Source organism: Pseudomonas sp. BYT-1 (assembly GCF_023611805.1).
Classification (GTDB): domain Bacteria; phylum Pseudomonadota; class Gammaproteobacteria; order Pseudomonadales; family Pseudomonadaceae; genus Aquipseudomonas; species Aquipseudomonas guariconensis.
In genome coordinates this window covers 5,313,482-5,426,372 of sequence record NZ_CP072559.1, presented here as the reverse complement: position 1 = coordinate 5,426,372, position 112,891 = coordinate 5,313,482, and the positions used below count along the sequence as shown (strand labels likewise).

The following is a 112,891-nucleotide window of genomic DNA, read 5'->3' as shown; positions in this document are numbered from 1 at the left end:
GTGGCGTTATCGAGAGTGCCGCGGTGCCTGTGGGAGCGAGGGACTTGCGAGGTCGAATCAGTCGCGCTCAAGCACCCACTGCCGGGCGCCGGGGGCCAGCTGCGGCTTTTCGTCTGGCTGGGCACGATTGACCGCTTGATGGATCTCCAGCGTGTCGCCGTCGCGCTTGAATATCCACGGCGCGCCTCGTTGGTTGCGCTCCAACCACAGGCTGTCGTTGTCGCCGCCCATGTCGGCGCAATCACCCGCCAGGCAGAGTGCGTAGCGATCCAGATTCGGCAGGCCGGTCACGCTGCCGTTGTCGGCGAAGCGCACCGTCGCACCCTTGCCCGGGCCCTCGACGATCTTCCACTCGCCACCCAGATAGGCGGTATACAGGGCCTTTTCAAAACTGCCGCCAAGCGGTGTGTTGGCGGAGGCCGTCGGTACCTTCACGAAGGTCTGCTTGTTGCCGTTTTGCGAGGTGACGCGCAGTTTGTCGCCACTGAGGTCCAGTTGCTCGGTCTGGCCGCCGGTGAAGCTGGCCTGCCACTGGTCTTCCTTCGCGCTCAGGTAACCATCCACTGCCTCGAAGCCGTTGCTGTAGCTGGCTTGCTGGTTGGCGGTGTCGATTTTCCATTCGAGTACGGGCCCTTTTTTGCTCAGGGCCTGGTGCAGGCTGCTGCCGTCGGCGGCATCGATGGCGTCCTGGTTGATCCAGGTGCCGTTGTAGTCTTCAGGTTTGTGACTGGCACAGCCGCCCAGGAGCAGGGCTGCCAGTGCAAGGGGCAGGGCATGGCGCATGGCGTAAAACCTTGGGGCAGGAAAGGTGACGGGCAGGGCGCCCGCCACCGGAGGCATCACTCGATGACCAGGATCGCGTCCATCTCGACCTGGGAGCCTTTCGGCAGAGCGGCAACGCCGATAGCGGCGCGCGCTGGGTAAGGCTGCTCGAAGTAACGACCCATGATCTCGTTGACCTTGGCGAAGTGGCTCAGGTCGGTGAGGAAGATGTTCAGCTTGACGATGTCTTTGAACGAACCGCCAGCGGCCTCGGCAACGGCCTTGAGGTTTTCGAAGACCTGGACGGTCTGGGCTTCGAAGCCTTCGACCAGTTCCATGGTTTTCGGATCCAGCGGGATCTGGCCGGACATGTAGACGGTGTTGCCGGCCTTGATCGCCTGGGAGTAGGTGCCGATGGCGGCTGGGGCCTTGTCGCTGTTGATGACGGTCTTGGTCATGATGACTCCTTGGTTGACGGACTACGTACGCATGCGGGTGATGCGGACCACGCCGGTCAGGGTACGCAACTTCTTGATCACGCGGGCCAGGTGCACGCGATCATGCACGCTGACCACCAGTTGGACCACGCTGATACGGCCGTCGCGTTCGTCCATGCTGATTTTTTCGATATTGCCGTCGGCGGCATTGACGCTGCTGGCCAACAAGGCGATCAGGCCGCGCTGGTGCTCCAGCTCGACACGCAGTTCGACATTGAACTCACCGGTGATGTCCTTGGCCCAGGAGAGCTGCACGCATTTTTCCGGGTTGTGGCGGATTTCACTGATGTTGCGGCAGTTTTCCAGGTGCACGACCATGCCTTTGCCCGCCGACAGGTGCCCGACGATCGGGTCGCCGGGGATCGGGGTGCAGCACTTGGCGTAGCTGAGCACCAGGCCTTCGGTGCCGCGGATGGCCAGTGGGCCTTCCGGTGCGGGCAGTTGCTCGCCTTCGGCGGACAACAGGCGGCGAGCCACAACATAGGCCATGCGATTGCCCAGGCCGATGTCTTCGAGCAGATCCTCGAGCAGTTCCAGTCGGTATTCGCTGAGAATGGACTGGATGCGCTCCGGCGGGATTTTCTCCAGGCTGCTGTCGAAACCGGTGAGCACCTTGTTCAGCAGGCGTTCGCCCAGGCTGATCGACTCGGAGCGGCGTTGCTGCTTGAGTGCGTGACGAATGTGCGTACGCGCCTTGCCGGTGACCACGAAGTTGAGCCAGGCCGGATTGGGGCGTGCGCCCGGTGCGCTGACGATTTCCACTGTCGAGCCGCTTTGCAGCGGCTCGGACAAGGGCGCCAGGCGGCGATTGATGCGGCAGGCGATGCAGCTGTTGCCGACGTCGGTGTGCACTGCGTAGGCGAAGTCGACGGCGGTGGAGCCTTTGGGCAGCTCCATGATCCGGCCCTTGGGCGTGAAGACGTAGACTTCGTCCGGGAACAGATCGATCTTGACGCTCTCGATGAATTCCAGCGAGTTGCCGGCACGCTGCTGCAGTTCGAGGATGCCCTTGACCCATTGCCGGGCGCGGGCATGGTTGCCCTTGGGCTGTTCGTCCTCGTTGGACTTGTACAGCCAGTGGGCGGCGATCCCGTTGTTGGCCATCTCTTCCATTTCGCGAGTGCGGATCTGGATCTCGATGGGTACGCCGTGCATGCCGAACAGCGTCGTGTGCAGCGACTGGTAGCCGTTGGCCTTGGGAATCGCGATGTAGTCCTTGAAGCGACCGGGCAGCGGCTTGTACAGGTTGTGTACGGCGCCGAGCACGCGATAGCAGGTATCGACCTTGTCGACGATGATGCGGAAGGCATACACGTCCATGATCTCGTTGAAGGCGCGGCGCTTGCCGCGCATCTTCTTGTAGATGCCATAGAGGTGTTTTTGCCGGCCGCTGACCTCGCCCTCGATGCCGTCCGCGGCCAGGCAATTGGCCAGCGACTGTTCGATCTTGGCGACGATTTCCTTGCGGTTGCCACGGGCGCTCTTGACGGCGCGATGGATGAGCGAGGAACGCATCGGGTGCATCGCTTTGAAGCCGAGGTCTTCGAATTCCACGCGCACATTGTGCATGCCCAGGCGATTGGCGATAGGGGCGTAGATTTCGAGGGTTTCCTTGGCGATGCGTCGGCGTTTTTCGCCAGAGAGCACTTCCAGGGTGCGCATGTTGTGCAGGCGGTCGGCCAGCTTGACCAGGATCACACGGATGTCCCGGGCCATGGCCATGGCCATCTTCTGGAAGTTTTCGGCCTGGGCCTCGGCCTTGGTCTCGAAGTTCATCTGGGTCAGCTTGCTGACCCCGTCGACCAGCTCGGCGACAGTTTCGCCGAATTGCTGGCAGAGGGCTTCCTTGGCGATGCCGGTGTCTTCGATCACATCGTGCAGCATGGCGGCCATCAGGCTTTGATGGTCCATGTGCATGTCGGCCAGGATGCTGGCCACGGCCAGCGGATGGGTCACGTAGGGCTCGCCGCTGCGGCGGCGTTGGCCATCGTGCGCCTGTTCGGCGTAGAAGTAGGCCCGGCGGACCAGATTGACCTGGTCGGGGCCGAGGTAGGTCGACAGCCGTTCGGCGAGGGCTTCTATACCCGGCATGGGTTCACCTCCTGCCGAGGGAGAGGGCCTTGTGCCGCACGATGTCGACCGGGCATGGATCAGACAGCCTCGTTGTTCTCGTCCTCGAACGCAGCGAAGACTGGATCTTCCGTTACGATCTCTTCGGCGGCGATGAACTCGGGAGTGACGATACCTTCGGCGATCTCGCGCAGGGCGACGACGGTCGGCTTGTCGTTTTCCCATGCAACGCGCGGCTCTTTGCCGCCGGTGGCCAGCTGACGGGCGCGCTTGGTCGAGAGCATGACCAGCTCAAAGCGGTTATCCACGTGTTCCAGGCAGTCTTCAACAGTTACGCGGGCCATGGTCTTCCTCAGTAGCAAATGCGTTAGCGTGCAGCCCAGAGTGGGCAGGCGGACTCGATAGTTTAAAAAATCACCAGCCAATAGGGAAGCGCTGTTTTGTCAGGTGCTGGTCTGTCGGGCCTGTATTGGCTGCTTCGCGGGTAAACCCACAGACACAGCGTTGTGCTTGTGGGAGCGGACTTGTTCGCGAAAGCACCGGAACAGACACCGGCACGCTCTACCCTGACGATAACGGGATGCATAGACGGCAGACAACCCTCCTTGGCGCGTTATCACAACATGGCGTCGCGCAGGCGCGGGGTGAGCTCTTCGAACAAGGTCTGTACCGAGCGCAGCGCTCGGCAGTCCGGGCGGGTCAGCAGCCACAGCTGGGTATCGCAACCGGGCAGGGGGCCGCTCAGGGCTTCAACCTCGGGCAGGGCATCGACCATGTAGTCCGGTAATGCCGCGACGCCAAGCCCGGTGCTGACCAGCTGGGCGATGGTCGACATGCTGCTGCACTGGTAGCGTGGGTTCAAGCCAGGGTACTGCTGGTTGCGCCAGACGACTGTGGGATGGTCCTGCATCGAGTCGTCCGGGGCGATCCACGGTACGCTGTGGTGCGATTCGCCCAGCCGCTCGCGCCACTGCGCTTGGCCACAGACCACGTAGGACGTGGAGCCCAGGCAGCGGCCGACAAGGTGCTCGGGCGGTGTGTTGGTCAGGCGAAGCGCGATGTCGGCATCGCGTCGACTGAGGTTGGCGAAGGTGTTGGAGGTGCCCAGTTCCAGCGACAGGGCAGGGTAGTTCGACATGAAGTCAGCCAGCGCTGGCAGCAGCAGGCTGTGCATGACGGCTTCAGTACATGTCAGACGAACGGTACCGCTGACGACCTGTTCCCCGCTGGTCAGGGCGATGCGAGCGGCATCGAGCGCCTGCTCGGCGCGCTCGGCCTGCTCTGCCAGGGCCTGGGCGGTATCGGTGGGCAGGTAGCCTTTGCGACTCTTGACGAACAGTGCTGTGCCCAGTGCGGACTCCAGTCGGCGAATCGAGCGAAACACCGTCGAGACGTCTACTTTGAGCAGTTCGGCGGCTTTGGCCAGCGAGCGACCACGCTCCAGGGCCAGGACCAACGAAAGGTCGGCATGGGTAATCTGATATTGCATTGTTGCACGCTCTGCTTGCCGAAATGCCAATGTCTGTTGCGTTGAGGCCATTTTATAGTGGAACGGCCCCCGGGAATCAATGCACACCGGGTCGCACCCTATCCCCAACGATGGGACAGTGAAAAGAACAACAGTAGCAACCATCGCCGCCCGCGAGGCGCCAGCAGTATCCCTCCACATCGCCGCCCCGAATCAAAGGATGTACAGCCATGACGTCGGTAATCCCGTGCGCCAGTTCTTCCAGCGAGATGAATGAATTCCTAGAGGCTCATCCGGACACGCAGTTCGTCGATCTGCTGATTTCCGATATGAACGGTGTGGTACGCGGCAAGCGCATCGAGCGCGCCAGCCTGCACAAGGTATACGAGAAAGGCATCAACCTGCCGGCGTCGTTGTTCGCCCTGGATATCAACGGCTCGACCGTCGAGAGCACCGGCCTTGGCCTGGACATCGGCGATGCTGACCGCATCTGCTATCCGATCCCCGGCACTTTGTCCGACGAGCCTTGGCAGAAGCGCCCCACTGCTCAGTTGCTGATGACCATGCATGAGCTGGACGGCGCCCCATTCTTCGCCGACCCACGTGAAGTGCTGCGTCAAGTGGTCGCCAAATTCGACGAGCTGGGCCTGGATATCTGCGCAGCCTTCGAGCTCGAGTTCTACCTGATCGACCAGGACAACCTCAATGGCCGTCCGCAGCCACCGCGCTCCCCGATCTCCGGCAAGCGCCCGCAGTCGACCCAGGTGTACCTGATCGATGATCTGGACGAGTACGCCGACTGCCTGCAAGACATGCTGGAAGCGGCCAAGGAGCAAGGCATTCCTGCCGACGCCATCGTCAAGGAAAGCGCCCCGGCCCAGTTCGAAGTCAACCTGCACCACGTGGCCGATCCGCTCAAGGCGTGTGACTACGCGATCCTGCTCAAGCGCCTGATCAAGAACATCGCCTACGACCATGAGATGGATACCACCTTCATGGCCAAGCCCTACCCGGGCCAGGCAGGCAACGGCTTGCACGTGCACATCTCGCTGCTGGACAAGAAGACCGGCAAGAACATCTTCGCCAACGAAGACCCGCTCAAGAGCGATGCGCTGCGCCACGCGATTGGTGGTGTGCTGGAAACCATGCCGGCATCGATGGCGTTTCTGTGCCCGAACATCAATTCCTACCGTCGCTTCGGCGCACAGTTCTATGTGCCTAACGCACCGAGCTGGGGCCTGGACAACCGCACCGTCGCCTTGCGCGTGCCCACCGACAGCAGCGAGAACGTGCGCATCGAGCACCGCGTGGCCGGCGCGGACGCCAACCCTTACCTGATGCTCGCCGCCATTCTGGCCGGCATCCATCACGGCCTGACCAACCAGGTCGAGCCGGGTGAGCCGATCGAAGGAAACTCGTACGAGCAGCTGGAGCAGAGCCTGCCGAACAACCTGCGTGACGCCCTGCGCGCGCTGGACGACAGCGAGGTGCTCAACCAATACATCAGCCCGGACTACATCGATATCTTCGTGGCCTGCAAGGAAAGCGAGCTGGCCGAGTTCGAAGTGTCGATCTCCGACCTCGAGTACAACTGGTACCTGCACACGGTATAAGCCCATGAGCGCAAATGCGGTCCCTCTGATCGGTGTCAGCGCCTGCCGCCAGCAGGTGGGGAAAAACTCGTCGCACACTGTGGGCGACAAGTACGTGGAGGCGGCCGGCTTTGCGGGGCTTCCGTTGATATTGCCGGCCCGCGACGGTGGCAGCGACACACAGGCGCTGCTCGCTCGGCTCGATGGCATTCTTTTTACCGGCTCACCTTCTAATGTCGAGCCGCATCATTACAATGGCGCCCCCAGCGCGGAAGGGACCCGGCACGACACCGCGCGTGACCGTCTGACCTTGCCGTTGCTGCAGGCAGCCATTGCCGCCGGTATACCGGTGTTCTGTATCTGCCGTGGTTTCCAGGAGTTGAACGTCGCCCTCGGCGGCACCCTGCACCAGCGCGTGCAGGAACTGCCCGGCTACCTGGATCACCGAGAACCTGAGGATGCACCGCTTGAGGTGCAATACAGCCCTCGACACCCCGTCGGCGTTTCGCCGGGAGGGCTGTTCGAGCGCTTGGGCCTGGCTGCGCAGTTCGAGGTCAACTCGCTGCACAGCCAGGGCATCGACCGTTTGGCCCCTGGCCTGCGCGTCGAGGCACGGGCCCCGGATGGCCTGATCGAAGCGGTGTCCATGCCTGATGCGCCGGGCTTCGTGCTCGGCGTGCAGTGGCACCCGGAATGGCGTTTCGCCGAAAACCCGGTCTCCCGGCGCCTGTTCCAGGCATTCCGCGAGGCCTGCATTGCCCATGCTGCACGGGAGGGTTCGCGCCAGAAAACACTCTGACGTTACCCGAAGGTCTTGGATGACCCGCTCCCTGCAACAGCTTTCAATGAGTGAAAGCGGGCCTTGTTCGCAAGGTCCGTGAAAACAATACCAATAGTTACGGCAAAGACTCATGAGCGAATACACCGAAGCCGGCCGCCCACCCGATGTGGCGACCGATGCAGGCAACACCCAGCGCGCCAGTAAAGGCCTTGCAAAAGGCCGTTTGGGCCTGCTGGCCAGCGTGGTGCTGGGCATCTCCACGATTGCACCTGTCTATACCCTGACCGGCGCCCTTGGCCCCACCGTGCGTGAGGTGGGCGCCCACCTTCCCGCTGTTTTCATCGTCGGCTTCCTGCCTATGCTGCTGGTCGCGCTGGGTTATCGCGAGCTCAATGCCGCGGAGCCGGACAGCGGCACTTCCTTTACGTGGTCGGCGCGGGCTTTCGGGCCGATGATCGGCTGGATCGGTGGCTGGGGGCTGGTCGTGGCCACAACCATCGTGTTGTCCAACTTGGCGGGTGTGGCCGTCGATTTCTTCTATCTGTTCATTGCACAGATCACCGGTCAGCAGGAGCTGGCGGCATTGGCGGACAACTTGTTGGTGAACATCACCACCTGTTGTGTGTTCATCGCCCTTGCGGTGTGGATCTGCTGCCGTGGCATGGGCACCACGATGACCGTGCAATACGGCCTGGTGGCCTTGCAGTTGCTGGTGTTGATCGGCTTTGCGTTCGCCGCCTTCAGCGAGACCACCGCACCGCCACCGCTGGCATTCGATCTGGCCTGGTTCAACCCGTTTGGCGTGGAGTCTTTCTCGGCGTTCGCCGCAGGTCTGTCGTTGTCGATCTTCATCTTCTGGGGCTGGGACGTGTGCCTGACCGTGAGCGAAGAGTCGATCGGCAGTGACGAAGTCCCGGGCAAGGCTGCCACCTGGACGGTATTGCTGATCCTTGGTCTCTATCTGGTCACCGCCATCGCCACCCTGCAGTTCGCCGGAATCAGTGATGTCGGCCTGGGTCTGGGTAACCCGCGTATCCAGGAGAACGTCTTTGCGCACCTGGCCGGTCCGGTCATGGGCCCACTGGCGATCCTGATGTCCATTGCCGTATTGGCTAGCACCGCTGCGTCCTTGCAGTCGACCTTCGTGTCGCCGGCGCGGACCCTGCTTGCAATGGGCTACTACGGTGCCGTGCCGCAGCGCTTTGCCAGCGTCTGCCCGCGTTCGCAGACCCCGCGCTACGCTACCATCTGCGCGGGCGTTGCTGCTGGTCTGTTCTACGTGACCATGCGCACCCTGAGCGAGAACGTGCTGGCCGATACCATCACTGCCTTGGGCATGATGATCTGCTTCTACTACTCGCTGACGGCCTATGCCTGTGTCTGGTACTTCCGCCACAGTCTGTTCGGCAGCCTGCGTCACTTCTTCATGCGCGGCCTGTGCCCGCTGGTGGGTGGTGTGATCCTGTCGATCATCTTCGTGCGCACGGCGATCGACAGCGCCTCGCCGGATTTCGGCAGCGGTTCTCACGTTGCCGGTCTTGGCTTGGTGTTCGTGATCGCGGCAATCATCTCGGCACTGGGGATCGTGTTGATGGTGCTGTCGCGCTGGCGCGCACCGGCCTACTTCCTGGGCGCAACGTTGCGCCAGCAGGCCAACCTGCAACTGCAGGAGTAATGAAAGAAAAGGGGCTGCGAACGCAGCCCCTTTTTGATTTCAGCCGATCAATTGCTTGAGCAGCGCTCCATGGCGTTGCTGTTGCTTGTGCAGCTTGAGCGCCTCGGCGCGTTCTGTGGCCAGCGAGTCACCATCGCGGTTCGCACGGAACACGGCTTTGAGGTCTTCCAATGCAACGGCGAAGTCATCGTTGATGATGACGTAGTCGTACTCGTCGTAGTGCACCATTTCGCTGACCGCTTCCTTCATGCGGCCTTCGATGATCTCTTCGCTGTCCTGGCCGCGGTTGTCCAGGCGCTGGCGCAGTGCCTGCTGGCTCGGCGGAAGGATGAATACCGAAAGCGCCTGTGGCATCAGCTTGCGTACCTGCTGGGCGCCTTGCCAGTCGATTTCCAGGATCAGGTCCTGGCCCTGGTCCAAGGCCTGTTGCAGCGCACTGCGCGAAGTGCCGTAGAAGTTGCCGAACACTTCGGCATGCTCGAGGAAGTCGTTACGCTCGATCAGGGCCTTGAACTCGTCATGGCTGACGAAGTGGTAATTCACGCCGTGTTCTTCACCCGGGCGCTTGTTGCGCGTGGTGTGCGAAACCGAGACGCTGATGCGTGGATCGTCCTTGATCAGTGCCGTGACCAGGCTGGTCTTGCCGGCGCCGGACGGGGCCGAGACGATGTAGAGAGTGCCGCTGCTGTGGTTCATGGTGGGGGTGGCCTTACTCGATGTTCTGTACTTGTTCACGCATCTGTTCGATCAACACCTTGAGGTTGACCGCCGCCTGGGTGCTGCGCGGGTCGAATGCCTTGGAGCCCAGGGTGTTGGCCTCGCGGTTGAGCTCCTGCATCAGGAAGTCCAGGCGCCGGCCGGCCGCGCCGCCGGACTTGAGTACGCGCCGGACTTCAGTGATGTGCGTGCTGAGGCGGTCCAGCTCTTCGGCCACATCGCTTTTCTGGGCCAGCAACACCATCTCCTGTTCCAGGCGCTGCGGGTCGAGTTCGGCCTGCAGGTCATTGAAGCGGTCGAGGATGCGCTGGCGTTGGGCCGCCAGCATTTGAGGCACCAGAGCGCGCAAGGTGGTGACCTCTGCGGTCATGCCGTCCAGACGCTCGTTGATCAGGCGGGCCAGCTCCAGGCCTTCACGCTGGCGGCCGGCCTTGAGCTCGGCGAGCGCCTCGTTGAACAGCGTCATGGCCTCGGCATTGAGCGCCTGAGGGTCGCTGGCGTCGGCCACCAGCACGCCGGGCCAGGCCAGGACTTCGAGCGGGTTCAGCGGTGCGGGCTGCTTGATCAGACCGGCGACGGTCTCGGCGGCGGCGACCAGTTGCGCGGCGCGCTCACGGTCGACTTGAAGGGGCTTGCCGGCGTTGTCTTCGCTCAGGCGCAGGGTGCATTCGACCTTGCCGCGCGACAGGCCTTGGCGCAGGCCTTCGCGCACCGCGCCTTCCAGATCGCGCAGGGCCTCGGGCAAGCGCAGGTGAGGCTCCAGGTAGCGGTGGTTGACCGAGCGCAGTTCCCAGGCCAGGGTGCCTTGGCTGCCAGCGCGCTCGACGCGAGCAAAAGCGGTCATGCTGTGCACCATGGTGAGTACCTCGCGAAGTCTGAATGAACGGGAAAGCCTTTCGGCCAAGGCGTGGGATTGTAACGCAGTGCGGTGCGGGCGCCCAATCCACCCATGCTACAGAGCGCCTGCAAGGTCGGTGGGAAAAGACGACAGGCTGCCCCGGCGCGCGACAATAGGCATGTCCTCACAGGGCGACGGGCCTTATAATGCTCGCCAGATTCAAGTCCCGGTACAGGTATCCCAGATGAAACGTCCAAGTGGTCGCGCCGCCGATCAGCTCCGCTCGATCCGCATCACCCGCAACTACACCAAGCACGCCGAGGGGTCGGTACTGGTCGAGTTCGGCGACACCAAGGTCGTCTGCACGGTCAGCGTCGAAAATGGTGTTCCCCGCTTCCTCAAGGGCCAGGGCCAGGGTTGGCTGACCGCCGAGTACGGCATGCTGCCGCGTTCCACCGGCGAGCGTAATCAGCGCGAGGCGAGCCGTGGCAAGCAGGGTGGTCGTACCCTGGAGATCCAGCGTCTGATCGGTCGCTCCCTGCGCGCCGCGCTGGACATGAGCAAGCTGGGCGACGTCACCCTGTACGTCGACTGCGACGTGATCCAGGCCGATGGCGGAACCCGCACTGCGTCGATCACCGGTGCCATGGTCGCCCTGTGCGACGCCCTGGCCGTGATCAAGAAGCGTGGTGGTCTCAAGGGTGGCAACCCGCTCAAGCACATGATCGCCGCTGTGTCGGTGGGCATGTATCAGGGCGAGGCCGTGCTCGACCTGGACTATTTGGAAGACTCCGCCGCCGAGACCGACCTGAACGTGGTCATGACCAGCGCCGGTGGCTTCATCGAGGTCCAGGGCACCGCCGAAGGCGCTCCGTTCCAGCCTGAAGACTTCAACGCCATGCTGGCCCTGGCCCAAAAGGGCATGACCGAGATCTTCGAACTGCAGAACGCGTCGCTGGCCGACTGACCTGGCTGCCAAGGAGGTGTGGAACATGAACGAGCCTGACGACCTGCCGGTCGCCCCACCCAACGCCGAGATCCGGCAATGGGCGATGTTCTGTCATCTCTCGGCGCTGCTGGGCCTGGTGGTGCCCCTTGGGCACCTGCTGGGCCCGCTGGTGATGTGGATCTGGAAGCGTGAGCTGGATCCGTTCATCGACGCGCAGGGCAAGGAGGCACTGAACTTCCAGATCAGCGTGACCATCGCAGGGTTCATCTGCTTCCTGCTGATGTTCGTTTTGGTGGGGATCGTGCTCTTCGCCATCCTGACGGTAGCGGTGCTGGTCCTGGCCATCCTTGCGGGGGTCAGGGCCAACGAGGGCAAGCCTTATCGCTATCCGCTGATCTGGCGGCCGATCAAGTAGGTTTTTTGAGGCCCATTCGCGGGTAAACCCGCGAATGGGCGGCAGACTGACTTAGATCGTCAGTGTCCAGTCGTAGTCCACGATCAGTGGCGCATGCTGGGAGAAGCGCGGTTGGCGTGGCAGGCGTGCGTTGCGCACGAAACGGCGCAGGCCTGGGGTAAGGATCTGGTAATCGAACCGATAACCCAGGTTAAGCATCTCGGCCTGCTCGTTGTCCGGCCACCAGCTGTACTGGTCACCTTCGCGACTGACTTCGCGCAGGGCGTCGACGTAGCCCATGTCGCCAACGATTGCGTCCATCCACGCACGCTCCGGTGGCAGGAAGCCTGGCGACTGCTGGCTGTCGCGCCAGTTCTTGATGTCCAGCTTCTGTTGCGCCACGTACAGCGAGCCGCAGTAGATGTACTCGCGACGCTTGCGACGCTGCTTGTCCAGGTAGCGGGCGAAGTCATCCATCAACTTGAACTTCTGGTTCAAGTCCTCGTCGCCGTTCATGCCCGAAGGCAGCAGCAGGGTGGCAATACTTACCTTGTCGAAATCCGCTTGCAGGTAACGCCCGTAACGGTCGGCTGTCTCGAAGCCCAGGCCGGTGATGACTGCCTTGGGCTGCATCCGCGAGTACAGTGCCACGCCACCTTGGGCTGGCACCTCCGCGTCGCAGGCGTAAAGGAAATAGCCATCGAGCTGGAAAGCTGGGTCGTCGAGTTCAAAGGCCGAGGCGCGGGTATCCTGAAGGCAGATGACGTCGGCATTCTGGGCTTGCAGCCAGCTGAGCAATCCACGCTCGGCCGCAGCCTGAATGCCATTCACGTTCACACTGATGATCCGCATAAATGGCCCCAAAAATCTCGTGCGTGTATGATACCCGAGCTCAACTCATTTAGCTAAATCCGTGGTGTCCGGGACTCTTCATGCAGCCGTATCAGCGCGACTTCATTCGTTTTGCCATCGATCGCGGGGTTCTGCGCTTCGGTGAGTTCACCCTGAAATCGGGGCGTACCAGCCCGTACTTCTTCAATGCCGGCCTGTTCAATACCGGTTCTGCACTGGCGCAACTGGGGCGTTGCTACGCGGCGGCCATCGTCGACAGCAAGATCCCGTTCGATGTGCTGTTCGGCCCCGCCTACAAGGGTATTCCCCTGGCCGCAGCCACTGCTGTGGCGCTGGCCGAGCAACACCAGCTCGATGTGCCATGGTGCTTCAACCGCAAGGAAGCCAAGGATCACGGCGAAGGCGGGAGCCTGGTCGGCGCCCCGCTGGCCGGTGACGTACTGATCATCGACGACGTGATCACCGCTGGCACCGCTATCCGCGAAGTGATGCAGATCATCAACGCGCAGAAGGCCAAGGCCGCTGGCGTTCTGATCGCGCTGAACCGCGAAGAGCGTGGCAATGGCGAGCTGTCGGCGATCCAGGAAGTCGAACGCGACTTCGGCATCCCGGTGGTCAGCATCGTTTCGCTGACCCAGGTGTTGGAGTTCCTGGCCGATGACCCACAGCTCAAGCAGCACCTGCCTGCTGTCGAAGCCTATCGGGCGCAATACGGGATCTGACGCCCCGCGTTGCAACGAAAAAGGCGACCTTCGTGAGAAGGTCGCCTTTTTTGTGCAGGCTATTCAGGCCTCGTTCGCGGCGAACCGCCGCGATAGCGGCTGCGCTCAGTCCGTGCCGTACTTCGGCGAGCGGGGGCCATAGAGGATTCCGCCGTTGGGCTGGGGCGTGAGCAAACGACTGCTGGTGATGCCCGCGATCGGGTAGCCCGCATCATCTTGTACGTTGCTGATGATCTGGTTGATCGCTGCGGTGACCAGCATGCCAATCAGGCCGCCTTGATTCTGCCGACCTTCTTCGCTCGAGGCGCTGGCGCTACCCGTCCACAAGGTGGTTCCGCTCTTGAGGTCCACCAGTTTGGCGCTGGCGGTGACGACAGTTGCGCTGCTGAGCACCATATAGCGCGTACCGTAATCGCTGACGGTGACATACAGGCCTGCATCCGCACCAAAAATCTCATACAGCTTGTTGGGCGGCAGCTGATGGATATCGGCGGGTGTGCTCAGGCCGTTCTGGCGGAAGGTTTCGTCAACCAGTGCCACGGGCATTACGTAGTAGCCTGCCTCAGCCAGCGGATAGGTCACCTGGGACAGCATGCTGTAGGTGGCTTTGACATCCGGGGACTCGTTCAGTGGCGGCAGGATCAGGATCGATTTGGGGCGACTTTGTTTATAGGCCGTGTAATCGATGGTCTTGCGCTCGGCGCAGCCGGTGAGCAGCGCCAGCACGCAGACGCTCACGAGCAGTTGGGTGAGGCGACTGATCATTGCTTGGTTCCCTTGCTGGCATTGTTCATCAGAAAGTCCATGTACGGCGCCGATTCAGGGAACAGTGCCTTTTCGGTGCGCAACTGCTGGATCATCTGATCGTCCTTGCCCAGGCTGGAATAGAGCAGCCCAAGTTGGGCGTGATAGCCGGGCGGCACCGCGCCGTTCTTGGCTTTGATCTTTTCGAGGTCACGCTCAAGGGCGATGGCCTGTTCCTCTTTCGAGGATTCACCTTTGAAGTACTCATATACCTGGGGTTGGTAGCTCTCCCATTGGTACAAGGACTTTGGGCCGCTGCAACCTGCCAGCAGGGTGCAGCCAAGCAAGAGCGCGGCGACTGCGCGCCAGGCCGAGAGTGAGGTCGTCATGTAACTTCTTCCTTGTTCTATCCACTTACTGCGCTTGTGGCTTCCATTGGCCGCTTTCCACGGCATTGACCAGTTTGTTCACGGCTTCGCGCATGGCCAGGTCGAGGACTTTGCCATTGAGGGTGGAGTCATAGCTGGCGGTGCCGCCGAAGCCGATGATCTCGCGGTTGGAGAGTGCATATTCGCCTGCACCCTGGCTCGAATAGACCACCTCGGAGGTACTGATGTTGACGATGTTCAGTGCAACCTTGGCATAGGCAATCTGGGTCTTGCCGCGCCCCAGGATGCCGAACAGCTGGTGATCGCCGACCTCTTTGCGGCCGAACTCGGTTACATCGCCTGTCACCACGTAGTCGGCGCCTTTGAGACGCTGGGCTTGGCCCTTGATCGCCGCTTCTTGCTGGATCTCGCCCATATTGTCGCGGTCGAGCACATTGAAGCGATTGGTCTGCTGCAAATGGGTGATCAGGATGGTTTTGGCTTGGCCGCCCAAGCGGTCAACGCCGTCGGAGAAGATGCCGCGCATGTAGCTGGAGCGATTGTCGAATTTACCCACGGCGATCGGCGCCCGAAGGCCGCTGTAAGGACGATTGACGCTTTCTACCTGCTGCACGGCAACTGCCGTGGAGGTTTCGGTTGCGCAGCCGGAAAGGGACCCGATAGCCAGAGCGGCTACCAGCACGAGTCCTTGTGATGCGTATTTCACGCGATATCTCCATTAGAAAGTAAAACGATGGCGCTATGCTATTACCTTTTCGGCGCCAAGCAGAATAACTTTATGTGCGGCGGGAGCTTAAAGCGCGGGTGCGGTGAGGATGAATAAAAAAAGGCGACCCTAGAGGTCGCCTTTTTCCGTGAATCGACGCCAGATGGTAAGAGCCATCTGACAGACCAAGTGGTCAGTGACGCTTGGTGTTGGTGATCAATGTGCCCACGCCGCTGTCGGTGAAGATCTCCAGCAGCACGGCATTCGGTACGCGACCATCGATGATGTGCGAGCTGTTCACCCCACCTTGCACTGCCTCCAAAGCACATTTGATCTTCGGCAGCATGCCGCCGTAGATGGTGCCATCGGCGATCAGCTCGTTGACCTGCTCGGTGGTCAGTCCGGTCAGGACGGTGCCCTGCTTGTCCATCAGGCCTGCGATATTGGTCAGCAGCATCAGCTTCTCGGCCTTGAGCGCCTCGGCTACCTTGCCGGCCACCAAGTCGGCGTTGATGTTGTACGACTCGCCGTTCTCACCCACGCCGATCGGTGCGATCACTGGAATGAAGTCGCCTTTGACCAGCATGTTCAGCAGGTCGGTATTGACGCTCACCACTTCACCCACATGGCCGATGTCGATGATTTCCGGTTGGGTCATCTCCGGTGTCTGGCGGGTGACGGTGAGCTTCTTGGCGCGGATCAATTCAGCATCTTTGCCGGTCAGGCCGATGGCGCTGCCGCCGTGTCGGTTGATCAGGTTGACGATGTCTTTGTTTACCTGACCGCCCAGAACCATCTCCACCACATCCATGGTGGCCGAATCGGTGACTCGCATGCCGTCGATGAAGTGGCTCTCGATCGAGAGACGCTTTAGCAAATCACCGATCTGCGGGCCGCCGCCATGCACGACCACCGGGTTGATGCCCACGGCCTTCATCAACACGATGTCCCGGGCAAAGCCGGTCTTGAGCTCTTCGCTCTCCATCGCGTTGCCGCCGTACTTGATCACCAGGGTCTTGCCGACAAAGCGGCGAATGTAAGGCAGTGCTTCGGACAAAACCTCGGCTACATGGGAAGCGGCATCGCGATCGAGGGTCATGCAGGGCTCCAGATAAGGAACGGATAGTCGGTCAGAACGGCAGTTGCAGGGCTGGATCGACACGCAGCAACTGCGTGCGCAAGACAGCCTGGATACGTTTGAGCTCGGCATCGCTTTCGGCCTCGAAGCGCAGCACCAGCACCGGGGTGGTGTTGGAAGCGCGAACCAGGCCCCAGCCTTGGGCGTAGTCGACCCGCACACCGTCGATGGTGGTGAGGTTGGCATCGCCCCAGTCGGCGTCGCGTTGCAGTGCATCAATGATGCTGAATTTACTCTCGTCGGTCACATCAATGTTGATTTCCGGCGTCGAAATATCGTTCGGGAACGCCGCGAACAGGCTTTCGGCGTCCTGGTCGGCCTTGCTGAGGATTTCCAGCAGGCGTGCGGCGCTGTAGATGCCGTCGTCGAAACCGTACCAGCGTTCCTTGATGAAGATGTGTCCGCTCATCTCGCCGGCCAGCAGAGAACCGGTCTGTTTCATCTTCTTCTTGATCAGCGAGTGCCCGGTCTTCCACATCAGGGCGCGACCGCCGTGCTGTTCGATCAGCGGTGTCAGGCGACGGGTGCATTTGACGTCGAAGATGATTTCGGCACCGGGGTTGCGCGACAGCACGTCCTGGGCGAAGAGCATCAGCAGGCGGTCTGGATAGACGATGGTGCCGGTATTGGTCACTACGCCCACGCGGTCGCCGTCACCGTCGAAGGCCAGGCCGATGTCGGCGCCGGTTTCCTTGACCTTGGCGATCAGATCCTCGAGGTTTTCTGGCTTGCCCGGGTCCGGGTGATGGTTGGGGAAGTTACCGTCGACGTCGCAGAACAGCGGGATGACGTCGCAGCCCAAGGCCTCGATCAGTTGCGGCGCGATGACGCCAGCGGCGCCATTGCCGCAGTCCACCACCACCTTGAGTTTCTTGGCCAGCTTCACGTCGCCGACGATCTGCTGGAAGTAACGCTCCAGGATCTCGACACGTTCGACGCGGCCCTCGCCACGGCTCAGGTCGTTGGTTTTCAGGCGGGTCAGCAGGGCTTGGATCTGTTCGTTGGCCAAGGTGTCGCCAGCGATGACGATCTTGAAGCCGTTGTAGTCAGGCGGATTGTGGCTGCCGGTAAGCATCACACCGGACTTGCCGGCCAGCACATTGGCGGCGTAGTACAGCGCTGGAGTCGGGACCAGGCCGACGTCGCTGACCTGGCAACCGGCGTCGACCAGGCCCTTGATCAGCTGCTCGACCAGCATCGGTCCGGACAGGCGGCCATCGCGACCAACCGAGATCTGCGGCTCGCCCTGGGCGAGGGTTTGGGCGCCGATGGCACGGCCGATCCAATAGGCAGTCTCGCCGGTCAGTGTTTTGCCGACAACGCCACGGATGTCGTAGGCACGGAAGATGCTCTCGGGCAGTGCGGGTACCAGGTGGGCCATGTCGTTCATCTCTGGGTGCTCCAATAATCAAAGGCTTCTGGGCAGGCGCAAACTGAACGCTTGGACGATGCTTTGGCCAGAGAGTTCGCCATCCATGGCCCAACGGTCGTCAAGCGGTCTCAGTGGCTGCCGGAGTGACCGAAGCCGCCAGCCCCGCGCTGGCTCTCGTCGAAGGACTCGACGATCTCGAAATGCGCCTGCACCACAGGCACCAGCACCAGCTGCGCGATACGCTCGCCGATGGCGATGGTGAAGGGCGTCTGGCCGCGGTTCCAGCAGGAGACCATCAGCTCGCCCTGGTAGTCCGAGTCGATCAGGCCGACCAGGTTGCCCAGCACGATGCCGTGCTTGTGGCCCAGGCCTGAGCGCGGAAGGATCATTGCGGCCAGGCCCGGGTCGCCGATATATACCGACAGGCCAGTGGGAATCAGCAGGGTCTGGCCCGGCTCCAGGACAGTGTCTTCCTTGAGCATGGCGCGCAGGTCCAGGCCGGCGGAGCCGGGGGTGGCGTATTGCGGCAGAGGGAAATCATTGCCCAGGCGAGGGTCGAGGATCTTGGCTTGAAGAGCGTGCATGTAACTTATTGAACCTGGTTGAGCCGTTCGGCGATGAAGGCGACCAGTTGTCGGGCGATCTTGCCCTTGCTGGTCTGCGCGAAGAGGGTCTGGTGCTGCTGGCGGTCGATGACGGTCAGGGCGTTTTCCTCGCTGTTGAAGCCGATGCTGGGGTTGGCCACATCATTGGCGACGATCAGGTCGAGGTTCTTGTCCTTGAGCTTGCGCGTGGCGTAATCGAGCAGGTGTTCGGTCTCGGCGGCGAAGCCGACGCTGAACGGACGATCGGTGCGGCCAGCGATGGTCGCAAGGATATCTGGATTGCGCACCATCTGCAGCAGCATGCCGTCGCCGGTCGTAGGGTCTTTCTTGAGCTTTTGCGGGGCAACGACTTCCGGGCGGTAGTCCGCGACCGCTGCCGAGGCGATGAACAAGTCGCAGGGCATGGCGGCCTCGCAGGCCGCGAGCATGTCCCGCGCGCTCACCACGTCGATCCGGTTGACGCGATCGGGCGTCGCTAGGTGCACGGGGCCTGTGACGAGGGTCACCCGAGCCCCGGCTTCGGCAGCCGCCTCGGCCAGGGCGAAGCCCATCTTCCCGGAGCTATGATTGGTGATGTAGCGCACCGGGTCGATGTTTTCCTGGGTGGGGCCGGCGGTGATCAGCACATGCTTGCCGGTCAGCGACTGGCGCTTGAAGCTTTCGGCTGCGCACCAGGCTAGATCCGTGGCTTCGAGCATGCGACCAAGGCCAACGTCGCCACAGGCCTGGCTGCCGGAGGCCGGGCCGAATACCTGGATGCCGCGGCTCTTGAGCAGTTCGAGGTTGGCCTGGGTGGCCGCGTCGCGCCACATGGCCTGGTTCATGGCTGGCGCCACGGCAACAGTGGCATCGGTAGCCAGTACCAGGGTGGTCAGCAGGTCATCGGCCATGCCTTGTGCCAGGCGTGCCATGAGGTCGGCGGTGGCCGGGGCGATCAATACCAGGTCGGCCCACTTGGCCAGTTCGATGTGCCCCATGGCCGCTTCGGCCGCGGGGTCGAGCAGATCCATGTGCACCGGGTGGCCTGACAGTGCCTGCAGGGTCAGTGGCGTGATGAACTCGGCACCACCGCGGGTCATGACAACGCGCACCTGCGCGCCGTGTTCCAGGAGTCGGCGAATCAGCTCGGCGCTCTTGTAGGCGGCGATGCCGCCACCCACGCCGAGAACGATGCGCTTGCGATACAGCCGCTGCATAGGCTTGCCTTTTTCCAGTGAAAGCGGGCGACGACGACTGCTGCCTGCGGCAGATCGTCGCATCTACGGAGCGGGATAGATTAACACAGGGCCTAAACGCACCGCAGTAACACGCAAGGAGGGGTATGAACATCAGGGAATGGCCAGCGGACGAGCGGCCACGGGAGAAGCTGTTGCAGCGCGGTGCGGCCGTGCTGTCGGACGCTGAATTGCTCGCTGTGCTGCTGGGCTCGGGAGTTGCCGGGCGAAATGTGCTGGACCTGTCGCGGGGGCTTTTGATGCGCTTCGGCGGACTCAGGCAGTTTCTCGAGGCAGACCGCGATGCCGTGCTGCGCGAACCGGGCCTGGGGTTGGTGAAATATGCGCAGTTGCAAGCGTTGCTGGAGATCGGCAGACGTTATCTGGATGAATCCATCTCGCGTGAAGCCGTTCTGGAGAATCCGGCGTCTGTGCGGCGTTATCTGAAGTCCAGGCTGCGTCACGAAGCTAGCGAAGTGTTCGGCTGTCTGTTTCTGGACACCAAGCACAGGCCGCTGGCGTTCGAGGTCCTGTTCAGGGGGACGATCAACCGGGCGAGCGTCTACCCGCGTGAGGTGGTGCGGCGCTCGCTGTTGCACAACGCCGCCGCCCTGATCCTCCGCGGTTATGGTGTCAAACGACTTGTTGCAATTGGCTGCGACACGCGTTTTAGGCGTCTTGGCGGCGGTTCTCTGGAGAGATGGATGTTAAATTTTCGATGTTGCAGATCCATCCCGCTGCCTTCAGGCGCGTCATCACTCTGCTGCTACTGAAGCTGAGCGACCATCAATTCGAGGCCCTGAACGAAACAGGTCAAAGGTGGCTTTGGTATCTCACCGAAGTAGATCTGCTGGACGAGATCATCACAAAAACGAATGAACAGTCGATCCGCTGAGTCGTGTTGACGATGTCAGGCTCATCTGTATATGGACGGTCTGTGACCCCTCACGGGCTAAATGGGGTCGATAGGTCCGAAAGGCTCAAGCTGATCAGAGCGTTGTAAACCTCTTTTTTCACTGTAAACCACTGTGGTTTACAGTGAAAAAAAGAGGTTTACATGAGCGGGACACGATCCATTCCGGGCGAAGAAAATGCTGGGCTGGCCGCATGTAGTTAGTGAGACGTTCCAGCGTGTGCTGCTCAGCTCGCCCATTACCAAATGCCACGCTCCAGCGCTCAGATTCTACGCCTGAAGACTCCTAGTAGGTAGAATGCCATCATGTATATCGGCTACGAGCGAAAGGACTTCAAGGTGCAGAAGAAAGGATCGAATTGGAAATTTTTTGTGGGTGCTGCTGCTGGAGCATTCGTGGCGTATAGGTCTTTGACGAATTCAAAATCGTCGGTGGGGCTTGTGAAGCCAGCAGTTGAAACCCCAGTCCTGCCTGAGATTTTGGGTAATCCAAAGCAAGCAAAGGAAACCGCTGTAGGCTTAACCCCTAACGCGTCAAAAATCCCTGAAAATAAAGTTGAGTATTATTTTGGGCATTTGCCAGTCCAGAATTTCGTTACTGCCCTAATAGTTGCTGTGATTTTTGAATGGCTTGGCTTGGGTATGACGCTGAGTTTTCTCAACGATAACGCTTCTATCGACAACGTTTTTGTTGGTGGTGCCGTAATTTCATGGTCCTTAATAATCTATGCGTTCAGTCTTCTTTTTAGTAGGTCTTTGTCCTGCGTGCGCCTGTTTCAAAGCATGTTGACAACGAATATCAAATTCTTCTTTGATGTTGCACTGTTTGCTTCGGCTTTTTTGGTTGTTAAGCTGCTGGCAGAGAAAAACTTTTCCTGTAACTCCACGATGTCTTTCGCATTTCTTTTGTTGTCAATTGTCGGCATGAATCATGTTTTTTTGATGCTTCAAGGAAAGGCTCTTTCAACGGTAGCTGCTGCCAATTGGCTCGACAAAGAAAATCCATTCTTCAAAAAAATCAATGTCAAATTCACTGCTCTATTAATCCTAGCTTTGATTGGTATCCTCGCAGTCATTTTTTATGCCGTTTTTTCTTTTGTACGTGCGCCGTTTACCTTCTGCTAAAAAAGTCAGAACGGTTCATCAGTTCTGGGATCAGACAGGTTTGGTCGATTTCGCTTCCCAAGTGCCGAGCAGGTAAAGAGCAAGCGAGCCAGCCAGATTCACAGCCAGTTCTGCATGCCGTGGAGCAGGTTTTACACCTGCCCTCCCTGTGCCGTGGGAATCGCTTAGACGGTTCCTCAATGCCCCCAGTCCTTCAACCACTGACGTGCAGCCGCCAAGGATCTGCTTGAAAACCTTCTCTGTGTGTTGAGAGGGTGCAAGGTTGAGCAATTCAGCCGTCTGGCGGTAAAGCTTGTTGAGGTCTGGGCTATCGTCGTACTCAACCCCAGCTTCTTCTAGGATGTGCTTGCAGACGGATTCCAGAAGGGTACGCGCCATAGTGATTGCGCCTTCTGGGTCCGTGGTGCGTCGCTCCAAGGATTTCGTCCAAGCAATTCTCACATGCTCGGAATCAAACCGCTCGATTGCACCAGTCACTACCTGATCCGCTGGTGATGAACCACCTTTCTCTACATAGTCCAGCAGTGGACGGAATTCGTCCCATAGGTAAGTCCGGCGTTCGGCATAGGTGGCGTACTTGTTCTTGATGAACTGCCAGAACTGACTGAGGCTGCGGCATGTGTTCACGCACCGTGGGACCATCGTGGCAAGCGTGGGATCGTCGAGGATGGTGCGTCTTAGCATCAGGTACGCCGTGTCGTCTTCACTACCGCCCGTAGCCTGCGAGACCAGCATGTGCTGTAGAGCTTCTGCTTCTTCTGCCAGTGGATGCATAAAAATGCCCTAAATCGTTGGGTATGTCATATGGCCATCTTAAGGCGTGAACCCTACGGTTCCAAGCGCGTCGCGTACCATGTGAGGCTTGTTGGCGATGCCTATGAAGCCAGTCCCCGCTTGCCTTGGCGGGGATCATGGTGTCAAATCACCGGCTGCCTTGGGAGGCAGGTTTTTGCTTCATTTTTCGAGGACAAGGCTAGCACCATGCCTACATTGCACTGGGTGGGGAAGGATCAAGTCCGAAACCATCATCGGGATGTAACCTATCGCGTTCTGCGCGAGCAATTCACTTTTTCTGCTCAACAGAGCCTGCCGAAGAACAGTTTCGATAACAAGATTATCCACGGCGATAATCTGGAAGCTCTCAAAAGCCTGCTGCCTGAATATGAGGGGAAAGTGAAATGTGTTTACATCGATCCGCCCTATAACACCGGCAATGAAAACTGGGTCTACAACGACAACGTTAATGACCCACGAATTATGAAATGGCTTGGAAAAGTAGTCGGTAAAGAAAACGAGGATATGAGCCGGCAAGACAAATGGCTCTGCATGATGTATCCACGTCTAAAGCTTCTGCATCGACTGCTTTCCGACGACGGGTCTATTTGGGTTTCGATTGATGACAACGCGGTTGGTATTCTTCGTCCGGTTCTGGATGAGATATTCGGCGTTGGAAATTTCGTGACCTGCGTGATTTGGGAAAAAGCGGATTCGCCTCGGAATTCTGCAAGCCAATTCTCTACAGACCATGACTACATTCTGGTCTACTCGAAACGTCCCAATTGGGTTCCTGCTCGGCTGGCTCGTACTGCTGAACGGCGATTTTCAAGGTAGTTGTCGCGTGAGCGTGTCACGCTGCCTTTGATGTTTGCTGCAGTACCGCTTCCCGCTCCGGGTTCAGGCACACGATTGGTGCCAGCACCCAGTTCCTGATGTTGCCGCTCCAGCGCTCCGGGTGCCGTGCACGCGCCGCCTCGTACAGCTCGATACGCTTGCGCAGCAACTCTTCCGCCTGGCCAGTATGTCGCTGCGCCGGGGTCACGAACTTCAGGGCGCTGTGGCGATGTTCATGGTTGTACCAGGCCACGAAGCTGTTCACCCAGTTCCTGGCCTGCTCCAGCGTGTCGAAGGGCCGCTCCGGCCACAGCGGGCAGTACTTCGCCGTGCGGAACAAGGCCTCGGCATAGGCGTTGTCATTGCTCACCCGCGGGCGGCTGAACGAGGGCATCACACCCAGGTTCTGCATGGCCGCCAGCATGGTCGAGCCCTTCATCGCGCTGCCGTTGTCCGAGTGCAGTACCAGTGGCTGGCCTGCCCGCTGTTCACGTAGGCAGGCCTGGCGTAGCAGCTGGGCGGCCTGCTCGGCGCTTTCACTTTCATGCACCTCGTTGGCCACCAACTTCCGGCTGTAGACGTCCTTGATCATGTACCAGTAGAAGTAACGGCCCTTGACCGTGGTCGGCAGCCAGGTGATGTCCCAGCACCACAGCTGGTTCGGGCCGTCGGCAACATGGGTCGTCAGCGCTCGTTTCACCGGTGGGCGGCTACGGCCGCGCGGATGCTGCTGTTCGGCGTCCTTCAGCAACCGGTAAAAGGTCGACTCCGAGGCCAGCCAGGTGCCCTGATCGGCCAGCCGCGCCACGATCTGCTGCGGCGGCAGGCTGGCAAACTCGGGCTGGTTGGCGACCTCCAGCACGCGGCGGCGCTCTTGCGGGGTCAGCTTGTTGGCCGGCTCAGCTCGTTGTGCCGAAGGACGCCGATCCTCCGGGCAGTGCTGCCAGCGCTGTAGGCTGCGCAGCGACAGGCCCAGTTCGGCGCAGGCCTGCGCCCGCCGCGCTCCCGCCGCCACGGCGTCCTCGATCAACTGCAGCGTTTCACGGCGATCCGGGGCGCTGATCATTCGTCCTCGTCCTTCCCCCAGAGCGCCTCGGCTTTTTTTCGCAACACCAGCAGAGCCGCGGTTTCTGCCAGCGCTGCATCCTTGCGCCGCAGTTCACGCTCCAGCTGCTTGATGCGCTTCTTCGCGGCCTTTTCCTCTTCGCGTTCGCGCCGGGTCTTGCTCGGCTGAGCCAGGCTGTTGGCCTGCTCGCAGACTTCGCGCCAGGCGTTGATCTGCTCGACATACAGGCCTTTGCGCCGGCAGTACTCCGCCAGCTCAGCCGCATTGAGGCTGGCGCTTTCCAGCACCACCCGAAACTTGTCCTGGCTCGACCACTGGTCGGCCTGCTGTCCATCTCCCGGCACCACTGCTCCCGCTGCTCTGGCCTGTTTGCGCCAAGCATACAGGGTGGCATCAGTAATGCCTGTCGCTTCCACCAGCTCCGGCACCGTCCGGTTCAAGGGCGGCATCATCTGCCGCACCACCCACTCCCGATGCTCTATCGAATAACGCGCCACACGGCTCTCACTTCCGCCCACCGACCAAGACTCATCGAATCAACTCACACGACAACTATCCTGACGCGGCGGGTGAATCGGATTCCATTTATGACAATCCAGATGACGACCCCAACGGTCCTTGGATTGCGGGTGATCCTTTTGCCAACAAGCCCTATTCCAAGGGACTGTTCACCATCACAGGTCCAACTGGACGTGATTTCTCTCCGCCTCCGGGGCGCTTCTGGCGTGTCTCTGAGGAAAAGCTGCGTGCTCTCGACGCAGAGGGTCGTGTCTGGTGGGGTCCAACCGGCGATGCCCGTCCCAGCATCAAGCGGTATCTCAACGAGGTGGGTGACTTGGTGCCCCGCACGTTGTGGAAAAAGGACGTGGGCAGCAATCGTAGCTCCAAGAACGAAATGCGGGCTATTTTCTCCGGCTCTTCGTCTTTCGATACGCCAAAGCCTAGTAGCCTAATTGGTCGAATTTTGGACATCGCTGCTGATAGAGATTCCATCATCCTCGATTCCTATGCCGGGTCTGGTACGACCGGACACGCCGTTTTGAAGGCGAACGCCCAGGATGAAGGCACTCGACGTTTCATCCTGATTGAGATGATGGATTACGCCGAATCGCTCACCGCCGAACGCATCAAGCGGGTTGCCAATGGCTACGGCGAAGAGAGCAAGGCAGTGGCGGGGCTGGGTGGTGGTTTCACCTATTACGCATTGGGCGAGCCACTGTTTGTGGAATACGGCAACCTGAACCCTGCTGCCGGAATCGACGCGATCCGTAATTATGTCGCATGGCAGGAAGGGATCGTTGAAGGCACTGGTTCGTCATCTGCTGAAAGCCAGCACCGTTACTGGCTTGGCGAAGCAAATGGTCTGCGAGTCTTCTTCGCCTATGAAGAACATTCCGTAACCACGCTCGACCTTGAGCTTCTGGCTGAACTGGTGAAGGTCGCTGGACCTGTACTGGTTTACGCTGACCAGTTGGCTCTTGGTGAGGACTTCATGCGTCGGCACGGCATTGGCTTCAAGAAAATCCCACGCGACATTGCTCGACTCTGAGGATCTAGAAAATGCAATTGAACACCTATCAGAGTCAGGTCATTGAGGATCTTGAGCTGTTCCTTCGTCGCTGGACCGCTTGTGATGACCCTCAGTTAGCTTATCGCGCTCACTGGGATGCACTGGGCGCGACAAAGATGCCCGGTTATCAGCCAGCTCCGCATGGCGCTCCACAAGTGTGTGCGAAGGTGCCGACTGCCGGTGGTAAAACCTTCATCGGACTCCATGCCGTTTCGAGCATTTTCAGTGCGCTGCAGAAGCGTCAAGGCGATGCTCGTTTGTGCTTGTGGCTTGTTCCGTCGCTGTCCATTCTAGATCAGGTTCTGAGGGCGCTGCGTAATCCAACACATCCTTACCGGCAGGCTTTGAACCGTTTGTTCGAAGGTCGTGTGAGCATCATGGATAAGCGCGATTTGCTGTCCGGTTTCCTTTCTCGGGATGAGGTGGAAGACGGTCTTGTCGTTGCTGTGCTGACCTATGACAGCTTGAAAGCGCGCAACAAGGATGATCGCAAGCTTTACCAAGAGAATAGTGCGCTGGATGACTTGGCGTCCACGGCTGTGGCGGTAGGTGAGGGCGTTGACCCTTACTCTCTGGTCGCCTCGATGGCTGGTTTGAAACCAGTCATCATCGTTGATGAAAGCCACAACGTGACCAGTAGCCTGTCCCAAGACATGCTTCGCAACCTCAGTCCAAGCTTTGTGTTTGAGTTGACCGCCACACCGCGAACTGGGGCGAATATCATCAGCTTTGTAGATGCTCTGGTGATGCGTGACCAACACATGGTCAAACTTCCAGTCATCGTGAGAAACCTCCCAAGCCGAACTTCTGTCATTGCTCATGCCATTGATTTGAGGGCGCGTCTCGAGTCTGAGGCGAAAGCAGAAGAGCAGACTGGTGGTGCATACATCCGACCTATCGTATTGCTGCAGGCTGAAAGCAAAACCAAGGCAGATGCAAAAACCTTCGAGCTGGTGAAGGCTGAGCTGCTAGAGCATGGGATTGCCGAAGATTGGATCAAGATCAAGACTGCGGACAAAGATGAGCTGAGCGGTTTGGACCTCATGTCTACGTCCTGCCCGGTTCGATTCATCATTACCGTGAACGCCTTGAAGGAAGGGTGGGACTGCCCGTTTGCCTACATTCTCGCGACCTTGGCTGATAGGTCATCTGCGGTGGATGTGGAGCAGATTCTTGGTCGAATTTTGCGACAGCCATACGTTCGCGCTCATGGTCATGAACCACTGAACATGAGCTATGTGCTGACGGCTTCCAGCGTCTTCAGTCAGACGTTGGAAAGGATCGTTGTCGGTCTGAACAGAGCTGGTTTCAGCCGTGCAGATTTCAGGACTCCTGATCTCGTTTCGAGCGATTCCAAGTCTGATAGCCAGACCACAAAAGCAGTCACGCCTGAGCCAACAAAACCTCAACCGGGGCTGTTCGTCACGAATACTTCTGCGGGTGATCCAGAACCTTTCGAGTTGGCATCGAGCGGCGGCAGTGAACTGGGTAGTGGTAGTGAGACGACCAGCGACGACTTCCTTGAATCGACATTGGAGGCTGCGCGCCAAGCCAATGCAGAGCTGGTAGCTGCTGCGGCTACCAACGGCGGAAAGCACATCCCCAATGACGTGAGAGGTGCAATGGAACTGTTCTCCCTCCGACCTGAATTCGTTGACGAGATCAAGGAACTCAAGCTACCCCAGTTCTACCGGAAAGCGCCCGCTGGGTTGATTTTTGCTGACGAAGACGGCGGCGTGCTTCTCGACAAATCTCAGTTGCTCGACCAAGAGTTTCGTCTAGCAGATTGCGACGTGAACGACTTTACCGTTGCTCCTGTGAGCGGCGATTTGGTGAAGCTCGATCTGCTTCGTGTGGGTAGCGCGCAGGGTGACTACGAGCCTACGAAAATTCAGTTGAAGGACAACGAGATTCGCAAGCTGAAGGACTACCTGTCCAGCTTGGATTCCGAGGGTAAGCGGCGTCAGCTTACAGGATTGGTGGGTAACTGGCTGGGCAAGATGCCGCCTTTGGCTGAGGCTGATTTGCAGGCATACATCCGCAAGATTCTGGCAAGGTTGAGTGCTGGTCAGTTGGATGAGGTGCTTGAACAGCAACATGCCTATGTTGAGAGCATCAAGCAGCGCGTTCGAAGCGAAATGCTGGGCTTCTCGCGCAGGCGCTTCAAGCAGTGGATCGACCTGAACAAGGTGGACACACGACCCTCCTACCAACTACCAATGGAGATTGCTCCAAGGCAGAAAGCCCCTCTCGCGGCAGAGAATTCTTTGTACGTTCGTGAAGAGAAGGGCAATGGTCTCGAAGAGCGCATGTCCGAATTCCTGTCGGACTGTGAAAACGTCCGGTGGTGGCATAGGAACTCAAGCAGTCGTGGGTTCGCCCTGAACGGTCCGATCAACCACTACCCTGATTTCGTCCTGAAATTGCGCTCAGGTCTCATCATACTGTTGGAGACAAAGGGCAGTGACCGGGATAACTCGGACTCCAGTGCGAAAATCGAGCTTGGGAAGTATTGGGAAAGGTGTGCAGGTCGGGATTACCGCTACCTGATGGTCTTCGAGCATAGCCCCTTGGAAGGTGCGTATTCCTGGGCAGATGCCTGTGAATTGCTGAAAAACCTATAGCCATCAAAGCACTTGAGAAGAAAAACGTCCTGTTGAAATTTGGCTATTTCCTCGGCTACCTGGGGCGCGAACGAGTGTGTGCACTGAAGCGTGGCCAGGTTGAGATTCCCAGCGACTTTGCTGGCGTAGTGTGGACGTCGATGAACGACGACGGTTGGAACCAAGCCTTGAGCCGTGAGCTTCAAGACGGCGGCTACGAAATTGACTGGAACAAGGTGATGCGCGGCTAGCAGGGTTTTGCCTATGTCATTGCCAATAGTCGATGGCACAGGCCGTTGCTCTGAGACTTTGTTGGCCATGGCCTCCGCTCGGAGACACTTGATAGCCCGCCTCACATGGTGGGCTTTTCTATTTTTACTGAAATGCTAAGTGAACAGTACCCAGCTTACCGTTCACGGGGGCGCCATTGTGAATGGTGGGTACCGCCTCATGAAAACGTACACGATGCGTGATCATCACATGTCAGGATAATTGGCTTCCTCTCAACTGTGAACACGCCCGGCGTGTAATCCAGTTTCTCGCTGACGTCTTCGCCCCGTTGAACCATCCATACCAAATGCTGCATGCCGGTAGTACGTATGGGTGAGAAGCAAAAAACTGATTGAATACCTAATGGGTGAGGCTATGCAGAGCGACGACTCAGGCGCCATCACCTTTTTATCCACGGCGATCGCTCAGCCTCGCGATAGCCGATTGAGGCAAGTGGGATCAAGATAGTTAGCAAGCTCTCTTTCGTGATTGCTAAAATAGCCGAACCCATTTTGGACAATCCTATGTCCCGTCTCGCTGAATTTCGCCTGCTCGAACAACAACTCACTGCCCAACTTGCCGCGTTGGAAGCCCTGAAAAATGACTCATCCCTGAAGCAGGAAATGGAATTCGAAACGAAGCTTCGCTCCCTACTAAACGAGTATGGCTACGGCTTGCGCCAAGTGGTGCTGATCCTTGATCCGCAAGCGGTGGCTTCCGCTTCGATTACCCCGAAGGCTCTTCGGAAAGCACGTGCGGTGAAGGTCTACAAGAATCCACACAGCGGTGAGATCGTTGAAACCAAAGGTGGTAATCAGCGCACACTCAAGGCCTGGAAGAACGAGTATGGTGCCGACGTGGTCGAGTCCTGGCTCGCTAGCTAATAGGTGCGGATTCCACGCCATCCGGCCACCCAGTCCACTCTCATCTGGCCAGGCATTCCACGGCCATCTGGCCACCTGTTCCACGGCCATCCGGCCGGGCAGTCGGAGCGCAGCGACGCAGGGGTTGCATTGTTAGTCTGAGGCGCTCGGTGTCGTCAATTTCTTCGTCTGTTTGCGCATCGATTCCCCCTTCAGATTGATCCGATAAGCGTTGTGCACCAGGCGGTCGAGGATGGCATCGGCCAGGGTCGGATCGCCGATCAGTTCGTGCCAGTTGTCCACCGGCATCTGGCTGGTGACCAGGGTCGAGCGCTGGCCGTAGCGATCATCCAGTAGCTCCAGCATGTCGCGACGCTGTTCGGCGGTGAACGGGGCCAGACCCCAGTCATCGAGGATCAGCAGGTCGGTCTTGGCGTAGCTGCTCATCAGCTTGGCGAAGCGCCCGTCGCCGTGAGCCAGGCCCAACTCCTCCAGTAGGCGCGGCAAGCGCAGGTAACGCACGCTGTAGCCCTCTCGGCAGGCCTGGTGGGCCAGGGCGCAGGCCAGCCAGGTTTTGCCCACGCCGGTGGGGCCGCCGATAATCAGGTTGAGGCCGTCGCGTAGCCACTGGCCGCCGCTCAGTTGCAGGATCAGCGCCTTATCCAGCCCGCGCGGGCTGCGGTAGTCGATGTCTTCGAGGCAGGCGTTGTGCTTGAGCCGGGCCTGGCGCAGGCGGCTGCTCAGGCGCTTGTCGTCGCGTTCAGTCAGCTCGCGGTCGACCAGCAGGCCGAGGCGTTCCTCGAAGCTCAGGCTGTCGATGTCCGGGGTTTTCAGTTGTTCGTTCAGCGCCTTGAGCATGCCGTGCAGGCGCAGGGTTTGCAGCTTGTCCAGGGTCGGATGGGGCAGCATGGTGAGTTTCCTTGGGTTCAGTGGTAGTAGCCGGGGCCGCGCAGGTTGGCGTGGTCGTCCGGCAGCAGGGGCAGGTTGGCTTGAGCCAACGGCAGGCTTTCCAAACCCTGGCGCAGGATCGATTCGAGGCTCTTGTAGCTGCACGCACCGAGGCTGAGGGCGCGACGGCAGGCCAGCTCCAGACGCACTTCGCCATGGGTCTTGCCCAGGCGCAGGATGCCCAGGCAGGCCCGGTAGCCGTGAGTCGGGTGGATGCGCCGTTCGAGGATGTGGCCGATCACGCCGGCGGTGTTCGGTCCGGTCTGCTCGGCCCAGCGGATCAGCCGTTGCGGCGTCCACTCGGCGTGCTCGCGATGGCTCTTGGGCATGTGCTCGGCCTGTGTGCTGTGCCGGCCCTTGTGCGCTGAGCGCAGGTGGCTGGCCACCCGCTGATTGGCGTGGAAGCACTCCACCGTGCGCGCTGTCAGGCGTACTTCCAGTTGTTTCTTCACCAGTTGGTACGGCACCGAGTAGTAGTGCCCATCGACCTCGACGTGGTAGTCGATGTGCACCCGCGCCTTCTTCCACTCGGCATGGACGTAGGGCTGCTCCGGCAGTGGGCGCAGCGCTGGACGATCCAGGGCTTCGAAGGCCGAGTGCCGGGAGCCCGGCAGCTTGCGAAACGGTCGTCGGTTGAGCCGCTCCAGCAACCCGGCGATAGCGCTGTTGAGTTCATCCAGGGAGAAGAACTGGCGGTTCCTCAGCGCGGCGAGGATCCAGCGCTCGACCACCTGCACGCCGACTTCGGCCTTGGCCTTGTCGCGCGGTTTGCGTGCCCGCGCCGGCACCACCGCCACGCCATAGTGCTCGGCCAGATCGCGGTAGCTGGGGTTGATGTCCGGCTCGTAGCGATGGCTCTTACTCACCGCGCTTCGCAGGTTGTCCGGCACCACGATCTCCGGCACGCCGCCGAGGAAGGCGAAGCAGCGGGCATGGGAGCCCAGCCAGTCAGGTAACTGCTGCGACCAGGTGGCTTCGGCGAAGGTGTAGCTGGATGCGCCGAGCACCGCGACGAACACCTGCGCCTGGCGGATCTCGCCGCTGTGGCGGTCGATCACCGGCACCGTCTGCCCGGCGTAGTCGACGAACAACTTCTCGCCGACGCGATGCTCCTGACGCATCACCACGTCCAGCCTGCCCTGCCAGGCCCGGTAGTGCTCGCAGAACCAGCTGTACTGAAAGCCTTTCGGCTGGCTGAGGCGATACTCCTGCCAGAGCAGCGCCAAGGTCACGCCGGGGCGACGCAGCTCGGCGTGCACCCAAGACCAATCAGGCAGTGGCCGCTGCTCACTGGGCACCGCCGGCGATGGCGGGAACAGCTGCTGCTCCAACTCCGCATCGGACAACGAACAGGGCCAACTGAGGCCGCTGGCGGCAAAGCGACAGAGGTAATCGCCGACGGTGACACGACCGACCTGCACACTGACTGCAATCTGGCGAGCCGATAGCCCGACCTCGAACTTGAGACGAAGTACTTCGCGAATCTTACGCATGGATAAACGCTCCACGACGACCTCTCTGCTTCGAAAAAGAGGTCGATGGTAGTGAAGAAATCCTGCGTTACTGCCTGCCCGGTTGAGTGGCCGGATGGCCGTGGAATCAGTGGTCGGATACGCGTGGAATGGGTGGCCGGATCACCATGGAATCGGTGGTCAGATGCTCATGGAATGGGTGGCCAGATGACCGTGGAATCCGCACTAATAGGGGTCGAGTGCTTCTGGCACGAGATAAAAAGTGATGCGCCAGAATGACAATTCCCATTTTGGGGCGTGACGAAATTTTTTTGGGGTGGTGGTGACACACTGTTTATGCGCATTAAATAGAGGTCCACTTCAAAAAATGGACGCTCCAAAATGCGTAACGCTCTCATCGCGATATCTGTGAACACCATCGCAAGCCTCCTGACCGCCCTGGTGCTTCACTGGCTCACTCCTCCCCCTCCCGACGCAACCATCCAGCCAATCGCGGCCTCAAGCGCAGTATTGAGAAGCGCAACGTAGCTTCGAAATCCGGACTGCCGCTGGGAGCCGGCCCAACTGATCAGATCCAGTTTTGATCTCGGTCGAGTGTCATCGGTGGCTCACGGTTGGAAATGTCGGACAAGCTTTACCAACCAATTGATCCTTCCCGAACCAGATGGGAATGTCGCTCCAAAAATAGTCCCCACGCCTCGGGCAGGTCTTAGACCGGTACTGCGCACCAGGGGGCTAGTTGTTTCTGGGGGCACCCAGCTCGATCTGAGTATGTTTTAGCTGGGCCTCGAACGGGCGGATGACCGCCACAAGGATCAGTTAGGCCTTACTGCTGCCTACTCTCACTCGTTACCATCCAGAATCCCTCTATTAAAACGGTTTCAGCAAAAATGGATCTTTATAAGCTTCGCATTGAAGACACAGAAAGCAAAATCATCAACAAGGATCGCTTCGAGCAAGATACCCTCCGCAGAGAGCCGTGGTACCAGCCCGGCAGTGCAGACAAGCTAACTCAGTTTGCTGTGTGCCCAGCATGCGACAACCCCATCCAGCTCGTTGGCCTTTATGAGCTACCGTCCAACGTGAAAAACTCATTCGGAAAGCATGCAACGAAGACCATTCTCGGTATCGCTGCGAAATTGCACTCCACTTGACCACATGATTGCATCGGTCCTGACCACTCGTTTGCATTGCACTTGACCTGGCGTTTGCATTCGATCTGACCACTGATTGCATCGGATTTGACCAGCACGTCTCATAACCATGATCGGCAGAGAGCTGCGCATTGCTACCGGTGGCGACAGGCAAAAACCGGGCAGAAACGGACGCTGGCAGTGCTAATGGATAAACCGGCTCTTCGCATTTAAGGGTGTAGCTGATTTCTAAACCCTCCTGACTTCAGCAAGCACCTGGCTATGTAATTGGTTAAATTTCTAAAGCCCAAGGCGGTACCTCGTAAGTGCTCAAGTCGCCCGTTGATAGCTTCTGTTGGACCGTTGCTGGTTCCTGGCCGGTCGAAGTAGGCAAGGATGCTCTCAGCGTATTTTTTCAGCGTTTCCCCCAAGCCTTTCACCTCGATGAGCGCTTTGGGCAAGTCGCTGGCTGTAATGATATTTATGACCTCTTCCATGAGTTTTTTACCACGTTTTCGATCCGGCTCGTTGTAGGCGCTGACCACCCGTTGGTACATGCTCCAGGTGCAATCCACTTCGAGGTGGTGCTCATCTGCAAACAGCTGGAACAGTTGCTTTTTGTTGGCGTCAGACAGGTAGCTGATCCGAGTCAGTAGCGTTCGACGGCTTTTGTAGAGCGGGTCATTTTTACGCCCTCTGCGGCCCAGGATGTCGTGTTGCACACGCCGGCGGCATTCATCCAGCATGTTGCTTGCCCAGCGCACGACATGGAAAGGATCCAGCACGGTTTGGGCTTGAGGCAGGGCTTCTTGCGCTGCAGATTTAAACCCCGTAAAACCGTCCATGGCAATGCTTTCGATCTGGTCACGCCACGATTTGGGGCGACTCTGTAGCCATTGCTTAAAGGCTTGTTTGGAGCGGCCTTCCAGCACATCGAGCAAGCGGGCCGGCCCGTTTTTGTTACGCACGGGCGTAAGGTCAACCACGATGGTGACGTACTTGTCACCACAGCGTGTATGTCGCCAAACATGCTCATCCACGCCCAGCACGGTCACACCGTCAAAACGTGTCGAGTCATTAAAAAGCAGGCGCCGTCCTTCGTTGATAATGGCATTATTAGCGGTGTGCCATGCAACATCAAGCTGGCTCGCAACACGAGATACCGACAGATGATCCAGCACGATGGCAGCTAATGCCCAGCGTATCGCCCCATATGAAAGCTTTGAACGTGGAGGTGCTGCACTGTTTGTATCTTCATGCCAGAAACAGCCGCAAGCACAACGCCAGCGACGGATACGCAGCAGCAATCTGGTTGGTCGTTGTCCGTAAGGTGTGTGAGCAAGATGCCTATCGACAGTACCGCGTGAAACACCAGCAGCCCCGCACTTGGGGCATGGCTCGGGTGCTTTGGTTAAACGACATTCGATGACGGCGCGCTCTGCACAAAGATGTTGTCCAGTGGCAGTCAGGCCGAGGTTATTCAGTTGGCAAAAGCTGGAAAGATCAGGGCTAGAAAAGGTAAGATTGTTCACGTCGGGGGCTTAGTTTTTGTTGGTGTGAGAGCTTACATTTTCTAAGATCCTCGACTCCTTTTCCAGCCGGTCAGATTTTTTCTACACCCTTAAATGCGAAGAGCCGATAAACCTTAATATCCACTGCTAGTAAATGCTGAGATAGGGGGTTGATAGCCCGAACGGGATAGGCAGAGCGATCTCTCCGGCACAAAAGCCGATATTAATCTGCTCCTAACCAGTCACCACACCCCATACGTTTCGCTTCTCAGTTTGTTCGATAGCAAAAGTGATAGGCGCGGTAGCTCATAGGAAGGAGCAAACAGATGAAGTTAGTAGTAATAGGCAAAAATGGATTGCATCCAAGAGAGGCCTATGCTGTAAGTCAGATGGAGGAACACTTTCAAACTACCTGGCAAGCCTATTCGTCTCTGGTGATTACCGATGACCAGGGCTCGATGGAGATTGATTTGCTGATCATCACCAGCGACCGTATTTTGCTGGTGGAGATTAAGGACTGGAACGGCAAACTCACCAGCTATCGTGGTGAGTGGCGAGTCAACGAGAAATCCCGAGGCAAAAGCCCTTTCACCATCAAGAAGGAGCATGCCATACGCATCAGCAAACTGCTGAGCAGTCATCTGCGCAGTAAAATCGGTTACGGCCCCATGGTCGAAGCGCATGTAGTGCTGTCCGGCTCAGCCACTCCAGAGCAGCTACCGCCAAACGAAGCACGCTATGTACACACCCTGGACACTTTCCTGAAGTGATCTTGCCCAGTCCCAGTGGACACCCCGTTAAGCGATAAACTGCAACGAGGTGAATCATGGCAAGACAAGCAACCCCAATGAAACAGACCCGCACCCGCCATTCCCAAGCCTACAAGGACGAAGCGCTGGCTTTGGCCGAGCGCATTGGCGTCAGCAAGGCTGCCGAACAGCTTGGCCTGCATGCTTCCCAGCTCTACGGCTGGCGGAGCAAGAAGCACCAGACTCAGGCCGGCAGCGAGCGCGAGCAGTCGCTGGCCGACGAGAATGCCCGACTCAAGCGGCTGTTGGCCGAGCACGCCGAGGAGCTGGCCATCGTAAAAAAGGCCGCCGCGTACTTTGCCAAGAGCCTCAAGTGAAGTACGCCTTCATGAGGACTCATACCGCGCATTTCTCGATCCAGGCCATGTGTCGCGTGTTGAGCGTTGCCCGCAGCGGTTACTACGCTTGGTGCTCTCGCAGGCCGTCAATGCGCCAGCGGCGAAGAGACGAACTGGATCGGCAGGTCGCTCAGGCATACAGCGCACGCAAGGGCCGCAGCGGGGCTCCACGGCTGTGCCATGACCTGCGGGAAGCCGGCCTACCCTGCAATCGCAAGACGGTAGCCGCCTCGATGCAACGGCAAGGACTGCGTGCCAAGGCCGCCAAGAAGTTCAAGGCCACGACCAATTCTCAGCACTCCCTGCCAGTGGCAGAGAACTTGCTCAAGCAGGATTTCAAGGCATCTGCGCCAAATCAGAAATGGGTGGGTGACATCACCTACCTGCATACGGAGGAAGGCTGGCTGTATCTGGCAGTGGTCATCGATCTGTATTCACGGATGGTGATCGGCTGGGCCATGAACGAACGCATGACGGCCGACTTGGTTTGCGATGCCTTGCACATGGCGCTGTGGCGACGCAGGCAGCCTAATGACGTGATCGTGCATAGCGACCGCGGCAGCCAGTACTGCTCAGCGGCTTACCAGGAGCTGATCTGCGCCCATCACTTGCGATGCAGCATGAGCGCCAAAGGCAACTGCTACGACAATGCCTGTGCAGAGAGCTTCTTCCACAGCCTGAAGGTCGAGTGCATCCACGGCGAGCGCTTCACGAGCCGCGCCCAGATGCGTGAAACCGTGTTTGAATACGTCGAAACCGATTACAACCGCCAGCGGCGACACAGCACGCTGGGGCACATCAGCCCAGAGGCCTTCGAGGCCAGGATGTGTGCTTAAACCCGTGTCCACGGCTGCTGGGCAAGATCACACAGTGTACGAGCTCATCAGTTGCGACGTGGACTTCATCGCTTGTTCCTGGGCGTTGTTGACCAGCGCGGCCTGCTCCCCTTGGAGTGTAACGAGCGGCGCCATCGGTATCGACGGGGCCATACTCACCGGCGTCTCCTGCGGGGTGATCGTCCATGCATCGTTCTGATCGATACGCAACTGAACGGTACCGACCGGCACCTTGAGCCGGCCGCCGGACATGATGCCGACGTAGATCTCGCCGTCTTCCTTGCGAACTACGGGATAGAAGTGCAGCGGCTGGGTGACGATCAGGCTCGGCGTGCTCTGATCACCTGTGGTGACCATCATAGTGGTCTTGTCAGTGAATTCGTCGATTGTGGCCATTGCCTTCTAGGTTTGCTGCTCAGTGGCGCATCCTGCGACGGATAGAGCGACACAGAGTGTTGCGGCGATCCGTTTCATTCCTATCTCTCTGGTCTATTTGAGACGATTGTGTCAGGGTGCCACCATACCCCTGCAGGGCTGCCACAGCCACCGTATCGTCCGGGCTTGATACCCAGAGTTCCTGATACGCTGTACCTGGCTATTCCTGCGCTGAGCCATGACTGTCCGGCTGTAGAGCCACGGGCAATGCGCCAGATCAGTGCTCCTACGTCGTCTACCAGGCCGCGTTCAGCTTCCTCACCTAAGATCCAGTCGACTCGCGCGGAGAGCCTAGGGGATCGAGCGAGAGGATTTACTCAATGCTGACAGTGCAGCCTCAAGGTCCATGTGTTCAGCTTCTTGAGCAACTTGAGCGAGGAGGTCCCTAGCTGATCGGTTCTCCTTAAGGGCATAGCTACCTATCATCAGCGTTACCGGATGCACTCCTAGCACCGGCGCGATCGTGTCCAATTTCTGTATGGTTGGAACGTATCGGCCCCGCTCCAGCGTGCTGATATAGGTACGGCTGCTCACAGTCGCGAAATCTTCCTGGGTCAGTTTTTGCTTGACTCTCATCCACTGCAAAATCCGGCCGAATGCGCTTTTCAATTCCACTTTGCATGTTCCACAAAAGGAACGATAAGGCACCCGACGAACAGTATATGACTACAATGTATGCTGTTCATTTGAGAGGGAGTCGGTATGTTTATCACCAACCGATGGGCAGAAGTGGATCGTTCACACGCCTGGCTGGCTGAGGATCAGCAGGCTTGGCATTTCGTAGAGCAACGGCTTTCATCGCCTTGGATCCACATCACGGTCACGAGGGCGCGGGGAGAAGACACATGTATCGAGGTCTTTTTCCTGGAGGACATGCGGGGCCTGGAACGATTCACACGGATGGCCCTAGAGGGCACAGCACAGCTGTCCTTGCAGATTGTCACTCCAGGATGGATGAATGGCAGCGGCGAGTGGTCAATGGAGCCCTTGGAGGCTATTCATGAAAGCGACGATGGCTTGCACAGATGTTACACCGTTCAGAGTGGGCGGCGTTATTACCTGCCTAATAGCGTTGATTGCCAGCAACGTTCATTCAAAGAGCTTTTCCGAAGAGAATAGAGGCTTTGTCAGGTTGTGGCATCTCCAAAATACCGTCTTGGATCGATCGCGTCCTCCGTCATGAGCTGAGCAGCTTTGATGATAATTTGAATCAGCCGATTGTTCTCCGCACGCGCTTTCTCAAGTTGCGTTTCGAGAGCAAAAATCCTGGCGCAGCTGTCTTTTCGTCCTTTCTTTTTTATATTTAGAAGGTAATCCTGGGTAGTAGCATATAAAGATCGGATCTCCTCGTCTCTCCATAGAGTCTGGCGACTGACAGCGACTTTCTGCGCAAGTCCACTTTGTGTGAGCGGCCCCGTAACTCGACCCTCCTTATAATCGGCAAGAATAGACCTCGCACGCTCCTTCCATTTTTTATCCTGCTTCACGATGATACCTGCTTAGATTTCGAATATGCATTCAAAGCTGCCTTGCAGCTCCTAACCATATCGCAAACAAACAAAACGTGCTGATCGAATTCATGTGTGCTGTCGAGTTCGGACTCGATGCTGGCTGTTATATCTGTTCGGTTGTCAAAAATCACCTTCATAATTCGCTCATACTCTGTGAGTAAGGTCTCAATGGCTGCCCTTGCTTCTAGATCATCAGGGTTCAGATGAAATGATTTGCACCCTGCTTCCGTGCCGAACCCTCTTACGCACATGAGGCCTCGATCACAAGGGCTAATGTACAACTCCCGTGAGCATCCGCCCCATGGCGTTAGATTTAAAATGCTCAGCTTCTGAATGATCATATCTTCAATTAGATCATCAGCGACTTCCTCCTCGCGCCATCGGATGACTAATTTTCCCAAAAAGTCTTCGGGTGGCTCATCGGTCAAGTATAACGACCTCACATATTCTGCCCGTTCTTTAGCGGTCCGATAGTCATATTGACGACTCTGGCGTGGAGTACGTCCCATCCAGAGATCCACCGCTGTCTCAGAGGGACCGGCGCGTAGGATCGCCGTGGTAACCCAGCGTCGGATCTGGTGGGGAGTGATGGAAAATATCTTCCCGTTTCGGTCCCTCAAATCAAGGCGTTGAAAAATAGTTTTTTTTGACGAGTTGTTTGAAAGGTAGTTATAAAGGTCCGCCCTGAAAAGCGGGCGCGGGATAATACCTTGCTGTGAGACCGAATTAAATTGGTTCTCCCAGATAACAATTAGGTTGTCGCTGAGTTTGTTAGGGTAGCCCTTGCTCGAAAATTTTGCATGATAAGGTGCTTCTTCGCCATCATCGGGCATAGCAAATTGTTCGTCAAAGTGGCGTTGCAAATGGAATCTGTACTTTTTTTCTAGAGCTCGTTTGAATAATCTGATGTCTATGGCCAGGGAGGGAACCCCCGCTCCCATCCCTCTCCTAGACAGCATGAGTTCTCTAATGCGAGCCCATTCTCTTTTAATGTCGAACAGCTGCACGTATGAGGGCAGGGCACCAGGCTTAAATAGCCCGCTTTTGACCATCCCCTTGAGAAATATTCGAAGTTCGTCATTAAACCACTTGCATTTGTTTACTGATGAGCGAGATGAGTTGGTGTGAATCCCGATATCAAGCACAGAGACACTATAGCAATTCTTTTTGTACTCATTAAGGTAGTTCGACCAGTCCCACTTGCTAATTCGGTCGTCTATCCAGGCCGCAAAGCGTGCAGCTGTTATTCTAGGAAGTTCAATTGCAGAGCTGTAAAACCGCCCGCCGCTGCAAAGCTCTTTAGCTGATATCGCAAAGCAACTCGTTAATTCCTCTACAAAATAGTGGTGCTCTACGGTTAGGTCCAGCGATGTGAGCTGATCTTTAGCTCCGGAGTCTAGTGGATTTTTTTCTCGGTAGGTGGTGAGTATTTTATCTACGAAGGAGAAACCATTCGCTTCGATATCAAGGGCTCGATCTCTTGCATCACGGCAAAACTCCAGTAAATACGCATAAGCTTCTGTGAGTGGAGTGCTCCATAAATCTGCGACTGGTACGGCGGCTGGTATGAGGTTTTTTTCAACAGGGACCCGCACGAAAGTTGTATGAGTATCATGGTCCTGGAAGAGGCAATTTTCCGGTAAGTTTGTGATTTCACCCACCCTCAAGCCGAGCGCCATGCCGAAGCAAGTCGCTTCCAGACGTACTCTGTCGAAGCCATTGATTGGCTCTAGGCTCGGATCGTTCTTTATAAGGCATCGGGCTTTCGCGATGCCCTCGTGTAAGTCAGGAGAGAACAGGGTTTCTTCTCTGTGTCTGAATTGTTGAGACGTGAGCTCAAGGTTGCTGTGGGTCGGGTTAGGTACGCCAGTCTTCCACTTGATGAATCTTTCAAGGAACCGAAGCGGTACTCCGCTACTGGTTATACTGAAGTTGTTGAGGAAGTTTAGAAAAGCCTTTAGGGCGTTCGCTCTATGGTATACCGTAGCCTCCGAGTGATCTTGCCTGATTGAGTCCACGGTGGTGTCAAAAACCTTGCGTGTTATGTCGCTCCATTTGACGTCATGGTTATTCATTACGGCCGAGAGGCGTCTGACCGCTGCCATTCGTCCGATGACCAGGGTGGCCGAAGGACGCCTAAGCATTTCATGGGCGATGAAACAGCGAGCCAGCTTTCCCGTCACTGTCGGAAGAGCGGGCTGATCTTCATGTCGTTTTTGCACAGAGCAGAGTGACGTAAATGGGATATTACTCGATCTGTATTGCCATACCTTACCCTCGAAATCTCCGGACACTAGTCCACTCGATTTGAGGTCGTTAAACTGTTTTCGTGCAAGCTCATAACGTTCATCGAGAACAGCCATTGATACGCTCAATTGTCTAGCTCCTTCACGGCAATTAGAATTGACTTGGCGCCGTGTATTGCAGCTTCGACTTGTTGAGCCATGGCGCCACTAGAAGAGCTTCCCAACATTTGTTGAAATCTAGTGATGTCAGCTAGAGCGGCTTCATGGTCTGCGTGACGGCTGGGCCTGAATTTGGAACATGCATAGCATGTAACAGTAGGGTGAAAAGGGCATGGTTTTTTCGAGCTGCATAATCCCAAGCTGCTTATAGGTGATAATGCAGATCTGTCAGCAGTATCCTCCATGAACCTTCCGCACCACATCTCAACTGCCGCATTGATTTCCGGGCTAGCCATGTGAGTGGTGTTAATGAATTCTTGAAGTTCAAGGTTGTAGCGAAAATAATGCTTTATGGAATTTAGATTTATATGATCGAGAGCTTCTGCTACCTCGTCAGGAGACGCCCCAGAAAGGACCATGGAGGTTCCTTTGGTTCTGCGAAGCCGGTACGCAGAAATACGCATAAAAGGCGCGGCTTCTCTAGGGGACTTGTGAGGATCAAGCAACTGAAGCTCCCAAGTAAGCGAGGTTAGCTCATAGCTCAAGCGTCGATTATCTTGATGTAATGTGAAGGGGGTCAGTCTTGGATTGGTTAGAAATCGCACGAGACGGGGTTCAGTTCTGAATGGTGCTGGAAACAATGGTATGGGCAGTTGAGGGACGCTGATACCATGCGTTACGCATAGCTTTTCAATTAACCCCGATGCAGCTTTGCATTGGTGCTCAGCTAAGGCGCACTGTTGCTGAACAGCTTCCGCTGTATCGTTGGAAATGTAGCGTTTCTTCAAATTACTGGGGTGTCTCCTAAGCCTTGAACGTCGAATTCCTTTCACGCTTGGCACCATGACGAAAGGGCCGTTCTCGTCAATACCAAAATCTTTGACCTGCATGAGCGCTAGCTGAATTGGGCGTATTCCCCAATCCCGACAAAGGAGAAACATCGTGCGTTGTACATGCGATACATGCTTACTTGTGAAAATACGCATTTCAATGTGCGTTAACTGTACCCGAGTAAAAGGTCCGAAGTCATCGTCTCGCATCGTGACCAAGTGCTTGTTATCAAATGCCTTTACAGTTAACTGAGAAAGCTCAAGGCTATCATGCTCATTGAATCCTGAAACATCCTCGTCCAGGCACCATCGATAGAACACTCGGAGGGCAACTAAGTCGTCGTTGCGGCCGGATGTTTTTAGGCGGATGCATTCGCGTACAGCAAAGGATGATAGCCGATCTCCAATAGTCTCTGCATCGTCACCCGGAAACTCATGAGCGGCTAAGATTCGCTGCACGAGGATCAGCGGTCTAAGGTCAATGTGGGTTTGAATTCGATCTATAAACCATCCTCTGAGAAGCCACTCCACTAACAAATTCTCGTGAAGTTGGTGGCCCCAGGAAATATTCATCGGGGCACACCCGATGATTTCGATGGTCATCTTTTCGAGCCATCCAGTATTGTTGCGAATCGTTATGGTCTGGCCGAAAGTAGATTGCACCCGAAAAGGGAAATCGTCAGTCTCGATGCCGAATCTACGTTCGACCTCTGTGGTCAAATCAGTCGGAGAATTAGTCATCAGTTTTCTCTCGTGGAAGTGTTCTGTCAGATGTCCTTAGTATTTCTCCGAGACGATCAGATATGGCTTGTCGAGAGTACTTCTGAATGCTGTCGCTGTTCGGGCTCCAGCCTCCCAGATACGCAAGAGCATCTCTGATGTTGAGGCTGGGTGCATCGCTTTTTTCAAGCTTTTTGCGGGCGTCGTTTGCACCTGTTGTTCTCAAACCATGCGGGTGAAGGCGGGTTGAGAAATTGGATAGGCCAAGGCTACTAGCGACGGTTCTGAGAATCGTGTTCACTGTTCGTGCTGACATTCGTCTGCCGTCACGGGAGCTGACAAATAGTGCGGTACAAGGCTGTTTCGGCTTGAGCAGCCTCGGTCGATGGTCGCAAAGATACTCATTCAGCATCGCGGCCAGCGATACAGATATCGGAACTATACGTCCGCGTGTCTTTAGGCTCGCCCCGTCTCTTCGTCGCTCCCTATTGATATCGTTCGGCTGCTTAATACGAATGGTTGCAGAGGGGCCTAGATCAAGATCGTTCAACTCAATCAGTACAACTTCGCCACGTCTGGCAAGTGTTTCCAGCATGACCAAAAAAAGGCAATAGTTACGGACCTGGATTTTTACGCTCTTGAAGGGATTTTTCGAGCTGCTCGGGTATAAAACTTTTTTGAGTAGAGCTTCTTCGTCTGCATCGAGTGGAGTGGAAGGTCGGGAGGGTTCAGACTGTTGCGCGATCTTAATGACTTTTTTACTAAGGTTTCGGAGGTTTTTATTTTTGTTTTTTTCAGCTTGGCTCTGCTCCTGCAGACCCAACCGATTGAGCTCGATGTAATGATCAAACGAAAAATCTATGAATGATTTGATGGATTCGAGCCGTCGCGTGCAGGTCGACTGACTCGCTTCCGCACCGCGCCTGGTTGAGCATAGGCGCTCAGCCAGCATTGTCAGCTCCGTTGAGCTGAAAACGGCCAAGCGTTCAAGCTTTCGCTCCAGGGGAGAGTCTCGGCTGAGGGCCCACTCGTACGCGACAGCAACGTCACGAAGGTAGCTCTCAACGGTGTTGAGGCGCGATTTGTGAAGCAAATCCTCGGCCCAGAGGTTTGCTAAGATCACCGGAACCCCCTCCACCAGCAGATACGGCCTGAGGCCGCTGGAAGCAGTCCGGATCATTCGGATTTCGCAGCAAGGCACGTCGGGCATCGGAAGCTCCACGTCTGCAACGTTTCCAAACATATACCATAAGTGCCACAACCATCCGTCAGGCCATAGCGAGCCCAGCGAGGATGACGTGCACATGACGCTGGTGCTCAAACGGGCATTGGCGTTGATCGATGTGCGGGTGCTCGATCATGTCATCGTCGGGGACGGTGAGCCGCTGTCGATGATCGAGCAGGGGTGGTTCGAGGCCTAAGGCTGCTTTATGGCCAGCGATGGGGCGCAAAGCGCCCCGGCCAATGACTTAGCGCGTGACGGAAACCTTGCTGAAATCCAATCGCCCGAACGGGCTCACTTGGTAACCCTCCACACCCTGGCGCAGCAGCGTGGCTGCAGTCGGATGGGCCAGTGGCAACCACAGTGCCTGCTGCTGGATCAGCGTCTGCGCCTGTTGATACAAACGGCTGCGCACGCTCTGGTCGTTAGTGGTGCGGCCGGCGCTGATCAGCTGATCCAGGCGGTTATCGCAAAAACGCGCGAAGTTGGTACCGGACTTGACCGCCGCGCAGGAAAACTGCGGGGTGAGGAAGTTGTCCGGATCGCCGTTGTCGCCGGCCCAGCCCATGAACAGCAGATCATGCTCGCCAGCCTTGGCCCGGCGGATCAGCTCGCCCCATTCGATCACGCGGATCTCAGCCTTGATACCGATCTTCGCAAGATCCGCCTGGAGCATCTGTGCGCCCAGGCTCGGGTTTGGATTGAGCAGGCTGCCTGAGGGGCGGGTCCAGATCGTCGTGGCAAAACCGTCCGCAAGCCCTGCCTTGGCCAACAGCGCCTTGGCTTTTTTAAGGTCCATGGCGTAGCCAGGCAAGTCCTTGGCGTAGCTCCAGGTGTTGGGCGGGTAGGGGCCATTGGCCGCGATGGCGGTGCCTTCGAACACGGCCTTGAGATAGGCGGGCTTGTCGAAGGCCAGGTTGATGGCCTGGCGCACCTCGGATTTGTCCAGCGGTGGGTGCTGGCTGTTGATGGCGACGAACGCCGTCATGAACGCCGGGACACTTGCGGTCTTGAGATTACCGTCCTTGCCAGCTTCGGTGATATCCAACGGTTTGGGCGAGAGGGCCACCTGGCATTCGCCGCGTTTGAGTTTCTGCAGGCGTACGTTGGCGTCTGGGGTGATGGCGTAGATCAGCGGGTCGACGGCGGGCTTGCCCGCGAAATAGTCGGGGTTGGCGCGATAGCGCACCACCGCGTCCTTCTGGAAACGCTGGAACACGAACGGTCCGGTGCCGACCGGCTGGCTGTTGAGCTTTTCCGGGGTGCCGGCCTTGAGCAGCTTGTCGGCATACTCGGCGGAATAGATCGAGGCGAAACCCATGCTCAGGGTCGCCAGGAAGGTCGCGTCCGGGTGGGTCAGGGTGAAGCGTACCGTGTGCGGTTCCGGCACTTCGATCAGCTTGATCAGGCTGGCCAGCTGCAGCGATTGGGCATGCGGGTACCCTCCAGGCGCTGTCTTGTGCCAGGCGTGGGCGGGGTAGAGCATGCGCTGGAAGCTGAACAGCACATCGTCGGCGTCCAAGTCACGGCTGGGTTTGAACCAGGATGTGGTATGGAATTTCACGCCATTGCGCAGCTTGAAGTCATAGATCAGGCCGTCATCGGACACTGTCCAGCTTTCAGCCAGGCTGGGCACCACCTTGCCCTGGCTGGCATCGAATTCCACCAGACGATTCATCAGCACATCGGCCGAGGCGTTGGTGGTCGTCAGCGAGTTGTACTGGACGACGTCAAAGCCTTCGGGGCTGGCCTCGGTGCAAACGGAGAGGGGCGCCGCCTGGGCGAGGCCTGCGGCGAACAGGGAGGTGAACAACAACGATAGGGCGGCGACACGCATGGTGACTCCTTGACTGATCCGGGGCCCATCTGACTGTGCAGCTGAGGAAAGGTCCTACCCTAGTGTGCGCATTGATAAATGGCCACCTTCTTTTTCGCCTGCCCGGCGACGAGCGGTCGACAGCACGCCAGCCTTGTCGCTATGCTGGCCGGGCGCGCTCGGCCCTATCAGGATGCGTATCTTCTGTTGTTGTGGTCGAGTCTTTCTGGTATAAAGCAGCGCTCTTTTCTAGGGGCACGGTCTGTCGCGCAAGCCGATTCGGTCGATAGGACCCCCGGAAACACGGCGCCTGGCGCCATAGACTGAGAGATTAAGCGGCCAACCCATGCCGGGTTGGGCATGTGGTTTTAGAGGGCTGAGGCATGTCGAGAGTCTGTCAAGTTACCGGTAAGGGTCCGGTAACCGGGAACAACATTTCCCACGCAAACAACAAAACCCGTCGTCGTTTCCTGCCAAACCTGCAGCACCACCGTTTCTGGGTTGAGTCCGAGAAGCGTTTCGTGCGTCTGCGCGTTTCCGCCAAGGGCATGCGTATCATCGACAAGCGCGGTATCGATGCCGTTCTGGCCGACATCCGTCGTGCTGGCGCCAAGGTTTAAGGGAGAACATCATGCGTGAATTGATCCGTCTGGTTTCGAGTGCCGGTACCGGCCACTTCTACACCACCGACAAGAACAAGCGCACCACTCCGGACAAGATCGAGATCAAGAAATACGATCCGGTCGTCCGCAAGCACGTGGTCTACAAGGAAGCCAAGATCAAGTAATTGATCGGCAACCTGAAAAAACCCGCTTCCTCGGAAGCGGGTTTTTTTATGTCCGGCGTTCAGGGCGGAAGAGGAAACTTTCGATGATGCCCTTCACCTGCGACTCTTACTTCTGTTCGAACATGACGTAGATCTTGCGGCAGGGCTCCAGCACTTCCCAGGTGCCCTTGAAGCCGGCCGGGATGACGAACCGATCGCCGGCGCGCAGGGTCTTGGCATTGCCCTGTTGGTCGCGCAGTACCGAGACACCCTGGGTGATCTCGCAGTATTCGTGCTCGGTGTAGTTCACCGTCCACTGGCCCACCTCACCTTCCCACACGCCGGCGGCGAACTGGCCGCAGGGGCTGGAATAGTGGTTGTAGACCGCCTGGTCGGGCTCGCCCTTGAGGATTTTTTCCGCCGCTGGACGGTAGCGTTCGGCCTCGGTGAGTGCCTGAGCGAAGTCGATGATGGTGCCGATGCTCATGGTGATTCCCTTTTGTTGTTTAATAAAATGCACATCAGTAGGCGTTTAGGCCTTTCGTGTCAAATATATTGATAGTTTCCACCGGCTGGTTTAGGGTGTCGGGTGCCAGTGTGCGCTTGTCACCCGGCCAGAATTATTGACACGCCGTGATGTCCTCAGTACGGCGTTGCACCTTAACAAGAGGAGGAGTTTCGTATGACCACCCTGACTCGTGCGGATTGGGAACAGCGTGCCCAGCAACTGAAGATCGAAGGTCGCGCCTTCATCAACGGCGAATACACCGATGCCGCATCCGGTGAAACCTTCGACTGCCTGAGCCCGGTGGACGGACGCTTCCTGGCCAAGGTTGCCAGCTGCGATCTGGCCGACGCCAACCGCGCCGTCGAAAATGCCCGCGCCGTGTTCGAATCCGGCGTCTGGTCGCGCCAGGCTCCGGCCAAGCGTAAGGCTACCCTGATCCGCTTCGCCGACCTGCTGCGCAAGAACGTCGAAGAACTGGCCCTGCTGGAAACCCTGGACATGGGCAAGCCGATCGGTGACTCCTCCACCATCGACGTCCCAGGTGCCGCCAACGCCATCCATTGGACTGCCGAAGCCATCGACAAGGTCTACGACGAAGTCGCCCCGACTCCGCACGATCAGCTGGGTCTGGTGACCCGCGAGCCTGTGGGCGTGGTCGGCGCGATCGTGCCGTGGAACTTCCCACTGCTGATGGCCTGCTGGAAACTCGGCCCGGCCCTGGCCACTGGTAACTCCATCGTCCTCAAGCCATCGGAAAAATCGCCGCTGACGGCCATTCGTATCGCCCAGCTGGCGATCGAAGCGGGCATCCCGGCAGGCGTGCTGAACGTGCTGCCAGGCTACGGCCACACCGTGGGCAAGGCCCTGGCCCTGCACATGGACGTCGACACCCTGGTGTTCACCGGCTCGACCAAGATTGCCAAGCAGCTGATGGTCTACGCGGGCGAGTCGAACATGAAGCGCGTCTGGCTGGAAGCCGGCGGCAAGAGCCCGAACATCGTCTTCGCCGACGCCCCTGACCTCAAGGCCGCCGCCGAAGCCGCTGCCAGCGCCATCGCCTTCAACCAGGGCGAAGTCTGCACCGCAGGTTCGCGCCTGCTGGTCGAGCGCTCGATCAAGGACAAGTTCTTGCCGATGGTGGTCGAGGCCCTGAAGGCCTGGAAGCCGGGCAACCCGCTGGATCCGTCGACCACCGTCGGTGCTCTGGTGGACACCCAGCAAATGAACACCGTGCTGTCGTACATCGACGCCGGTCACCAGGATGGTGCCAAGCTGCTCGCGGGCGGCAAGCGTATTCTGGAAGAAACCGGCGGTACTTACGTCGAGCCGACCATCTTCGACGGCGTGACCAACGCCATGAAGATCGCCAAGGAAGAGATCTTCGGCCCTGTGCTGTCGGTCATCACCTTCGACACCGCCGAGGAAGCCGTGGCGATTGCCAACGACACCCCGTACGGCCTGGCGGCTGGCATCTGGACTGCCGACATCTCCAAGGCCCACAACACCGCTCGTGCCGTGCGCGCCGGCAGCGTGTGGGTCAACCAGTACGATGGTGGTGACATGACCGCGCCGTTCGGTGGCTTCAAGCAATCGGGCAACGGTCGTGACAAGTCGCTGCACGCACTTGAGAAGTACACCGAGCTGAAAGCGACCTGGATCAAGCTGTAATCCAGCGGGCCGCTGGGCGGCCCTTTTCGTGGGTGACCGCTCCCACAGGATTCGTAGGAGCGGTTACCCACGATGGGCTGCGCAGCAGCCCTGAAAGCAACTAGCCGGGCCGGCCCATGCCGTCCCGGCTTTGTCGTCTTTGCTGTTCAAGATCTGCCTGGGAGGCTGTCATGCGTTGGGGAACCTATTTTGCCGTGCTGGCGTCGGTGCTCAGTGTCGGGCTCGCGCTCGGCGTGAGCATGCCGCTGGTGTCCTTGCGCCTGGAGGGCTGGGGCTACGGTGGGTTCGCCATCGGCGTGATGGCCGCGATGCCCGCGCTCGGTGTGCTACTCGGGGCCAGCCTGGCCAGCCGCCTGGCGGGTTGGGTCGGTGTGCCAGCGGCGATGCGCCTGTGCCTGTGGGGCGGTGCGTTATCGATCGGCCTTGTAGCCGTGCTGCCCAGTTATGCGCTGTGGCTGGCATTGCGCCTGGTGATCGGCATGGCCCTGACGGTGGTGTTCATCCTGGGTGAAAGCTGGATCAACCAACTGGTGGTCGAGCAGTGGCGCGGTCGGTTGGTGGCGCTGTATGGCAGCAGCTATGCCCTGAGCCAGCTTGCCGGCCCCTTGGTGCTGGGGTTCTTGGGCTCGGACGATGACTTTGGATTCTGGGCCGCCACAGCGCTGCTGCTGTTCGCACCCTTGCTGCTGCTGGGCCGCGGCGGTGCACCCAGCACCGAGGCATGCAGCGTCACCTTCGGCGACCTGTTCGGGTTTTGCCGGCGTCTGCCGGTGATCGCCTGGGCCATTGCGCTGTTCGCTGCCTTCGAGGCGATGATCCTGACCTTGCTGCCGGTGTACTGCCTGCAGCAAGGGTTCACCGCCGAGATCGCATTGTTCATGGTCAGCACCGTGGTGGTGGGCGATGCCGTGCTGCAGCTGCCGATCGGGGCCCTGGCCGACTACATGTCGCGGCGGACGCTGTTCAGTGGTTGCGCCTTGACCCTGCTCGTTTCGAGTCTGGCCATTCCGCTGACCTTGCACACACCTGCGATCTGGCCGGTCTGGGTGTTGTTCGGGGCCAGTGCCGGCGGGCTTTTCACCCTGTCGCTGGTGCTGATCGGTGAGCGCTACCGGGACGATGAACTGGTGCGCGCCAACGCGCATGTGGCGCAGCTGTGGGGCATCGGTTGCCTGCTAGGGCCGCTGATCGCTGGCGCCGGCAGTCAATGGATCAGTGGCCATGCATTGCCGTGGCTGATGGCGGCAGGGGCGGCGGGGTTGGTCGTGTTGACTCGCAGGCGCGATGCCTTCGAGCCTGCTTCGGCCTGATAGCGAGTTTGTAGCCGATTCGCGGGCCACAGGTGCGGCGCTATAGCGCTGCTTGAATTGTGGGCAGGGTTCACCTGCGAACGGGGCGGCGGCTCACAGCATCTTCTCCAGCCCCACCGCCTTGCTGATCCAGGCATTGAATCGCCGCCACAGCCCGCCTGGCTCGGAGGTGAGCAGGCGGCGTTTGCCGTTGTCCTCGGTCACCCACACCAGTTTGTCCCCCACCAGCTTGGCCTGATAGCTCAGCGCTGGCGCCATGCCCTGCACCGCAAGATCACGGGTGTATTCGGCCAGCTCGGGGCTGTCGACCAGCACGCCGACCTCGGTGTTCCACAACACCGAGCGTGGGTCGAAGTTGAACGATCCGATGAAGGTCTTGCGTCGGTCGAAGACGATGGCTTTGCTGTGCAGACTGGAATCCGAGCTGCCATACAGGCGCAGGCTGCGGTAAGCGCTCGGGTCACCGGGTTGGCGGCGCAGTTCGTACAGCTGCACGCCGTGCTCGAGCAGGGCGCGGCGATAGGGGGCATAGCCGCCATGTACCGCTGGGACGTCGGTGGCTTCCAGGGAGTTGGTCAGCAGCTTGACTGACGTACCGGCATCGGCGCGGCCGGTCAGGTACAGCAAGCCCGATTCGCCCGGTACGAAGTAGGCCGATACCAGGATCAGCTCGCGGTGCACATTGGCAAGCTCCGGTGCCAACTGCTGGGTCATCAGCAGGTGTGGATCCGGCTCGCCTTGGGCCAGTACCTTGCTAGGTGAATCCCAGAGGGCCTTGCTGTGGGCCCAGATCAGCTCGTTGCGCCACGCGTCCAGCCGTGGATTGGACTGGTAGGCCATCAAGCGGTCGTACAAGGCTTTGTGCTTGACCCGCGCTTGCGCCAGTGAAATCTCCAGGCGCTTGCGGCTGGCCCGCAGGTCGTTGGCATCCGGCTGGCGCCAGAGAAAGTCGCCGATCGGCAAGCTCAGGGCGCTGTTCCAGTACTGGTCGAAGCTGTGGCCGAGCTGGTCGGCCACTGGGCCTACGCCGAGCAGATCGATGTCGGTGAAGTTGAGGTTCGGCTCGGCGTCGAAGTATTCATCGCCCAGGTTGCGACCGCCGACGATGGCCATGCTGTTGTCCACCAAAAACAGCTTATTGTGCATGCGCCGATGCTGGCGCGACAGGTTGAACAGCCGGCCTACAGCGCGGGTGGCGCCGGTGCTGCGCCCCAGGTGCAAAGGGTTGAATACGCGGATCTGGATGTTGGGATGGGCAGCGAGGGTGCCCATCATGGTGTCGAGGCCGTCGCTGGTGGTGTCGTCGAGCAGCACGCGCACGCGCACGCCGCGGTCGGCGGCGCGCAGCAGCTCGTGGACCAGGGCTCGGGTGCTCAAGCCATCGTGGACGATGTAGTACTGCAGGTCGATGCTCGCCTGGGCGTTGCGGATGAGCTCGGCGCGGGCGCGAAAGGCCTCGTTGCTGTTGGGCAGCAGGCGAAAGCCCGAGCGCCCGTCATAGGGCGCGGCCTGGCGCTGGACGGAGCGGCCGAACGCCGATTCGCTGGCCGGCAGCGTCTGGCTGACCTGGCGGGGCGTACTGACGCTGGCGCAGCCCGACAGGCCAAGCAGCAGCGCCAGCAACAGTGGCAGAGCTCGCTGGAGTCTCAAGTGAAGAACGTCCTGTACAGCAAAGGCTTTATGGTTTGGACCGTGGAGGGCGGCGCAAAGTTACGCCGGGTCTTCGTCCGCTTCCAGTAGACGAAGGGCGGTTTCACCCACTTTGCGTACCGCAGCTTCGATCTGGGGCGTGGGCCGCGCGGCGAAGTTCATGCGCAGGCAATGCCGGTACTTGCCCGACGCCGAGAAGATACTGCCGACGGCGATCTGCACCCCCTGCTCCAGTAAAGCGCGATTCAGGCGCAGCGTATCGAAACTTTCCGGCAATTCAACCCACAGCATGAACCCGCCTTGGGGCCGACTGGCGCGCGTGCCGGGCGGAAAGTACCGTGTCACCCAGTCGCTCATCTGGTCGCGGCCGCGTTGGTACTGGCTGCGCATGCGGCGCACGTGGGGCTGATAGTGGCCGGCTTCGATGAAATCGGCGATGGCCAGTTGCGGCTGGCTGGCGGTACTGCCGGTGCTGATGTACTTCATGTGCAGCACGCGCTCCAGGTAGCGTCCGGGCGCCACCCAGCCGACCCGCAGGCCCGGAGCCAGGGTCTTGGAGAAAGAGCTGCACAGCAACACGCGGCCGTCTTCATCGAACGACTTGATGGTCCGCGGCCGCGGGTAGGTGTAGGCCAGGTCGCCGTACACATCGTCTTCGAGAATTGCCACGTCGTAGCGCTGGGCGAGGTTCAGCAGGGCCTTCTTGCGCGCCTCGGGCATGATGTAGCCCAGTGGGTTGTTACAGCTGGGGGTGAGCTGGATGAGCTTGATGGGCCACTGCTCCAGCGCCAGTTCCAAGGCCTCCAGGCTGATGCCGGTGAGTGGATCGGTGGGAATCTCCAGGGCCTTCATGCCCAGGCCTTTGAGGGTCTGCATGGCGCCGTGGAAGCTGGGCGCTTCGACGGCCACGATATCCCCCGGTTCGCACACGGCGCGGATGCTGGTGGACAACGCCTCATGGCAGCCAGTGGTCACCACCAGGTCGGCCGGGCCCAGGCGGCAGCCGGAGTCGAGCATCAGCCGGGCGATCTGCTCGCGCAGGGCCAGGTTGCCATGAATGTTGTCGTAATACAGACCTGGCATGTCCTGGCGCCGACTGAGCTGGGCCAGGCTTCGCAGCAGGGGCTTGAGGGTCGGGCTGTCGATGTCGGGCATGCCGCGACCGAGCTGGATCACGCCTTTTTGCGGCGTGCTGCGCACCAGTTCCAGCACTTGGTCCCACTGCGAAATATCCACCGGACGTTGGGCGGTGCGGCTCATGGCGGGCAGCGCAGGAAGGCTGCGGTCCTCGGCGACGAAATAGCCGGACTTGGGCCGCGGCGAGACCAGGCCGTTGTCTTCGAGCAGACGATAGGCCTGCTGCACTGTGCTCAGGCTGACCCCATGCTCAAGGCTCAGGGCACGCACCGATGGCAGGCGCTGGCCGGGGCGGTACAGGCCTTGTTCGATGCGTGCGCCAAGCAGTTCGGCAAGGTTGAGGTAAAGGGTCACGGCATACTCCTTGGAACCGTCTGCGACTAGGACCGGTACAGATGGGTGGAAAATACGCCATTCAGTCCTGTTTCGGCCAATTCTGTATGGGAATAATAAGCCGGTATTGGATCTGTATTGTCGAGGGCGCGAAACGGCATGCTTTTTCCAGGGTTCGATCAGAGCAGGAGAGCGTGGCGATGGACGGCGTGAGCGACGTACGTTTGCAATTATTGGCTAAAGAACTGGAAGAAGGCCTGCGGCCCAAGGTCTACAACGCCCCGGCCGGGCTGGGACGCTGGGGGTTGATGCTGCACCGCTGGCGCACTCGCCGGGTCTTGTTGCAGTTGGATGATAGCCAACTGAAGGATGTGGGACTGAGCTGGGAGCAGGCTCGCGAAGAAGGGCGTAAACCCTTCTGGAAGGACTAACCGCAATTGTTGTGGGAGCGGGGGTAGCGCCTGGAGTCAGACCAACTCCTTGAGCCGATGCCAGAGCATGCCCAAGGCCAGCAGCGGCGAACGCAGCAGCCTTCCACCGGGGAAGGTGATATGCGGGACCTGGGCGAACAGGTCGAAGCGACCGCTCTGCTGGCCGCTGATGGCCTCACCCAGCAGGCGCCCGGCCAGGTGGGTGGCGTTCACGCCGTGGCCGGAGTACGCCTGGGCGTAATAGACGTTCGGCTGGCTGGCCAGGCGCCCGATCTGCGGCAGGCGGTTGGCGCCGATGCCGATCATGCCGCCCCATTGATAGTCGATGCGCACATCGGCCAGTTGCGCAAATACCTTGAGCATCTTGGGGCGCATGTAGGCGGCGATGTCCTTCGGGTCGCGCCCGGAGTAATGACAGGCTCCGCCGAACAGCAGGCGGTGGTCGGCCGACAGGCGATAGTAGTCCAGCGCCACTCGCTGATCGCAGACCGCCATGTTCTGTGGCAACAGTTGGCGGGCACGTTCCTCGCCCAGTGGCTCGGTGGCAACGATATAGCTACCGGCAGGCAGCACCTTGCCGCCCAGCTCGCGATTCAGGTCGTTGTGGTAGGCATTGCAGCACAGCACCAGGGTGCCGGCGCGCACACGCCCTTTGGCGGTATGGACTTGCACCTGCGAGCCATAGTCGATGCGCGTCACCTCAGACTGTTCGTGCAGCTTCACGCCCAGGCTGGCGGCGACCCGTGCTTCGCCCAAGGCCAGGTTGAGCGGGTGCAGATGGCCCGAACCCATGTCGATCAGTCCGCCCACGTAGCGATCCGAGCCCACCACACTGTGCATGTCCGAGGCCGGTACCAGGCGCAGTTCGTGACGATAACCGAGGCTGCGCAGTTCCTCGGCGTCTTCGGCGAAGCCTTCCAGCTCACCCGGCTTGTTGGCCAGGTCGCAGTAGCCCCAGGTCAGGTCGCAGGCGATGGCATGGCGCTCGACACGCTCGCGGACGATATCCACTGCTTCCAGGCCCATGAGTTTCAAGTTGCGTACGCCTTGCTCGCCGATGATGGGCAGAAATTGCTCCAGACCATGGCCAACGCCGCGGATCAATTGCCCGCCGTTGCGTCCGCTGGCACCCCAGCCGATCTTGCGCGCTTCCAGCAGGATGACGGACAAACCACGCTCGGCCAGCTCAATGGCAGTATTGAGGCCCGAATAGCCGCCGCCGACGATGCACACATCAGCGCTGTGCTCACCTTCGAGCGCCGGGTAGTCGGGGTGCGGCACGCTGCTGGCGGCGTAATAAGAGGCGGCGTGCTGCGCGCTGTGGATCATCTGTCGTTTCCCGGTGCTAAGGCCAAAGGGCGAGGATAAGTCGCAGGTGCAAGGTGGGCAACTGCGAGGCCTGCGCCGTCGTTCGTGGATAAACCGCGCTTACCGGTTCGATGCGCGGGAGCAGATTTGCCTGCGAACAGGCCTATAATTTCCTCACTTTTTCCTGCTGCTTATCTCGCCATGTCCTGCAACAGCCACAAGATCCACTTTTTGCGCGAACTGATTCCATCCTTCGAGTGCGAGCCGGGTTGTCACGACTGCTGCGGCCCGGTCACGACCTCAGCCGAGGAGATGGCACGCCTGCCGCGCAAATCCCGCGCCGAGCAGGACGCCGCGCTCGAGCGCCTCGACTGTGTGCACCTGGGTCCCAATGGCTGCACGGTCTATCAAGAGCGCCCGATGATCTGCCGACTGTTCGGCACCACGCCACGGCTGGCCTGCCCGCGAGGGCGGGGGCCTGAGCAGATGATCGAGCCGCAGGCCGAGGAACTGGTGCATCAGTTCATTGCCGCCACCCGCCAGGTATTGGTCTGAGCCTCACTCCGGAATCGGCAGGCAGAGGCTCTCTTTGACTTCTTCCATCACGATGTAGCTCTTGGACTCGCGCACGTGGGGCAGCTTGAGCAGAATGTCGCCGAGCAGCTTGCGGTAGGAGGCCATCTCCGAAATGCGCGCCTTCACCAGGTAGTCAAAATCGCCGGAAACCAGGTGGCACTCCAGCACGTGAGGCAGCTTGAGCACGGCGCGGCGGAACTCCTCGAAGGTGTCGCCGGACTTGTAGTCCAGGCTGATCTCCACGAACACCAGCAGGCTGCCCTTCAGGTGCTGCGGATTGAGCCGGGCGTTGTAGCCCATGATGATCCCCTCGCGTTCCAGGCGGCGAACCCGCTCGGTGCAAGGGGTAGTGGAAAGGCCGACCTTTTCGCCCAGTTCAGTGAACGAGATACGGCCATCGTTCTGCAGGATACGCAGAATATTGCGGTCGATCTTGTCCAGTTCACGCTTGGTCTGGTGCTGGGTTCTCATAGGGGATGCCCCTCCGTGAAAGGCGATTTTGCCGAGAATTCTCGCCAAATATAGGCTTTTATATAGTGAAATGCACTGGCTATTCCTCCCTATACTGCGCCCAATCCAGCCATTTCAACAAAAGTCTGCGGTGCGCCGCGTGCGAGGAATAAACAATGCGAGTTCTGGTACTTGGTAGCGGTGTGATCGGAACCGCCAGTGCCTACTATCTGGCCCGGCAAGGTTTCGAAGTGACGGTGGTCGACCGCCAGCCAGCGGTGGCCATGGAAACCAGCTTTGCCAACGCAGGCCAGATCTCGCCCGGCTATGCCTCTCCATGGGCTGCCCCAGGTGTGCCGCTCAAGGCCATCAAGTGGCTGCTTGAGCGCCACGCCCCTTTGGCTATCAAGCTCACCGGTGATGTCGACCAGTACCTGTGGATGGCGCAGATGCTGCGCAACTGCACCGCCAACCGCTATGCGGTGAACAAGGAGCGCATGGTGCGTCTGTCCGAGTACAGCCGCGACTGCCTCGATGAACTGCGCGCCGAAACCGGCATTGCCTACGAAAACCGCTCCCTGGGCACCACCCAGCTGTTCCGCACCCAGGCCCAGGTGGACGCTGCCGCCAAGGACATCGCTGTCCTCGAACAATCCGGCGTGCCTTACGAGCTGCTCGACCGCGACGGCATCGCCCGCGTAGAACCTGCCCTGGCCGGCGTGAAGGACATCCTGGCCGGCGCCCTGCGCCTGCCGAACGACCAGACCGGCGACTGCCAACTGTTCACTACCAAGCTCGCCGAGATGGCGGTCAAGCTGGGCGTCGAGTTCCGCTTCGACCAGAACATCCAGCGCCTGGACTTCGCGGGTGACCGCATCAATGGTGTATGGATCGACGGCAAGCTGGAAACGGCCGACCGCTACGTCCTCGCCCTGGGTAGCTATTCTCCGCAGATGCTCAAGCCGCTGGGCATCAAGGCGCCGGTCTACCCGCTCAAGGGCTACTCGCTGACCGTACCGATCACCAACGCGGACATGGCCCCGACCTCGACCATTCTCGACGAAACCTACAAGGTCGCCATCACCCGTTTCGACAACCGCATTCGTGTGGGCGGCATGGCCGAAATCGCAGGCTTCGACCTTTCGCTGAACCCGCGTCGGCGCGAAACCCTGGAGATGATCGTCAACGATCTTTATCCTCGCGGCGGCGACCTGAGCCAGGCCAGCTTCTGGACCGGCCTGCGCCCGGCCACCCCGGACGGGACCCCGATCGTGGGCGCCACCCCGTACCGCAACCTGTTCCTGAACACCGGTCACGGTACCTTGGGCTGGACCATGGCCTGTGGTTCCGGTCGCTTGCTGGCCGACCTGATCGCGCGCAAGAAGCCACAGATCAGCGCCGAAGGCCTCGATATTTCGCGTTACGGCAACAACCAGGAGATTTCCAAGCATGGCAATCCAGCGCCAGCTCACCAATGAGCGCATGAGCCAGATCGTCACCCATAACGGCACTGTCTACTTGGCGGGCCAGGTGGGGGACGATCTGGACGCCGGGATCGAACAGCAGACCCGCGAGGTGCTGGCCAACATCGAGCGCCTGCTGGAGCTGGCCGGCACCGACAAGACCCGTTTGCTCTCGGTGACCATCTACCTCAAGGACATCGACGCGCATTTCCTGGGCATGAACGCGGTGTGGGATCAGTGGCTGCCCCAAGGCGTCGCTCCGGCCCGCGCGACGGTCGAGGCCAAGCTGTGCGAGCCGGAAATCCTCGTCGAGATGTCGGTAGTCGCCGCGCTGCCGTAAACCGTTCCCTCACCCTGGCTCGGCGGGCACTACCCCACGCCTGTCGCGCCAGGGACTTAATTCATAACCAGACTGCCAGAAGGCTGCCGCCATGCGTCCCGCCCGTGCCCTGATCGACCTTCAAGCCCTTCGCCACAATTACCGCCTGGCCCGTGAGCTGTCCGGCGCCAAAGCCCTTGCCGTGATCAAGGCCGATGCCTACGGCCATGGCGCGGTGCGTTGCGCTTTGGCCCTGGAAACCGAGGCCGATGGTTTCGCCGTGGCCTGCATCGAGGAAGCGCTGGAGCTGCGCGCCGCCGGGATCAAAGCCCCGGTGCTGTTGCTCGAAGGTTTCTTCGAGGCGAGCGAGCTGGCGCTGATCGCCGAACATGACCTGTGGTGCGTGGTGCAATCGCTGTGGCAGCTCGAAGCGATCGAGAAGACGCCAGTACACAAGCCATTGACGGTCTGGTTGAAGATGGACACCGGCATGCACCGGGTCGGCCTGCACCCGAAGGATTACCAAGAAAGCTACCAGCGCTTGCTGGCCAGCGGGAAAGTGGCGCGTATCGTGCTGATGAGCCACTTCGCTCGCGCCGACGAACTGGATGTCGACGCCACAGCCCAACAGGTCGCAGTGTTCGAAGCCGCCCGCCAGGGCCTGGCGGCCGAGTGCAGCCTGCGCAATTCGCCTGCGGTGCTGGGCTGGCCCCAGGTGCCGAGCGACTGGGTGCGCCCCGGCATCATGCTGTACGGCGCCACCCCGTTCGAAGTGTCCCAGCCCCAGGCCGAGCGCCTGCAGCCGGTGATGACCTTGCAATCGCGGATCATCAGCGTGCGCGAACTGCCGGCCGGTGAGCCGGTAGGCTACGGCGCCAAGTTCATCACCCCACGCCCGACCCGCGTCGGCGTGGTCGCCATGGGCTATGCCGACGGCTATCCGCGTCAGGCACCGACCGGCACGCCCGTGATGGTCGCCGGCAAACGCACCCAACTGATCGGCCGGGTGTCGATGGACATGCTCTGCGTCGATCTGACCGACGTACCCGAAGCCACGGTCGGCAGTCCGGTGGAATTGTGGGGCAAGCAGGTGCTGGCCAGCGACGTGGCTGCCCAGGCCGGGATGATCCCGTACCAGATCTTCTGCAACCTCAAGCGTGTACCGCTGGACTATATCGGCGAATGAGGCGCTGAAGCGGACAGGCTGCGGGGCGAAGTGTTGTAAATACTGAACGGCGTTGCCATCATATCGTTCACACTTCGCTCCCACCTCGACCGTTTCAGGAGGCTCCAGCTTTGGACGTCGGTGAACGACTGCAAGCCATCCGCAAGCTCAAGGGCCTGTCCCAGCGTGAACTCGCCAAACGCGCGGGCGTCACCAACAGCACCATCTCGATGATCGAGAAGAACAGCGTGAGCCCCTCGATCAGCTCCCTGCGCAAGGTGCTCAGCGGCATCCCCATGTCCATGGTCGAGTTCTTCTCCGTGGAGCTGGCGCCTGAAAGCCCTACCCAGGTCGTCTACAAGGCTCACGAACTGATCGACATCTCCGACGGTGCAGTGACCATGAAGCTGGTGGGCAAATCGCACCCCAACCGGGCGATCGCCTTCCTCAACGAGGTGTATCCGCCCGGGGCCGATACCGGCGAAGAAATGCTCACCCACGACGGCGAAGAGACCGGCATCCTGCTCGAAGGCCGGCTCGAGCTGGTGGTCGGTACCGAGACGTTCATCCTCGAGGCCGGCGACAGCTACTACTTCGAAAGCACCCGTCCACACCGTTTTCGCAACCCCTTCGAAGAGCCTGCCCGGCTGATCAGCGCGGCGACACCCTCGAACTTTTGATCCAGCGCAGTGCATTGTTTCGGCAATACCCCTTTCCCTTGTGGGGTCGTTCCACGGTTTCGGGGTTCCCGCTATACTTTCAAACGCTCGCAGATCCGTGGCCGCGGGCGTGATTAGCCACCATGAGGGTGTTCGCGTGAACCAAATCAAGAAGATGCTGGCCGTACCAGCAGCCGTATTCGCCCTTTGGGCAATGAGCGCAACCGCTGCGACCAACGACGAAATTGCCAAGCGCCTTGAGCCGGTCGGCCAGGTGTGTGTCCAGGGCCAGGAGTGCAAAGGCATGGCAGTGGCTGCTACCGCAGGTGGCGGTGGTGCCAAGACCCCAGATGAAATCATCGCCAAGCATTGCAACGCTTGCCATGGCAGCGGCTTGCTTGGCGCGCCGAAGATCGGCGATACCGCCGCCTGGAAGGAGCGTGCTGACCACCAGGGTGGTCTGGACGGCATCCTGGCCAAGGCCATTACCGGTATCAACGCCATGCCGCCCAAAGGCACCTGTGCCGACTGCTCGGATGACGAGCTCAAGGGCGCCATCAAGAAGATGTCGGGGCTGTAATCCCTGCCTGATTCCCCCAAGCCCGCCTCCCATGGCGGGCTTTGTGTTTCTGGGCTACGAAATGGGGTGGCTTTTTCACGGGTAATAACGGTCCAACCCCTGCGCATGGATGTTCACAGGAGGCCCCATGACCCAATGCTGTTCCCTCGACCAGGCGGTAGAACAGGTCCTGGCCCGTCTACCCGCCCACATCCACATGGGCCTGCCCTTGGGCCTGGGCAAACCTAATGCCTTCGTCAACGCGTTGTATGCCAGGGTGCGCCAGCTACCCGAGCGCCAACTGACGATCTACACCGCTTTGAGCCTCGGGCGGCCGCCGCTTGGCGATGGCTTGCAACGTCGTTTTCTGGAGCCCTTCGTCGAGCGGGTTTTTGCCGATTATGAAGAGCTCGACTACCTCGCCGACCTGCGCAACGACAGCCTGCCCGGCAACATCCGCGTCGAGCAGTTCTTCCTGCAGCCTGGCAGCCTGCTGCACAGCGAGAGCGCCCAGCAGGACTATGTCAGCAGCAACTACACCCATGCGGCGCGGGACATCAACGCCAAGGGCCTGAACCTGATCGCCCAGTTGGTAGCCGCCACGCCCGAGCGCCCCGATCACCTGAGCCTTGCCTGTAACCCGGACATCACCCTCGACCTGTTGCCGATGATCGCCCGTCGTCGCGCCGCCGGTGAGACCATCCTGCTGCTCGGCCAGGTGCACACCGAGCTGCCCTACATGCCTGCAGGGGCCGAACTTGGCCGGGAAGCCTTCGACCTGTTGATCGACGAGCCTGAGCGGCGCCGGTTGTTTTGTACCCCGAACATGCCGGTCACCACCCAGGACCACTGCATTGGGCTTCACGCCAGTGCCCTGGTGCGCGATGGCGGTACCCTGCAGATCGGCATCGGCGCCATGGGCGATGCGGTGACCGCGGCCTTGTTGGCGCGCCAGGGTGACAACGCCGGCTACCGGGCACTGCTCGATGCTCTGGACCTCACGCCCTGGCAGGGATTGATCGAGCGCGAGGGTGGGCGCGATGCCTTTGCCCAGGGGCTGTATGGCTGCAGCGAGATGTTCGTCAACGGTTTGCTGGTGCTGGCCGAGGCGGGGGTAGTACGGCGCCCGGCCGACGAGGACGGGGCTTTGGTGCACGGCGGATTCTTCCTGGGCCCCGAGGCGTTCTACCGGCGTCTGCGGGAGATGCCTCTTGAGCAACGCGACCGTTTCGTCATGACCGCGATCAGCTACATCAACGAGCTGTACGGGCAGGAGTCGCTCAAGCGTCGCCAGCGCCGCGACGCTCGTTTCATCAACACAGCATTCGGCATGACCTTGCTCGGTGCCGGCGTGGCCGACCAGCTTGAGGATGGACGGGTGCTCAGCGGGGTAGGCGGGCAATACAACTTTGTCGCGCAAGCGCATGCCCTGGAGGGCGGGCGCTCCCTGCTGCTCCTGCGCAGCTGGCGCGAGTCCGGGGGCGAGGTGACTTCCAACCTGTTCTGGAACTACGGTCACTGCACCATTCCCCGGCATCTGCGGGACATCGTGGTGACCGAATACGGTATCGCCGATCTGCGTGGACAGACCGATAGCGAAGTCATCGCCAGGTTGCTGGCGATCAGCGATTCACGTTTCCAGCAGCCGTTGATGGAGCAGGCGAAGGCGGCGGGCAAGCTGCCCAAAGGCTTCACGCTGGCCACGCGCTTTACCGACAACACGCCCGAGCGACTGGAGGCGATACGCGAGCGGCATGCGCGGCTGTTCCCGGAGTATCCATTGGGGTGTGATTTCACGGCCGAGGAGCGGGATTTGCTTCGGGCACTCAACTGGCTCAAGAGCAAATTCAAATTGAGTGAAGTGCTGGCGTTGGGCAAGGCAGCGCTGGATGCGCCCGCGCCCGAGGCCTATCCGGCGCAGTTGGCGCGGATGGGGTTGGCGCAGCCGCAGGGGCTTAAGGAAGAGCTGTACCAGCGATTGCTGCTGGCAGGGTTGGCCGCCACCCGGAGGTAGCAGGGGCCGCAAGGCGGCCCCAGGAGGCATCAGTCGATGAACGTGACCACGCCGCCTTCGAGCGACTTGACCCGAGCCAGCGACTCGACGCGGTAGCCCTGGCTGTCCAGTTCGGCGCGGCCGCCCTGGAACGATTTTTCGATCACGATGCCCAGGCCCGCAACGGTGGCACCGGCCTGCTTGATGATCGAGATCAGCGCCTGGGATGCCTTGCCGTTGGCCAGGAAGTCATCGATCACCAGCACGCGGTCGCTGCTGTTGAGGTGACGCGGCGAGATGGCCACGGTGTTCTCGGTCTGCTTGGTGAAGGAGTACACCGAGGCGGTCAGCAGGTTCTCGGTCAGGGTCAGCGACTGGTGCTTGCGGGCGAAGATCACCGGCACGCGCAGCTTCAGGCCGGTCATCACCGCCGGGGCTATCCCTGAGGCTTCGATGGTGACGATCTTGGTCACACCGGAGTCGGCGAACAAACGGGCGAACTCGTCACCGATCAGCTGCATCAGCGCCGGATCGATCTGGTGGTTGAGAAACGCGTCGACTTTGAGAACCTGATCGGAAAGCACGATGCCTTCTTCGCGAATCTTCTGCTTCAGTGCTTCCACTGTGGTATTCCTCGATGTAGCAAAGGTGGCCACGGACCAGGCCGCGGCAAAGGTTGAATAATAAGGGTTGATCAGCGTCTGAGCATGGCCCGGATGTCGGCCAGCGCATTGTTGCCGCGCGCGGCCTTCACTTCGACAGGCGCGTCGTCCAGGCCCTCCCAGGCCAGGTCGTCCGGCGGCAGTTCGTCCAGGAACCGGCTGGGGGTGCAGTCGATGATTTCGCCGTACTGCTTGCGCTTGGCGGCAAAGGTGAAGGCCAGGGTCTGGCGGGCGCGAGTAATGCCCACGTAGGCCAGACGCCGCTCTTCCTCGATGGTGTCGGCCTCGATGCTGGAGCGGTGCGGAAGGATTTCCTCCTCCATGCCCATGATGAACACGTAAGGGAATTCCAGGCCCTTGGAGGCGTGCAAGGTCATCATCTGCACACCTTCGGCGTTCTCTTCCTCTTCCTGCTGGCGCTCGAGCATGTCGCGCAGCACCAGCTTGCCGATGGCGTCCTCGATGGTCATGTCACCCTCTTCGTCCTTCTCGAGGGTGTTCTTCAAGGCATCGATCAGGAACCAGACGTTGCTGATACGGAACTCCGCCGCCTTGTCGCTGGCGGTGTTCTGGCGGATCCAGTTCTCGTAGTCGATGTCGCGGATCATGTCGTGCAGGGCCGCGATCGGGTCTTCCAGGGCCACGCGCTGGCGCACCCCGTCGAGCCAGTGCTTGAAGCGCTGCAGGCGCTCGGTGTAACGGGCATCCAGGTGCTCGCCCAGGCCCAGCTCCTCGCTGGCAGCGTACATCGACACGCCACGCTCGGTGGCGTAGTTGCCGAGTTTTTCCAGGGTGGTGGAGCCGATTTCCCGGCGCGGCACATTGATCACGCGTAGGTAGGCGTTGTCGTCGTCCGGGTTTACCAGCAGGCGCAGGTAGGCCATGAGGTCCTTGACCTCCTGGCGTCCGAAGAAGCTGTTGCCGCCGGAAAGGCGGTACGGCACCTGGTGGTGCTGGAGCTTGAGCTCGATCAGCTTGGCCTGGTAGTTACCCCGGTAGAGGATGGCGAAGTCGCTGTAGGGCCGGTTGGTGCGCAGGTGCAAGGTGAGGATTTCCATGGCCACGCGCTCGGCCTCGGCTTCCTCGTTCTTGCAGCGGATCACACGGATCTCGTCACCCACGCCCATCTCGCTCCACAGCTGCTTCTCGAAAGCATGTGGGTTGTTGGCGATCAGCACGTTGGCGCAGCGCAGGATGCGGCTGGTGGAGCGGTAGTTCTGCTCCAGCATCACCACTTTCAGGGAGGGGTAGTCCTCCTTGAGCAACATGAGGTTTTCAGGACGTGCGCCCCGCCAGGCGTAGATCGACTGGTCGTCGTCGCCCACCACGGTGAACTGGTTGCGCATCCCGATCAGCATTTTCACCAGCAGGTACTGGCTGGCGTTGGTGTCTTGGTATTCGTCCACCAGCAGGTAGCGCACACGGTTCTGCCAACGTTCGAGTACATCCTTGTGTTCTTCGAACAGCTTCACCGGCAGCAGGATCAGGTCGTCGAAGTCCACTGCATTGAACGCCTTGAGCGTACGCTGGTAGTGGGTGTAGACGATGGCGGCGGTCTGCTCGCGGGGATTGCGGGCTTTTTCCAGGGCCTCGGCGGGCAGGATCAGGTCGTTCTTCCAGGCACCGATCATGTTCTTGATCTCGTCGATGCCGTCGTCGCCTGAGTATTCCTTTTGCATGATGTCCGACAGCAAGGCCTTGATGTCGGTCTCGTCGAAGATCGAGAAGCCCGGCTTGTAGCCCAGGCGCTCATGCTCCTTGCGGATGATGTTCAGCCCCAGGTTGTGGAAGGTGCACACGGTCAAGCCGCGGCCTTCACCTGGACGCAGGAGGGTGCCGACCCGCTCCTTCATCTCGCGCGCAGCCTTGTTGGTGAAGGTCATGGCCACGATGTACTGGGCACGGATGCCGCAGTTCTGGATGAGGTGGGCGATCTTGCGTGTGATCACGCTGGTCTTGCCGGAGCCTGCACCGGCGAGCACCAATAGAGGGCCGCCGACGTAGTCACAGGCTTCTTGTTGCCGGGGATTGAGTCGGGACATGCTAGAAACCGGGGGTCACCAGAAAATAGCCGCGCATTCTAGCAGGCATGGGGCGGTTGTGGCGTTACCGTCTGACAGTGTGATGCAAGGCGCGAATCGGATTTGCCGCTTTTGTTACTTTCGCGCAGGATGCACGACAAAATGCGTCGGGATACTGGCTATGGAGTGGCACTTTAAGTGAAAATTATTTTCATTCGTGAGGGCTGGATGCTCCGCGCCCGTCGTCCTACTGTTCAAGCCTAAGGAGCTCGCTTGTCCACGCCTGTCGAACCGTTGCGTTTGCTGCTGTTGGCTGATGAGCCGGAATGGGCCACCCTGCTGCGCGAGTGCCTGCAGCCGCTGGCCGGGAGCGCGGTCTTGTTGACCGCACCGAATTGGGAATCGGTGGACAGTCTGTTCGCCAATGACCGCCAAGCCGTCGTTTTGGCGAGGCCGGCATTGCAGCCGGCCCCCGGTCGTTGTGACCTGCCCACCATCCTGTTGCTCGATGAAGAGCCTGACACGCCACCCAGCGCGGTCAGCGACTGGCTGGTGCGCGAGCAGTTGAGTGGCGATGCGCTGCGTCGTTCCCTGCGCCACGTGCGCGAGCGGGGCGTGCTGGTGGCCACCTTGCAGCGCCTGGCCGAGCAGGACCCCTTGACCGGCATCGCCAATCGTCAGGGCTTCCAGGCGCTGCTGACGGCGCGTCTGGCGGAAAACGAAGGCCGTGGCGTCGCGCTGGGTCACCTGGACCTGGACAACTTCCGCCACGTCAACGATGCCTTGGGCCATCAGGGCGGCGACCGCCTCATCCTGCAAGTGGTGGCGCGGTTGAAGCAGCAACTGGAGGCCGGGGACCAGCTGGCCCGCCTGGGAAGCGACGAATTCGCCCTGCTGATCGACACCCGGCGTGATGCCAACCGCGCCGAGTGGATGGCCGAGCGCATCGTCGAGGCCCTCGCCGAACCCTATTGGGTCGATGGCGAGAGCCTGTTGCTCGGTGCCAGCCTGGGCGTGGCCCACGCCCGGGCCCAGGCCGGCGCCGATCCGCTGATGTGGCACGCCCATATCGCCATGCGCCAGGCCAAGGGCAGCCAGGGCTGCACCTTCCATGTGTTCAACGAGCGGATCAACCGCAACGCCCGCAGCCTGGCCGATCTGGAAAGCGAGCTGCGCCGGGCCCTGCGTCGCGACGAGCTGGAGCTGCACTACCAGCCCCGGCTGAGCCTGGGCGATGGACGCATCGTCGGCCTCGAGGCCCTGGTGCGGTGGCGTCATGCCGAGCGAGGCCTGCTGCCACCGAGCGAATTCGTGCCCCTGGCCGAGCAGAGCGGCTTGATCGTGCCCTTGGGCTACTGGGTGATCTCCCGGGCCCTGCGCGACATGCAGGCCTTGCGAGAGCGCGGGCTCGAACCCTTGCACATGGCGGTTAACCTGAGCTTCCGCCAATTCCAGGACAGCCAGTTGCTGGCCACGCTCAGCCGCTTGATCATCGAGCATGGTGTCGATGCCCGCTGGCTGGAATTCGAACTCACCGAGACTGCCGTCATGCGCCGCAACGAGCTGGTCCGCCAGACGATGGACGCCTTGGGGCGCCTGGGCGTGCGCTTTTCCCTGGATGACTTCGGCACAGGTTTTTCGTCGTTCGTGCACCTGAACAGCCTGCCGATCACTCTGCTCAAGGTGGATCGCAGCTTCGTTGGCGGCATGGAGCTACGCGAGGAGAACCGCAAGCTGGTGCACGCCATGATCAACCTGGCGCACAACCTCAACCTGGAGGTGGTGGCCGAAGGGGTGGAGACCGAGGAGCAGTTAGCGCTGCTGCGTGGGTTCGGCTGCGACCAAGTGCAGGGATACCTGGTGAGCAAACCCCTTCCGGTGGAGGCGTTGATGGATTACCTGCAGCAGGCGGCGCAGGCGCAGGTATTGAGTCTATAGCTGCGGCGGTATTTTCGCGGGGGGAACCCGCTCCCACAGGGCTTCGCCAGTCCTGTGGGATCACACCGACATCGGTGCAGCTTCAGCCTTGTGCGCCTTGCCCAGCATCCGCTTGGTCCGCCACTCGAAGCCAAGGGTCAGCGCCACCGCTGCGCAGGCCAGCCCCAAGGCCAGGCCCCACCACACACCCACCGCGCCACCGCCGAGGGTGAAGGTGAACAGCCAGGCGCTGGGTGCCCCCACCAGCCAATAGCAGCACAGGCCGATGAGGAAGGTGGTCTTGGCGTCTTTCAGCCCGCGGATAGAGCCCATGGCGATGGTCTGCATGCCATCGAACAATTCGAACCAGGCCGCGACCATCACCAGGCTCACGGCCAATTGGAAGATCGCCGCGAAAGCTGGGTCGTCACGGTCGATGAACAAACCGACCAGCGTATCGGGCAGTAACCAGAACAATGCCGCGAAAGCGAACATGATCATCGCCCCGAAACCGATCCCCACCCGCCCGGCGCTGCGTGCGGCCAGCAGATTCCCACCACCGTAGTACAACCCCACGCGCATGGTCACCGCATACGACAGGCCCGTCGGCACCATGAACGCGGTGGAGACGATCTGCAGGGCGATCTGGTGCGCCGCCAGCTCCGTGCTGCCCAGCACCCCCATGCACAGGGCGGCGAAGGCGAACAGGCCGACCTCTACCATGTAGGTGCCACCGATCGGCAGGCCCAGGCGCCACAGCTCACGCAAGGCGGGCAGGGATGGGCGCGACAGGCCCTTGCGCAGCGGGTAGGCGGCGTAGGCCTTGTGCCAGCGAATGTACAGGGCAAGCGCAATGGCCATGCCCATCGACACCACCGCCGTGACCAGGCCGATGCCCATCAGGCCCAGCTTGGGCAGGCCGAACATGCCTTCGATCAGCGCATGGTTGAACACATAGTTGAGCACCGTGCCCACCAGGCTGATGACCATCACCGGCGTCGAACGGCCCAAGGCGCTGGTGAAGCCACGCAGGGCCATGAAGGTCAGGTAGCCGGGCAGAGCCAGCGGCAGCAGCGTGAGGAATTCCATCGCCGAGGCGACGTTCTCCGGCTGTTGGCCAAACAGCAGCAGGGCCGGCTCCAGGTTCCACAGCACCAGCGCGGCCACCAGGGCCAGGCCCCAGGCCAGCCACAGGCCGTTCTGCGCCAGACGGGTCGCGCCGGGAACGTCCCCGGCGCCCTGGCGGATGGCGACCAAGGTGCCGACCGCAGCAATCACGCCCAAGCAGAAGATCGACACGAACGAATAACTGGCGGCCCCCAGTCCACCCCCGGCCAGGGCCTGTGGGCTGATACGGGCCATCATCAGGGTGTCGGTCAGTACCATCAGCATGTGCGCCAACTGCGAGGCGATCAGCGGGCCGGCCAGGCGCAGCAGAGCCTTGAGTTCGGTGGTGGGCGCGACGTGCATTGGGATGTCCTTTTTCCTGAATCTGTTGAGCGAGCCGTTGATTCTGAGGCTTCGGTCAACTTTGCACAAAAGGATAAATGCGATCGTTGGCATGAGTCGGACTCATGCATATATGATCCTGTGCATTCCATTCTCGCCCCGCTGGGCAGGTGCCAGATGTCTCGTCAGCTTCCCCCGCTCTATGCGCTACGCGCATTCGAAGCCGCCGCTCGGCTGAGCTCGTTCACCCGCGCCGGTGAGGAACTGTCCATCACCCAGAGCGCGGTCAGCCGGCATATCCGCACCCTGGAGGATCACTTCGCCTGCCGCTTGTTCGTGCGCAACGGTCGCAGCCTGCAACTGACCGAGGCGGCGCGGGTGCTGTTGCCCGGCGTGCGTGAGGGCTTCAGTGCGCTGGAGCGGGCCTGCGACACCTTGCGCGGCGAAGACGACATCTTGCGCATGAAGGCCCCGTCGACCTTGACCATGCGCTGGCTGTTGTCGCGCCTGAGCCAGTTCCGTCACCTGCAGCCAGGCAACGAGGTGCAACTGACCAGCGCCTGGATGGACGTGGACCATGTGGACTTCAATCAGGAGCCGTTCGACTGTGCGGTGTTGCTCAGCGATGGGTTATTTCCCGCGGACTGGGAGGTGCGTCGGCTGTTCTCCGAGCTGCTGATCCCGGTGGGCGCGCCGGGCCTGCTCGATGATGGCCCATGGGACGAGCGACGCCTGGCCGGCATTGAGCTGTTGCACCCGACGCCGGACAAACGCGATTGGCGCGCCTGGCTGGAGCGCATGGGGCTCACCGACAAGGTCTCGCTCAAGGGCGGGCAGGTGTTCGATACCCTGGAGCTGGGCATGATCGCAGCTGCCCGTGGCTATGGCATCTCCATGGGCGATCTGCTGATGGTGGCCGAGGACGTGGCCCAGGGACGCCTGAGTCTGCCGTGGCCGACAGCGGTGCCCAGTGGCATGGATTACTACCTGGTGTGGCCACGAACGAGGCCTGGGGGAGAGCGTTTGCGCAGGTTGAGCGCCTTCTTGCAGGAAGAGGCGGCGGCGATGAACCTACCGGATGTGAGCATCCTTGAGACCCAATCGCGGGATCGCTCGAATTCCGATTGATCTGGCTGTTCGCGGGTAAACCCGCTCCTGGAGGGGCCTGGGAGCGGGTTTACCGGCTAATGGCTTACAGCGACTTGAGGTTCAGCGCCTGGGCACAAGCCTCGAGTGAGCGCTGCTCGCTCTGGGCATACAGCGCCAGTTCATCCTGTACCTTCATCTGCAGTGCCGCTTCGAATGCCTCGCGGTTGGCGTTGCTGCCGTACTCGGCCTGGGCATCGTCGCCCAAGTTGGACTGGAAGATCCCGGCGGCGCTGACCGGCAGGAAGTCTTCGTACACCAGCGCCTCGAAATGCACGTGGCCGGCATCGATCAGGCCTTGCAGGGTGGTCGGACGACCTTGCTGGTCGCGGGCGGCCAAGCCTTTTTCGGTGGCAAAGTAGCGAAAGTACGCCAGCCCCTGTTCGCGCATCTGCACCAGGTCGTCCGGGAATTCGGCGAACTGCGCCTTGAGCAGCGCCATGTAGCGTTCGGCGTTGGCTTCGGCCGGTGCGCCGCCCAGGGCCTCGCGGGTGGCGTCGAGCAAGCGGTCATAGAGCTGGCGACCCTTGGGGGTCAGCGCCGCACCGCGTTGTTCGATCTCGCCGAAACGCGCGGTGTGGCTGCCTTGTGCATCGCTGAACGCGACCTTTTCCTGCAGCGCCTTGAAGCTGGTCTGGCGCAGCAAGATCGGGTGTCGGCGGGTGGGCGGGCCTTCGACCACAGCCTTGGGCGGAATGCCTTTGGCTGGCATGCCCAGCTGGACGGCGTCGATGTCCAGGGTACGTGGGGTCAGGTGGTTGATGTGCGGGCCCTTGAAGGCCACGACATCGGCGATCAGGCGATGCTGGTCGTGCAATTGCTGGTACTGCTCGGCCGTGACAGTGGCGTCCTGGTGCCAGCGGAAGGTGTGCAGCGCTTCCTGCACGAACGTATCGGCATCGCTGGCGCTCAGGCCGCCGTCGCGCTCGCACTGGGCGATCAGCTCCAGCACCCGCGGGGTGAAGATCTTGCGCTTGGCCAGGATGCCCTGGGCCAGTTCGCGCAGCTGCGGGTTGTCGATCAGTTCCAGGCGCAGCAGCGAGGTGAACACGCGGAACGGGCTGATGTGCAGGGACTGCTCGTGTACCGCGCGAAACGCGGTGGAATGCACAGGCACGCCGGCGCTGCTCAGGTCGTAGTAGCCGACCGGCTCCATGCCCATGACCGCGAACAGGCGGGCGATGGTCGCGAGCTCCTCGGCGGTACCGACGCGGATGGCGCCGTGGCGCTCTTGATCGAGGCGCTCGATTTCACCGGTCCAGCGCAGGGCTTCGGCGATCTTGGGCTGCTGGGTCATGACCTGCTGGTTGATTTCGCTCACCAGCTCCAGCAGCGTGCCGTACAGAGGCACTTCCTGTTTGTACATGAGGGACATTGCGGCAGAGAACTGCGCGCGGATGCTGTCGGGGCTGACGAAATCGTGGGCGGGCATCGCTAGCTTCCTGGGGGTGAGTGAGTACCCTTACATGAAAGCTGGGAATGCACTTTCCCCACAAGCGAAAAAAAGTGCAGGTGTCATTCCTTTTTGGATCGACCTTCTGGTCCCACCTATCAGCCTTGCAGCTGGTCTTTGATCCACTCCACCAACGCCCGCACCTTCGGCACCTCCGCGGCATGTTCGGCGAACGCCAGGTAATGCGCGCCGTTGCTCTTCATCGCATGGTTCCAGGCCATCACCAGGCTGCCCTCGGCCAGTTCCTTGGCCACCAGGTAGCGGGGCACCAGCGCCACGCCGCAACCGGCTTGTGCCGCGCTCAGCGCCATATAGAAGGTGTCGAAGCGTGGCCCGTGGTAGCTGTTGTCGGTATGCAGCCCTTGCTCCAGGAACCACTCGTGCCAGGCCTCCGGGCGCGAGGTGCTTTGCAACAACACAAGCTGCGCCACCGCACTGGCGTCCTTGAGCTCACGGCCTTGCAACAGCTCCGGCGCGCACACCGGCACCACCTCTTCGCCGAACAGCTCCACGCAGGTGGCGCCTGGCCAGGTGCCCTGGCCATAGAAGAACACTGCATCCGCCGAGCCCTGAAGCAGGGCGAAAGGCTCCATTTCGTTGCGGATGTCCAAATGAATGTTCGGGTAGCGCTTGCCGAAGCCCTTGAGGTGCGGAATCAACCAGCGCACGCCAAAGCTTGGTTGGGTGGCTACCTTCAATACTTCGGTCTGCTCGCCATAGGTCAGGACGTAGCGGCTGGACATGTCCACCTGGGTGAGAATCTTGTTGACTTCGGCCAGGTACAGCGAGCCGGCTGGTGTGAGTTGCAAACGTCGGCGGATACGCAGGAACAGATGATGCCGGAGCATCTCTTCGAGCTGCGCGACCTGCTTGCTGACCGCACTCTGGGTCAGGTGCAGCTCTTCGGCCGCGCGGGTGAAGCTCAAGTGGCGAGCAGCAGCCTCGAAGCACTGCAAGGCGGTCATCGAGGGTACCAGGCGTTTGGACATAGCGGTCTCTACGGCAGGAGGATCATTACCTGACGGAATGATATGCGGAATAAAGGTCGTTTGTTGCGCTAGTGTCATCGGATTAATACTGATCCACATCAGGTTTTCAACCCTTCACCCCCTGTAGGAGAAGCACATGGTCGCTGGATTGCTCGAGCGCCTTGGCGTTGCCGCCGAGGCTTACACCCAGGGTGACTACCCTGTTCACACCCCGATCGACGGTAGCCAGATCGCCTCGGTGAAACTGCTCGGCAAAGCCGAGACCACTGCCCGCATCGACCAGGCCCACAAAGCTTTCGAAGCCTGGCGCAGCGTGCCGGCCCCGCGCCGTGGCGAGCTGGTGCGTCTGTTCGGTGAAGTGCTGCGTGCACACAAGGCCGAGCTGGGCGAACTGGTGTCCATCGAGGCCGGCAAGATCACCCAGGAAGGCCTGGGTGAAGTGCAGGAAATGATCGATATCTGCGACTTCGCCGTTGGCCTGTCGCGTCAGCTGTACGGCCTGACTATCGCTTCCGAGCGTCCAGGCCACCACATGCGCGAGACCTGGCACCCGCTGGGCGTGGTCGGCGTCATCAGCGCCTTCAACTTCCCCGTAGCGGTCTGGGCCTGGAACACCGCGCTGGCGCTGGTCTGCGGCAACGCCGTGGTGTGGAAACCGTCCGAGAAGACCCCGCTGACTGCCCTGGCCTGCCAGGCACTGTTCGAGAAGGCCCTGAAAGCCTTTGGCGATGCACCGGAAGGCCTGAGCCAGCTGGTGATCGGTGGTCGCGAAGCCGGCGAAGCCTTGGTGGATGATCCACGCGTACCGCTGGTCAGCGCCACCGGCAGCACCCGCATGGGCCGCGAAGTGGGCCCACGTGTAGCCGCCCGATTTGGCCGCAGCATCCTCGAGCTGGGTGGCAACAACGCCATGATCCTGGCCCCGAGCGCCGATCTCGACCTGGCCGTGCGCGGCATCCTGTTCGCCGCGGTCGGTACTGCGGGCCAGCGCTGCACCACCCTGCGTCGCCTGATCGTGCACCGCTCCATCAAGGACGAAGTGGTTGCCCGCGTCAAAGCCGCCTACGGCAAGGTGCGCATCGGTGACCCACGCAAGGACAACCTGGTCGGCCCGCTGATCGACAAGCCATCCTTCGACGCCATGCAAGGCGCGCTGGCCAAGGCCCGCGACGAAGGTGGCCAGGTGTTCGGCGGCGAGCGCCAGCTGGCCAGCGAATACCCCAACGCCTACTACGTTTCGCCGGCCATCGTCGAGATGCCGGGCCAGAGCGAGGTGGTGCGCCACGAGACCTTCGCCCCGATCCTCTATGTGCTGGCCTATGACGACTTCGAAGAGGCCCTGCGCCTGAATAACGAAGTACCGCAAGGCTTGTCGTCGTGCATCTTCACCACCGACCTGCGTGAGGCCGAGCGCTTCCAGAGCGCCTCGGGCAGCGACTGCGGTATCGCCAACGTCAACATCGGCACCAGCGGCGCGGAAATCGGCGGCGCGTTCGGTGGCGAGAAGGAAACCGGCGGTGGTCGTGAGTCCGGTTCCGATGCCTGGAAAGGCTACATGCGTCGTCAGACCAACACCGTGAACTACTCGCGCGAGCTGCCGCTGGCGCAGGGGATCGTGTTCGACTGATGATCGCAGGCCGGGGGCCTTGCCCCCGGTTCGCGGGTGGACCCGCTCCCACAGGTACAACAGGGTTTTTGACCTGTGATGTAGCTGTGGGAGCGGGTCCAGCCGCGAAAGGGCCGCGCAGCGGCCCCAACAAGAACAACACTGCTGGAGCCGGGCCATGTCCGAATTGCGTCAAGAATGTCTGTGGGAGTTCGTCACCAAGCCGACCGTCGCCGCCCAGGCGCTGGCGGGTGAGCACAAGGCCGATGTCTGTGTGATCGGCGGCGGCATCACCGGGCTGTCCGCAGCGATCCACCTGCTCGAACAGGGTAAGTCGGTGATCCTGCTGGAGGCCTGGAAGATCGGCCATGGTGGCTCTGGACGCAACGTCGGTCTGGTCAATGCCGGCACTTGGATCCGTCCCGACGATGTCGAGGCGACCCTCGGCCTGGAGCAGGGCAGCCGCCTGAACAAAGTGCTCGGCGCAGCGCCTGCCGAAGTGTTCGCGATGATCGAGCGCCTCGGCATCGACTGCCAGGCCCAGCACAAAGGCACCCTGCACATGGCACACAACGCCACTGGCATTGCCGACCTCGAGGCGCGTCACGCCCAGTGGAGTCGTCGCGGCGCGGATGTCGAGCTGCTGACCGGGGCCCGCTGCCAGGAATACTGCGGCACCGACAAGATTTCCGCCGCGCTGCTCGACCGCCGCGCCGGCACCATCAACCCGATGGCCTACACCCAGGGCTTGGCTGCCGCCGTGGCACGCCTGGGCGGACGGGTATTCCAGCAATCTTCGGTCGAAGGCCTTGAGCGCGACGGCGATGGCTGGCGAGTGAACACCGCTCGCGGCTCGGTGCGCGCCGACAAGGTGGTGATCTCCACCGGTGCCTACACCGAAGGCGAGTGGAGCAACCTGCAGAAGCACTTCTTCCGTGGCTACTACTACCAGGTGGCTTCCAAGCCGCTGCAGGGCGCCGCGGCCGACAAGGTCCTGCCTCATGGCCAGGGCTCCTGGGACACCCGCACCGTGCTCAGCAGCATTCGCCGCGACGACCAAGGCCGTCTGCTGCTCGGCAGCCTCGGCCGAGTGGACAACAAGCCGGCTTGGTTCGTGCGCAGCTGGGCAGACCGCATCCAGAGCCATTACTACCCGGAGCTGGGCAAGGTCGAGTGGGAGATGCACTGGACCGGTTGCATCGACTTCACGCCGGATCACTTGATGCGCCTGTTCGAGCCGGCCCCTGGGCTGGTGGCGGTGACTGGCTACAACGGCCGGGGCAACACGACCGGGACGGTGATTGGCCGTGCGTTCGCCGAGTTCCTGCTCAAGGATGACCCGAACAGCCTGCCGATCCCGTTCTCGCCAATGAAGCCGGTCAGCGCGCCTTCGCTGCGCACGGCCTTCTATGAGTCGGGCTTCTCGCTGTATCACGCGGGGCAATGCCTGCGGGTGGTGCTCTGACCGCGTCGGCTTGTGCGCGGGCAAACCCGCTTCCACAGGGCAGCGCTGGCCTTGTAGGACTAGGTCTACCCGCGAAAGGCGCCTGGACGAATCACTTGTGCAGCCAGCTGAGGAAGCCGCCTTTCTTCACCACGGGCGGTTTCTGCATCAGCAACGACTCCCGGTTCTGACGACGGAAACGCTGCAGTTTGGTCAGAGCGGTCTGTACCTCGCCCCGCTGGGCCAGGCAGTTGCGCACCTGCTCCTTGTCGATGCGATAGAGCAGGCAGCCTGTCAGGGTCCGAAATTCGGCCAGCGACTCCTCCTCGTCGATCAGGCCTTCGATTCCCAGCACCTCGCCAGGCCCCATGCGCCCGGCTTCGATCAGGCGTTCGCCATCGCGAATCGACGCCGACACCACGCCGCTGCCGATCACCAGCACATAGTCGGAGTGTTCCCCCACGCCCAGGATCACTTGGTCCGCCAGGTATTCCACCGCGGTCATGCGCTGGCTCAAGGCGTCGCGTTCATCGCTGGTCAAGGAGCGGAACACCCGCACGTCATCCAGCAGCTCGCGCTGGCGACTGCGTGGGGGCAGGGCGAGGTCCACGTTCCACATCACCCCGTTGGCCTCCAGATGACGATGGGCCAGGTCGAACAGTTGGTTGCGCACCTCGACCTTGCGCTCCATGGTCGCCACGAACCCGCTGGCCTCGTACTCCACCGACTCTAGCGTTGAGGCTTTCACGGTCACCTTGGGCGGCGGTGTCGTGAGTAGCGCGCTGGTGCCCTGCAGGGCTTTTTCCAGCGCATCGAATACCCGCTTGGGGCGCACCTTGGCCGGCACCACCACGCTGATCGACACCCCATGCACGTCCGCCGGACGGCTGAAATTGAGCAGCTTGGCCTTGGCCACCACCGAGTTGGGCACCACCGCCAGGCTGCCATTGCCGGTGAGCAGGCGCGTGGCCCGCCAGTCGATGTCCAGCACCTTGCCCTCGGTACCGTCGATGGAGATCGCATCACCAATCTGATAAGGCCGCGTAGTGTTGAGCACGATGCCTGAGAACACGTCCGCCAAGGTGCTCTGCAATGCAAGGCCGATGACGATGGCCATGACGCCTGAGGTTGCCAGCAGCCCCTTGACCGGCAGTTGCATCACGTAGGCCGCTGCCGCGATCACCGCTGCCACGAAGATCAGTGCCCCGAGCACGTCTTGCAATAACCGCCCGCCATGACCGCCCCGGGCGATCAGCACCAGGCCGAACACCACTGTCACGGTACGGGCAAAGAACAGCCACCAGGCGATCTCCAGCGCGGTGGCCATCAGGTTGCGGGGCACGTCGTCCACCCAGGGCGCCGGTTGCAACGGGCTCATGCCCGCCGCCAACAGGACCCAGCTGAACAACAGGAAAATAACCAGCCGAGCGCCGATACGGCAGGCCCGGCGCTCGACCGGGATCAACTGCCATAACACCAGGTCGAGCAGCAGCAGGGCGGCGCCGAGCAACAGCGGGGAGGACTGAATGAACGCCAGCATGGAAGTCTCGCGACAGAGAAAGGCTGTGGGTAGTAAAGAGCAGGTTGGGCGGGCAGGCAATGGAGCCGGGGCCGCACAGCGGCAAAAGGCTCGCAAAGGGTGTCGCTTCGATCGTCGTTCCGAAAATAGAACGCTAGAGCCAGTTTTTGCTATCTAGTGCTTCAAAGGTGATGTTTTTAATCTGTGCCCATGCAGTCAAGGCAACACCCCAACTCACTCACTGAAGGAACACAGACCATGAGCAAATTCACCTACAACCGCCTGGACAAGAACAACGCTGCCGTACTGCTGGTCGACCACCAGGCAGGCCTGCTCTCGCTGGTACGGGACATCGAGCCTGACCGCTTCAAGAACAACGTGCTGGCCCTGGCGGACCTGGCCAAGTACTTCAACCTGCCGACCATCCTCACCACCAGCTTCGAGCAAGGCCCCAACGGCCCGCTGGTACCGGAGCTCAAGGCGCAGTTCCCGGACGCCCCCTACATCGCGCGTCCAGGCCAGATCAACGCTTGGGACAACGAAGACTTCGTCAAGGCGGTGAAGGCCACCGGCAAGAAGCAACTGATCATCGCGGGTGTGGTGACCGAAGTGTGCGTGGCCTTCCCGGCGCTGTCGGCCTTGGAAGAAGAGTTCGAAGTGTTCGTGGTCACCGATGCCTCCGGGACCTTCAACGAGATGACCCGCGACGCCGCCTGGCGCCGGATGGAAGCGGCCGGTGCGCAACTGATGACCTGGTTCGGCGTGGCCTGTGAGCTGCACCGCGACTGGCGCAACGACATCGAGGGCCTGGGTACCCTGTTCTCCAACCACATCCCGGACTACCGCAACCTGATGACCAGCTACAGCACGCTGACTGCTGGCAAGTAACCCACTTCACCAGGCGCCGGATCCCGGCGTCTGGCCTCATCTTGTCCAGGGGAAGCCGATGAACAACCGTACCGTGGTGACGCTGGTCATCCAGCACAAAGTGCGCACCGATGCGCTGGCGCGTTATGAAGCCTGGTTGCGGCACACCGTCAGCGTGGCCCGCCAGCAGCCGGGTCATCTGGATGTGAATGTGATCCGACCTGACGACGGTGGCCGTCAGTTCACCACCGTGGTGCGCTTCGCCGAGGCCGACCAGCTGCAGGCCTGGGTCGACTCTCCCGAGCGCCAGGCGCTGATCAACGAGGTGCTGCCGCTGCTGGAGGAGGGCGACCAGACCCAGGTCCATGACGATCCGGAGTTCTGGTTCACCCCGCCCACCACCGGTGCATCCCAACCGCCGCGCTGGAAGCAGGCGCTGCTGACTTACCTGGTGATTTGCCCCATGACCTTGGTCATCCCGCAACTGCTGTCGCCGCTTTTCGCGCGCTTTCCGCAGTTGGGCGGCGCGATCACCGGCAACTTGATCGTCAACCTGTTCGTCATCCTGCCCGTGGTGTTCTACATCATGCCGTGGGTAACCCGTCGCTGCGCCGACTGGCTGCGCGGCTGAACCACGCCTTTAGCTCGACACTTTCAAGGAGATACCGATATGACCACCCTCGTTACCCGCGATGGCACTTCGATCTATTACAAGGACTGGGGCAGCGGCAAGCCTGTGCTGTTCAGCCACGGCTGGCCACTGGACGCCGACATGTGGGATTCGCAGATGGAGTTCCTGGCCAGCCGCGGCTACCGCGCCATCGCCTTCGACCGCCGTGGTTTCGGGCGTTCGAGCCAGCCCTGGGATGGCTACGACTACGACACCTTCGCCGATGACATCGCCCAGTTGATCGAACACCTCGATCTGCGTGACGTGACCCTGGTCGGCTTCTCGATGGGGGGCGGTGATGTCAGCCGTTACATCGCCCGTCACGGCAGCGAGCGGGTGGCCGGGCTGGTGTTGCTGGGGGCGGTGACCCCGGTGTTCGGCAAGCGTGACGACAACCCCGAGGGGGTCGACCTGTCGGTGTTCGAAAGCATCCGTGCCGGTCTGCGTGCCGACCGTGCGCAGTTCATCGCCGATTTCGCCACACCGTTCTATGGCCTGAACCATGGGCAGCAGGTCTCCCAAGGGGTGCAGACCCAGACCTTGAACATCGCCCTGATGGCCTCGATCAAGGGCACCCTGGACTGCGTGACAGCCTTCTCCGAGACCGACTTCCGTCCGGACATGGCGAAGATCGATGTACCGACGTTGGTCATCCATGGCGACGACGACCAGATCGTGCCGTTCGAGACCACCGGCAAGCAGGCGGCGGCGTTGATCCGCGGGGCTGAGCTGAAGGTGTATGCCGGGGCACCGCATGGGTTTGCAGTGACCCATGCCCAGCAGCTGAACGAAGATCTGCTGGCGTTTCTTCAGAAGTGATCGTGGCAGGCTTTCACGGGTGAGCCCGCGAATCGAGCTCGCCAGGCAGCACAAATGGTGAACAGGGCTACCCTTTCACAACCCACCGCACTGCACTTATCGGCATGCCCCGCAGCGGCTCCGGCCGCTGCCGCCTAGACGGAGAAGACCATGTCCAAGGATCGCAACGACAAGACCCGTCGCCAGTTCCTCGCCACCAGTACCGTCCTCGGTGCCGCCGGCGCGCTCTGGTCCGCATTGCCTTTCGCCGGCCAAGCCGGTTCCGCTTACGCAACCAGCCAAGGAGGTTCCATGTCCGCCGACCTGATTCTGTTCAACGGCAAACTGCATACTGTTGACCGCGAGAAGCCCACCGCGACCGCCGTCGCCATCAAGGACGGCCGCTTCATTGCCGTGGGCAGCGACGCCGAGGCCATGGCCCACAAAGGCAACACCACGCAGATCATCGACCTCAAGCAACGCACGGTGATCCCCGGTCTGAACGACTCGCACCTGCACCTGATCCGCGGTGGCCTGAACTACAACCTGGAACTGCGCTGGGAAGGCGTGCCATCAGTTGCCGATGCCCTGCGCATGCTCAAGGACCAGGCCGCACGCACCCCCACGCCCCAATGGGTGCGAGTGGTCGGTGGCTGGAACGAATTCCAGTTCGCCGAAAAGCGCATGCCGACGCTGGAAGAAATCAACCAGGCCGCGCCGGACACGCCGGTGTTCCTGCTGCACCTTTACGACCGCGCGCTGCTCAACCGTGCCGCCCTCAACGCCGTGGGCTACACCAAGGAGACGCCCAACCCACCAGGCGGCGAGATCCAGCGTGACAAGTTCGGCAACCCGACCGGCATGCTCATTGCGCGTCCCAACGCGATGATCCTCTACGCCACCTTGGCCAAGGGGCCGAAGCTGCCGCTGGAGTATCAGGTCAACTCCACGCGCCAGTTCATGCGTGAGCTCAACCGCCTGGGCCTGACCAGCGCTATCGATGCCGGTGGTGGCTACCAGAACTACCCGGACGACTACCAGGTGATCCAGGAACTGGCCGACAACAACCAGTTGACCGTGCGGATTGCCTACAACCTGTTCACCCAGAAGCCTAAGGAGGAGCTGGCCGATTTCAAGAACTGGACCTCCAGCGTCAAGCTGCATGGCGGCAACGACTTCTTCCGCCACAACGGCGCCGGCGAGATGCTGGTGTTCTCCGCCGCCGACTTCGAGGACTTCCTCGAGCCGCGCCCGGATCTACCGCAGACCATGGAGCAGGAGCTGGAGCCGGTGGTGCGCCATCTGGTTGAGCAGCGCTGGCCGTTCCGCCTGCACGCCACCTACAACGAATCGATCTCGCGCATGCTCGACGTGTTCGAGAAGGTCAATCGCGATATCCCGTTCAATGGCTTGCCATGGTTCTTCGACCATGCTGAGACCATCACCCCGCAGAACATCGAGCGAGTGCGTGCGCTGGGCGGTGGCATCGCCATCCAGGACCGCATGGCCTTCCAGGGGGAATACTTCGTCGACCGCTACGGCGCCAAGGCTGCCGAGCAGACGCCACCGATCAAGCGCATGCTCGACATGGGCGTGCCGGTGGGCGCCGGTACCGACGCGACACGGGTGTCCAGCTACAACCCGTGGACCTCGCTGTACTGGTTGGTCAGCGGCAAGACCGTGGGTGGCATGGCGTTGTATCCGCAGGGACTGAGCCGCGAGACTGCGCTGCAACTGTTCACCCAGGGCAGCGCCTGGTTCTCCAGCGAGCAGGGAAAGAAAGGTCAGATCAAGGTGGGGCAGTTGGCGGACCTGGCGGCACTGTCACTTGACTTCTTCAGTGTCGATGAAGAGGCGATCAAGGGCATCGAGTCGGTGCTGACCATTGTCGATGGCAAGGTGGTCTATGGCGCAGCGGAATTCGACAAGCTCGGACCGCCCCAGGTGCCGGTGCTGCCGGAGTGGTCGCCGGTGACCAAGGTTCCGGGGCATTGGCGGGTGGGTACACCGTCCTTGGCGGCGGTGGCACATCAATGTGTCGGGCCGTGCGGCGTACATGCGCACAGCCATGAGAAAGCGCGTCATTCGACCGTGCCGGTGAATGACTTCCAGGGCTTCTGGGGAGCGTTGGGCTGTTCCTGCTTCGCCTTCTGAAAGCCACCAGGCTGGCGCCGGCCCCCACAGCATTCAACAGGCTCTTGTGGGGGCTGGCGACCGCGTGCCAGGGCTGCAAAGCGTCACCCGCCAACTCACGCCATATCGCTGACCGCGAACTCCTCGGCCAGATGATCGATCAACGCCCGCACTGACGGTAGCAACCCCCGCCGGGACGGGAAGATCGCATGGACGATCCCGCAGCGCGGGTGCCAACCCGGCAGCATTTCCACCAACCTGCCTGCCGCCAGGTCTTCGCGCACCGCTACCCGTGGCAAATGCGCGATTCCCACACCTGCCACCACAAAGTGACGCAAGGCGAACAGGTCGTCGGTGACTACCTTGGGCTTATGTGCGATCACCAGCTTCTGCGCCATGCTTTCGTCCTGGAACAATTCCCACTGGTACTCACGCTGCGAACTGCCCCAATGCAGGCTGGGCAGTTGGCCCAGCATCTGCGGCTCGAAGTTTTCCGGCAGTTGTTCGAGAAACGACGGCTGCCCCACCAGGCACTGAGTACTATTGCTCAGCACCTTCATCACCATGTCGGTATTCTCCAGCGGCGGGAAGCGCACCCGCAGTGCGATGTCGAAGCCTTCGTGAAGCAGGTCGACCCGGCGGTTGGTGCTCTCGATGAACAACTCCACCTGCGGGTACTTGGCCATGTAGCGCGTCAGCATCGGCCCCACCCAGGCATTGAGCAAGGTCGTGGGGCAACTGATGCGTACCAGGCCGCGGGGCTCGCTGCGGTTGCGCTCGATGATTTCGGCGGCCCCCTCGGCCTCCACCCGCATGGCCAGGCAGCGCTGGTAATAGGCTTGGCCGACTTCCGTCAGCGAGCAGTGCCGGCTGGTGCGATGCAGCAGACGCACGCCCAGGCGCTCTTCCAGTTCGGCGATGCGCCGGCTGAGCTTGGATTTGGGCATGTCCAGGGCCCGGCCGGCCGGCGCGAAACCGCCGTGCTCGACTACCTGGGTGAAGTAGTAGAGGGAGTTGAGGTCTTCCATGGGCATTCTCGAAACGCAGGCGAGGGATTTCGCAGTCTACCGTAGCGAGTCTGTTTTGAGCGGCGAAGGCCCATGAATGAGTAGGGGCCGCTGTGCGGCCCATGCAGGATCAGTCCATCTTCGCAGGCATAGCGGTGCGCTGAGGCTATGGCCTACGGCGCATCCGACTCGAACAGCCGCTCCAGCTCCTTGCGCGCTTCCTGGGCGGTCTGCATCACCTTGGCCCGGTCGTCGCGCACGCGGCCTTGGGCTTCGAGTACTTGCTCGTCGTGTTCGGTGAAGCGTTGGATTCGGTCTGCGGCCTGCTCGCCCGACAAGCCCAGTCCGAGCAGGGTGCGGCGGCTCATCTCAAGGCTGGAATAGAACGTCTCACGGATCGGCTCGGCGCCCACGTCCATCAGCTTGTGCACATGCTGGCGGTTGCGCGCCCGGGCGATCACCTTCAGGTGCGGATACAGGCGCTTGACCCGCTCGGCGGTGCGGGTGGTCACTTCCGGATCATCCGTGGTGATGATGACGTACTCGGCTTCGCCAACCTTGGCCGCATGCAAGACCTCCGGGCGCTGCGGGTCGCCGTAGAACACCGGAGCCTGTTCGAAGGTGCGAGTCATCTCGATGGTGTCCACCGAGGTGTCCAGGGCAATGAAGGGGATTTTCTGCGCCCGCAGGATGCGCGAGACGATCTGACCCATGCGGCCCATGCCGACGATCACCACCCGTGGTGTGTCGGCCTGGATGCTCTTGTAGTGCTCCGGCACCTCGCGAGCCGGTTGCGGGCGCTTGAGCAGGCGTGCGCAGGCCAGCAGCAACAGCGGGGTGATGGCCATCGACAGAGTGATGGTCATCAGCAGCATGTCGTGGGTACGGGCATCGAACAGGCCCTGGTCCTTGCCCAGCTTGAACACTACGAAGGCGAATTCGCCACCTGCCGCCAGCACCACGCCAAGGCGCAGGGCGCTGGCGGTGTTCAAGCCGCCGGCCAGGCGCCCGACCAGCATCAGCAACGGCAGTTTCACTGCCACCAGCAGCAGGGTCAGGCCGAGCAGTACCAGCGGCATCTCCAGCAGCAACCCGAGGTTGGCGCCCATGCCCACACTGATGAAGAACAACCCCAGCAACAGACCTTTGAACGGCTCGATCTGTGACTCCAGCTCGTGACGGTACTCCGAGTCCGCCAGCAGCAGACCGGCGAGGAAGGCGCCCAAGGCCATGGAAATGCCGGCCTGCTCCATGAGCCAGGCGGTGCCGATCACCACCAGCAACGCAGTCGCGGTGGACACCTCCGGCAGGCCGGTACGGGCCACGGTGCGGAATACCGGGCGCAGCAGGTAGCGGCCGCCGACGATGACGATGGCGATGCTGGCGAATACCTGCAGACCATGCTGCAGGCTGTCGCCATGGCTGGTGTCCGGGCCGCTGGCGGCCAGCAGTGGCACCAGGGCGATCAAGGGGATGGCGGCGATGTCCTGGAATAGCAGGATGGCGAAGGCCAGGCGACCGTGAGGGGCATTGAGCTGTTTGCTTTCGGCCAGGCTCTGCAAGCCGAATGCGGTGGACGACAAGGCCAGGCCCAAGCCCAGCACCATGGCGCTGGGCAGCGGCTGGCCGAAGCCGAACAGGGCGATGGCGCCAATGACCGCACCGGTCATCAGCACCTGGGCCAGACCCACGCCGAACACCGCCTTGCGCATCAGCCACAGCCGCCGTGGCGAGAGCTCCAGGCCAATGATGAACAGCAGCAGGACCACGCCCAGCTCGGAGATGTGCGCGACGCTCTCGGTGTCGCGAATCAGTCCCAGTGCCTGGGGCCCGATGGCCACACCAGCGAGCAGATAGCCGATCACCGCCCCCAGTTGCAGGCGCTTGGCCAGGGGTACGGCAACGACGGCGGCAAGCAGGAAAATCACCGCCGTTTGCAGCAGGCTGGCTTCGTGGGGCATGGCTCGGACTCCTTGAGCGACGAGAGGGTTAGGCAATGGATAGCAGAGGCGGGCATTTTCGTCTTGAGCAGCAAACAGGACAATCCCGTCGCTTCGGGAAGCATCGTTCCGGAATCGATACCTTTGGGCAGCGGATTATCCGCGAACCGGGTGCTGTCTGATGATCAGGTGCTTGGTCGATACTGAAGCGCTTCGGCCAAGTGCGCACGCCCAATGCATTCTCTCTGTTCAAGGTCTGCCAAGGTACGGGCTACCTTGAGCAGGCGATGGGCCGCCCGCAGGGACAAAGTCAGGCGCTCGCAGGCATTTTCCAACCAGGCCTGGTCGACCGCTTCCAGCGCACAGTGGCGACGCAGGCCGTTGAGGTCGAGAAAGGCATTGGCGCAGCCCTGGCGCCGCTGCTGTAGCTCACGTGCCTCGGCCACCAGGCGGGCGACGCTGGCGCTGGACTCGCCGCAGGGCTGGTGGGTCAGTACGGTGCTTTCCCTGGCCACGGTCTGGTGCAGATCGATCCGGTCGAGCAGCGGGCCGGACAGCTTGTTGCGATAACGCTGGATTTGCTCGGTGCTGCACCGGCAACGCCCGGTGGGATCACCCAGGTAACCGCAAGGGCAGGGGTTCATGGCCGCTACCAGCTGAAAGCGTGCAGGAAAGCGTATGCGATCCTTGGCACGGGCCACCACGATTTCCCCTGACTCCAGCGGCTCGCGGAGCACTTCGAGCACGCGTCGCTCGAACTCCGGCAGTTCGTCCAGAAACAACACGCCATGATGCGCCAGGGTGATCTCGCCCGGTTGAGGTCGACTGCCACCGCCCACCAGGGCCGGGCCTGACGCCGAGTGATGAGGATGACGGAAGGGGCGCTGGGGCCAGCAGTCCAGCGGCTTATGACCGCTGACCGATTGGATTGCCGCCACTTCCAGAGCCTCGTGCTCATCCAGCGGCGGGAGCAACCCGGGCAGGCGGCTGGCGAGTAGGGTCTTGCCCGTGCCGGGCGGTCCGGTGAAAAGCAGATTGTGTGCACCGGCCGCAGCCACCAGCAGCGCACGCTTGGCGGCAGTCTGGCCCTGGACCTCGCTGAGGTCCGGGTAGGGCCGCTCCCGCAGCAGCAGGCCGTTGGCTGCAAAGGGTGATAGGGGCGACTGGCCGTTGAGGTGGGCCACCAGCTCGAGCAGATGGCCCACCGCGTAGACCACCAAGCCATTCGCCAGGCTCGCTTCCTCGGCGTTCTCCCTGGGTACCACCAGGGCTCGCCCAGCCTCTCGCGCGGCCAGTGCCGCAGGCAGCACGCCTTGCACTGGGCGCAATCCACCCGACAGCGCCAGCTCGCCGATGCACTCGATTTCGCTCAGGGGCGCCACCGGAACCTGGCCATTGGCGGCCAGGATGCCCAAGGCGATGGCCAGATCGTAACGCCCGCCGTCCTTGGGCAGATCGGCCGGGGCGAGGTTCTGGGTGATGCGTCGGGCGGGGTAGTCCAGGCCGGAGTTGACGATGGCGCTGCGCACGCGGTCCTTGCTCTCCTTGACCGTGGCTTCGGGCAGACCGACCAGGGTCAGGGTGGGCAGGCCGTTGGCCAGATGGGTTTCGACACTGACAGCAGGCGCCAGCACGCCGACCTGGGCGCGGCTGTGGACGAGGGCGAGGGACATGGACACTCCGTGGTCGCTTGGGGAAAACCGCTTCCTGCGGTTGGGCAAGCATAGAGCGCCTGGGGAAGGGCGATTGCGAAAGAGTGCGTCGGGGTTTTGCAGGGAGTGACCGACGGCCTGTAGGGACAGCGGTGTTCATGAGAACACCGCAGAACAGGCATCGGCGAAAGCGGGCGGCTGTTATTGCTCAGCGGACGGAGCGATCCGCGCTTCCAGCTCGGCCACCTGCTTTTCCAGGGCTTCCAGGCGTGCGCGAGTGCGCGCCAGGACTACCATCTGGCTGTCGAATTCATCCCGGCTGACCAGGTCCAGCTTACTGAAGGCGCCCTGCATGAGGACCTTGAACTGGCTCTCCAGTTCGGCGCGTGGCTGTGCGGTGTCGCCGCTGAACAGGCGAGAGGCCTGGTCGCTCAGGGCGTCGAGAAAGGCTTTGGGCGCGAGCATGTTGGGCTGTCCGCTTGAATCGTTGAGAGGTGCGCAGTGTAGCACGCACCTGGATGGCGTTTGCCCTGCACATTTTTTGCGCAGTCTGCAGCGGTTCGACGCACCGAAGTTGTGCGTGTTTTCTCTGCTGGCAATTGGCAAAAGCCTGCCTCTGAGCGTAATCGACTGTTTTTGCTCGGGTTATCCGAAGTGGCAAGGTTTCTGCAAAGACCATTTCGAGCCATGCACTGATGCAGTTCTTGTGACCAGGCAGTGCGAGGCTGGAACCAACGGCCCCTCGACTTTGGCGAGAGGGCTCCGACGACGGGTTACAAAGCCAACCGCTGCGCTTAGACTTGAGACGGGTTTGTTTTCCTGGGGCAAGTCCACCAAATCGGGAGAAGTTTCATGAAGCTAGTCACTGCCATCATCAAGCCGTTCAAGCTGGACGACGTGCGCGAGTCGCTGTCGGAAATCGGCGTGCAGGGCATCACCGTGACCGAAGTAAAAGGCTTCGGTCGGCAGAAAGGCCATACCGAGTTGTACCGCGGTGCCGAGTACGTGGTCGATTTCCTGCCCAAGGTGAAGATCGACGTCGCGATCGACGACAAGGACCTTGACCGTGTCATCGAAGCCATCACCAAGGCCGCCAACACCGGCAAGATCGGTGACGGCAAGATTTTCGTGGTCAATCTGGAGCAGGCCATCCGCATCCGTACCGGCGAAACCGATACCGACGCGATCTAAGTAACACCGCCTCACAAACCCAACGCCCCAGGAGAAAACAACATGACTCTGCGTAAGATCGCAGGGCTAGGAGCCCTATTGTCCCTCGTAATGCCCGGCCTGGCCTTGGCAGAGGAAGCTGCCCCGGCGTTGAATTCCGGCGATACCGCCTGGATGCTCACTGCCACGGCGCTGGTGCTGTTCATGACCATTCCGGGTCTGGCCTTGTTCTATGGCGGCATGGTCCGCTCCAAGAACGTGCTGTCGGTGATGATGCAATGCTTCGCCATTACCGGCCTGATGAGCATTCTGTGGGTGGTCTACGGCTACAGTCTGGCATTCGATACCACCGGTATGGAAAAGGGCGTGGTCAATCTCTATTCCTTCGTCGGCGGCTTCTCGAAGGCGTTTCTGAGCGGCGTCACGCCTCAGAACCTGACCTCGGCCACCGCGCTGTTCCCCGAGGCAGTCTTCATCACGTTCCAGATGACTTTCGCCATCATCACCCCGGCGCTGATCGTCGGCGCCTTCGCCGAACGCATGAAGTTCTCGGCCATGCTGGTGTTCATGGGCGTCTGGTTCACCCTGGTCTATGCGCCGATCGCGCACATGGTCTGGAGCGGTGATGGCGCGCTGATGTGGGATTGGGGCGTACTCGACTTCGCCGGTGGCACCGTGGTGCACATCAATGCCGGTATCGCCGGCCTGGTCTGCTGCCTGGTGTTGGGCAAGCGCAAAGGCTACCCGACCACCCCGATGGCCCCGCACAACCTGGGCTATACGCTGATGGGCGCGGCCATGCTGTGGATCGGTTGGTTCGGTTTCAACGCAGGTTCCGCCGCCGCGGCCAACGGCACCGCCGGCATGGCGATGCTGGTCACCCAGATCGCCACCGCCGCCGCAGCGCTGGGCTGGATGTTTGCCGAGTGGATCGGCCACGGCAAACCCAGCGCCTTGGGCATCGCCTCCGGTGTGGTCGCAGGCCTTGTGGCCATCACCCCGGCGGCAGGCACCGTGGGGCCGATGGGCGCGCTGATCATCGGCCTGGCTTCAGGCGTGATCTGCTACTTCTGCGCCACCAGCCTCAAGCGCAAGCTGGGCTATGACGACTCCCTGGACGCCTTCGGTGTGCACGGCATCGGCGGTATCGTCGGCGCCATTCTCACCGGTGTGTTCGCGGCGCCTGCCCTGGGCGGCTTCGGCGCGGTCACCGACATCGCCGCGCAGGTCTGGGTGCAGACCAAGGGCGTGCTGTTCACCGTGGTCTACACCGCCATCGTCACCTACGTGATCCTCAAGGTGCTGGACGTGTTGATGGGGCTGCGGGTCAACGAAGAAGAAGAGTCGGTCGGCCTCGATCTGGCTCAACATAACGAGCGCGGCTACAACCTGTAACCGCGACGCGCTGGAAAACTTGCCCGGTTCGCCGGGCATTTTTTTGCCTGGAATTCGCTGTTTAGCGAAGAGCAAACGGTTTACCCGGCACGTTCGTGACACAGGCCTAAAACTTACAACGCGCTGGGCGTTCAGGGAGCTTTGCTTTTTCAACGAGCGCGCTAGAATGCGCGCCGAAGGGTGTTCGATGAGCTGTCCACACACTTCTCCACCCTTTGCTAGGCTTGCCAGTAGCGCATGGCCAGCAGGTGCTGCCGGCGCTTTTTTCCGGCCGATGGCTCGATGATTTTTCAGGTTCTGCCAGGAGCAGAGCCTGTTGGGCGACAGTCTCCACATCAGGAGAGAGACGTCCGGGCAGTGGCCAACCCACGGCCAGTTGAATTTTCACTGGTGGCTGCCGGTCTACGGCTCCACTGGTCTATAACTAACCTGCTTTTCGCAAGTCATGAGGTAGAACATGAGCGACGACGATCTGGAAAATGACGACCTCGAAGTAGGCGATGAAGACGAGGCCGATGAGGGCCTTGAAGCTGCGGCCGACGACGGCGCGGAAGACGCTGGCGAAGACGACAGCCCCGCACCGGTAGCCAAGGGTAAATCCAAGGCGGCGGTCTCGGTGGACGAGATGCCAAGCATGGAAGCCAAGCAGAAGGAGCGCGATGCGCTGGCCAAGGCCATGGAAGAGTTCCTTGCGCGTGGTGGCAAGGTTCAGGAGGTCGAAGCCAACGTGGTCGCCGATCCACCCAAAAAGCCGGACAACAAGTACGGCAGCCGCCCTATCTGAGTGGCTGAACGCAAAAAAGCCCGCCGTCGCTGCGGGCTTTTTTGTGGGCGCGGGTTTTGTCGGGTTGTGCGGTAAACCGCCCCTTTCAGCGCCAGCGCGACAGAACGTCCGGCAACTGCGACAGCCGCTGGATTTCTGCATCCGGTGCCCGTTCGCCCACCCACGCCTTGCCTTGGGGATTGAACCACACCGCCCGCAGCCCAGCGCGCTGGGCGCCCGCGACATCGTCAGCGGGATGGTCGCCAATGTGCACTGCAGCACCGGCCTGGACCTCGCCCCGACGCAGGGCTTCCATGAACGGTGCCGGGTCCGGCTTGCCGATGCCCAGGTCCTCGGCGCACAAGGCAAACCTGAAGTAGTCCGCCAGCCCCAGACGACGCACGTCGGCGTTGCCGTTGGTGACCACGCCGAGCATGTACTGGTGGCGCAGGATTTCCAGCACAGGTTGCACTTCGGGGAACACCTCCACCTGATGGCGTGCGTGCAGGAACACCTCGAAGCCTTCGTTGGCCAGCTCCAAGGCTTGTTTCTCGCTATAGCCGACCTCTTCCAGCGCATGGAACAGCACACGGCGGCGCAGGGCGCTGATGCGGTGCTTGAGACCGGGTTCGGCCTGCACCAGGCGCTCGCGGATGGCGAACAGGTGCTCGACCGGCACGCCGCCCAGGATCGGGGCATTGGCCGCGAGCCAGTCGCGCAGGACGATTTCGGCGCTGGCGATTACCGGTGCGGTGTCCCACAGGGTGTCATCCAGGTCGAAGGTAATCAGCTTGATGCTCATGAGTCTGTGCCTTTGCTGCGTTTGGCCCGAGGATGGGCGCTGTCGTACACCGCGGCCAGGTGCTGGAAGTCCAGGTGGGTGTAGATCTGCGTGGTGCCGATGTCGGCGTGGCCAAGCATTTCCTGCACTGCGCGCAGGTCCTGGGAAGACTCCAGCAGGTGGCTGGCGAAAGAGTGGCGAAGCATGTGGGGATGCAGGTGCTGGCCCAGCTCGCGCTCGCCCGCGGCCTTGACCCGCATCTGGATCGCCCGTTGGCCGAGGCGGGTGCCTTGGCGGGTCAGGAACACTGCGTTGTCCCGAGGTGCGCTGATGCCGCGCAGCTTCAGCCACTGCTGCAGGGCCTCGCGGGCCTTGCGTCCGACCGGCAACACACGGGCCTTGTTGCCCTTGCCTTGTACCTGAACCAGCCCGGCGGTCAGATCCAGCTGGTCCAGGTCAAGGTTGGTCAGCTCAGACAGGCGTAGCCCGGAGGAGTAGAAAAGCTCGAGAATCGCCTGGTCGCGACGGGCAATGAAGTCATCGTCCACGCCGCCGTCGAGCAACTGCAAGGCTCGATCGGTGTCCAGGACCTTGGGCAGTCGGCGCTCGCCCTTGGGCGCGGCCAGGCCATTGGCCGGGTTGTGCTGACACAGATCTTCGCGGTTCAGGTATCGGTACAGCCCGCGCACTGCCGAAAGCAGGCGTGCCAGGCTTCGAGCGGACTGGCCATGCTGGTGCAGGCGCGCCACCATCTGGCGCAACTGCTGGACCTGCAGGGCATTCCAGTCGGTGATGCCTTGGGCGGCGCAGAATTCGATGACCTTCTGCAGGTCGCGACGGTAAGCCAGTTGGGTATGTTCGGACATCTGGCGCTCATTGCGCAGATGAGCGCAATAAGCCTCCAACTGGCGTTCCATCAGCGCACCGGTCGCAGGGTCTGGGTGAAGCGCGGGACGACGCGGCCGAGCACTTCGGCGATATAGCTCAGGAACAGGGTGCCAACGCTGCTCTTGTAGTGCTGCGGGTCGCGGCTGCCGATCGCCAGTACGCCGTGCAGCCCTTGGTAGTCGAGCGCGGCGACCGCGCTGGAGCCGACTTCCTTGCGCTGCTCCTCGCCGAACAGGAACGCCAGCTCATGCTCGCGCAGGTTGCCGCTGACAGTCTTGCCGCTACCCAGCAGCGCGCCGATGGCCTGTTGGGCTTCGCCGTTGCTGGCCCAGCGGCCGACAGGGGCTGCACTTTCGCCGAACAGGATCAGGCTGACGAAAGGCACCTGGAATTCCTGGCGCAGGCTGTCCTCCACGGCCATGACCACTTCCTCGAGGCTGCCCGCGTCGAGCAGGTCGAGGATCAGGCGACGGGTCTTGTCGAACAGCCGGTCGTTGTCCCGGGCCACATCCATCAATTGCGAGAGGCGATGACGCATCTCGATGTTGCGATCGCGCAGCAACTTCAGCTGACGCTCTACCAGCGACACGCTGTCGCCACGCTGGTGGGGGATGCGTTGCTCTACCAGCAGCTCGTCGTGTTCGGCGAAGAAGGTCGGGTGGGCGCGCAGGTAGGCGACCACGGCCTCGGCATCGAGGCTGGGGGCCTGCTCGGGTACAACCTGGGGCTGATCGGTCATGGCGGTTACTCGATTAGAGACGAACCTGTCCTTCATACACGCGTACGGCTGGGCCAGTCATCAGTACGGACTTGCCGGGGCCGGCCCACTCGATGTTCAGGCGGCCGCCCGGCAGGTCGATGCTCACCGGCGAATCCATCCAGCCTTGGCTGATGGCGGCTACCGCGGCCGCACAGGCCCCGGTACCGCACGCCTGGGTTTCGCCGGCGCCACGCTCCCAGACCCGCAGGTTGGCGTGGTGGCGGTCGACGACCTGGATGAAGCCGGCATTGACCCGCTGCGGGAAGCGCGGATGGTGTTCGATTTTCGGGCCCAGCTCATGCACCGGGGCCGTTCTCACGTCGTCGACACGCAGCACTGAGTGGGGGTTGCCCATGGACACGGCGGCGATCGAATGGACCTGGCCGTCGACTTCCAGTGGATAGCTCAGGGCCTGTTCATCGGCGATGAAGGGTATCTCGGCCGGGGCGAAGCGCGGCGGGCCCATGTCGACACACACCTGGCCGTCGTTGCGCACGTCCAGCTCGATGATGCCGCCTTTGGTTTCCACGCGGATGCGCTTCTTGGCGGTCAAGCGCTTGTCCAGCACGAAGCGGGCGAAACAGCGCGCACCGTTGCCGCACTGCTCGACCTCGGAACCGTCGGCATTGAAGATCCGATAGCGGAAGTCCACGTCCGGGTTGTTCGGCGCCTCGACGATCAGCAGCTGGTCGAAGCCGACGCCGGTGTTGCGGTCACCCCACTGCTTGGCATGCTTGGGCTGGATGTGCGCGTGCTGGCTGACCAGGTCCAGGACCATGAAGTCGTTGCCCAGCCCGTGCATCTTGGTGAAACGCAGCAGCATGGTTTCACTCCGGCAGCAGGCTTTCGCCGGCGAACAGTTCGGCAATGGTTTCCCGGCGACGGACTTCGAAAGCCTCGTTGCCATCGACCAGCACTTCGGCGCAGCGGCCACGGGTGTTGTAGTTCGAGCTCATGACAAAACCATAGGCGCCGGCGGACTGAACGGCCAGCAGATCGCCTTCGGCCAGGTTCAGTACGCGGTCCTTGGCCAGGAAGTCGCCGGTTTCGCAGATCGGACCGACCAGGTCATAGGTGCGGCCTTCGCCGGCACGCGGCTTGACCGCGCTGACGCCCATCCAGGCCTGGTACAGGGCCGGGCGGATCAGGTCGTTCATCGCTCCATCGATGATGGCGAAGTCCTTGTGTTCGGTGTGCTTGAGGTACTCGACGCGGGTCAGCAGGACACCGGCATTGGCGACGATGTAACGGCCCGGCTCGAACACCAGGGCCAGGTCACGTTCGCCGACGCGCTCGCGGATGGCCTGGATGTAGTCCGATACCAGCGGTGGCTCTTCGTCGCGGTAGCGAACGCCGACACCACCGCCCAGGTCCAGGTGACGCAGGTGGATACCGCACTCGGCCAGGCGGTCGACCAACACCAGCAGGCGGTCCAGGGCATCGAGGAAGGGCTCGACGGTGGTCAGCTGCGAGCCGATGTGGCAGTCCACGCCCACCACTTCCAGGTTGGGCAGTTGCGCGGCGCGCACGTAAATGGCTTCGGCGTCGGCGATGGCGATGCCGAACTTGTTTTCCTTGAGACCTGTGGAGATGTACGGGTGGGTGCCGGCATCGACATCCGGGTTCACGCGTAGCGAGACCGGGGCGACTTTGCCCATCTCGGCCGCCACCACTTGCAGGCGCTCGAGCTCTTCGGTGGATTCGACGTTGAAGCAGTGCACGCCGACTTCCAGCGCGCGACGCATGTCGTCACGGGTTTTGCCGACACCGGAGAACACCACCCGATCGGCGCGTCCGCCAGCGGCTAGCACACGCTCCAATTCACCGCCGGAAACGATGTCGAAGCCTGCACCCAGGCGCGCCAGGACGTTCAGCACGCCCAGGTTGGAGTTGGCCTTGACCGCGAAGCAGACCAAGTGCTCGGTGCCTTGCAGGGCATCGGTGTAGCTGCGGTACTGGGCCTCGATGTGGGCGCGCGAGTACACGTAGGTCGGGGTGCCGAAACGTTCGGCGATGGCCGACAGGGCCACGCCTTCCGCGAACAGCTCGCCGTCGCGGTAGTTGAAAGCGTCCATTGGATTTCCTTAGTACTGCGCGGGCTGCGACTCTGGCTGGGCGGGTTCGGCAGGCTCGAGCGTCTCGGCCGGTTGGGCCGGCTGGACCGCTTGATGCTGGTGCGATTTACGGGCGTCCTTGCCGTCCTTGCCGTCTTCCGGCAGGTACAGAGGGCCTTTCTGACCGCAGGCCGAAACGAGGCAGGCAACCGCGACCAGCGCCGCGAGGGAGGAAATCAGGCGCTTCATTGGCGAATCCTTTGAAATATGCAGTATTGCGCCCGAGTATACCGAGCGCCTGCCGGATTGCCTATGCAAGGACCGGTCCGCCTGGCGGCCCGATCAAGCTTCACTGACAAGGACGTACGGTTCGACGCAGGCTCAGCTCTTTTTTCCGCCGCTTGCAGCTTCCCGCTCGAAGCTTGAAGCTTATAGCGCGAAGCTTATAGCTTGATGCTTTGCATTCCCGGCAAGTCGCCCGTATCTTGCCCGGCTTGCCGTAAGCAGCCAATTTCGAGGTACCTGCAATGAGTTTGAGCGAAGCGCGTTTCCACGATCTGGTCGACGCGACCCAACAGGCCCTGGAAGACCTGTTCGATGAGAGCGGCCTGGACGTGGACATGGAGAACTCCGCCGGGGTGCTCACCATCAAGTTCGACAGCGGCAGCCAGCTGATCTTCAGCCGCCAGGAGCCGCTGCGCCAGCTTTGGCTGGCCGACCGTTCCGGGGGATTCCACTTCGACTACGACGAAGAGAGCGGCAAGTGGGTCTGCGAGAAGAGCGAAGAGCTGCTGGGCGAGATGCTCGAGCGTATCGTCTGGGAGCGAGCCGGCGAGAAGCTGGACTTCGACGAGATCTGAATGAGCGACCAGCCTCGGCCACCCAAGCCGCTTTACAGTAACGTCAGCCCGGCGGTGCCGTCGCCTTGCATCAGCGTGTGTCGGCTCGACGAGCGCCGGGTCTGTACCGGGTGTTTCCGTCATGTCGAGCACATCCGCGAATGGCGTTCGGCCGACGACGAACGGCGCCGGCAGATCTGCCGTGAAGCCCAGGCCCTGCGAGGGCAGCACATCGGCCATTGACGGTCCGGGCTTGAGTATTTGTCCGGCTGTGGTAGTGTCGGGCTTGCGTCGATGACGTCAAAAGCATTCACAAACCCCGCCCTTGGGCGGGGTTTTGCTTTATCTGCCTGTTAAAAAGGAGTCTGACTGGATCATGAGCACCAAGCCTTCCCTCATCCTCACCCGATTGGACGTACAGCGTCTCGAGCGCCTGATCGACAGCCTCGACGAAAGTACGCCGGGTGTGCTCGCCCTTCAGGACGAGCTGGACCGCGCCGATCAGGTGGTCGGTCACGAGGACGTCCCGGCCGGTGTGGTGACCATGAACTCGCGTGTGCACTGCCGCGAGGAAGCCAGTGGCAAGGACTATCACCTGACCCTGGTCTACCCGAAGGATGCCGGCCCCGAAGGCAACGTCTCGATCCTGGCGCCGATCGGTTGTGCGTTGCTGGGGCTGTCGGTCGGGGACCAGATCGACTGGCCAGCCCCGGGCGGCAAGACGCTCAAGCTCAAGCTGCTGGCCGTTGAGTACCAGCCGGAAGCTGCGGGGGACTACGACCTCTGAGACACACAGATGGGCTCACCGTCTTGCATTGTCTGATCGGGTACTTTCGCAGGTAGACCCGCTCTCGCAAGGATCTACGTCGGCCCTGTGGGAGCGGGGTCCACCCGCGATACTACGCAAGTGCCACCGCCAGGCTCTCGGCCCGGTCCGCGCCCTGGAGGCATCAAGGCTCCAAGGTCGCCTGCAACTGCTCCAGGCCATCGTTGAGCGCCCGCTCCAACTCGGTTTTGTAGCGCAGATAAAGCGCGGTGGAGCCTTGGTCGTCACCTAGCAGTTCGGACAAGTCCAGGTCGGTGATGTAGCACCGATAGCTGCCCGCGCCACGGCGTTGCCCCAGGATCTGCCGAGCGACCACGGCGTACAGCTGGTCGCCATGCTCCAGCTCGGAGAACTCCTGTTGGTTGCAGTAGAGCGTGATGTGCATCTCGTCCGCCGCCCCGGCCTGCAGGATCGCCTGAACCTCGTAGTAGGGCTGGCCGATGCCTTCGCGCGGTGACGGCCGTGGCTCGAGGCTGCGCGCCTTGCCAGGGCCTGATGGCAGCAACTGGTAGTAAAGGATTTCCAGCGACGCCTGCTGCAGGCTGTCCAGCGGCAGCTGCGCATCGTGTCGCACCACAACCGAGCGCAGGAAGCGTTGCAGCGGCAGCAACAAGTGTGCCTCGTCCTGCAACGGTAGGCGTTGATGCCACAGGGCGTTGTATTCATCCAGCACGTACAGGTCGGCCCACCCCTCCAGCAGGCGATAGAACACCTGCAGGCAATCGCGGCGGCCCTGTTCCAGCACCAGCGGCAGGTCATGGTCCTGCAAGGCGTTGGCATCCAGGTGCAGAGGGCTGTACTGGCCGCGCTCCTCGCCCAGACAACCCAGTACCGCGTCATGATCGGGCAGGGTGGTCAGGGTGACTTGTCCAGGTTGCAGTTCCAGTACATGGGTGTGCTGCGCCACCTGCAGCAGGTAGCGATGGTTGAGCCTCTGCTCGAGCAGCAATTGAGCGGTGTCGAAGATTTCCTCGACCCGCAGGGCGATGGCCTGGGCGCGATTGCGACAGAAGCAGCGCACCCGTAGCCGGGGGCGTTGATTGCGCTGGCCGAGGCTGTTGAGGAAGTCGCGCAGGCAGCGCACCAGCGCGTGTTCGCCGTCGTAGCGCTGGACCAGCACCTCGTTCCAACTGTTGAGGGTGACCTGATCGAGCGTCAGGACGAGGTTTTCGCGCACCCCGGCGTAGCTCAGCGAGTCGGTGCGTTCGGTGGTCATCAGGATGTTCAGATCGCGATGATGACGCAGCGGATCGACGCCGACGTTGACCAGCAGCAGGACCTCATCGGCCACGCTCGGTTGCAGCAGGCGGACTTCGCTGACCGTCCCCAGTGGCAGCGGGATGCTCTGTTGCAAGCTGCCCAGCAGATTGAACAGCTCAAAGTCGGTCAGGTCGCTGTCGCCGGGGTGCAAGGCCAGGCGCGTGGTGTTGTCGATCACGCCATTGCGATGGGCCCAGGTGAGCAGCTCGAGCAGCTCGCGGCAACGCTTCAGTGGGCTGAAGTGCTCCCATTCGTGTACGCCCAGGTTGCCGTTGTACAGGCCCCAATGGGTGGTGCCCGGCTCCTTGCGGTTGGGCGACTGGACCAGGGTCAGGGTGTCTTCGGCCAGGTCCGGCGCGATACCCGGGTTGATCACCTCGATCTTGCCGGCCCGGCGCTCGAAGGCCGCATACAGCCGTCGACCCAGCACATTGAGGTCGCGTTGGTCGGCACGGCTGCTGGCGCTCTGGTCGCGGGCGAACTGGGTGAGGAAGCGATAGCTGTGGTTGAGCTCGGCTACCAGCTCACGGCGTTCCGCGGCTACCTGGCGTACCTTCCATTGGCTACGGGTATCGAGCATGGCCAGTTGGCGTTCGTCCCAGCCCCACTCATTGGTCAGACGCGCGAGCAACTGGCGTTGCCAGCCGCTGGCGCGGGAGCGGCCGAGCTCGCTGAGTTTCTTGTTCACTTTCAGGTACAGGCTACGACGTACCAGCTCCAGGCGGGTGGACTCACCCCGTTGTTGCAGGTACTGCTCGATGCGCCGGTAGACCATCACGTAGGGGTCCAGCGCGTCAAGGTCCAGCTGGTTGGCGAACACCGCCTGCTTGTATTCCAGGCTCAGGCAGCGCACATCGGGGTGTTCGCTGGCATAGACCTCGGTGAGCAACAGTTTGAGCAATGACTTGTAGGGCGAGTCGATCCCCTTGAACAACTGCCACAAGCCGGCGCCGACGAATTCGCCGGGCGGGATATGCGCCAGGTGACCGAGGTCCAGGTCGTCCTCGGCGCGGATGAACCGTTTGGACAGCAGGGTCTGGGTGTAGGCCCGGTAGTTGTGTTCCTCGTACACGGGCACCAGCCACCACAGTGGTGTGCGCCCGGCCAGCCAGATCGCGGTGCGGTAGAACTCATCGAGCAGCAGGTAATGCTGGGTAGTCCCGCAGTCGTCGGAGCTGAGCTCTCCATTGCGCTCGCCCTGGACGAACCCCTGGGGCTCGATGAGGAAGAAATGCGCCTCGGCGCCCTGGCTGGCGGCCCAGGTTTCCAGAAGCTGGCATTTGCGCCGCAGTTCGGCCAGTTCGTCTTCCTGTAACCCTGGGGCGTGACATACCCACAGGTCCATGTCGCTCTGCTCGGCCTGGGCCAGCGTGCCCAGGCTGCCCATCAGAAAAAGCCCGTGGATCGGCTGCGGCGCCGTGCCGTGGCGGGGTTTGTAGGTGAAGGAGCGGGCCAGGCGCTGGGCTTCGGCCAGCAGATCGGGGCCAGGCTCGAAGCCCGAGACACCCGCTGGCGTCGTGCCCGAGACATAACCTGGGAGCACGGGGTGGTTGACGTGAAACAGCAGGGGCAGTGCGGTCAGCACCTGTTGCTGGCGGGTGGAGAGCCCTTCCCGCGCACGCTCCAGGCGGCCTTGGTTCAGGTGCAGAAAGCGCGCACGCAGTTTCGCCAGTTCCTTGCGGTCGATGCCTTGCTCGAGGTCGGGGCGGATTTCGTGGGGGCTGTTCATTGCACACTCAAGGACACGGCCAGGGGAAGCACCGGCGAGTTTAGCCTGAGTGATGGGGTCGGATAAGCAAAAAAACGGGTTTTTTGGCGTCATTTCCCCGTCATTGCAGGCCGCGTTCACAACCAAACCCGTCCCGACAGACATGTCGGGCGGATTGGGCTGTACGTAACGGCGGCGAAAGACTCAGGCTGGCTGCGCGGCCTTGAGGATGGTCAGCACTTGCTGAACGCTCTGGGCGGCATCCAGCCCCAGGCTGGTCAGGTAGCCACCATCGGGCTGGTCGGTGAGTTGCTTGTCGTACAGGCGGCGGGCTGCGGCCACCAGGGCAGGGGCAGCGTTGCTGTGGACCTTGATGCCTTCCTGGTGGGAATCCAGGTTGAACAGGGCGAGGACTTCCAGTTCAGCGATCAGTTCGGGGGTAAAGGACATGGGGACTCCTGACTTCCAGACAAGGACGGAGGCACCGTGATCGGTGCCTGATCCTGGAGTGTAGTCAGGCTTCGTCGTCGTCGCCTTGATCTGCTTCAGGTGGCAGCTCGGGCAAGGCGCGCAAGGCGTTCTCGTACCACTCGCCATTGAAGGGGCGGTCCTCGTCGAGCATGGCATCGATCTCGATGGCCAGGACATGGGCCATGAGGTTGAGGATGTCCTCGCGTTCGTAGCCGACCAGGGTCAGTTTGTTGAATGTGGCCTTGGCTGCCGGCGGCTCGCCGCTTTCGATCTGGTTCTCGATGGCCTGGGTCAGGGTTGCCTCTACGAAGGCTTCCTCTTCGTTGTTGTCGATGTCGCTGGGCTCGCTCATGGCAGTGCTCCTGGGGTGGGATGCACAGTTTGCCATGCTTGCGCGGGTCATGCCTGGCCATCGATAGGGTCGATGATGCTGGTCAGAGCCTGGGGATGAGTCTATAAAAGCCGGGCCATCCCCACACGGCCTGGAGGCTGTAACAATGCTCAAGCTTCACGGATTCGCGGTCAGCAACTACTACAACATGGTCAAACTGGCCTTGCTGGAGAAAGGCCTGCCATTCGAAGAGGTGCTGTTCGTTCCCAATCAGACCCCGCAAGCCCTGGCGATCAGTCCCCGCGGCAAGGTACCGGTGCTCGAGACCGAGCACGGTTTTCTCAGCGAAACCACAGTGATCCTCGATTACATCGAGCAGACCCAGGGCGGTAAGCCGCTGTTGCCGGCAGATGCCTTCGCACAGGCCAAGGTGCGGGAGCTGGTCAAGGAAATCGAACTGTATATCGAGCTTCCGGCGCGGACCTGTTATTCCGAGGCTTTCTTCGGTATGGCCGTCGAGCCGCTGATCAAGGAGCGCGCCCGCACCGAGCTGCTGGCCGGTTTTGCCACGCTCAAGCGCAACGGCAAGTTTGCCCCTTACGTGGCAGGCGAAACGTTGACGCTGGCCGATCTGATGTTCTGCTTCTCGGTGGACCTGGCCTGCGCAGTGGGCAAGAAGGTGCTGAACGTCGATTTCCTGGCCGAGTTCCCCGAGGCCAAGGCATTGCTGGAGGTGCTGGGGGCGAACCCGCACATGGCGAAGATCGTGGCGGACAAGGAGGCGGCGATGCCGGCTTTCCTGGAGATGGTTCGCAGCAAGCGCTGAGAGAAGTAGCGGCCGTATGCGACCAAGAGGAGCGGGTTCATCACCCATCGTGCTGCAAGGCACCGGCTTTGCCGGTGTTCGCGGCGGTTCGGCACCTCGATGAACCCGCTCCCACTGAAATCACTAAAACGCTGGGGGCGTGAGTTCATCGAGGCGCCGAACTGCCGCGACTGAGGGCAAACCCTCGCGAAGCGGCTTAACGCGAAGCCAGCAGCGCCTTGCCGCGGGCCACGGCTGCACGCACTTGGGCCGGTGCGGTGCCGCCAATGTGGTTGCGCGCATTGACCGAGCCTTCCAGGGTCAGCACGGCGAAGACATCCTGCTCGATTTGATCGCTGAACTGGCGCAGTTCGTCCAGGCTCATCTCGGCCAGATCCTTGCCGGTGTCGACGCCATACTTCACCGCGTGACCGACGATCTCGTGGCAGTCACGGAACGGCAGGCCACGACGGACCAGGTAATCGGCGAGGTCCGTGGCAGTGGAGAAGCCGCGCAGGGCCGCTTCACGCATGATTGCGTGCTTGGGCTTGATCGCCGGAATCATGTCGGCGAAGGCGCGCAGGGAGTCGCGCAGGGTATCGGCGGCGTCGAACAGGGGCTCCTTGTCTTCCTGATTGTCCTTGTTGTAGGCCAGCGGCTGGCCTTTCATCAGGGTCAGCAGGCCGGTCAGGGCGCCGAACACGCGGCCGCTCTTGCCACGCACCAGCTCCGGGACGTCCGGGTTCTTCTTTTGCGGCATGATCGAGCTGCCGGTGCAGAAGCGGTCGGGCAGGTCGATGAACTGGAACTGCGCGCTGGTCCACAGCACCAGCTCTTCGGAGAAGCGCGACAGGTGCATCATCGCCAGGCTCGCCGCGGCGCAGAATTCGATGGCGAAGTCGCGGTCCGAGACGCCATCCAGCGAATTGCCGGCGACGGCCTCGAAGCCCAGCAGCTTGCAGGTCAGCTCACGGTCGATCGGGTAGGTGGTGCCGGCCAGCGCGGCGCTGCCCAGCGGCATACGGTTGGTGCGCTTGCGGCAGTCGACCAGGCGCTCGTAGTCGCGGCTGAGCATCTCGAACCAGGCCAGCAGGTGATGACCGAAAGTCACCGGCTGTGCGGTCTGCAGGTGGGTGAAGCCGGGCATGATGGTCTCGGCTTCGCGCTCGGCCTGCTCCAGCAGGCCCTGCTGCAGGCGGGTGATCTCGGCCAGGATCAGGTCGATCTCGTCGCGCAGCCACAGGCGGATGTCGGTAGCCACCTGGTCGTTGCGGCTGCGGCCGGTGTGCAGCTTCTTGCCGGTGATGCCGATGCGGTCGGTCAGGCGGGCCTCGATGTTCATGTGCACATCTTCCAGGTCGACGCGCCAGTCGAAGCTGCCCGCTTCGATCTCGCCCTGGATGGTCTTCAGGCCGTCGATGATGGCATCGCGCTCGGCGTCGGTGAGTACGCCGACCTGCGCCAGCATGGTGGCGTGGGCGATCGAACCCATGATGTCGTGGCGGTAGAGGCGCTTGTCGAAATCGACCGAGGCGGTGAAACGGGCGACGAAGGCGTCGACGGGCTCACTGAAGCGGCCGCCCCAGGACTGATTGGTCTTGTCGGTGCTCATGGATTCACTCGTTGAAGGCGTGAACGAAAAAGTGGCGCCGATCATAACAGGGTTGGAGCGCGCGCCGCAGGGCGCTGGTCGAGAGAAATCTCGCAAAGCCCAGGGTGAATCGGTGTGTGGGGATATTCAACGATTGAACGGCAGTGTTCCACGGACCGTCTACAGTTGGACAGAGGACTGGCGGCGAATCTGCCGGGCCAGTGAATCTTTGGCCGTCGCATCGGTCTAGAGCGTGACCGCGTGTCGGTCGCCCTACACCTTGTCTACGCTATACCCATGCGAGACTCACTCAGGAATCCAGCGTAATTATGAATGTCCTGATCGTTGATGACGAACCCCTGGCCCGTGAACGCCTGACCCGGATGCTTGGCGAGCTGGAGGGCTACACCGTGCTGGAGCCCAGTGCCACCAACGGCGAGGAGGCCCTGGCCTTGATCGACAGCCTCAAGCCTGATGTGGTGCTGTTGGACATCGGCATGCCTGGTCTGGATGGCCTTCAGGTGGCCGCCCGGCTGTGCGAGCGCGAAGCGCCACCGGCGGTGGTGTTCTGTACCGGTGACGACGAGTACGGAAGCCAGGCTTTCCGGGAAAGCACCCTCAGCCATGTGACCAAACCCATCCAGCCTCAGGCCCTGCGCGAAGCCTTGCGCAAGGCCGACAAACCCAACCGCGCCCAGCTCGCCGCGCTCACCCGCCCGGCCAATGAAGGCGGCGGCCCGCGCAGTCATATCAGTGCGCGGACCCGCAAGGGTATCGAGCTGATTCCCTTGCCCCAGGTGATCTATTTCATTGCCGACCACAAGTACGTGACCTTGCGCCACGAGGCCGGGGAGGTCTTGCTGGACGAGCCGCTCAAAGCCCTGGAGGACGAGTTCGGCGAGCGCTTCGTGCGCATCCACCGCAACGCCCTGGTCGCCCGGGAGCGTATCGAACGCCTGCAACGCACGCCGCTTGGGCACTTCCAGCTGTTCCTCAAAGGGCTCGACGGCGATGCGCTGACAGTCAGTCGCCGCCACGTGGCGGGTGTGCGCAAGATGATGCAGACGCTCTGAACCGTCGGATGTCGGCCAGGGAAGGCCGGGTGATGACCTGAATCTGCTAGGTGCGCTGGCGGAGCTGTTATCATCGGCGGCATTTCTCCTGGATCGGGGCGTTCCATGTCCACTCGTGAAATCCGCATTGCCACCCGTAAAAGTGCCCTGGCCCTGTGGCAGGCCGAATATGTCAAAGCCCGCCTGGAAGAGGCCCATCCTGGCCTGGTCGTGACCCTGGTGCCCATGGTCAGCCGCGGTGACAAGCTGCTCGACTCGCCATTGTCGAAGATCGGCGGCAAGGGCCTGTTCGTCAAGGAACTGGAAACCGCCCTGCTCGAGCACGAGGCCGATATCGCCGTGCATTCGATGAAGGACGTGCCCATGGACTTCCCTGAAGGCTTGGGCCTGTACTGCATCTGCGAGCGCGAAGATCCACGCGATGCGTTCGTATCCAATACCTTCGCCAGCCTCGATGCGCTGCCGGCCGGCAGTATCGTCGGTACCTCCAGCCTGCGCCGCCAGGCTCAGTTGCTCGCGCGACGCCCGGACCTGCAGATCCGCTTCCTGCGCGGCAACGTCAATACCCGCCTGGCCAAGCTCGATGCTGGCGAGTACGACGCCATCATCCTCGCCGCGGCTGGCTTGATCCGCCTTGGTTTCGAAGACCGCATCAGTTCCACCATCAGCGTCGACGAGAGCCTGCCCGCCGGTGGCCAGGGCGCGGTGGGCATCGAATGCCGCAGTGCGGACCAGGCGATCCACGCCTTGCTGGCGCCGCTTCATCACACCGACACCGCCGATCGCGTGGTGGCCGAGCGGGCGCTGAACAAACGCCTGAACGGCGGTTGCCAGGTGCCGATCGCCTGCTACGCGGTACTTGAAGGCGAGCAACTGTGGCTGCGTGGCCTGGTCGGCCAGCCCAGCGGCGGCACGTTGCTGGTGGCCGAAGCCCGCGGCCCGCGTGGCCAGGCCGAGGCTTTGGGTGTGCAGGTCGCTGAAGATCTGCTTGGCCAGGGGGCCGAGGCCATCCTCAAGGAGGTCTACGGCGAGGCTGGGCACCCGTGAGCCCTTGGCGCCTGCTGCTGACCCGCCCCGAAGAGGAGTGCCAGGCGCTGGCGCAAAGCCTCGCGCAGGCAGGGATCGCCAGCAGCAGCCTGCCTTTGCTGGCCATCGAACCGGTTGCGCTGCAGGCCGGGCAGCGCCAATACCTGGCGGACTTGCACGGTTACCAGGTGATCATCGTGGTCAGCAAGCCAGCCGCGCGCCTGTTACTCGAGCAGTTGGGCCAGGCCGGCCTGCAGCCGCCGCGAGAAGGTTGGTTCACCGTGGGGGCGGCTACGGCGCAGGTGCTGCAGGCGCAGGGCTTGAAAGTTGACTTTTCGGCGCAAGGTGACGACAGCGAGGCCTTGCTCGCGCTACCGCACCTGCGCGAGGCTATGAACCGGACCGCCACCCCTCGCGTTTTGATCGTGAGGGGCGTCGGAGGTCGCGAACTGCTGGCCGGGCGTCTCGCAGAGCAAGGTGCTAATGTCGATTATCTGGAACTGTATCGACGCAACCTGCCGGTGTATCCGGCTGGCACCCTGCTGCGCCGCATCGAGGCGGAACGCCTGAATGGCCTGGTGGTCAGCAGTGGGCAGGGGCTGGAGCACCTGCTGCAGCTGGCGGGGGCCGACTGGCCACGCCTGGCGCGCCTGCCATTGTTCGTGCCGAGCCCGCGGGTAGCCGAACAAGCCAGGGCGTTGGGCGCCCAACAGATAGTGGATTGCCGTGGCGCCAATGCCGCGGCCTTGATGGCAGCCGTGCAGCGAACTACTGCACCTGCCGACTAAGGCGCTAAGCTCAATGCGACGCGCCCCCATGCAAAGGATGGATACGTGAGCGAAACTGTCTTGTCCAACAACGAACAACCCACGGCGTCCGATACGCCGGAATCCACCTCCGCCACGCCTGCCAAGCGCTCTGGCAACGGCCTGGCACTGTTGGCCCTGCTGCTCGGCGCGGCAGGGGTCGCCGTCGGTGGCTGGGGTGTCTGGCAGGTCCGTCAGCTGCAAGGCAGCGAGCAGGGCCAGGGCCAGCATCTGCAGGCCCTGAACGAGCGCACCGAGGCGTTGCAACAACGCGAGCAGCAGATCAGCGCGCAACTGGCCACCCTGCCGGCGGCCAGCGAGCTGGAGGACCGCCGTCGCCTGGTGGCACAGTTGCAGGGCGACCAGCAACGCCTCAACCAGCGTCTGGAAACCATTCTGGGCGAGAGCCGCAAGGAATGGCGCCTGGCCGAGGCCGAGCACCTGCTGCGCCTGGCGACACTGCGTCTTTCTGCGCTGCAGGACATCGCCAGCGCCAAGGCCCTGGTCGAAGGGGCGGACGAGATTCTTCGCGAGCAAAGCGACCCTGGGGCATTCGCTGCCCGAGAACAACTGGCGCGCAGCCTGGCCACCCTGAACAGCACCGAGCAGCCGGACCGCACCGGTCTGTTCCTCAAGCTGGCAGCCCAGCGCGAGCTGGTCCAGCAGCTCAGTGCACAATCGCCTGAGTTCGAAACCAAGGCCGATGCCCTGGGCGCCCTGACGGCCGATGGCGATGGCGCCAGCCGCCTCTCCCAATGGTGGGCGGAGATTTCCAAGTACTTCCAGATCGAGTTCAACGCCGACGAGAATGTGCGGCCGCTATTGTCCGGACAATCGCTCAACCAGCTGCGTCTGGCGCTGAGTCTGACCATCGAGCAGGCACAATGGGCGGCGCTCAACGGCCAAGCGAAGGTCTATACACAGGCCTTGGACGATGCCCGCAGCGTATTGCTGGCCAATTTCAACGCCGACAACCCGCAGAGCAAGGCCATGCTCGCCAGCCTCAACGAACTGGCCGAACAGCCGGTCTCGGTGGTCACTCCTGACCTGTCCGAGAGCCTGGCCGCGGTGCAGGCGTACATCCAGCGTCGCCACCTGCCAGCGGAAGCCGAAGGGGGCAAGCCATGAAGCGCGTCTACCTGCTGGCGGTGCTGGCGATCGTGGTAGCCGCGGCATTGGGCATCGCGGTCGCCAAGCACAGTGGCTATGTATTGGTCGCCTACGGTGGGTTCCGCTACCAGTCCGGACTGTGGGCGGCCTTCGCAGCGCTGGTCGCCATCGTCGTGGTGCTCTGGCTGGTGCGTTACTTGATCGGTCTGGTGCTGACTTCGAGCGGTGTGGTCAACCCCTGGTCGCGGCGCAACCGCAGCCGTCGTACACGCATCGCTATCGAGCAGGGGCAACTGGACCTTGCCGAAGGCCGTTGGGCGAGTGCCCAGCGCCACCTGCACCGCGCTGCCGAGGCCGAGCGCCAGCCATTGCTTTACTACCTTGGCGCGGCCCGAGCCGCCAATGAGCTGGGGCGTGTCGAAGACAGCGACAGTCTGCTCGAGCGCGCCCTGGAGCGTCAGCCCCAGGCCGAGTTGGCCATCGCCCTGACTCATGCGCAATTGCAGATGGATCGCGGCGACATTGGCGGTGCCCATGAAACCCTGCTGGCCATGCAGGAGCGTCACCCTCACAACAACCAGGTGCTGCGCCTGTTGTACCGCCTGCATCTGGAGCAAGGTGACTGGTCGGCGTTGATCCGTCTGCTGCCGGAGCTGCGCAAAGGCAAAGTGCTGCCGGCCAAGGAACTCGCCGAGCTGGAGCAACGCGCCTGGGGTCAGAACCTCGGCCTGGCGGCGACCCGCGGCGAAGATGCCCAAGCTGCCCGCCAAGCCTTGGAGCGGGCCTGGCAACAGCTTACGGCGGCGCAGCGCCAGGAGGCGCAATTGGTATCGGCCTACGCTGAGCAGCTGCGCCAGCTCGGTGCCCAGGGCGAAGCCGAACAGGTGCTGCGCACGGCGCTCAAGCGTCAATACGAAAGCCACCTGGCCCGTCTGTATGGGCTGGTGCGCGGCGACGATCCGGCCCGACAGCTGCAAACGGCCGAAGGCTGGCTCAAGGACCACCCGCAGGACCCAAGCCTGCTGCTCACCCTGGGCCGTCTGAGCCTGCAGAACCGACTGTGGGGCAAGGCCCGGGACTACCTCGAAAGCAGCCTGCGTATGGAGCGCAATCCGGAAGCCTGTGCTGAGCTGGCCCGGCTGTTGGCCGGGCTGGGTGAGACCGAACGCAGTAATCAGTTATTCCAGGAGGGGCTGGGCCTGCTGGACGAGCGACTCTTGGCTTTGCCACTGCCCGAGGGCGTGCGAGCCTGACCGAACCAGGTACCCACGCCGAGCCGTGGGTACCTGGCGCTGTAACTTCTCCTGTTAGGTTGGCGGCATTTACGCTAACTCTCTTCGGAAATCTCCTACTCGAAGTTGCAGACTTTCCTTTTTCAATCAGGGAGTTGTCTCTCCTGTAGCGCCTTGAAACAAAGCGCCTCTTTCCACTACCGTTCCGGGCTACTTCATTTTGATCCGGGACCTTCTCGCTCATGCTGCCGGCCCGCTTGCGCACCTTTTTTCTGATTGGCGGTTTCGCCTCGGCGGCGGTCCTGCTTGCCTCGTTCTGTCTCGAAAACACCCTTGGCCTGGTGCCGTGCTCCCTGTGTTTCAGTCAGCGATTGCTGCTTGGGTTGTACGCATGGGTGTGTATGTGTGCGGTGTTGCATTCGCCGGGCATGGTCGGCAAGCGCAACTATGCGGTGCTGGCGCTGGGTTGTTCGTTGAGTGGGGCGCTGCTGGCATCCAGGCATGTCTGGTTGCAAGGGGCGGGGCTGACGGTCGATGCCTGCCAGATGCCGTTCGCGTGGATGCTGGAGCAGTCGTGGGAGCAGGCGTTGAAGATGCTGGTACTGGGTGGCCCCGACTGCACCTCGCTGACCTGGAGCTTCGTTGACCTGACCTTGCCCGAGTGGAGTCTGCTGGCGTTCCTGTCTTTGTCGGCCCTTCCGCTGAGCTGGTTGCTGGGCTACCGCATGCGCCAACTCGGCAAAGGTTGATCCACGACAAATGTCATGGGATCGCACGACCAGCGGTGTCCTGCCAGGGTATTAAACGCTTGTATGAACTTTGTCCACTGCGTACCTTGAAGCCCAGCACGTGCGGGAATAATCTCGCAGCACGCTTACCGAAAACACAACTGCTCGATGCCGTCCTGCTGATGTCACCTTTGTGCCGCGGTATTAGCGCACGAGGTGCAGCGGCATCTACCCAGAAGGGAAGAGATCGCCATGCTCGATAGTTGTCAGAACGCTCAGGAACGCTGGGGTGGGGTTCACAAGCTGATCGACCGTTGGCTCCAGGAACGAGCGGAGCTCGTCCAGGCCTTTCGCGCCTTGCGCGAGGCCAAACCGGCCTTCGCCGACAAAGACAAAAACCGTGATTTTTGCGCGGTGCTCGTCGACTACGTTTCGGCGTGGCATTTCGAAGTGAGTGAACAACTGGTCACCGAGGCCAAGGCGTTCGGTGACGAGGGTGCGCTGCAGCTCGCCGAGCAGATCAACCCGCGAATCAACGACATCACCCAGATTGCACTGGCCTTTAACGACCATTGCGAAAAGGGCGAGTGCAAGGACCCCGAGCGCTTCTCCAAGAAATTGGGCGAACTCGGCAGCCTGTTGCACGAGCGCTTCGAACTCGAGGACTGCCTGATCGAGGTACTGCACAACGCGCACAAGGAAGAGGGCGCGGTGCAGGCCTGAGGGCAGGCGTCAGTCGGCCACCGCCAGCAGTTCGATTTCAAAGACCAAGGGGGTGTAGGGCGCGATCAGGTCGCCCGCACCTTCGGCTCCATAGGCTTGTGCCGACGGGATCACCAGGCGCCACTTCGCCCCTGCCTTCATGTGCGGCAATGCCACTTGCCAGCCTTCGATCACCGAGTCCAGGTTGAACCATTGGGGCTGCTGGTTCTGGTCGAACACCGAGCCGTCCGGCAGCTTTCCTACGTAGCGTACCTGGACCTTGCCACCGGCTTTGGGTGAGTTGCCCGTACCGCTTGCCAGCTCGCTGTAAAGAATGCCTTCTGGCAGCTCGTGGACACCGGCCCGCGCCCGCTCGTTGGCCAGGAAGCGTTTCTCCGCTGCCAGGCTTTTATCAATCTGGGCCTGTTCGGCGGCCGCGCTGGCTTGTTCTTCGTGTTGCTGGAGAATGGCTTGCATGCGCGGCTTGTCGAGCTTCAGTGGCTTGCCCTGGTAGGCCTGGCGCAGGCCCTCGACCAAAGCGTCGAGCTCAAGGCCGGGCACTTCGTCACGCAGGCGTTCACCCAGGCTGGCGCCAAGGCTGTACGCCAGGTCGTGGTTGGAGGGGGATGCTTCAGGGTTGGCCCAGGCCAAAGGCGCTGTCAGGCACAGGCCGAGAATAAGATAACGAGGCACGGTCAACTCCTGCTGCGATGAGCGCAAAGTATGCCAGCCTTGTTGGCCAAAGATGTGTAAATATCAGCAACACTTTATTGGGCAACTACACTTGCACCGAGCTGCAAGATGACAACTTTGCCCAGGCATGCAACGCGGCGTTCATAATACTGTCCACATGCCCTAGCGGCGGTAGCAGCAGAAGCATAGTATGAGCCGCAATCTCGTCAGCCAGGAGGTAAACCATGTCGGCCAAGAAGAAGCCAGTCAGTACGCCGTTGCACCTGCTCCAGCAACTTTCGGGTAGTCTGCTCGAACATTTGGAAGATGCCTGCTCGCAAGCGCTGGCGGATGCCGAGAAACTGCTGGCCAAGTTGGAAAAACAGCGCGGCAAAGCCCAGGAAAAACTGCACAACGCACGCCTGAAGTTGCAGGACGCCGCCAAGGCCGGTAAAGCCAAGGCTCAGAACAAGGCACATAAAGTGTCCGCTGAACTTGAGGAGTTGCTCGACTCGCTCAAGGAGCGTCAGGCGCAGACTCGCACTTATATTCAACAACTTAAACGTGACGCTCAGGAAAGCCTGAAACTTGCGCAGGGTGTTGGCAAAGTGCGCGAGGCTGCCAGCAAGGCGCTCGACCAGCGCGCGTCGGCCGCTAAGGCACCTGCCAAGCCGGCAGTGACTAAAGCCGTTGCCCGTCCGGCTGCCAAGGCGACTGCAAAACCAGCCGCAAAACCGACCGCCAAAACCGCCGCTGCCAAGACCGCAGCCGCCAAGCCCGCTGCCAAGGCGCCGGTGAAAGCCGCTGCCAAGCCTGCGGCCAAGGCCCCGGTGAAAGCCGCTGCCAAGACTGCGGCCAAGGCCCCGGCGAAAGCCGCTGCCAAGCCTGCGGCCAAGGCCCCAGCCAAAGCCGCCGCCAAGCCGGCTGCCGCCCGTACCGCGGCTGCAAAACCTGCCGCAAAACCTGCCGCTGCCAAGGCCACCGCCAAGCCGGCTACGACCAAGACCGCCGCCGCCAAGCCCGCTGCCAAAGCCGCCGCCAAGCCGACTGCCGCCAAACCTGCCGTCGCCAAGCCTGCAGCCAAGCCCGCCGCAGCCAAGGCGACTACCGCCAAACCAGCCGCAACCAAGACCACGGCTGCCAAGCCTGCTGCGCGTAAGGCCCCGGCCAAACCAGCTGCGGCCAAGCCTGCCGCCAGCAAGCCAGCAGAAGCCAAGCCTGCCGCACCGGTGACCAGCAGCCCTGCGCCAGCGACCAACTCGGCAGCGCCTGCCGCCGCGTCGCCAGCACCGGCCAGCACCCCGGCTCAGTCGGCGCCGTCGGCCTCCTGACGCCCATTGGCCACGGCGCGCAGCTGATACAGCGCGTCGTGGCCACGGGCTTGCTCGGGCACCAGCCATTGCAGCCAATCGCCTGGCGGGCCGCTCGGGTCCGCAGGCCATTGCCCCGCACACGCCTGCAAACGCGCCAGCAACATGTGCTCCGCTTCCAGCTCCAATCCCTTCACCTGCTCGCGCAGCGACGCCAACTGCGCATCGCCTTGCGCCGCTTCGCGCCATTGTTGGCGCAGCACGCGCAGGGGAGCTATGACCTGTTGCTGCCATGGGCCGGCAATGGCTTGTAGCGCAGCCGCGCGCATCGCATCGGGTGCGACACGGCGGGCCTGTAGCCAAGTCCCGCAAAGCAGCAGACAGACATCCGCGCCTGCCCCTTGCAGTGCAAGGCAGGCCGCTTCGACCCCGGGCTGGCGATACAGCGCCAAGGCGTGATTCCACAATTCGTTCTGCATGTTCGGACTCGCCAGTGGTCAAGGTGGCCTGTGTGCCCAGAAGGGAAGCTGATAGACTCCGCGACCATCATGATCAGACTATCGAATCTCACTTTACAGCGTGGTCCGCAGCGCTTGCTAGAAGGCGCCGAGATGACCCTGCACGCCGGTCACAAGGCCGGCCTGATCGGCGCCAACGGTGCCGGAAAATCCAGCCTGTTCGCCTTGCTGCGCGGTGAGCTATCGCCCGATGCAGGCGACTGCCAACTGCCTGGCGACTGGCGCATCGCCCACATGCGCCAGGAGGTCGACACCCTCGATCGCCTGGCGGTGGACTATGTGCTCGACGGCGACGTACGCCTGCGCAAGATCCAGGCTGACCTGGCTGTCGCCGAGGCAGCCCACGATGGCACTGCCGTAGCGCGTCTGCACAGTGAGCTCGACAGCGCCGACGGTTACACCGCCGATGCCCGCGCGCGCAAGCTGCTGGCAGGTCTGGGCTTCACCACCGAGCAGATGGACCGACGCGTCGGCGACTTCTCCGGCGGTTGGCGGATGCGCCTGAACCTGGCACAGGCCCTGATGTGTCCATCCGATCTGCTGCTGCTCGACGAGCCCACCAACCACTTGGACCTGGACGCAATCCTCTGGCTGGAGGACTGGCTCAAGGGCTATCCCGGCACGCTGCTGCTGATTTCCCACGACCGCGACTTCCTGGATGCGGTGGTCGACCATGTGCTGCATGTCGAGCAGCGCAAGCTCAACCTCTACAAAGGTGGCTACAGCGCCTTCGAACGCACCCGTGCCGAGCGTCTGGCACAGCAGCAACAGGCCTATGAGAAGCAGCAGGCCCGCCGCGCGCACATGGAAAAGTACATCGCGCGCTTCCGCGCCCAGGCCACCAAGGCCCGTCAGGCGCAGAGCCGGATCAAGGCCCTGGAGCGCATGGAGGAGCTGTCTGCCGCCCATGTGGACTCGCCGTTCGACTTCGTTTTCCGCGAGTCGGAGAAAATCTCCAACCCGCTGCTGGACCTTTCCGAAGGCCGTCTGGGCTATGGCGACAAGGCCATCCTGGAGAAGGTCAAGCTGCAGCTGGCGCCCGGTGCACGCATCGGCCTGCTGGGCCCTAACGGCGCCGGCAAGTCGACCCTGATCAAGAACCTCGCTGGTGAGCTCGAACCCATCGCCGGGCGCCTGGTGCGGGGTGAGAACCTGGCGGTGGGCTACTTCGCCCAGCACCAGCTCGACTCCCTGGACGACAAGGCCAGCCCCCTACTGCACTTGCAGCGCATTGCGCCGGCCGAACGTGAGCAGACCCTGCGTGACTTCCTCGGTGGGTTCGATTTCCACGGCAACCGCGTCGACGAGCCGGTGGTGAACTTCTCCGGCGGCGAAAAGGCGCGCCTGGCCCTGGCGTTGATCGCCTGGGAGCGTCCGAACCTGCTGTTGCTCGATGAGCCGACCAACCACTTGGACTTGGAGATGCGCCTGGCCCTGACCATGGCCCTGCAGGAGTTCAGCGGCGCGGTGGTGGTGGTTTCCCACGACCGTCACCTGCTCAAGAGCACCACCAACGACTTCCTGCTGGTGGCCGATGGCAAGGTCGAAGCCTTCGACGGTGACCTGGACGACTACAGCCGGTGGTTGATCGACTATCGCCAACGCAGTGCGCCGGTCAGCAATGCCCCGGCCAACCCGGATAAGACCGACAAGAAGGCCCAGCGTCAGGCCGCCGCCGCGTTGCGTCAGCAACTGGCACCGCACAAGCGCGCCGCCGAGAAGCTCGAGGCCGAGCTGAACCAAGTGCATGGGCAATTGGCCGAGATCGAGACGGCGTTGGGCGATGGTGGTCTGTACGAGGCGTCCCGCAAGGACGAACTGCGTGACTTGTTGGCGCGTCAGACCAAGCTCAAGCAGCGCGAGGGCGAGCTGGAAGAAGCCTGGATGCAAGCGCTGGAAACCCTCGAGGCCATGCAAGCCGAGCTGGAGGCGTTGTCCTGATGGAGGAACTGCGCTCGCTGCTGCCAGGGCAATGGATGGACGCGTTCTGGCTTGGGCTGCAGATCCTGCTGATCCTGATCGCCGCGTTCATCTTGCAGCGTGTGATCGCTCGTGGGCTGAGTCGGCTGGGTAACCGCTATCCGCTGCCACCCGAGCTGCTGGTGCCGGTGCGTGGCGGTCTGCGCTGGCTGATCATGGGCAGTGCGCTGTTGTTCGTGCTCGAGCGTCTGGGCGTTTCGGCCACGGTGCTGTGGACGGCGCTGTCAGGCTTTGTCGCGGTGGCGGCGGTGGCGTTCTTCGCCATCTGGAGCGTGCTCTCCAACCTGCTGTGCGCGGTGCTGATCTTCACCGTCGGACCGTTCCGTATCGGTGATGTGGTCGAGCTGGTGGACACCCTCGACAAGCCGGGGGTCAAGGGCCGGGTGATTGCCATCAACCTGTTGTACACCACGCTGATGGAAACGCCCGAGGCGGGCGGGGCGCTGGTGCAGGTGCCGAACAGTCAGTTCTTCCAGAAAGCCGTGCGCCGGTGGCGTGGGACCGAAGTGGCTACGGTGTCGAAGGGCGAGCCGGTCGAAGCGGATTGACGCGTTGGACCGTGTTGGTGTCTTCGTGGGGATGACAGAAGCCACGAAAAATCGCTGGTGATTTTTTCACCAACCCCTTAGCTTTACGTTTTGCAACATATGTCAGAGCGAGGTGTGCGATGTCGATGGAAACCTGGTTGGCCTTCTTTGCCGCGTGCTGGGTAATCAGCCTGTCGCCGGGTGCCGGGGCCATCGCCTCGATGTCCAGCGGGCTGCAGTACGGGTTCTGGCGTGGCTACTGGAATGCCCTGGGCCTGCAACTGGGCCTGATCGTGCAGATCGCCGTGATCGCCGCCGGTGTGGGCGCCATCCTTGCCGCCTCGGCCACCGCCTTCCAGCTCATCAAATGGTTCGGCGTCGCTTACCTTGTGTACCTGGCCTACAAACAGTGGCGCGCCTTGCCCATGGACATGAATGACACCTCGGGCGTGCGGCCTATCGGCAAGCCGATGAGCCTGGTGTTCCGCGGTTTCCTGGTCAACGT

Annotated in this window: 107 protein-coding genes and 3 pseudogenes (1 of these 110 only partly in view); 56 read left to right on the top strand and 54 right to left on the bottom strand. The window is 61.4% G+C overall.

Annotated features, from left to right (window positions below; all coding sequences use genetic code 11):
• Positions 1-57: 57 nt before the first annotated feature.
• From J5X93_RS25475 to J5X93_RS25455, 5 genes are all read right to left on the bottom strand, one after another.
• On the bottom strand, positions 58-783 hold the full coding sequence (locus J5X93_RS25475; RefSeq protein WP_090344200.1) for a hypothetical protein: 726 nt from the start codon (positions 781-783) through the stop codon (positions 58-60).
• 56 nt (positions 784-839) lie between these two features.
• Positions 840-1,220: a deaminase RidA gene (gene ridA, locus J5X93_RS25470; RefSeq protein ID WP_043209898.1), complete on the bottom strand. Its 381-nt coding sequence runs from the start codon at positions 1,218-1,220 to the stop codon at positions 840-842.
• A 21-nt stretch (positions 1,221-1,241) separates the two neighbouring features.
• Positions 1,242-3,350, bottom strand: a complete 2,109-nt coding sequence (gene spoT, locus J5X93_RS25465; RefSeq protein ID WP_043209897.1) for a bifunctional GTP diphosphokinase/guanosine-3',5'-bis pyrophosphate 3'-pyrophosphohydrolase — start codon at positions 3,348-3,350, stop codon at positions 1,242-1,244.
• A gap of 59 nt (positions 3,351-3,409) precedes the next feature.
• Positions 3,410-3,673: a DNA-directed RNA polymerase subunit omega gene (rpoZ, locus tag J5X93_RS25460; RefSeq protein ID WP_008091595.1), complete on the bottom strand. Its 264-nt coding sequence runs from the start codon at positions 3,671-3,673 to the stop codon at positions 3,410-3,412.
• A 272-nt stretch (positions 3,674-3,945) separates the two neighbouring features.
• Positions 3,946-4,818, bottom strand: a complete 873-nt coding sequence (locus J5X93_RS25455; RefSeq protein WP_043209893.1) for a LysR family transcriptional regulator — start codon at positions 4,816-4,818, stop codon at positions 3,946-3,948.
• 209 nt (positions 4,819-5,027) lie between these two features.
• On the opposite strand from J5X93_RS25455, the gene J5X93_RS25450 reads away from it, so the two are divergent.
• The 3 genes from J5X93_RS25450 (at position 5,028) to J5X93_RS25440 (ending at position 8,845) form a co-directional block, all read left to right on the top strand.
• Positions 5,028-6,410 (top strand): glutamine synthetase family protein, encoded by a 1,383-nt coding sequence (locus tag J5X93_RS25450; RefSeq protein WP_043209890.1) that lies wholly within the window; start codon positions 5,028-5,030, stop codon positions 6,408-6,410.
• Between the two features lie 4 nt (positions 6,411-6,414).
• Complete coding sequence (locus tag J5X93_RS25445; RefSeq protein WP_090344202.1) at positions 6,415-7,188, top strand: gamma-glutamyl-gamma-aminobutyrate hydrolase family protein; 774 nt, start codon at positions 6,415-6,417, stop codon at positions 7,186-7,188.
• Positions 7,189-7,300: 112 nt separating this feature from the next.
• Positions 7,301-8,845, top strand: a complete 1,545-nt coding sequence (locus tag J5X93_RS25440) for an APC family permease (RefSeq protein ID WP_070572153.1) — start codon at positions 7,301-7,303, stop codon at positions 8,843-8,845.
• Between the two features lie 39 nt (positions 8,846-8,884).
• On the opposite strand, the gene gmk is transcribed toward J5X93_RS25440, so the two are convergent.
• Positions 8,885-9,541 carry a guanylate kinase gene (gmk, locus tag J5X93_RS25435; protein WP_043212953.1) on the bottom strand — a complete coding sequence of 219 codons (657 nt, stop codon included), beginning with the start codon at positions 9,539-9,541 and terminating at the stop codon, positions 8,885-8,887.
• Positions 9,542-9,554: 13 nt separating this feature from the next.
• A complete protein-coding gene (locus J5X93_RS25430; protein WP_250034220.1) occupies positions 9,555-10,418 on the bottom strand; it encodes a YicC/YloC family endoribonuclease in 864 nt (287 codons plus the stop codon).
• A gap of 226 nt (positions 10,419-10,644) precedes the next feature.
• Between J5X93_RS25430 and rph the strand changes: the two genes are divergently transcribed.
• Both rph and J5X93_RS25420 read left to right on the top strand, forming a co-directional pair.
• Entirely contained in the window at positions 10,645-11,367 is a 723-nt protein-coding gene (rph, locus tag J5X93_RS25425; RefSeq protein WP_043212958.1) for a ribonuclease PH, read from the top strand.
• 25 nt (positions 11,368-11,392) lie between these two features.
• Positions 11,393-11,764 carry a DUF4870 domain-containing protein gene (locus J5X93_RS25420; protein WP_043212961.1) on the top strand — a complete coding sequence of 124 codons (372 nt, stop codon included), beginning with the start codon at positions 11,393-11,395 and terminating at the stop codon, positions 11,762-11,764.
• Positions 11,765-11,815: 51 nt separating this feature from the next.
• Here J5X93_RS25420 and crc read toward each other — a convergent pair whose 3' ends face one another.
• Entirely contained in the window at positions 11,816-12,595 is a 780-nt protein-coding gene (gene crc / locus J5X93_RS25415) for a catabolite repression control protein Crc (protein WP_043212963.1), read from the bottom strand.
• Positions 12,596-12,675: 80 nt separating this feature from the next.
• On the opposite strand from crc, the gene pyrE reads away from it, so the two are divergent.
• A complete protein-coding gene (gene pyrE, locus J5X93_RS25410) occupies positions 12,676-13,317 on the top strand; it encodes an orotate phosphoribosyltransferase (protein WP_043212965.1) in 642 nt (213 codons plus the stop codon).
• Between the two features lie 105 nt (positions 13,318-13,422).
• Here pyrE and J5X93_RS25405 read toward each other — a convergent pair whose 3' ends face one another.
• The 7 genes and pseudogenes from J5X93_RS25405 to coaBC form a co-directional block, all read right to left on the bottom strand.
• Positions 13,423-14,082, bottom strand: a complete 660-nt coding sequence (locus tag J5X93_RS25405; protein WP_250034217.1) for a DUF799 domain-containing protein — start codon at positions 14,080-14,082, stop codon at positions 13,423-13,425.
• On the bottom strand, positions 14,079-14,450 hold the full coding sequence (locus J5X93_RS25400; protein WP_090344208.1) for a DUF4810 domain-containing protein: 372 nt from the start codon (positions 14,448-14,450) through the stop codon (positions 14,079-14,081). The genes J5X93_RS25405 and J5X93_RS25400 overlap by 4 nt, the downstream gene beginning before the upstream one ends.
• A 25-nt stretch (positions 14,451-14,475) precedes the next feature.
• The gene (locus tag J5X93_RS25395; protein ID WP_043212971.1) at positions 14,476-15,156 is read right to left on the bottom strand and encodes a CsgG/HfaB family protein; all 681 of its coding nucleotides are present in this window, start codon (positions 15,154-15,156) and stop codon (positions 14,476-14,478) included.
• A gap of 193 nt (positions 15,157-15,349) precedes the next feature.
• The gene (argB, locus tag J5X93_RS25390; protein WP_043212973.1) at positions 15,350-16,255 is read right to left on the bottom strand and encodes an acetylglutamate kinase; all 906 of its coding nucleotides are present in this window, start codon (positions 16,253-16,255) and stop codon (positions 15,350-15,352) included.
• Positions 16,256-16,286: 31 nt separating this feature from the next.
• Positions 16,287-17,660, bottom strand: a pseudogene (locus tag J5X93_RS25385) (phosphomannomutase/phosphoglucomutase); the annotation flags it as partial.
• Between the two features lie 134 nt (positions 17,661-17,794).
• A complete protein-coding gene (gene dut / locus J5X93_RS25380; RefSeq protein ID WP_043212979.1) occupies positions 17,795-18,250 on the bottom strand; it encodes a dUTP diphosphatase in 456 nt (151 codons plus the stop codon).
• A 5-nt stretch (positions 18,251-18,255) separates the two neighbouring features.
• Positions 18,256-19,467: a bifunctional phosphopantothenoylcysteine decarboxylase/phosphopantothenate--cysteine ligase CoaBC gene (gene coaBC / locus J5X93_RS25375; RefSeq protein WP_043212982.1), complete on the bottom strand. Its 1,212-nt coding sequence runs from the start codon at positions 19,465-19,467 to the stop codon at positions 18,256-18,258.
• A 125-nt stretch (positions 19,468-19,592) separates the two neighbouring features.
• Between coaBC and J5X93_RS25370 the strand changes: the two genes are divergently transcribed.
• Positions 19,593-20,258: a JAB domain-containing protein gene (locus J5X93_RS25370; RefSeq protein WP_250034215.1), complete on the top strand. Its 666-nt coding sequence runs from the start codon at positions 19,593-19,595 to the stop codon at positions 20,256-20,258.
• Positions 20,259-20,704: 446 nt separating this feature from the next.
• On the top strand, positions 20,705-21,523 hold the full coding sequence (locus J5X93_RS25365) for a hypothetical protein (protein ID WP_100413066.1): 819 nt from the start codon (positions 20,705-20,707) through the stop codon (positions 21,521-21,523).
• A gap of 30 nt (positions 21,524-21,553) precedes the next feature.
• On the opposite strand, the gene J5X93_RS25360 is transcribed toward J5X93_RS25365, so the two are convergent.
• Positions 21,554-22,297: an abortive infection family protein gene (locus J5X93_RS25360; RefSeq protein WP_100413065.1), complete on the bottom strand. Its 744-nt coding sequence runs from the start codon at positions 22,295-22,297 to the stop codon at positions 21,554-21,556.
• A gap of 207 nt (positions 22,298-22,504) precedes the next feature.
• On the opposite strand from J5X93_RS25360, the gene J5X93_RS25355 reads away from it, so the two are divergent.
• The gene (locus J5X93_RS25355) at positions 22,505-23,134 is read left to right on the top strand and encodes a site-specific DNA-methyltransferase (protein WP_250034214.1); all 630 of its coding nucleotides are present in this window, start codon (positions 22,505-22,507) and stop codon (positions 23,132-23,134) included.
• A gap of 16 nt (positions 23,135-23,150) precedes the next feature.
• Here J5X93_RS25355 and J5X93_RS25350 read toward each other — a convergent pair.
• Positions 23,151-24,697, bottom strand: a protein-coding gene (locus J5X93_RS25350; RefSeq protein WP_250034213.1) for an IS3 family transposase whose coding sequence is annotated in 2 segments (ribosomal slippage) — positions 23,151-24,211 and positions 24,211-24,697 — 1,548 coding nt in all. Because the reading frame shifts where the segments join, the coding sequence is not laid out codon by codon here.
• 329 nt (positions 24,698-25,026) lie between these two features.
• Here J5X93_RS25350 and J5X93_RS25345 point away from each other — a divergent pair.
• The 4 genes from J5X93_RS25345 to J5X93_RS25330 all read left to right on the top strand — a co-directional run bounded on the left by J5X93_RS25345 (position 25,027) and on the right by J5X93_RS25330 (position 29,527).
• Positions 25,027-25,749 (top strand): DNA methyltransferase, encoded by a 723-nt coding sequence (locus tag J5X93_RS25345; RefSeq protein WP_349815814.1) that lies wholly within the window; start codon positions 25,027-25,029, stop codon positions 25,747-25,749.
• An 11-nt stretch (positions 25,750-25,760) separates the two neighbouring features.
• On the top strand, positions 25,761-28,394 hold the full coding sequence (locus J5X93_RS25340) for a DEAD/DEAH box helicase (protein ID WP_100413063.1): 2,634 nt from the start codon (positions 25,761-25,763) through the stop codon (positions 28,392-28,394).
• Entirely contained in the window at positions 28,376-28,624 is a 249-nt protein-coding gene (locus J5X93_RS25335) for a TIR domain-containing protein (protein WP_100413062.1), read from the top strand. Before J5X93_RS25340 ends, J5X93_RS25335 begins: the two co-directional genes overlap by 19 nt.
• A gap of 543 nt (positions 28,625-29,167) precedes the next feature.
• A complete protein-coding gene (locus J5X93_RS25330; RefSeq protein ID WP_100413061.1) occupies positions 29,168-29,527 on the top strand; it encodes a histone-like nucleoid-structuring protein, MvaT/MvaU family in 360 nt (119 codons plus the stop codon).
• Positions 29,528-29,659: 132 nt separating this feature from the next.
• Here J5X93_RS25330 and istB read toward each other — a convergent pair whose 3' ends face one another.
• The gene (gene istB / locus J5X93_RS25325; RefSeq protein ID WP_250034212.1) at positions 29,660-30,415 is read right to left on the bottom strand and encodes an IS21-like element helper ATPase IstB; all 756 of its coding nucleotides are present in this window, start codon (positions 30,413-30,415) and stop codon (positions 29,660-29,662) included.
• Between the two features lie 17 nt (positions 30,416-30,432).
• On the bottom strand, positions 30,433-31,947 hold the full coding sequence (gene istA, locus J5X93_RS25320) for an IS21 family transposase (protein WP_218816148.1): 1,515 nt from the start codon (positions 31,945-31,947) through the stop codon (positions 30,433-30,435).
• 869 nt (positions 31,948-32,816) lie between these two features.
• On the opposite strand from istA, the pseudogene J5X93_RS25315 reads away from it, so the two are divergent.
• Positions 32,817-33,059: pseudogene (locus tag J5X93_RS25315) on the top strand (hypothetical protein); the annotation flags it as partial.
• Positions 33,060-33,289: 230 nt separating this feature from the next.
• Here the strand turns inward: J5X93_RS25315 and J5X93_RS25310 are convergent.
• Entirely contained in the window at positions 33,290-34,591 is a 1,302-nt protein-coding gene (locus J5X93_RS25310; RefSeq protein ID WP_011920678.1) for an ISL3-like element IS1411 family transposase, read from the bottom strand.
• Positions 34,592-34,896: 305 nt separating this feature from the next.
• Here J5X93_RS25310 and J5X93_RS25305 point away from each other — a divergent pair, with 305 nt between their 5' ends.
• Complete coding sequence (locus tag J5X93_RS25305) at positions 34,897-35,340, top strand: nuclease-related domain-containing protein (RefSeq protein ID WP_250034211.1); 444 nt, start codon at positions 34,897-34,899, stop codon at positions 35,338-35,340.
• A 56-nt stretch (positions 35,341-35,396) separates the two neighbouring features.
• Positions 35,397-36,553 (top strand): IS3 family transposase gene (locus J5X93_RS25300; RefSeq protein WP_155738431.1). Its coding sequence is split into 2 segments (ribosomal slippage): positions 35,397-35,655 and positions 35,655-36,553, totalling 1,158 coding nucleotides; the frame shifts between segments, so codons are not numbered across the junction.
• Between the two features lie 27 nt (positions 36,554-36,580).
• Here the strand turns inward: J5X93_RS25300 and J5X93_RS25295 are convergent.
• The gene (locus J5X93_RS25295) at positions 36,581-36,949 is read right to left on the bottom strand and encodes a hypothetical protein (RefSeq protein ID WP_250034210.1); all 369 of its coding nucleotides are present in this window, start codon (positions 36,947-36,949) and stop codon (positions 36,581-36,583) included.
• Between the two features lie 330 nt (positions 36,950-37,279).
• Complete coding sequence (locus tag J5X93_RS25290; RefSeq protein WP_100412841.1) at positions 37,280-37,603, bottom strand: helix-turn-helix domain-containing protein; 324 nt, start codon at positions 37,601-37,603, stop codon at positions 37,280-37,282.
• Between the two features lie 87 nt (positions 37,604-37,690).
• Between J5X93_RS25290 and J5X93_RS25285 the strand changes: the two genes are divergently transcribed.
• Positions 37,691-38,107: a hypothetical protein gene (locus tag J5X93_RS25285; RefSeq protein ID WP_100412840.1), complete on the top strand. Its 417-nt coding sequence runs from the start codon at positions 37,691-37,693 to the stop codon at positions 38,105-38,107.
• An 8-nt stretch (positions 38,108-38,115) separates the two neighbouring features.
• Here the strand turns inward: J5X93_RS25285 and J5X93_RS25280 are convergent, their stop codons facing one another.
• From J5X93_RS25280 to J5X93_RS25265, 4 genes are read right to left on the bottom strand one after another with little or no spacing between them, the layout of a single operon-like run.
• Entirely contained in the window at positions 38,116-38,475 is a 360-nt protein-coding gene (locus J5X93_RS25280) for a hypothetical protein (RefSeq protein WP_100412839.1), read from the bottom strand.
• Positions 38,472-40,862: a site-specific integrase gene (locus tag J5X93_RS25275; RefSeq protein ID WP_174823989.1), complete on the bottom strand. Its 2,391-nt coding sequence runs from the start codon at positions 40,860-40,862 to the stop codon at positions 38,472-38,474. The genes J5X93_RS25280 and J5X93_RS25275 overlap by 4 nt, the downstream gene beginning before the upstream one ends.
• 8 nt (positions 40,863-40,870) lie before the next feature.
• Positions 40,871-42,475 carry a site-specific integrase gene (locus J5X93_RS25270; protein WP_233097289.1) on the bottom strand — a complete coding sequence of 535 codons (1,605 nt, stop codon included), beginning with the start codon at positions 42,473-42,475 and terminating at the stop codon, positions 40,871-40,873.
• Positions 42,468-43,664: a tyrosine-type recombinase/integrase gene (locus J5X93_RS25265; RefSeq protein ID WP_100412847.1), complete on the bottom strand. Its 1,197-nt coding sequence runs from the start codon at positions 43,662-43,664 to the stop codon at positions 42,468-42,470. Before J5X93_RS25265 ends, J5X93_RS25270 begins: the two co-directional genes overlap by 8 nt.
• Before the next feature lie 46 nt (positions 43,665-43,710).
• Between J5X93_RS25265 and J5X93_RS25260 the strand changes: the two are divergent.
• Positions 43,711-43,875 (top strand): annotated as a pseudogene (locus tag J5X93_RS25260) (JAB domain-containing protein); the annotation flags it as partial.
• 48 nt (positions 43,876-43,923) lie between these two features.
• Here J5X93_RS25260 and J5X93_RS25255 read toward each other — a convergent pair.
• Positions 43,924-45,513: an ABC transporter substrate-binding protein gene (locus J5X93_RS25255; RefSeq protein ID WP_250034209.1), complete on the bottom strand. Its 1,590-nt coding sequence runs from the start codon at positions 45,511-45,513 to the stop codon at positions 43,924-43,926.
• 362 nt (positions 45,514-45,875) lie between these two features.
• Between J5X93_RS25255 and rpmB the strand changes: the two genes are divergently transcribed.
• A complete protein-coding gene (gene rpmB, locus J5X93_RS25250; protein ID WP_043212989.1) occupies positions 45,876-46,112 on the top strand; it encodes a 50S ribosomal protein L28 in 237 nt (78 codons plus the stop codon).
• Positions 46,113-46,123: 11 nt separating this feature from the next.
• A complete protein-coding gene (gene rpmG, locus J5X93_RS25245) occupies positions 46,124-46,279 on the top strand; it encodes a 50S ribosomal protein L33 (protein ID WP_003253507.1) in 156 nt (51 codons plus the stop codon).
• Positions 46,280-46,385: 106 nt separating this feature from the next.
• Here the strand turns inward: rpmG and J5X93_RS25240 are convergent, their stop codons facing one another.
• Positions 46,386-46,745, bottom strand: coding sequence for a cupin domain-containing protein (locus tag J5X93_RS25240; RefSeq protein WP_043212991.1), 360 nt, complete (start codon positions 46,743-46,745; stop codon positions 46,386-46,388).
• Between the two features lie 195 nt (positions 46,746-46,940).
• Between J5X93_RS25240 and J5X93_RS25235 the strand changes: the two genes are divergently transcribed.
• Together J5X93_RS25235 and J5X93_RS25230 are read left to right on the top strand one after the other, a co-directional pair.
• A complete protein-coding gene (locus J5X93_RS25235) occupies positions 46,941-48,434 on the top strand; it encodes an aldehyde dehydrogenase (protein ID WP_043212993.1) in 1,494 nt (497 codons plus the stop codon).
• Positions 48,435-48,604: 170 nt separating this feature from the next.
• Positions 48,605-49,744, top strand: coding sequence for an MFS transporter (locus J5X93_RS25230; protein ID WP_043212996.1), 1,140 nt, complete (start codon positions 48,605-48,607; stop codon positions 49,742-49,744).
• Positions 49,745-49,837: 93 nt separating this feature from the next.
• Here J5X93_RS25230 and J5X93_RS25225 read toward each other — a convergent pair whose 3' ends face one another.
• Positions 49,838-51,394 (bottom strand): phospholipase D family protein, encoded by a 1,557-nt coding sequence (locus J5X93_RS25225; RefSeq protein WP_070572138.1) that lies wholly within the window; start codon positions 51,392-51,394, stop codon positions 49,838-49,840.
• 60 nt (positions 51,395-51,454) lie between these two features.
• Positions 51,455-52,885 (bottom strand): aminotransferase-like domain-containing protein, encoded by a 1,431-nt coding sequence (locus J5X93_RS25220; RefSeq protein WP_043212999.1) that lies wholly within the window; start codon positions 52,883-52,885, stop codon positions 51,455-51,457.
• Positions 52,886-53,064: 179 nt separating this feature from the next.
• On the opposite strand from J5X93_RS25220, the gene J5X93_RS25215 reads away from it, so the two are divergent.
• Positions 53,065-53,295 (top strand): DUF1127 domain-containing protein, encoded by a 231-nt coding sequence (locus J5X93_RS25215; protein WP_043213001.1) that lies wholly within the window; start codon positions 53,065-53,067, stop codon positions 53,293-53,295.
• Positions 53,296-53,331: 36 nt separating this feature from the next.
• Here J5X93_RS25215 and J5X93_RS25210 read toward each other — a convergent pair whose 3' ends face one another.
• The gene (locus J5X93_RS25210) at positions 53,332-54,624 is read right to left on the bottom strand and encodes an NAD(P)/FAD-dependent oxidoreductase (protein WP_250034207.1); all 1,293 of its coding nucleotides are present in this window, start codon (positions 54,622-54,624) and stop codon (positions 53,332-53,334) included.
• 180 nt (positions 54,625-54,804) lie between these two features.
• On the opposite strand from J5X93_RS25210, the gene J5X93_RS25205 reads away from it, so the two are divergent.
• The gene (locus J5X93_RS25205; protein WP_182942012.1) at positions 54,805-55,158 is read left to right on the top strand and encodes a YkgJ family cysteine cluster protein; all 354 of its coding nucleotides are present in this window, start codon (positions 54,805-54,807) and stop codon (positions 55,156-55,158) included.
• A gap of 3 nt (positions 55,159-55,161) precedes the next feature.
• On the opposite strand, the gene J5X93_RS25200 is transcribed toward J5X93_RS25205, so the two are convergent.
• A complete protein-coding gene (locus tag J5X93_RS25200) occupies positions 55,162-55,650 on the bottom strand; it encodes an Lrp/AsnC ligand binding domain-containing protein (protein ID WP_043213006.1) in 489 nt (162 codons plus the stop codon).
• A gap of 155 nt (positions 55,651-55,805) precedes the next feature.
• On the opposite strand from J5X93_RS25200, the gene dadA reads away from it, so the two are divergent.
• The 6 genes from dadA to J5X93_RS25170 all read left to right on the top strand — a co-directional run bounded on the left by dadA (position 55,806) and on the right by J5X93_RS25170 (position 61,808).
• Entirely contained in the window at positions 55,806-57,107 is a 1,302-nt protein-coding gene (gene dadA, locus J5X93_RS25195) for a D-amino acid dehydrogenase (protein WP_043213007.1), read from the top strand.
• The gene (locus tag J5X93_RS25190; RefSeq protein WP_043213010.1) at positions 57,079-57,432 is read left to right on the top strand and encodes a RidA family protein; all 354 of its coding nucleotides are present in this window, start codon (positions 57,079-57,081) and stop codon (positions 57,430-57,432) included. Before dadA ends, J5X93_RS25190 begins: the two co-directional genes overlap by 29 nt.
• Positions 57,433-57,523: 91 nt before the next feature.
• A complete protein-coding gene (gene alr, locus J5X93_RS25185) occupies positions 57,524-58,597 on the top strand; it encodes an alanine racemase (RefSeq protein ID WP_043213012.1) in 1,074 nt (357 codons plus the stop codon).
• Between the two features lie 110 nt (positions 58,598-58,707).
• Positions 58,708-59,256, top strand: coding sequence for a cupin domain-containing protein (locus J5X93_RS25180; protein ID WP_043213014.1), 549 nt, complete (start codon positions 58,708-58,710; stop codon positions 59,254-59,256).
• A 154-nt stretch (positions 59,257-59,410) separates the two neighbouring features.
• The gene (locus J5X93_RS25175; RefSeq protein WP_043213033.1) at positions 59,411-59,815 is read left to right on the top strand and encodes a c-type cytochrome; all 405 of its coding nucleotides are present in this window, start codon (positions 59,411-59,413) and stop codon (positions 59,813-59,815) included.
• A gap of 127 nt (positions 59,816-59,942) precedes the next feature.
• Positions 59,943-61,808, top strand: a complete 1,866-nt coding sequence (locus J5X93_RS25170) for an acetyl-CoA hydrolase/transferase C-terminal domain-containing protein (RefSeq protein ID WP_182816773.1) — start codon at positions 59,943-59,945, stop codon at positions 61,806-61,808.
• A gap of 29 nt (positions 61,809-61,837) precedes the next feature.
• On the opposite strand, the gene xpt is transcribed toward J5X93_RS25170, so the two are convergent.
• Together xpt and rep are read right to left on the bottom strand one after the other, a co-directional pair.
• Positions 61,838-62,410 carry a xanthine phosphoribosyltransferase gene (gene xpt, locus J5X93_RS25165; protein WP_250034205.1) on the bottom strand — a complete coding sequence of 191 codons (573 nt, stop codon included), beginning with the start codon at positions 62,408-62,410 and terminating at the stop codon, positions 61,838-61,840.
• 71 nt (positions 62,411-62,481) lie between these two features.
• Positions 62,482-64,491: a DNA helicase Rep gene (rep, locus tag J5X93_RS25160; protein WP_043213020.1), complete on the bottom strand. Its 2,010-nt coding sequence runs from the start codon at positions 64,489-64,491 to the stop codon at positions 62,482-62,484.
• A gap of 252 nt (positions 64,492-64,743) precedes the next feature.
• Between rep and J5X93_RS25155 the strand changes: the two genes are divergently transcribed.
• Positions 64,744-66,408: a putative bifunctional diguanylate cyclase/phosphodiesterase gene (locus J5X93_RS25155; RefSeq protein ID WP_250034203.1), complete on the top strand. Its 1,665-nt coding sequence runs from the start codon at positions 64,744-64,746 to the stop codon at positions 66,406-66,408.
• 60 nt (positions 66,409-66,468) lie between these two features.
• On the opposite strand, the gene J5X93_RS25150 is transcribed toward J5X93_RS25155, so the two are convergent.
• Positions 66,469-67,857 (bottom strand): NorM family multidrug efflux MATE transporter, encoded by a 1,389-nt coding sequence (locus tag J5X93_RS25150; protein WP_090344226.1) that lies wholly within the window; start codon positions 67,855-67,857, stop codon positions 66,469-66,471.
• 156 nt (positions 67,858-68,013) lie between these two features.
• Here J5X93_RS25150 and J5X93_RS25145 point away from each other — a divergent pair, with 156 nt between their 5' ends.
• Positions 68,014-68,964 carry a LysR substrate-binding domain-containing protein gene (locus J5X93_RS25145; protein WP_052352480.1) on the top strand — a complete coding sequence of 317 codons (951 nt, stop codon included), beginning with the start codon at positions 68,014-68,016 and terminating at the stop codon, positions 68,962-68,964.
• Positions 68,965-69,028: 64 nt separating this feature from the next.
• Here the strand turns inward: J5X93_RS25145 and hglS are convergent, their stop codons facing one another.
• Positions 69,029-70,414, bottom strand: coding sequence for a 2-oxoadipate dioxygenase/decarboxylase HglS (gene hglS / locus J5X93_RS25140; protein WP_197852550.1), 1,386 nt, complete (start codon positions 70,412-70,414; stop codon positions 69,029-69,031).
• A 119-nt stretch (positions 70,415-70,533) separates the two neighbouring features.
• Complete coding sequence (locus J5X93_RS25135) at positions 70,534-71,424, bottom strand: LysR family transcriptional regulator (RefSeq protein WP_043213029.1); 891 nt, start codon at positions 71,422-71,424, stop codon at positions 70,534-70,536.
• 136 nt (positions 71,425-71,560) lie between these two features.
• Here J5X93_RS25135 and amaB point away from each other — a divergent pair, with 136 nt between their 5' ends.
• A complete protein-coding gene (amaB, locus tag J5X93_RS25130) occupies positions 71,561-73,051 on the top strand; it encodes an L-piperidine-6-carboxylate dehydrogenase (RefSeq protein WP_043213031.1) in 1,491 nt (496 codons plus the stop codon).
• A gap of 157 nt (positions 73,052-73,208) precedes the next feature.
• The gene (gene amaA / locus J5X93_RS25125) at positions 73,209-74,495 is read left to right on the top strand and encodes an L-pipecolate oxidase (protein WP_043213452.1); all 1,287 of its coding nucleotides are present in this window, start codon (positions 73,209-73,211) and stop codon (positions 74,493-74,495) included.
• A 91-nt stretch (positions 74,496-74,586) separates the two neighbouring features.
• Here amaA and J5X93_RS25120 read toward each other — a convergent pair whose 3' ends face one another.
• Positions 74,587-76,014 (bottom strand): mechanosensitive ion channel family protein, encoded by a 1,428-nt coding sequence (locus J5X93_RS25120; protein WP_090344233.1) that lies wholly within the window; start codon positions 76,012-76,014, stop codon positions 74,587-74,589.
• A gap of 237 nt (positions 76,015-76,251) precedes the next feature.
• On the opposite strand from J5X93_RS25120, the gene ycaC reads away from it, so the two are divergent.
• The 4 genes from ycaC to J5X93_RS25100 all read left to right on the top strand — a co-directional run bounded on the left by ycaC (position 76,252) and on the right by J5X93_RS25100 (position 80,482).
• Positions 76,252-76,881: an isochorismate family cysteine hydrolase YcaC gene (gene ycaC / locus J5X93_RS25115; RefSeq protein WP_043213448.1), complete on the top strand. Its 630-nt coding sequence runs from the start codon at positions 76,252-76,254 to the stop codon at positions 76,879-76,881.
• Between the two features lie 58 nt (positions 76,882-76,939).
• Positions 76,940-77,491, top strand: coding sequence for an antibiotic biosynthesis monooxygenase (locus J5X93_RS25110; RefSeq protein ID WP_043213446.1), 552 nt, complete (start codon positions 76,940-76,942; stop codon positions 77,489-77,491).
• A gap of 39 nt (positions 77,492-77,530) precedes the next feature.
• Positions 77,531-78,349 (top strand): alpha/beta fold hydrolase, encoded by an 819-nt coding sequence (locus J5X93_RS25105; RefSeq protein ID WP_043213444.1) that lies wholly within the window; start codon positions 77,531-77,533, stop codon positions 78,347-78,349.
• 291 nt (positions 78,350-78,640) lie between these two features.
• Positions 78,641-80,482 (top strand): amidohydrolase, encoded by a 1,842-nt coding sequence (locus J5X93_RS25100; protein WP_167358081.1) that lies wholly within the window; start codon positions 78,641-78,643, stop codon positions 80,480-80,482.
• Between the two features lie 95 nt (positions 80,483-80,577).
• Here J5X93_RS25100 and J5X93_RS25095 read toward each other — a convergent pair whose 3' ends face one another.
• The 4 genes from J5X93_RS25095 to J5X93_RS25080 all read right to left on the bottom strand — a co-directional run bounded on the left by J5X93_RS25095 (position 80,578) and on the right by J5X93_RS25080 (position 85,525).
• Complete coding sequence (locus J5X93_RS25095; RefSeq protein ID WP_043213439.1) at positions 80,578-81,489, bottom strand: LysR substrate-binding domain-containing protein; 912 nt, start codon at positions 81,487-81,489, stop codon at positions 80,578-80,580.
• Positions 81,490-81,641: 152 nt separating this feature from the next.
• Positions 81,642-83,429 (bottom strand): monovalent cation:proton antiporter-2 (CPA2) family protein, encoded by a 1,788-nt coding sequence (locus tag J5X93_RS25090; protein WP_090344245.1) that lies wholly within the window; start codon positions 83,427-83,429, stop codon positions 81,642-81,644.
• A 164-nt stretch (positions 83,430-83,593) separates the two neighbouring features.
• Positions 83,594-85,081 carry a YifB family Mg chelatase-like AAA ATPase gene (locus J5X93_RS25085; protein WP_102081142.1) on the bottom strand — a complete coding sequence of 496 codons (1,488 nt, stop codon included), beginning with the start codon at positions 85,079-85,081 and terminating at the stop codon, positions 83,594-83,596.
• Between the two features lie 180 nt (positions 85,082-85,261).
• Positions 85,262-85,525 carry an accessory factor UbiK family protein gene (locus tag J5X93_RS25080; RefSeq protein ID WP_043213432.1) on the bottom strand — a complete coding sequence of 88 codons (264 nt, stop codon included), beginning with the start codon at positions 85,523-85,525 and terminating at the stop codon, positions 85,262-85,264.
• Positions 85,526-85,912: 387 nt separating this feature from the next.
• On the opposite strand from J5X93_RS25080, the gene glnK reads away from it, so the two are divergent.
• From glnK to sutA, 3 genes are all read left to right on the top strand, one after another.
• The gene (glnK, locus tag J5X93_RS25075; protein ID WP_002555808.1) at positions 85,913-86,251 is read left to right on the top strand and encodes a P-II family nitrogen regulator; all 339 of its coding nucleotides are present in this window, start codon (positions 85,913-85,915) and stop codon (positions 86,249-86,251) included.
• Between the two features lie 42 nt (positions 86,252-86,293).
• The gene (locus J5X93_RS25070; RefSeq protein WP_043213430.1) at positions 86,294-87,625 is read left to right on the top strand and encodes an ammonium transporter; all 1,332 of its coding nucleotides are present in this window, start codon (positions 86,294-86,296) and stop codon (positions 87,623-87,625) included.
• A 457-nt stretch (positions 87,626-88,082) separates the two neighbouring features.
• The gene (sutA, locus tag J5X93_RS25065) at positions 88,083-88,409 is read left to right on the top strand and encodes a dormancy-specific transcriptional regulator SutA (protein ID WP_043213429.1); all 327 of its coding nucleotides are present in this window, start codon (positions 88,083-88,085) and stop codon (positions 88,407-88,409) included.
• 85 nt (positions 88,410-88,494) lie between these two features.
• Here the strand turns inward: sutA and J5X93_RS25060 are convergent, their stop codons facing one another.
• From J5X93_RS25060 to lptM, 6 genes are read right to left on the bottom strand one after another with little or no spacing between them, the layout of a single operon-like run.
• Positions 88,495-89,190 (bottom strand): HAD family hydrolase, encoded by a 696-nt coding sequence (locus J5X93_RS25060; protein ID WP_043213427.1) that lies wholly within the window; start codon positions 89,188-89,190, stop codon positions 88,495-88,497.
• Complete coding sequence (xerC, locus tag J5X93_RS25055; protein ID WP_102081141.1) at positions 89,187-90,086, bottom strand: tyrosine recombinase XerC; 900 nt, start codon at positions 90,084-90,086, stop codon at positions 89,187-89,189. Before xerC ends, J5X93_RS25060 begins: the two co-directional genes overlap by 4 nt.
• The gene (locus J5X93_RS25050; protein WP_043213416.1) at positions 90,086-90,796 is read right to left on the bottom strand and encodes a DUF484 family protein; all 711 of its coding nucleotides are present in this window, start codon (positions 90,794-90,796) and stop codon (positions 90,086-90,088) included. The genes xerC and J5X93_RS25050 overlap by 1 nt, the downstream gene beginning before the upstream one ends.
• 13 nt (positions 90,797-90,809) lie before the next feature.
• Positions 90,810-91,640 carry a diaminopimelate epimerase gene (dapF, locus tag J5X93_RS25045; RefSeq protein ID WP_043213413.1) on the bottom strand — a complete coding sequence of 277 codons (831 nt, stop codon included), beginning with the start codon at positions 91,638-91,640 and terminating at the stop codon, positions 90,810-90,812.
• A 4-nt stretch (positions 91,641-91,644) separates the two neighbouring features.
• Entirely contained in the window at positions 91,645-92,892 is a 1,248-nt protein-coding gene (gene lysA / locus J5X93_RS25040) for a diaminopimelate decarboxylase (protein ID WP_070572091.1), read from the bottom strand.
• Positions 92,893-92,901: 9 nt separating this feature from the next.
• Entirely contained in the window at positions 92,902-93,120 is a 219-nt protein-coding gene (lptM, locus tag J5X93_RS25035; RefSeq protein ID WP_052352483.1) for an LPS translocon maturation chaperone LptM, read from the bottom strand.
• Between the two features lie 278 nt (positions 93,121-93,398).
• Between lptM and cyaY the strand changes: the two genes are divergently transcribed.
• The 3 genes from cyaY (at position 93,399) to rnk (ending at position 94,497) form a co-directional block, all read left to right on the top strand.
• Positions 93,399-93,731, top strand: coding sequence for an iron donor protein CyaY (gene cyaY / locus J5X93_RS25030; protein WP_043213409.1), 333 nt, complete (start codon positions 93,399-93,401; stop codon positions 93,729-93,731).
• Positions 93,732-93,953, top strand: a complete 222-nt coding sequence (locus J5X93_RS25025; protein WP_043213407.1) for a DUF1289 domain-containing protein — start codon at positions 93,732-93,734, stop codon at positions 93,951-93,953.
• A gap of 133 nt (positions 93,954-94,086) precedes the next feature.
• Positions 94,087-94,497: a nucleoside diphosphate kinase regulator gene (rnk, locus tag J5X93_RS25020; RefSeq protein WP_043213405.1), complete on the top strand. Its 411-nt coding sequence runs from the start codon at positions 94,087-94,089 to the stop codon at positions 94,495-94,497.
• Between the two features lie 163 nt (positions 94,498-94,660).
• On the opposite strand, the gene J5X93_RS25015 is transcribed toward rnk, so the two are convergent.
• The 3 genes from J5X93_RS25015 to J5X93_RS25005 form a co-directional block, all read right to left on the bottom strand.
• Positions 94,661-97,525 carry a class I adenylate cyclase gene (locus J5X93_RS25015; RefSeq protein WP_090344248.1) on the bottom strand — a complete coding sequence of 955 codons (2,865 nt, stop codon included), beginning with the start codon at positions 97,523-97,525 and terminating at the stop codon, positions 94,661-94,663.
• A 183-nt stretch (positions 97,526-97,708) separates the two neighbouring features.
• Positions 97,709-97,954, bottom strand: a complete 246-nt coding sequence (locus J5X93_RS25010) for a TIGR02647 family protein (RefSeq protein ID WP_043213401.1) — start codon at positions 97,952-97,954, stop codon at positions 97,709-97,711.
• Positions 97,955-98,018: 64 nt separating this feature from the next.
• Entirely contained in the window at positions 98,019-98,327 is a 309-nt protein-coding gene (locus tag J5X93_RS25005) for a hypothetical protein (RefSeq protein ID WP_043213398.1), read from the bottom strand.
• 145 nt (positions 98,328-98,472) lie between these two features.
• On the opposite strand from J5X93_RS25005, the gene J5X93_RS25000 reads away from it, so the two are divergent.
• Complete coding sequence (locus J5X93_RS25000) at positions 98,473-99,132, top strand: glutathione S-transferase (RefSeq protein ID WP_043213397.1); 660 nt, start codon at positions 98,473-98,475, stop codon at positions 99,130-99,132.
• A gap of 196 nt (positions 99,133-99,328) precedes the next feature.
• Here the strand turns inward: J5X93_RS25000 and argH are convergent, their stop codons facing one another.
• Complete coding sequence (gene argH, locus J5X93_RS24995) at positions 99,329-100,723, bottom strand: argininosuccinate lyase (protein ID WP_070572082.1); 1,395 nt, start codon at positions 100,721-100,723, stop codon at positions 99,329-99,331.
• 308 nt (positions 100,724-101,031) lie between these two features.
• Here argH and J5X93_RS24990 point away from each other — a divergent pair, with 308 nt between their 5' ends.
• The 7 genes from J5X93_RS24990 (at position 101,032) to rsd (ending at position 107,400) form a co-directional block, all read left to right on the top strand.
• Positions 101,032-101,775, top strand: a complete 744-nt coding sequence (locus tag J5X93_RS24990; RefSeq protein ID WP_043213393.1) for a LytR/AlgR family response regulator transcription factor — start codon at positions 101,032-101,034, stop codon at positions 101,773-101,775.
• A gap of 105 nt (positions 101,776-101,880) precedes the next feature.
• On the top strand, positions 101,881-102,822 hold the full coding sequence (hemC, locus tag J5X93_RS24985; RefSeq protein WP_043213392.1) for a hydroxymethylbilane synthase: 942 nt from the start codon (positions 101,881-101,883) through the stop codon (positions 102,820-102,822).
• Positions 102,819-103,589: a uroporphyrinogen-III synthase gene (locus J5X93_RS24980; protein ID WP_250034201.1), complete on the top strand. Its 771-nt coding sequence runs from the start codon at positions 102,819-102,821 to the stop codon at positions 103,587-103,589. The genes hemC and J5X93_RS24980 overlap by 4 nt, the downstream gene beginning before the upstream one ends.
• Before the next feature lie 45 nt (positions 103,590-103,634).
• A complete protein-coding gene (locus J5X93_RS24975) occupies positions 103,635-104,735 on the top strand; it encodes a uroporphyrinogen-III C-methyltransferase (protein ID WP_043213388.1) in 1,101 nt (366 codons plus the stop codon).
• A complete protein-coding gene (locus J5X93_RS24970) occupies positions 104,732-105,970 on the top strand; it encodes a heme biosynthesis protein HemY (RefSeq protein WP_182816756.1) in 1,239 nt (412 codons plus the stop codon). The genes J5X93_RS24975 and J5X93_RS24970 overlap by 4 nt, the downstream gene beginning before the upstream one ends.
• A 221-nt stretch (positions 105,971-106,191) precedes the next feature.
• Positions 106,192-106,698, top strand: a complete 507-nt coding sequence (locus J5X93_RS24965) for a disulfide bond formation protein B (RefSeq protein WP_043213384.1) — start codon at positions 106,192-106,194, stop codon at positions 106,696-106,698.
• Positions 106,699-106,929: 231 nt separating this feature from the next.
• The gene (gene rsd, locus J5X93_RS24960) at positions 106,930-107,400 is read left to right on the top strand and encodes a sigma D regulator (RefSeq protein WP_090344262.1); all 471 of its coding nucleotides are present in this window, start codon (positions 106,930-106,932) and stop codon (positions 107,398-107,400) included.
• A gap of 9 nt (positions 107,401-107,409) precedes the next feature.
• On the opposite strand, the gene J5X93_RS24955 is transcribed toward rsd, so the two are convergent.
• Positions 107,410-108,072 (bottom strand): FKBP-type peptidyl-prolyl cis-trans isomerase, encoded by a 663-nt coding sequence (locus J5X93_RS24955; protein WP_090344264.1) that lies wholly within the window; start codon positions 108,070-108,072, stop codon positions 107,410-107,412.
• 224 nt (positions 108,073-108,296) lie between these two features.
• Here J5X93_RS24955 and J5X93_RS24950 point away from each other — a divergent pair, with 224 nt between their 5' ends.
• Positions 108,297-109,382, top strand: coding sequence for an AlgP family protein (locus J5X93_RS24950; protein ID WP_250034198.1), 1,086 nt, complete (start codon positions 108,297-108,299; stop codon positions 109,380-109,382).
• On the opposite strand, the gene J5X93_RS24945 is transcribed toward J5X93_RS24950, so the two are convergent.
• Positions 109,358-109,840, bottom strand: a complete 483-nt coding sequence (locus J5X93_RS24945; protein ID WP_250034196.1) for a TIGR02444 family protein — start codon at positions 109,838-109,840, stop codon at positions 109,358-109,360. The two genes, J5X93_RS24950 and J5X93_RS24945, sit on opposite strands and share 25 nt — an antisense overlap.
• A 69-nt stretch (positions 109,841-109,909) precedes the next feature.
• Here J5X93_RS24945 and J5X93_RS24940 point away from each other — a divergent pair, with 69 nt between their 5' ends.
• The 3 genes from J5X93_RS24940 to J5X93_RS24930 form a co-directional block, all read left to right on the top strand.
• Entirely contained in the window at positions 109,910-111,820 is a 1,911-nt protein-coding gene (locus tag J5X93_RS24940) for an ATP-binding cassette domain-containing protein (RefSeq protein WP_043208189.1), read from the top strand.
• A complete protein-coding gene (locus J5X93_RS24935; RefSeq protein ID WP_070572070.1) occupies positions 111,820-112,407 on the top strand; it encodes a mechanosensitive ion channel family protein in 588 nt (195 codons plus the stop codon). Before J5X93_RS24940 ends, J5X93_RS24935 begins: the two co-directional genes overlap by 1 nt.
• Before the next feature lie 119 nt (positions 112,408-112,526).
• Positions 112,527-112,891 carry the 5' portion of a LysE family transporter gene (locus tag J5X93_RS24930; RefSeq protein WP_090344276.1) on the top strand. The gene runs 268 nt beyond the window's last position, so the window shows 365 of its 633 coding nt (coding positions 1-365); the start codon lies at positions 112,527-112,529; its stop codon lies beyond the right edge, outside the window.

Coding starts and splice junctions, on each gene's coding strand:
- spoT (WP_043209897.1), bottom strand. CDS start 3,350: ATGCCGGGTATAGAAGCCCTCGCCGAACGGCTGTCGACCTACCTCGGC.
- alr (WP_043213012.1), top strand. CDS start 57,524: ATGCGTCCCGCCCGTGCCCTGATCGACCTTCAAGCCCTTCGCCACAAT.
- J5X93_RS24945 (WP_250034196.1), bottom strand. CDS start 109,840: ATGCAGAACGAATTGTGGAATCACGCCTTGGCGCTGTATCGCCAGCCC.
- J5X93_RS25070 (WP_043213430.1), top strand. CDS start 86,294: ATGACTCTGCGTAAGATCGCAGGGCTAGGAGCCCTATTGTCCCTCGTA.
- J5X93_RS24940 (WP_043208189.1), top strand. CDS start 109,910: ATGATCAGACTATCGAATCTCACTTTACAGCGTGGTCCGCAGCGCTTG.
- J5X93_RS25190 (WP_043213010.1), top strand. CDS start 57,079: ATGGCAATCCAGCGCCAGCTCACCAATGAGCGCATGAGCCAGATCGTC.
- J5X93_RS25455 (WP_043209893.1), bottom strand. CDS start 4,818: ATGCAATATCAGATTACCCATGCCGACCTTTCGTTGGTCCTGGCCCTG.
- dapF (WP_043213413.1), bottom strand. CDS start 91,640: ATGCTGCTGCGTTTCACCAAGATGCACGGGCTGGGCAACGACTTCATG.
- J5X93_RS25430 (WP_250034220.1), bottom strand. CDS start 10,418: ATGGTGCACAGCATGACCGCTTTTGCTCGCGTCGAGCGCGCTGGCAGC.
- istA (WP_218816148.1), bottom strand. CDS start 31,947: ATGCGTAAGATTCGCGAAGTACTTCGTCTCAAGTTCGAGGTCGGGCTA.
- J5X93_RS25025 (WP_043213407.1), top strand. CDS start 93,732: ATGAGCGACCAGCCTCGGCCACCCAAGCCGCTTTACAGTAACGTCAGC.
- coaBC (WP_043212982.1), bottom strand. CDS start 19,467: ATGCAGCGGCTGTATCGCAAGCGCATCGTTCTCGGCGTGGGTGGCGGC.
- amaB (WP_043213031.1), top strand. CDS start 71,561: ATGGTCGCTGGATTGCTCGAGCGCCTTGGCGTTGCCGCCGAGGCTTAC.
- rpmB (WP_043212989.1), top strand. CDS start 45,876: ATGTCGAGAGTCTGTCAAGTTACCGGTAAGGGTCCGGTAACCGGGAAC.
- J5X93_RS25420 (WP_043212961.1), top strand. CDS start 11,393: ATGAACGAGCCTGACGACCTGCCGGTCGCCCCACCCAACGCCGAGATC.
- J5X93_RS24990 (WP_043213393.1), top strand. CDS start 101,032: ATGAATGTCCTGATCGTTGATGACGAACCCCTGGCCCGTGAACGCCTG.
- J5X93_RS25295 (WP_250034210.1), bottom strand. CDS start 36,949: ATGGCCACAATCGACGAATTCACTGACAAGACCACTATGATGGTCACC.
- J5X93_RS25005 (WP_043213398.1), bottom strand. CDS start 98,327: ATGAGCGAGCCCAGCGACATCGACAACAACGAAGAGGAAGCCTTCGTA.
- rnk (WP_043213405.1), top strand. CDS start 94,087: ATGAGCACCAAGCCTTCCCTCATCCTCACCCGATTGGACGTACAGCGT.
- J5X93_RS25270 (WP_233097289.1), bottom strand. CDS start 42,475: ATGACTAATTCTCCGACTGATTTGACCACAGAGGTCGAACGTAGATTC.
- argH (WP_070572082.1), bottom strand. CDS start 100,723: ATGAGCACCGACAAGACCAATCAGTCCTGGGGCGGCCGCTTCAGTGAG.
- J5X93_RS25080 (WP_043213432.1), bottom strand. CDS start 85,525: ATGCTCGCGCCCAAAGCCTTTCTCGACGCCCTGAGCGACCAGGCCTCT.
- J5X93_RS25200 (WP_043213006.1), bottom strand. CDS start 55,650: ATGAGAACCCAGCACCAGACCAAGCGTGAACTGGACAAGATCGACCGC.
- J5X93_RS25050 (WP_043213416.1), bottom strand. CDS start 90,796: ATGACCGATCAGCCCCAGGTTGTACCCGAGCAGGCCCCCAGCCTCGAT.
- J5X93_RS25440 (WP_070572153.1), top strand. CDS start 7,301: ATGAGCGAATACACCGAAGCCGGCCGCCCACCCGATGTGGCGACCGAT.
- J5X93_RS24970 (WP_182816756.1), top strand. CDS start 104,732: ATGAAGCGCGTCTACCTGCTGGCGGTGCTGGCGATCGTGGTAGCCGCG.
- J5X93_RS25305 (WP_250034211.1), top strand. CDS start 34,897: ATGAAGTTAGTAGTAATAGGCAAAAATGGATTGCATCCAAGAGAGGCC.
- J5X93_RS25170 (WP_182816773.1), top strand. CDS start 59,943: ATGACCCAATGCTGTTCCCTCGACCAGGCGGTAGAACAGGTCCTGGCC.
- dut (WP_043212979.1), bottom strand. CDS start 18,250: ATGCACGCTCTTCAAGCCAAGATCCTCGACCCTCGCCTGGGCAATGAT.
- J5X93_RS25015 (WP_090344248.1), bottom strand. CDS start 97,525: ATGAACAGCCCCCACGAAATCCGCCCCGACCTCGAGCAAGGCATCGAC.
- ridA (WP_043209898.1), bottom strand. CDS start 1,220: ATGACCAAGACCGTCATCAACAGCGACAAGGCCCCAGCCGCCATCGGC.
- J5X93_RS25400 (WP_090344208.1), bottom strand. CDS start 14,450: ATGACGACCTCACTCTCGGCCTGGCGCGCAGTCGCCGCGCTCTTGCTT.
- dadA (WP_043213007.1), top strand. CDS start 55,806: ATGCGAGTTCTGGTACTTGGTAGCGGTGTGATCGGAACCGCCAGTGCC.
- J5X93_RS25210 (WP_250034207.1), bottom strand. CDS start 54,624: ATGATCCACAGCGCGCAGCACGCCGCCTCTTATTACGCCGCCAGCAGC.
- crc (WP_043212963.1), bottom strand. CDS start 12,595: ATGCGGATCATCAGTGTGAACGTGAATGGCATTCAGGCTGCGGCCGAG.
- lysA (WP_070572091.1), bottom strand. CDS start 92,892: ATGGACGCTTTCAACTACCGCGACGGCGAGCTGTTCGCGGAAGGCGTG.
- rep (WP_043213020.1), bottom strand. CDS start 64,491: ATGTCCCGACTCAATCCCCGGCAACAAGAAGCCTGTGACTACGTCGGC.
- rpmG (WP_003253507.1), top strand. CDS start 46,124: ATGCGTGAATTGATCCGTCTGGTTTCGAGTGCCGGTACCGGCCACTTC.
- J5X93_RS25235 (WP_043212993.1), top strand. CDS start 46,941: ATGACCACCCTGACTCGTGCGGATTGGGAACAGCGTGCCCAGCAACTG.
- J5X93_RS25145 (WP_052352480.1), top strand. CDS start 68,014: ATGTCTCGTCAGCTTCCCCCGCTCTATGCGCTACGCGCATTCGAAGCC.
- amaA (WP_043213452.1), top strand. CDS start 73,209: ATGTCCGAATTGCGTCAAGAATGTCTGTGGGAGTTCGTCACCAAGCCG.
- J5X93_RS25360 (WP_100413065.1), bottom strand. CDS start 22,297: ATGCATCCACTGGCAGAAGAAGCAGAAGCTCTACAGCACATGCTGGTC.
- hglS (WP_197852550.1), bottom strand. CDS start 70,414: ATGCCCGCCCACGATTTCGTCAGCCCCGACAGCATCCGCGCGCAGTTC.
- J5X93_RS25445 (WP_090344202.1), top strand. CDS start 6,415: ATGAGCGCAAATGCGGTCCCTCTGATCGGTGTCAGCGCCTGCCGCCAG.
- J5X93_RS25330 (WP_100413061.1), top strand. CDS start 29,168: ATGTCCCGTCTCGCTGAATTTCGCCTGCTCGAACAACAACTCACTGCC.
- hemC (WP_043213392.1), top strand. CDS start 101,881: ATGTCCACTCGTGAAATCCGCATTGCCACCCGTAAAAGTGCCCTGGCC.
- glnK (WP_002555808.1), top strand. CDS start 85,913: ATGAAGCTAGTCACTGCCATCATCAAGCCGTTCAAGCTGGACGACGTG.
- J5X93_RS24935 (WP_070572070.1), top strand. CDS start 111,820: ATGGAGGAACTGCGCTCGCTGCTGCCAGGGCAATGGATGGACGCGTTC.
- J5X93_RS25240 (WP_043212991.1), bottom strand. CDS start 46,745: ATGAGCATCGGCACCATCATCGACTTCGCTCAGGCACTCACCGAGGCC.
- J5X93_RS25090 (WP_090344245.1), bottom strand. CDS start 83,429: ATGCCCCACGAAGCCAGCCTGCTGCAAACGGCGGTGATTTTCCTGCTT.
- J5X93_RS25205 (WP_182942012.1), top strand. CDS start 54,805: ATGTCCTGCAACAGCCACAAGATCCACTTTTTGCGCGAACTGATTCCA.
- pyrE (WP_043212965.1), top strand. CDS start 12,676: ATGCAGCCGTATCAGCGCGACTTCATTCGTTTTGCCATCGATCGCGGG.
- J5X93_RS25275 (WP_174823989.1), bottom strand. CDS start 40,862: ATGGCTGTTCTCGATGAACGTTATGAGCTTGCACGAAAACAGTTTAAC.
- J5X93_RS25105 (WP_043213444.1), top strand. CDS start 77,531: ATGACCACCCTCGTTACCCGCGATGGCACTTCGATCTATTACAAGGAC.
- J5X93_RS24965 (WP_043213384.1), top strand. CDS start 106,192: ATGCTGCCGGCCCGCTTGCGCACCTTTTTTCTGATTGGCGGTTTCGCC.
- J5X93_RS25355 (WP_250034214.1), top strand. CDS start 22,505: ATGCCTACATTGCACTGGGTGGGGAAGGATCAAGTCCGAAACCATCAT.
- rpoZ (WP_008091595.1), bottom strand. CDS start 3,673: ATGGCCCGCGTAACTGTTGAAGACTGCCTGGAACACGTGGATAACCGC.
- rph (WP_043212958.1), top strand. CDS start 10,645: ATGAAACGTCCAAGTGGTCGCGCCGCCGATCAGCTCCGCTCGATCCGC.
- xerC (WP_102081141.1), bottom strand. CDS start 90,086: ATGGAACGCCAGTTGGAGGCTTATTGCGCTCATCTGCGCAATGAGCGC.
- J5X93_RS25365 (WP_100413066.1), top strand. CDS start 20,705: ATGTATATCGGCTACGAGCGAAAGGACTTCAAGGTGCAGAAGAAAGGA.
- J5X93_RS25265 (WP_100412847.1), bottom strand. CDS start 43,664: ATGCCCGACGTGCCTTGCTGCGAAATCCGAATGATCCGGACTGCTTCC.
- J5X93_RS25150 (WP_090344226.1), bottom strand. CDS start 67,857: ATGCACGTCGCGCCCACCACCGAACTCAAGGCTCTGCTGCGCCTGGCC.
- J5X93_RS25085 (WP_102081142.1), bottom strand. CDS start 85,081: ATGTCCCTCGCCCTCGTCCACAGCCGCGCCCAGGTCGGCGTGCTGGCG.
- argB (WP_043212973.1), bottom strand. CDS start 16,255: ATGACCCTCGATCGCGATGCCGCTTCCCATGTAGCCGAGGTTTTGTCC.
- J5X93_RS25110 (WP_043213446.1), top strand. CDS start 76,940: ATGAACAACCGTACCGTGGTGACGCTGGTCATCCAGCACAAAGTGCGC.
- J5X93_RS25255 (WP_250034209.1), bottom strand. CDS start 45,513: ATGCGTGTCGCCGCCCTATCGTTGTTGTTCACCTCCCTGTTCGCCGCA.
- J5X93_RS25370 (WP_250034215.1), top strand. CDS start 19,593: ATGAACATCAGGGAATGGCCAGCGGACGAGCGGCCACGGGAGAAGCTG.
- J5X93_RS25450 (WP_043209890.1), top strand. CDS start 5,028: ATGACGTCGGTAATCCCGTGCGCCAGTTCTTCCAGCGAGATGAATGAA.
- J5X93_RS25135 (WP_043213029.1), bottom strand. CDS start 71,424: ATGTCCAAACGCCTGGTACCCTCGATGACCGCCTTGCAGTGCTTCGAG.
- gmk (WP_043212953.1), bottom strand. CDS start 9,541: ATGAACCACAGCAGCGGCACTCTCTACATCGTCTCGGCCCCGTCCGGC.
- J5X93_RS25010 (WP_043213401.1), bottom strand. CDS start 97,954: ATGTCCTTTACCCCCGAACTGATCGCTGAACTGGAAGTCCTCGCCCTG.
- J5X93_RS25340 (WP_100413063.1), top strand. CDS start 25,761: ATGCAATTGAACACCTATCAGAGTCAGGTCATTGAGGATCTTGAGCTG.
- istB (WP_250034212.1), bottom strand. CDS start 30,415: ATGCTGCCCCATCCGACCCTGGACAAGCTGCAAACCCTGCGCCTGCAC.
- lptM (WP_052352483.1), bottom strand. CDS start 93,120: ATGAAGCGCCTGATTTCCTCCCTCGCGGCGCTGGTCGCGGTTGCCTGC.
- cyaY (WP_043213409.1), top strand. CDS start 93,399: ATGAGTTTGAGCGAAGCGCGTTTCCACGATCTGGTCGACGCGACCCAA.
- J5X93_RS25230 (WP_043212996.1), top strand. CDS start 48,605: ATGCGTTGGGGAACCTATTTTGCCGTGCTGGCGTCGGTGCTCAGTGTC.
- J5X93_RS25215 (WP_043213001.1), top strand. CDS start 53,065: ATGGACGGCGTGAGCGACGTACGTTTGCAATTATTGGCTAAAGAACTG.
- ycaC (WP_043213448.1), top strand. CDS start 76,252: ATGAGCAAATTCACCTACAACCGCCTGGACAAGAACAACGCTGCCGTA.
- J5X93_RS25120 (WP_090344233.1), bottom strand. CDS start 76,014: ATGCTGGCGTTCATTCAGTCCTCCCCGCTGTTGCTCGGCGCCGCCCTG.
- J5X93_RS25060 (WP_043213427.1), bottom strand. CDS start 89,190: ATGAGCATCAAGCTGATTACCTTCGACCTGGATGACACCCTGTGGGAC.
- sutA (WP_043213429.1), top strand. CDS start 88,083: ATGAGCGACGACGATCTGGAAAATGACGACCTCGAAGTAGGCGATGAA.
- J5X93_RS25405 (WP_250034217.1), bottom strand. CDS start 14,082: ATGATCAGTCGCCTCACCCAACTGCTCGTGAGCGTCTGCGTGCTGGCG.
- J5X93_RS25000 (WP_043213397.1), top strand. CDS start 98,473: ATGCTCAAGCTTCACGGATTCGCGGTCAGCAACTACTACAACATGGTC.
- rsd (WP_090344262.1), top strand. CDS start 106,930: ATGCTCGATAGTTGTCAGAACGCTCAGGAACGCTGGGGTGGGGTTCAC.
- J5X93_RS25100 (WP_167358081.1), top strand. CDS start 78,641: ATGTCCGCCGACCTGATTCTGTTCAACGGCAAACTGCATACTGTTGAC.
- J5X93_RS25095 (WP_043213439.1), bottom strand. CDS start 81,489: ATGGAAGACCTCAACTCCCTCTACTACTTCACCCAGGTAGTCGAGCAC.
- J5X93_RS25475 (WP_090344200.1), bottom strand. CDS start 783: ATGCGCCATGCCCTGCCCCTTGCACTGGCAGCCCTGCTCCTGGGCGGC.
- J5X93_RS25285 (WP_100412840.1), top strand. CDS start 37,691: ATGTTTATCACCAACCGATGGGCAGAAGTGGATCGTTCACACGCCTGG.
- J5X93_RS25175 (WP_043213033.1), top strand. CDS start 59,411: ATGCTGGCCGTACCAGCAGCCGTATTCGCCCTTTGGGCAATGAGCGCA.
- J5X93_RS24950 (WP_250034198.1), top strand. CDS start 108,297: ATGTCGGCCAAGAAGAAGCCAGTCAGTACGCCGTTGCACCTGCTCCAG.